General features: G+C 60.8%; 105 protein-coding genes and 1 riboswitch (1 of these 106 running past the window's edge). Of the genes, 36 read left to right on the plus strand and 69 right to left on the minus strand.

The window, feature by feature from the left end; translation table 11 throughout:
• Positions 1–288: 288 nt before the first annotated feature.
• On the minus strand, positions 289–1149 hold the full coding sequence (locus D0544_RS08985) for a phosphotransferase (protein WP_125015610.1): 861 nt from the start codon (positions 1147–1149) through the stop codon (positions 289–291).
• A gap of 33 nt (positions 1150–1182) precedes the next feature.
• A riboswitch (TPP riboswitch) is annotated at positions 1183–1301 on the plus strand.
• 46 nt (positions 1302–1347) lie between these two features.
• On the opposite strand from D0544_RS08985, the gene thiB reads away from it, so the two are divergent.
• The 7 genes from thiB to D0544_RS09020 all read left to right on the plus strand — a co-directional run bounded on the left by thiB (position 1348) and on the right by D0544_RS09020 (position 12906).
• Positions 1348–2346 (plus strand): thiamine ABC transporter substrate binding subunit, encoded by a 999-nt coding sequence (gene thiB / locus D0544_RS08990; RefSeq protein WP_125015611.1) that lies wholly within the window; start codon positions 1348–1350, stop codon positions 2344–2346.
• Positions 2322–3989: an ABC transporter permease subunit gene (locus D0544_RS08995; RefSeq protein WP_125015612.1), complete on the plus strand. Its 1668-nt coding sequence runs from the start codon at positions 2322–2324 to the stop codon at positions 3987–3989. The genes thiB and D0544_RS08995 overlap by 25 nt, the downstream gene beginning before the upstream one ends.
• On the plus strand, positions 3982–4581 hold the full coding sequence (locus D0544_RS09000) for an ATP-binding cassette domain-containing protein (protein WP_125015613.1): 600 nt from the start codon (positions 3982–3984) through the stop codon (positions 4579–4581). Before D0544_RS08995 ends, D0544_RS09000 begins: the two co-directional genes overlap by 8 nt.
• A gap of 65 nt (positions 4582–4646) precedes the next feature.
• Entirely contained in the window at positions 4647–6443 is a 1797-nt protein-coding gene (recQ, locus tag D0544_RS09005) for a DNA helicase RecQ (RefSeq protein ID WP_125015614.1), read from the plus strand.
• Positions 6444–6640: 197 nt separating this feature from the next.
• The gene (locus D0544_RS09010) at positions 6641–8233 is read left to right on the plus strand and encodes an ABC-F family ATPase (RefSeq protein ID WP_125015615.1); all 1593 of its coding nucleotides are present in this window, start codon (positions 6641–6643) and stop codon (positions 8231–8233) included.
• A gap of 197 nt (positions 8234–8430) precedes the next feature.
• Positions 8431–11913, plus strand: coding sequence for an indolepyruvate ferredoxin oxidoreductase family protein (locus D0544_RS09015; RefSeq protein WP_125015616.1), 3483 nt, complete (start codon positions 8431–8433; stop codon positions 11911–11913).
• 240 nt (positions 11914–12153) lie between these two features.
• Positions 12154–12906 (plus strand): c-type cytochrome, encoded by a 753-nt coding sequence (locus tag D0544_RS09020; RefSeq protein WP_125015617.1) that lies wholly within the window; start codon positions 12154–12156, stop codon positions 12904–12906.
• Positions 12907–13070: 164 nt separating this feature from the next.
• Here D0544_RS09020 and D0544_RS09025 read toward each other — a convergent pair whose 3' ends face one another.
• The 3 genes from D0544_RS09025 to D0544_RS09035 all read right to left on the minus strand — a co-directional run bounded on the left by D0544_RS09025 (position 13071) and on the right by D0544_RS09035 (position 15926).
• On the minus strand, positions 13071–13616 hold the full coding sequence (locus tag D0544_RS09025) for a DUF2301 domain-containing membrane protein (RefSeq protein WP_125015618.1): 546 nt from the start codon (positions 13614–13616) through the stop codon (positions 13071–13073).
• A gap of 80 nt (positions 13617–13696) precedes the next feature.
• Positions 13697–14920, minus strand: coding sequence for an OmpP1/FadL family transporter (locus tag D0544_RS09030; RefSeq protein ID WP_125015619.1), 1224 nt, complete (start codon positions 14918–14920; stop codon positions 13697–13699).
• Positions 14921–15167: 247 nt separating this feature from the next.
• Positions 15168–15926: a TIGR01621 family pseudouridine synthase gene (locus D0544_RS09035; RefSeq protein ID WP_125015620.1), complete on the minus strand. Its 759-nt coding sequence runs from the start codon at positions 15924–15926 to the stop codon at positions 15168–15170.
• Positions 15927–16120: 194 nt separating this feature from the next.
• On the opposite strand from D0544_RS09035, the gene D0544_RS09040 reads away from it, so the two are divergent.
• From D0544_RS09040 to D0544_RS09050, 3 genes are all read left to right on the plus strand, one after another.
• Complete coding sequence (locus D0544_RS09040) at positions 16121–16459, plus strand: P-II family nitrogen regulator (protein WP_125015621.1); 339 nt, start codon at positions 16121–16123, stop codon at positions 16457–16459.
• A 163-nt stretch (positions 16460–16622) separates the two neighbouring features.
• Positions 16623–17930, plus strand: coding sequence for an ammonium transporter (locus D0544_RS09045; RefSeq protein ID WP_125015622.1), 1308 nt, complete (start codon positions 16623–16625; stop codon positions 17928–17930).
• Between the two features lie 121 nt (positions 17931–18051).
• Positions 18052–18822 (plus strand): EAL domain-containing protein, encoded by a 771-nt coding sequence (locus D0544_RS09050; RefSeq protein WP_125015623.1) that lies wholly within the window; start codon positions 18052–18054, stop codon positions 18820–18822.
• Between the two features lie 66 nt (positions 18823–18888).
• Here the strand turns inward: D0544_RS09050 and D0544_RS09055 are convergent, their stop codons facing one another.
• From D0544_RS09055 to D0544_RS09075, 5 genes are all read right to left on the minus strand, one after another.
• Positions 18889–20385 (minus strand): methyl-accepting chemotaxis protein, encoded by a 1497-nt coding sequence (locus D0544_RS09055; RefSeq protein ID WP_125015624.1) that lies wholly within the window; start codon positions 20383–20385, stop codon positions 18889–18891.
• A 12-nt stretch (positions 20386–20397) separates the two neighbouring features.
• Positions 20398–21000 carry an SCO family protein gene (locus D0544_RS09060; protein ID WP_125015625.1) on the minus strand — a complete coding sequence of 201 codons (603 nt, stop codon included), beginning with the start codon at positions 20998–21000 and terminating at the stop codon, positions 20398–20400.
• 19 nt (positions 21001–21019) lie between these two features.
• A complete protein-coding gene (locus tag D0544_RS09065; protein WP_125015626.1) occupies positions 21020–21388 on the minus strand; it encodes a hypothetical protein in 369 nt (122 codons plus the stop codon).
• A gap of 402 nt (positions 21389–21790) precedes the next feature.
• Positions 21791–22642: an RluA family pseudouridine synthase gene (locus D0544_RS09070; RefSeq protein WP_125015627.1), complete on the minus strand. Its 852-nt coding sequence runs from the start codon at positions 22640–22642 to the stop codon at positions 21791–21793.
• Between the two features lie 137 nt (positions 22643–22779).
• The gene (locus D0544_RS09075) at positions 22780–23802 is read right to left on the minus strand and encodes a helix-turn-helix domain-containing protein (RefSeq protein ID WP_164880884.1); all 1023 of its coding nucleotides are present in this window, start codon (positions 23800–23802) and stop codon (positions 22780–22782) included.
• 122 nt (positions 23803–23924) lie between these two features.
• Between D0544_RS09075 and D0544_RS09080 the strand changes: the two genes are divergently transcribed.
• Positions 23925–25544 (plus strand): GMC family oxidoreductase, encoded by a 1620-nt coding sequence (locus D0544_RS09080; RefSeq protein ID WP_125015629.1) that lies wholly within the window; start codon positions 23925–23927, stop codon positions 25542–25544.
• Between the two features lie 14 nt (positions 25545–25558).
• Here the strand turns inward: D0544_RS09080 and D0544_RS09085 are convergent, their stop codons facing one another.
• Positions 25559–27271: an ABC-ATPase domain-containing protein gene (locus D0544_RS09085; RefSeq protein ID WP_125015630.1), complete on the minus strand. Its 1713-nt coding sequence runs from the start codon at positions 27269–27271 to the stop codon at positions 25559–25561.
• Positions 27272–27407: 136 nt separating this feature from the next.
• On the opposite strand from D0544_RS09085, the gene D0544_RS09090 reads away from it, so the two are divergent.
• The 4 genes from D0544_RS09090 (at position 27408) to D0544_RS09105 (ending at position 30979) form a co-directional block, all read left to right on the plus strand.
• Complete coding sequence (locus D0544_RS09090) at positions 27408–28544, plus strand: succinylglutamate desuccinylase/aspartoacylase family protein (RefSeq protein WP_125015631.1); 1137 nt, start codon at positions 27408–27410, stop codon at positions 28542–28544.
• Positions 28545–28890: 346 nt separating this feature from the next.
• Complete coding sequence (locus D0544_RS09095) at positions 28891–29322, plus strand: hemerythrin domain-containing protein (protein WP_125015632.1); 432 nt, start codon at positions 28891–28893, stop codon at positions 29320–29322.
• Between the two features lie 8 nt (positions 29323–29330).
• Positions 29331–29639 carry a DUF2249 domain-containing protein gene (locus D0544_RS09100; protein WP_125015633.1) on the plus strand — a complete coding sequence of 103 codons (309 nt, stop codon included), beginning with the start codon at positions 29331–29333 and terminating at the stop codon, positions 29637–29639.
• Positions 29636–30979, plus strand: a complete 1344-nt coding sequence (locus D0544_RS09105; protein ID WP_125015634.1) for a hypothetical protein — start codon at positions 29636–29638, stop codon at positions 30977–30979. Before D0544_RS09100 ends, D0544_RS09105 begins: the two co-directional genes overlap by 4 nt.
• Here the strand turns inward: D0544_RS09105 and D0544_RS09110 are convergent.
• Positions 30969–31301, minus strand: coding sequence for a hypothetical protein (locus D0544_RS09110; RefSeq protein WP_125015635.1), 333 nt, complete (start codon positions 31299–31301; stop codon positions 30969–30971). The two genes, D0544_RS09105 and D0544_RS09110, sit on opposite strands and share 11 nt — an antisense overlap.
• A 142-nt stretch (positions 31302–31443) precedes the next feature.
• On the opposite strand from D0544_RS09110, the gene D0544_RS09115 reads away from it, so the two are divergent.
• Positions 31444–32625 carry an HD-GYP domain-containing protein gene (locus D0544_RS09115; protein WP_125015636.1) on the plus strand — a complete coding sequence of 394 codons (1182 nt, stop codon included), beginning with the start codon at positions 31444–31446 and terminating at the stop codon, positions 32623–32625.
• 52 nt (positions 32626–32677) lie between these two features.
• Here D0544_RS09115 and recD read toward each other — a convergent pair whose 3' ends face one another.
• From recD to ung, 4 genes are all read right to left on the minus strand, one after another.
• Positions 32678–34639, minus strand: coding sequence for an exodeoxyribonuclease V subunit alpha (gene recD, locus D0544_RS09120; RefSeq protein ID WP_125015637.1), 1962 nt, complete (start codon positions 34637–34639; stop codon positions 32678–32680).
• Positions 34632–38192 carry an exodeoxyribonuclease V subunit beta gene (gene recB / locus D0544_RS09125; protein ID WP_125015638.1) on the minus strand — a complete coding sequence of 1187 codons (3561 nt, stop codon included), beginning with the start codon at positions 38190–38192 and terminating at the stop codon, positions 34632–34634. The genes recD and recB overlap by 8 nt, the downstream gene beginning before the upstream one ends.
• Positions 38189–41560 (minus strand): exodeoxyribonuclease V subunit gamma, encoded by a 3372-nt coding sequence (recC, locus tag D0544_RS09130; protein WP_125015639.1) that lies wholly within the window; start codon positions 41558–41560, stop codon positions 38189–38191. Before recC ends, recB begins: the two co-directional genes overlap by 4 nt.
• A 127-nt stretch (positions 41561–41687) precedes the next feature.
• The gene (ung, locus tag D0544_RS09135) at positions 41688–42392 is read right to left on the minus strand and encodes a uracil-DNA glycosylase (RefSeq protein WP_125015640.1); all 705 of its coding nucleotides are present in this window, start codon (positions 42390–42392) and stop codon (positions 41688–41690) included.
• Positions 42393–42604: 212 nt separating this feature from the next.
• On the opposite strand from ung, the gene D0544_RS09140 reads away from it, so the two are divergent.
• Entirely contained in the window at positions 42605–44254 is a 1650-nt protein-coding gene (locus D0544_RS09140) for an AMP-binding protein (RefSeq protein WP_125015641.1), read from the plus strand.
• 61 nt (positions 44255–44315) lie between these two features.
• Positions 44316–45233, plus strand: a complete 918-nt coding sequence (locus D0544_RS09145) for an HDOD domain-containing protein (RefSeq protein WP_125015642.1) — start codon at positions 44316–44318, stop codon at positions 45231–45233.
• On the opposite strand, the gene D0544_RS09150 is transcribed toward D0544_RS09145, so the two are convergent.
• From D0544_RS09150 to D0544_RS09185, 8 genes are all read right to left on the minus strand, one after another.
• Positions 45214–45516, minus strand: coding sequence for a PA3694 family proteiin (locus D0544_RS09150; protein WP_125015643.1), 303 nt, complete (start codon positions 45514–45516; stop codon positions 45214–45216). The two genes, D0544_RS09145 and D0544_RS09150, sit on opposite strands and share 20 nt — an antisense overlap.
• The gene (locus tag D0544_RS09155) at positions 45513–45710 is read right to left on the minus strand and encodes a hypothetical protein (protein WP_125015644.1); all 198 of its coding nucleotides are present in this window, start codon (positions 45708–45710) and stop codon (positions 45513–45515) included. The genes D0544_RS09150 and D0544_RS09155 overlap by 4 nt, the downstream gene beginning before the upstream one ends.
• A gap of 92 nt (positions 45711–45802) precedes the next feature.
• A complete protein-coding gene (locus tag D0544_RS09160; protein WP_125015645.1) occupies positions 45803–46552 on the minus strand; it encodes a TIGR00266 family protein in 750 nt (249 codons plus the stop codon).
• Positions 46553–46623: 71 nt separating this feature from the next.
• Positions 46624–47331, minus strand: a complete 708-nt coding sequence (locus tag D0544_RS09165; RefSeq protein WP_125015646.1) for a TetR/AcrR family transcriptional regulator — start codon at positions 47329–47331, stop codon at positions 46624–46626.
• A 116-nt stretch (positions 47332–47447) separates the two neighbouring features.
• The gene (gene lysS, locus D0544_RS09170) at positions 47448–48980 is read right to left on the minus strand and encodes a lysine--tRNA ligase (RefSeq protein ID WP_125015647.1); all 1533 of its coding nucleotides are present in this window, start codon (positions 48978–48980) and stop codon (positions 47448–47450) included.
• 78 nt (positions 48981–49058) lie between these two features.
• A protein-coding gene (gene prfB, locus D0544_RS09175) for a peptide chain release factor 2 (RefSeq protein ID WP_125015648.1) occupies positions 49059–50157 on the minus strand; the annotation gives its coding sequence in 2 pieces (ribosomal slippage) (positions 49059–50081 and positions 50083–50157; 1098 coding nt in all).
• An 89-nt stretch (positions 50158–50246) separates the two neighbouring features.
• Entirely contained in the window at positions 50247–51980 is a 1734-nt protein-coding gene (recJ, locus tag D0544_RS09180) for a single-stranded-DNA-specific exonuclease RecJ (RefSeq protein ID WP_125015649.1), read from the minus strand.
• A gap of 6 nt (positions 51981–51986) precedes the next feature.
• A complete protein-coding gene (locus tag D0544_RS09185; RefSeq protein WP_125015650.1) occupies positions 51987–52532 on the minus strand; it encodes a YaeQ family protein in 546 nt (181 codons plus the stop codon).
• 187 nt (positions 52533–52719) lie between these two features.
• On the opposite strand from D0544_RS09185, the gene D0544_RS09190 reads away from it, so the two are divergent.
• Positions 52720–54033 (plus strand): serine hydrolase domain-containing protein, encoded by a 1314-nt coding sequence (locus D0544_RS09190; protein ID WP_125015651.1) that lies wholly within the window; start codon positions 52720–52722, stop codon positions 54031–54033.
• A gap of 76 nt (positions 54034–54109) precedes the next feature.
• Here D0544_RS09190 and thrC read toward each other — a convergent pair whose 3' ends face one another.
• Both thrC and D0544_RS09200 read right to left on the minus strand, forming a co-directional pair.
• A complete protein-coding gene (gene thrC, locus D0544_RS09195; protein WP_125015652.1) occupies positions 54110–55510 on the minus strand; it encodes a threonine synthase in 1401 nt (466 codons plus the stop codon).
• Positions 55511–55580: 70 nt separating this feature from the next.
• Positions 55581–56882, minus strand: a complete 1302-nt coding sequence (locus D0544_RS09200; protein WP_125015653.1) for a homoserine dehydrogenase — start codon at positions 56880–56882, stop codon at positions 55581–55583.
• 30 nt (positions 56883–56912) lie between these two features.
• On the opposite strand from D0544_RS09200, the gene D0544_RS17480 reads away from it, so the two are divergent.
• Entirely contained in the window at positions 56913–57389 is a 477-nt protein-coding gene (locus tag D0544_RS17480; RefSeq protein WP_164880885.1) for a GMC oxidoreductase, read from the plus strand.
• Between the two features lie 12 nt (positions 57390–57401).
• Here D0544_RS17480 and D0544_RS09210 read toward each other — a convergent pair whose 3' ends face one another.
• Entirely contained in the window at positions 57402–58145 is a 744-nt protein-coding gene (locus D0544_RS09210) for a DsbC family protein (RefSeq protein ID WP_125015654.1), read from the minus strand.
• A 130-nt stretch (positions 58146–58275) separates the two neighbouring features.
• Positions 58276–59193, minus strand: a complete 918-nt coding sequence (xerD, locus tag D0544_RS09215; RefSeq protein ID WP_125015655.1) for a site-specific tyrosine recombinase XerD — start codon at positions 59191–59193, stop codon at positions 58276–58278.
• A 136-nt stretch (positions 59194–59329) separates the two neighbouring features.
• On the opposite strand from xerD, the gene D0544_RS09220 reads away from it, so the two are divergent.
• Positions 59330–59620, plus strand: a complete 291-nt coding sequence (locus tag D0544_RS09220; RefSeq protein ID WP_125015656.1) for a hypothetical protein — start codon at positions 59330–59332, stop codon at positions 59618–59620.
• On the opposite strand, the gene D0544_RS09225 is transcribed toward D0544_RS09220, so the two are convergent.
• The 10 genes from D0544_RS09225 to D0544_RS09270 all read right to left on the minus strand — a co-directional run bounded on the left by D0544_RS09225 (position 59606) and on the right by D0544_RS09270 (position 66761).
• Complete coding sequence (locus tag D0544_RS09225; RefSeq protein WP_125015657.1) at positions 59606–60412, minus strand: glycosyltransferase family 2 protein; 807 nt, start codon at positions 60410–60412, stop codon at positions 59606–59608. The genes D0544_RS09220 and D0544_RS09225 overlap by 15 nt on opposite strands.
• A 2-nt stretch (positions 60413–60414) precedes the next feature.
• The gene (locus tag D0544_RS09230) at positions 60415–60888 is read right to left on the minus strand and encodes a hotdog family protein (RefSeq protein WP_207905803.1); all 474 of its coding nucleotides are present in this window, start codon (positions 60886–60888) and stop codon (positions 60415–60417) included.
• 2 nt (positions 60889–60890) lie between these two features.
• Entirely contained in the window at positions 60891–61685 is a 795-nt protein-coding gene (locus D0544_RS09235; protein WP_125015658.1) for a beta-ketoacyl synthase chain length factor, read from the minus strand.
• Positions 61685–62860, minus strand: coding sequence for a beta-ketoacyl-[acyl-carrier-protein] synthase family protein (locus D0544_RS09240; protein ID WP_125015659.1), 1176 nt, complete (start codon positions 62858–62860; stop codon positions 61685–61687). The genes D0544_RS09235 and D0544_RS09240 overlap by 1 nt, the downstream gene beginning before the upstream one ends.
• 141 nt (positions 62861–63001) lie before the next feature.
• Positions 63002–63883, minus strand: a complete 882-nt coding sequence (locus D0544_RS09245; RefSeq protein ID WP_125015660.1) for an LpxL/LpxP family acyltransferase — start codon at positions 63881–63883, stop codon at positions 63002–63004.
• Positions 63876–64190: an ApeI family dehydratase gene (locus D0544_RS09250; RefSeq protein WP_207905804.1), complete on the minus strand. Its 315-nt coding sequence runs from the start codon at positions 64188–64190 to the stop codon at positions 63876–63878. The genes D0544_RS09245 and D0544_RS09250 overlap by 8 nt, the downstream gene beginning before the upstream one ends.
• Positions 64183–65538 (minus strand): AMP-binding protein, encoded by a 1356-nt coding sequence (locus D0544_RS09255; RefSeq protein ID WP_125015661.1) that lies wholly within the window; start codon positions 65536–65538, stop codon positions 64183–64185. Before D0544_RS09255 ends, D0544_RS09250 begins: the two co-directional genes overlap by 8 nt.
• Positions 65539–65625: 87 nt before the next feature.
• Positions 65626–65895, minus strand: a complete 270-nt coding sequence (locus D0544_RS09260) for a phosphopantetheine-binding protein (protein ID WP_125015662.1) — start codon at positions 65893–65895, stop codon at positions 65626–65628.
• 145 nt (positions 65896–66040) lie between these two features.
• On the minus strand, positions 66041–66475 hold the full coding sequence (locus D0544_RS09265) for a GtrA family protein (RefSeq protein WP_164880886.1): 435 nt from the start codon (positions 66473–66475) through the stop codon (positions 66041–66043).
• Positions 66468–66761: an acyl carrier protein gene (locus D0544_RS09270; protein WP_125015664.1), complete on the minus strand. Its 294-nt coding sequence runs from the start codon at positions 66759–66761 to the stop codon at positions 66468–66470. The genes D0544_RS09265 and D0544_RS09270 overlap by 8 nt, the downstream gene beginning before the upstream one ends.
• 371 nt (positions 66762–67132) lie before the next feature.
• On the opposite strand from D0544_RS09270, the gene D0544_RS09275 reads away from it, so the two are divergent.
• From D0544_RS09275 to D0544_RS09285, 3 genes are read left to right on the plus strand one after another with little or no spacing between them, the layout of a single operon-like run.
• Positions 67133–68149 carry a glycosyltransferase family 2 protein gene (locus D0544_RS09275; protein WP_125015665.1) on the plus strand — a complete coding sequence of 339 codons (1017 nt, stop codon included), beginning with the start codon at positions 67133–67135 and terminating at the stop codon, positions 68147–68149.
• Entirely contained in the window at positions 68139–68864 is a 726-nt protein-coding gene (locus tag D0544_RS09280; protein ID WP_207905805.1) for a class I SAM-dependent methyltransferase, read from the plus strand. The genes D0544_RS09275 and D0544_RS09280 overlap by 11 nt, the downstream gene beginning before the upstream one ends.
• A complete protein-coding gene (locus tag D0544_RS09285) occupies positions 68861–69202 on the plus strand; it encodes a DMT family transporter (protein WP_125015667.1) in 342 nt (113 codons plus the stop codon). Before D0544_RS09280 ends, D0544_RS09285 begins: the two co-directional genes overlap by 4 nt.
• A gap of 4 nt (positions 69203–69206) precedes the next feature.
• Here the strand turns inward: D0544_RS09285 and D0544_RS09290 are convergent, their stop codons facing one another.
• From D0544_RS09290 to ffh, 6 genes are all read right to left on the minus strand, one after another.
• A complete protein-coding gene (locus D0544_RS09290; RefSeq protein WP_125015668.1) occupies positions 69207–71612 on the minus strand; it encodes a tetratricopeptide repeat protein in 2406 nt (801 codons plus the stop codon).
• Positions 71613–71754: 142 nt separating this feature from the next.
• Complete coding sequence (gene rplS, locus D0544_RS09295; RefSeq protein ID WP_125015669.1) at positions 71755–72108, minus strand: 50S ribosomal protein L19; 354 nt, start codon at positions 72106–72108, stop codon at positions 71755–71757.
• A gap of 58 nt (positions 72109–72166) precedes the next feature.
• Positions 72167–72916, minus strand: a complete 750-nt coding sequence (gene trmD / locus D0544_RS09300) for a tRNA (guanosine(37)-N1)-methyltransferase TrmD (protein WP_125015670.1) — start codon at positions 72914–72916, stop codon at positions 72167–72169.
• Positions 72917–72918: 2 nt separating this feature from the next.
• Entirely contained in the window at positions 72919–73476 is a 558-nt protein-coding gene (rimM, locus tag D0544_RS09305; protein WP_207905806.1) for a ribosome maturation factor RimM, read from the minus strand.
• A gap of 25 nt (positions 73477–73501) precedes the next feature.
• Positions 73502–73747 (minus strand): 30S ribosomal protein S16, encoded by a 246-nt coding sequence (gene rpsP / locus D0544_RS09310; RefSeq protein ID WP_125015672.1) that lies wholly within the window; start codon positions 73745–73747, stop codon positions 73502–73504.
• 164 nt (positions 73748–73911) lie between these two features.
• Positions 73912–75324 (minus strand): signal recognition particle protein, encoded by a 1413-nt coding sequence (ffh, locus tag D0544_RS09315; RefSeq protein ID WP_125015673.1) that lies wholly within the window; start codon positions 75322–75324, stop codon positions 73912–73914.
• 248 nt (positions 75325–75572) lie between these two features.
• Between ffh and D0544_RS09320 the strand changes: the two genes are divergently transcribed.
• Positions 75573–76370, plus strand: a complete 798-nt coding sequence (locus D0544_RS09320) for a cytochrome C assembly family protein (protein WP_125015674.1) — start codon at positions 75573–75575, stop codon at positions 76368–76370.
• Between the two features lie 54 nt (positions 76371–76424).
• On the plus strand, positions 76425–77681 hold the full coding sequence (locus D0544_RS09325) for an HlyC/CorC family transporter (protein WP_125015675.1): 1257 nt from the start codon (positions 76425–76427) through the stop codon (positions 77679–77681).
• 11 nt (positions 77682–77692) lie between these two features.
• Here D0544_RS09325 and D0544_RS09330 read toward each other — a convergent pair whose 3' ends face one another.
• Both D0544_RS09330 and D0544_RS09335 read right to left on the minus strand, forming a co-directional pair.
• Positions 77693–78238 (minus strand): hypothetical protein, encoded by a 546-nt coding sequence (locus D0544_RS09330; RefSeq protein WP_125015676.1) that lies wholly within the window; start codon positions 78236–78238, stop codon positions 77693–77695.
• 38 nt (positions 78239–78276) lie between these two features.
• On the minus strand, positions 78277–79092 hold the full coding sequence (locus D0544_RS09335) for a cytochrome c3 family protein (protein ID WP_125015932.1): 816 nt from the start codon (positions 79090–79092) through the stop codon (positions 78277–78279).
• Positions 79093–79327: 235 nt separating this feature from the next.
• On the opposite strand from D0544_RS09335, the gene D0544_RS09340 reads away from it, so the two are divergent.
• The 6 genes from D0544_RS09340 to ccsA are packed head-to-tail and all read left to right on the plus strand — an operon-like array spanning position 79328 to position 85989.
• The gene (locus tag D0544_RS09340) at positions 79328–79912 is read left to right on the plus strand and encodes a c(7)-type cytochrome triheme domain-containing protein (protein ID WP_207905807.1); all 585 of its coding nucleotides are present in this window, start codon (positions 79328–79330) and stop codon (positions 79910–79912) included.
• Positions 79909–80295, plus strand: coding sequence for a c(7)-type cytochrome triheme domain-containing protein (locus tag D0544_RS09345; RefSeq protein WP_125015677.1), 387 nt, complete (start codon positions 79909–79911; stop codon positions 80293–80295). The genes D0544_RS09340 and D0544_RS09345 overlap by 4 nt, the downstream gene beginning before the upstream one ends.
• Before the next feature lie 31 nt (positions 80296–80326).
• Positions 80327–81424 carry a 6-bladed beta-propeller gene (locus D0544_RS09350; RefSeq protein WP_207905808.1) on the plus strand — a complete coding sequence of 366 codons (1098 nt, stop codon included), beginning with the start codon at positions 80327–80329 and terminating at the stop codon, positions 81422–81424.
• Positions 81417–84113, plus strand: coding sequence for a cytochrome c3 family protein (locus D0544_RS09355; RefSeq protein ID WP_164880887.1), 2697 nt, complete (start codon positions 81417–81419; stop codon positions 84111–84113). The genes D0544_RS09350 and D0544_RS09355 overlap by 8 nt, the downstream gene beginning before the upstream one ends.
• 54 nt (positions 84114–84167) lie before the next feature.
• The gene (locus D0544_RS09360) at positions 84168–85184 is read left to right on the plus strand and encodes a hypothetical protein (protein WP_125015679.1); all 1017 of its coding nucleotides are present in this window, start codon (positions 84168–84170) and stop codon (positions 85182–85184) included.
• Positions 85177–85989, plus strand: a complete 813-nt coding sequence (gene ccsA / locus D0544_RS09365) for a cytochrome c biogenesis protein CcsA (protein ID WP_125015680.1) — start codon at positions 85177–85179, stop codon at positions 85987–85989. The genes D0544_RS09360 and ccsA overlap by 8 nt, the downstream gene beginning before the upstream one ends.
• A gap of 13 nt (positions 85990–86002) precedes the next feature.
• Here ccsA and D0544_RS09370 read toward each other — a convergent pair whose 3' ends face one another.
• From D0544_RS09370 to D0544_RS09460, 19 genes are all read right to left on the minus strand, one after another.
• Entirely contained in the window at positions 86003–87802 is a 1800-nt protein-coding gene (locus D0544_RS09370; RefSeq protein WP_125015681.1) for an LTA synthase family protein, read from the minus strand.
• Between the two features lie 52 nt (positions 87803–87854).
• On the minus strand, positions 87855–88979 hold the full coding sequence (locus tag D0544_RS09375; RefSeq protein WP_125015682.1) for a GGDEF domain-containing protein: 1125 nt from the start codon (positions 88977–88979) through the stop codon (positions 87855–87857).
• 118 nt (positions 88980–89097) lie between these two features.
• Positions 89098–89988, minus strand: a complete 891-nt coding sequence (locus D0544_RS09380; protein ID WP_125015683.1) for a hypothetical protein — start codon at positions 89986–89988, stop codon at positions 89098–89100.
• Positions 89989–90019: 31 nt separating this feature from the next.
• On the minus strand, positions 90020–90880 hold the full coding sequence (locus tag D0544_RS09385) for a hypothetical protein (protein ID WP_125015684.1): 861 nt from the start codon (positions 90878–90880) through the stop codon (positions 90020–90022).
• 6 nt (positions 90881–90886) lie between these two features.
• The gene (locus tag D0544_RS09390; protein WP_207905809.1) at positions 90887–91846 is read right to left on the minus strand and encodes a c(7)-type cytochrome triheme domain-containing protein; all 960 of its coding nucleotides are present in this window, start codon (positions 91844–91846) and stop codon (positions 90887–90889) included.
• Between the two features lie 14 nt (positions 91847–91860).
• Positions 91861–92262 carry a c(7)-type cytochrome triheme domain-containing protein gene (locus D0544_RS09395; RefSeq protein WP_207905810.1) on the minus strand — a complete coding sequence of 134 codons (402 nt, stop codon included), beginning with the start codon at positions 92260–92262 and terminating at the stop codon, positions 91861–91863.
• A 346-nt stretch (positions 92263–92608) separates the two neighbouring features.
• Positions 92609–94429, minus strand: coding sequence for a hypothetical protein (locus D0544_RS09400; protein WP_125015686.1), 1821 nt, complete (start codon positions 94427–94429; stop codon positions 92609–92611).
• Between the two features lie 69 nt (positions 94430–94498).
• Positions 94499–95578: a peptidylprolyl isomerase gene (locus D0544_RS09405; RefSeq protein ID WP_125015687.1), complete on the minus strand. Its 1080-nt coding sequence runs from the start codon at positions 95576–95578 to the stop codon at positions 94499–94501.
• Between the two features lie 120 nt (positions 95579–95698).
• On the minus strand, positions 95699–96553 hold the full coding sequence (locus tag D0544_RS09410) for a cytochrome c3 family protein (RefSeq protein WP_125015688.1): 855 nt from the start codon (positions 96551–96553) through the stop codon (positions 95699–95701).
• Positions 96554–96978: 425 nt separating this feature from the next.
• Entirely contained in the window at positions 96979–97533 is a 555-nt protein-coding gene (locus tag D0544_RS09415; RefSeq protein ID WP_125015689.1) for a hypothetical protein, read from the minus strand.
• Positions 97534–97637: 104 nt separating this feature from the next.
• Positions 97638–98879 (minus strand): ligand-binding sensor domain-containing protein, encoded by a 1242-nt coding sequence (locus tag D0544_RS09420; RefSeq protein ID WP_125015690.1) that lies wholly within the window; start codon positions 98877–98879, stop codon positions 97638–97640.
• 65 nt (positions 98880–98944) lie between these two features.
• Positions 98945–100051 (minus strand): ligand-binding sensor domain-containing protein, encoded by a 1107-nt coding sequence (locus D0544_RS09425; RefSeq protein WP_207905811.1) that lies wholly within the window; start codon positions 100049–100051, stop codon positions 98945–98947.
• Positions 100052–100062: 11 nt separating this feature from the next.
• Positions 100063–100404 (minus strand): c-type cytochrome, encoded by a 342-nt coding sequence (locus tag D0544_RS09430; RefSeq protein WP_125015691.1) that lies wholly within the window; start codon positions 100402–100404, stop codon positions 100063–100065.
• Positions 100401–101144, minus strand: coding sequence for a tetratricopeptide repeat protein (locus D0544_RS09435; RefSeq protein ID WP_125015692.1), 744 nt, complete (start codon positions 101142–101144; stop codon positions 100401–100403). Before D0544_RS09435 ends, D0544_RS09430 begins: the two co-directional genes overlap by 4 nt.
• Positions 101145–101189: 45 nt before the next feature.
• Positions 101190–102542, minus strand: a complete 1353-nt coding sequence (locus tag D0544_RS09440) for a sigma-54-dependent transcriptional regulator (RefSeq protein ID WP_125015693.1) — start codon at positions 102540–102542, stop codon at positions 101190–101192.
• Between the two features lie 22 nt (positions 102543–102564).
• Positions 102565–104784: a sensor histidine kinase gene (locus D0544_RS09445; RefSeq protein WP_125015694.1), complete on the minus strand. Its 2220-nt coding sequence runs from the start codon at positions 104782–104784 to the stop codon at positions 102565–102567.
• Complete coding sequence (locus D0544_RS09450) at positions 104781–106286, minus strand: sensor histidine kinase (protein WP_125015695.1); 1506 nt, start codon at positions 106284–106286, stop codon at positions 104781–104783. Before D0544_RS09450 ends, D0544_RS09445 begins: the two co-directional genes overlap by 4 nt.
• Entirely contained in the window at positions 106283–106825 is a 543-nt protein-coding gene (locus tag D0544_RS09455; protein ID WP_125015696.1) for a TlpA family protein disulfide reductase, read from the minus strand. Before D0544_RS09455 ends, D0544_RS09450 begins: the two co-directional genes overlap by 4 nt.
• A complete protein-coding gene (locus D0544_RS09460) occupies positions 106822–107841 on the minus strand; it encodes a c-type cytochrome (protein WP_207905812.1) in 1020 nt (339 codons plus the stop codon). The genes D0544_RS09455 and D0544_RS09460 overlap by 4 nt, the downstream gene beginning before the upstream one ends.
• Before the next feature lie 339 nt (positions 107842–108180).
• On the opposite strand from D0544_RS09460, the gene D0544_RS09465 reads away from it, so the two are divergent.
• Positions 108181–109290, plus strand: a complete 1110-nt coding sequence (locus tag D0544_RS09465) for an NHL repeat-containing protein (RefSeq protein WP_125015697.1) — start codon at positions 108181–108183, stop codon at positions 109288–109290.
• A 33-nt stretch (positions 109291–109323) separates the two neighbouring features.
• On the opposite strand, the gene D0544_RS09470 is transcribed toward D0544_RS09465, so the two are convergent.
• Genes D0544_RS09470 through D0544_RS09480 form a run of 3 tightly spaced genes read right to left on the minus strand, consistent with a single transcriptional unit; the run spans position 109324 to position 112426 of the window.
• Positions 109324–110376, minus strand: coding sequence for an Lcl domain-containing protein (locus tag D0544_RS09470; RefSeq protein WP_125015698.1), 1053 nt, complete (start codon positions 110374–110376; stop codon positions 109324–109326).
• Positions 110373–111095: a tetratricopeptide repeat protein gene (locus D0544_RS09475; protein ID WP_125015699.1), complete on the minus strand. Its 723-nt coding sequence runs from the start codon at positions 111093–111095 to the stop codon at positions 110373–110375. Before D0544_RS09475 ends, D0544_RS09470 begins: the two co-directional genes overlap by 4 nt.
• Before the next feature lie 23 nt (positions 111096–111118).
• Entirely contained in the window at positions 111119–112426 is a 1308-nt protein-coding gene (locus D0544_RS09480; protein WP_125015700.1) for a cbb3-type cytochrome c oxidase subunit I, read from the minus strand.
• Positions 112427–112669: 243 nt separating this feature from the next.
• Between D0544_RS09480 and D0544_RS09485 the strand changes: the two genes are divergently transcribed.
• Both D0544_RS09485 and D0544_RS09490 read left to right on the plus strand, forming a co-directional pair.
• Positions 112670–113293, plus strand: a complete 624-nt coding sequence (locus D0544_RS09485) for a GW dipeptide domain-containing protein (RefSeq protein ID WP_125015701.1) — start codon at positions 112670–112672, stop codon at positions 113291–113293.
• Positions 113294–113436: 143 nt separating this feature from the next.
• Positions 113437–113724: a c-type cytochrome gene (locus D0544_RS09490; protein ID WP_125015702.1), complete on the plus strand. Its 288-nt coding sequence runs from the start codon at positions 113437–113439 to the stop codon at positions 113722–113724.
• 98 nt (positions 113725–113822) lie between these two features.
• Here D0544_RS09490 and D0544_RS09495 read toward each other — a convergent pair whose 3' ends face one another.
• On the minus strand, positions 113823–114170 hold the full coding sequence (locus tag D0544_RS09495) for an SEL1-like repeat protein (RefSeq protein WP_125015703.1): 348 nt from the start codon (positions 114168–114170) through the stop codon (positions 113823–113825).
• Positions 114171–114385: 215 nt separating this feature from the next.
• Here D0544_RS09495 and D0544_RS09500 point away from each other — a divergent pair, with 215 nt between their 5' ends.
• Positions 114386–115027 (plus strand): hypothetical protein, encoded by a 642-nt coding sequence (locus D0544_RS09500; protein WP_125015704.1) that lies wholly within the window; start codon positions 114386–114388, stop codon positions 115025–115027.
• 60 nt (positions 115028–115087) lie between these two features.
• On the opposite strand, the gene D0544_RS09505 is transcribed toward D0544_RS09500, so the two are convergent.
• Positions 115088–115343, minus strand: partial view of a response regulator gene (locus tag D0544_RS09505; RefSeq protein WP_125015705.1) — the 3' portion only. 740 nt of this gene lie beyond the right edge of the window; 256 of the gene's 996 nt are visible here — the last part of the coding sequence; its start codon lies beyond the right edge, outside the window; its stop codon occupies positions 115088–115090.

A 115343-nucleotide genomic window follows, 5' to 3' on the forward strand; every position in this document is an offset into this window, starting at 1 on the left:
CAATGGCCTTACACCCTCCAAGCCGGCAAGGAGCTGGTTCTGCTATCGAAATAGGCCCGCAGGGGCGAGGGGATGATGAACGGGAGGTTCGACTTCCGCGGAGGCCATGGACGGCCTAAAGCGCAGCCGAAGGCCGGGTTGGTGGGGCCAGCGGGGATTCTTAAGGGGGCGCTGGTCGCCCCCTTAAGGCACCGGTCGGGGTGCCTCCCGACACGATCCCTGCCGCACGGCAAAACCCTCGCGCCGAAGGCGCTCCTAGAGCCCTCCCAGGGCTGCTCGGATGTCGTGCTAAAGCCCGACCCACGATAAATCCAGCAACCCCTCAGCCCGCTGAATCAACACCGCCTCTCCCCCCTCCGCATCCCCCCGCACGGCGTACCACAGCAGGGCCAGCAGCTGGTTGAGCCAGAGGGCCTGGGTGAGGCCGCGCTCGCACTCATCGGCGCAGAGCCCCTGCCAGGCGGGCAGGGTGCGAAGTTCTGCGGCGCTGACGCTGAATTCACGATTGAGGGCGGCGCCATCGAACCAGGGGTTGCCGCGGGCGGCGTACTCCCAGTCGAGCACTACCAGCTTGCCGGGGGCGCCGCAGAGGTTGCCGGGGTGCAGGTCGTGGTGGGTCAGCAGGCGGGGCAACGGCGGCAGCCGGGTCAGCAGCCGCTCGCCGCGATTAAGGAGCTCGGCCCACAGGGGGTTGCCCCCCAGCGCGGGGCGGTAGCGCGCCAGCAGCTCGGCGTCCTCCTCGGCGGGTAGTCCTTCGATTCCATCTAACGTTTGCCACTGGGCCACCGCCCGCAGCAGATCGGATTTGTGTGCGGTTGACGGATCGCCGACAGGCGCACCCTGATTCTGACCGTGATCGCGCATCAGGCACCAGCCCTGTTGCCAGGGGTTGTGCAGCACCTGCGGGGCCCAGGGGTAGCCCTGCAGCCGCGCCAACACGGCGGCCTCCACTTCCCGTAATACCCCCACCGCCTTGTCGGGGCCGGCGTTGAGGCGCAGCACCAGGGGCTGCCCTTTATAGGAGGCACAATAGAGGCGGTTGCTGGAGCCCGCGGGCAGGGGGTGCCAGTCGGGCGACCCACCCAGATAGGCCGCCACCTGCCGCAAGCGGGGGTCATCACGGGCTTCGGGCGGCGCGGCCGCGCTCATGGCGCCTCCTGGGGGAGTAGGATAGAATCGTCCGACGTCTTATCGGGGTGTCCGGGGCGCGGGGAGTTTTCCAACGCATCACCGGGCTGAGAGTGTAACCCGTAGAACCTGATCCAGTTAACACTGGCGGAGGGAATAGGTCGCGCTGTAGTTGCCTTAAGTGGCCTGCGCGCGCTCCCTCGCCACAGCGAGGACCGCATGCCACGATCTCTCCGGCCGCTTCTGGCGGCGCTACTCCTGCCCCTGCTCACCACCCTGGCGCTGCCCACCAGCGCCGCCGAGTTGCGGGTCTACACCTACAGCTCCTTCGTATCGGACTGGGGGCCGGGGCCGGCCCTGAAGCAGGCCTTCGAGCAGCAGTGTTTCTGCACCCTCGAGTTCGTCAGTGCCGAGGATGGGGTGAGCCTGCTTAACCGCCTGCGAATCGAGGGGGCCAATACCCGCGCCGACCTGATGCTGGGACTCGATGACGCGCTCACCGATATCGCCCGCAGTGAAGCCCTGGTGCAACCCCACGGCCTCAGCCTGCCTCCCCTCCGGCCTGAACTCCAATGGAACGACCCGGCCTTTGTTCCCTACGATTTTGGCTACTTTGCCTTTGTCTACAACCGCGAGTCGGTCACCCGCCCTGCCCGTTCCCTGAAGGAGCTGATCGACTCCGACGCCCGCATCATCTACCAGGACCCGCGCACCAGCACGCCGGGACAGGGGCTGCTGCTGTGGGTCAAGGCGGTCTACGGCGAGCAATCCGAGGCCGCCTGGCAGCGCCTGGCCAGCCACACCCTGACCGTCACCAAAGGCTGGTGGGAGGCCTACAGCCTCTTCCTGCAGGGGGATGCCGACTATGTGTTGAGTTACAGCACCTCCCCCGCCTACCACAGCGTCACCGAGCAGGATGAACGCTACCGGACGGCGCTGTTCAGCGAGGGCCATATTGCCCAGATCGAGGTGGCCGCCATCAGCCGTTACAGCCAGCAGCCCGAGCTGGCCCGCGACTTTATGCGTTATCTCCTGACCCCCGAGGCGCAGGCGATCATCGCCACCCGCAACTGGATGCTGCCGGTGATCGAGGGGGTAACGCTGCCGGAGGCCTTCGATCACCTGATCCAACCCCGGCGCATCGGCTTCAGCCCCGCCGAGATCGCCCGCCAGCGCCCGGCCTGGATTCGCGAATGGCGCCGCGCCGCCTCCCGCTAGCCTCCCCGCTACGCCCCGGCCTGCTGCTGGCAGGCGGGCTGGCGCTGGCGGGCTCACTGGGTGTGACCCTGCTGGCCTTCGCCGGGCTGATCGGCTTCAGCGCCAGCGGCCCGGACTGGCGCCTGCTGCAAGACCCCTACTTTTACCAGGTCCTGCGCTTCTCACTGTGGCAGGCGCTGCTCAGCAGCCTGCTGGCGGTGCTGCCCGCCTGGCCCATCGCCCGTGCCCTCTACTACCTGCCCCGGCTGCCGGCGCGGCGCGCCTTCCTGGGGCTCTGCCTGCTCTACTTTGTGATGCCCACCCTGATCCTGATCACCGGCCTGGTGGCGCTGCTGGGCCACGCGGGGCTGCTCTCCCCCCTGATCAGCCATTTCACCGGCAGTGCCTGGAACCTCTACGGCCTGGGTGGGATTGTGCTGGCTCACCTGCTGCTCAACCTGCCGCTGGCGGTGCGCCTGCTCTACCTGCAACTGCAGGCGATCCCCGCCAGCAGCTGGCAGCTGGCCCGCCAGCTCAAGCTCGGCCCCCGGCAGAGGCTGCGGCTGATCGAGTGGCCCGCCCTCAAGGGAAGGCTGTGGATGCTGCTGGGGCTGGTCTTTATCCTCTGCTTCAACAGCTTTGCCATCGTGCTGGCGCTGGGGGGCGGCCCCCAGTCCACCACCCTGGAGGTGGCGATCTACCAGGCCCTGAAATACGACTTCAACCCCGCGGAAGCGCTGACCCTGGCCTGGGCCCAGCTGCTGATCGCCGGCGGCCTGTTCCTGCTGGTAATGCGCCGGGGGGGCAGCCACTGGCTGTCGCCGGACACCGACACCCGCCCGCCGCTGCCGCGCCCCGCCCCCGCCGCCCGGCTGGGGTTTCAGCTGCTCTACTACGGCAGCTGGCTGCTGCTGTTACTGCCACTGGGGGCGCTGCTGCCGGCGCTGGTGCGGCGCGGGCTGCCGCGGGTCGGGGCCAGCGAGCTGCTGCTACCCACCCTGCTCAGCCTGGCCCTGGCGCTGGCGGCGGCGCTGGCCGCCACGGCGCTGGCCTACCTGGTGCTGCAGCCGCTGCGCGCCGCCCGGCGCCGGGGGCAGTCGGGACGCGCCCTGCTACTGGAGTGGCTCGCCACCCACCAGCTGGTGACCCCGGCCATGGTGCTCTCGGTAGGGCTCTTTATCCTGTTGCTGCCCCATCCCGGCCTGCTGCGCTGGGGGCTGCTGTGGGTGGCACTGCTCAACGCCCTGCTGGTGCTGCCTTTTGCGGTGCAACAGCTCAAGCCCCGGCTGCTGCAGTTTGACCAGCAGTACGCCCCCCTAGTGACACAGCTGAAACTGGGGGGGCTGGCGCGCTGGCGGGTGGAGTGGCCCTTTATGCGCCCGGTGCTGGCCGCCAGTTTCGCCCTCGCGCTGGTGCTGGCGCTGGGGGATGTGGCGATCTTCGCCATCTTCGGCGACCCGGCCCGGCCCACCCTGCCCTGGCTGATCTACGGCTACGCCAGCAGCTACCGCATCGCTGAGGCCAGCCTCGCCTCCCTGCTGTTGCTGCTGCTGTGCGCCCTCGGCCTGTGGGGCATCGGCCGCCTGCAGCGCCCTGCACCGCTGGCCCCGCCCGCCGCTTCTGCCCACCCACCCCCTACCTCCGGAGACGCTCCCCATGCTTGAGATTCAGCAACTGGTCGTGGAGCGCGACGGGCGCCCCCTGCGCTACGAGCTGCAGCTGGAGGCCGGGCAGATTCTGGCGATCCAGGGGCGCAGCGGGGTGGGCAAGAGCAGCCTGTTGAGCGCCATCGCCGGCTTCCTGGCGCCACAAAGCGGCCGTATCTGCTGGCAGGGAGAACGTATCGACCCGCTGCCGCCGGAGGCACGCCCCGTCAGCCTGCTGTTCCAGGACCATAACCTGTTTGAACACCTGGGGGTGTGGGACAACCTCCGCCTCGGTTTCAAAGGCCCCGCCCCGGAGCAGGCCCTGCGGGAGGCGGCCATCGCGCTGGAGGTGGAGGCGCAGCTCAACAAACGCCCCGCCGAGCTGTCCGGCGGCCAGCGCCAGCGCATCGCCCTGATCCGCACCCTGCTGCGCCCCGAACCCCTGGTGCTGCTGGATGAGCCCTTCGCCGAGCTCGACCCCTATACCCGCGAACTGGCGGTCCGCTGGACCGCCGAGCGCAGCCGGGCACTGGGCAAGACCCTGCTGCTGGTCACCCACCAGGCCGAGGAGGCCGAGCGCCTGTCCGACCGCCTCTGGCACATGGAATAGTCGCGGACAGGCGGATACCCATAACAGGGAGCCCGGGGAACCCGCTTGGGGTATACTGCGCCGCCATGAACCGCGCCCTCACGATACTCAAGCAGACCTTCGGCTACGACGCCTTCCGCCCGCCCCAGGATGCCATTGTCCAGACCCTGATCGAGGGGGGCGATGCCCTGGTGCTGATGCCCACCGGCGGCGGCAAGTCCCTCTGCTACCAGCTGCCAGCGCTGGGGCGTCCCGGCTGCGGGGTGGTGATCTCGCCGCTGATCGCCCTGATGCAGGACCAGGTCAGCGCCATGCGGGAGCTGGGGGTGCGCGCCAGCTTTCTCAACTCGACCCTCGACGGCGCCAGCGTGCAGGCGGTGGAGCAATCCCTGCTGGCAGGTGAACTGGACCTGCTCTACATCGCCCCGGAGCGGCTGGTGCAGCCCCGCACCCTGCAGCTGCTGGCCCGGGCCGAAATCGCCCTGTTTGCCATCGACGAGGCCCACTGTGTCTCCCAGTGGGGACACGATTTCCGCGCCGACTACCTGCAGCTGTCGCTGCTCCACCAGCAGTTTCCAGCGGTGCCCCGCATCGCCCTCACCGCCACCGCCGATGAGCGCACCCGCGCCGAGATCGTCGAGCGGCTGCAGCTGCAGCAGGCACGCCAGTTCATTGCCGGCTTCGACCGCCCCAACATCCGCTACCGCATCGCCCTCAAACACAACGCCCGCCAGCAACTGCTGCGTTTTCTCAAGAGCGAACACCCCCAGAGTGCCGGCATTGTCTACTGCCTGTCGCGGCGCAAGACCGAGGAGATCGCCCTCTGGCTGGAACAGCAGGGGTTCACCGCCCTGCCCTACCACGCGGGGCTCACCCCCGAGTTGCGTGCCCATCACCAGTCCCGTTTCCTGCGAGAAGAGGGGGTGATCGTGGTGGCCACCATCGCCTTCGGCATGGGCATCGACAAGCCCGACGTGCGTTTCGTGGCCCACCTTGACCTGCCGAAAACCATCGAGGCCTACTACCAGGAGACCGGCCGTGCCGGCCGCGACGGCGAGGCGGCCGATGCCTGGATGATCTACGGCCTGCAGGATGTGATCAAGCTGCGGCAGATGATGGCCAACTCCCAGGGCAGTGAGGCGTTCAAACGCACCGAGCAGCACCGCCTCAACGCCATGCTGGGGCTGTGCGAGATCACCAGTTGCCGCCGCCAGGCGCTGCTGGCCTACTTTGGCGACCCGCTGCCGGAGCCCTGCGGCAACTGCGATAGCTGCCTGCAGCCGGTGGACACCTGGGATGGCACCGAAGCGGCCCGCATGGCCCTCAGCGCCGCCTACCGCACCGGCCAGCGCTTCGGCGTCAACCACCTGATCGACCTGCTGCTGGGCAACGCGACTGACAAGGTCCGCCAGTTCGACCACCACCAGCTGCCCACTTTCGGGGTCGGCAAACAGCTCGATAAAAGCCAGTGGAGCTCGGTGTTCCGCCAGCTGGTGGCGCGGGGGTTTTTAAAGGTGGACCTGGAGGGCTTCGGTGCGCTGCAGCTGGAGAGCCACTGCCGCCCCCTGCTGCGGGGGGAGCAGTCCATCGAGTTGCGCCGCGACAATCTCAAAAAGAGCGTCAGGCAGCAGACCCAAACCGCCCTGCCGGAGGGGATCGACGTGGCGCTGTGGGAGGCGCTGCGAGAGTGCCGCCGCGGGCTGGCGGAGGCCCAGGGGGTGCCCCCCTACGTGATCTTCAGCAACCGCACGTTGCAGGAGATGTGCCTGCTGCTGCCCCGCGATGCCGGTGAGTTCGGCGCCATCAGCGGGGTGGGCCAGCGCAAGCGGGATAAATACAGCGCCGACTTCCTGCGGGTGATCGAACAGCACCTCGCCGCCTGAGGCCCGCCGGGAGGGGGCCGAAGCCCCCGTTGCCCGCCGCTGTTTTGCGCTTCGCCCCACCTCCTTTGCGGCCCGCCCCTTTCCCCGGGAGGCGTAAGTTGGCATAATGCGCGCCTATTTTTTGCTCGCCGCCCCGGGACCGTCCCAACGCCGCGGCGCGGCTTCCCCTCTCGTGCTTTCACATCCAGGTTACTACATTGCTTACTACGGCCAATATCACCATGCAGTTTGGCGCCAAGCCGCTGTTCGAAAACGTCTCTGTTAAATTCGGCGACGGCAACCGCTACGGCCTTATCGGCGCCAACGGTTGCGGTAAGTCGACCTTTATGAAGATCCTCGGGGGCGACCTCGAACCCACCTCCGGCAACGTCTCCAAGGACCCCAACGAGCGCCTCGGAAAGCTGAAGCAGGACCAGTTCGCGTTCGAGGAGTTCAGCGTCATCGATACCGTGATCATGGGCCACGAGGAGCTGTGGGCGGTGAAGGCGGAGCGCGATGCCATCTACGCCAAGGCGGAGATGACCGAGGCGGACGGTATCCGTGCCGGTGAGTTGGAGGCCGAGTTTGCCGAGATGGACGGCTACACCGCCGAATCCCGCGCCGGTGAACTGCTGCTGGGCGTCGGCATTGAGGAATCGCTGCACTTCGGCCCCATGAGCAAGGTGGCGCCGGGCTGGAAGCTGCGGGTACTGCTGGCGCAGGTGCTCTTCTCCAACCCCGAGATCATGCTCCTCGACGAGCCCACCAACAACCTGGATATCAACACCATCCGCTGGTTGGAGGGGGTGCTCAACGAGCGCAACTGCACCATGATCATCATCTCCCACGACCGTCACTTCCTCAACAGCGTCTGCACCCACATGGCCGACCTGGACTACGGCGAGCTGCGGGTCTACCCCGGCAACTACGACCAGTACATGACCGCCTCGACCCAGGCCCGCGAGCGCCTGCTGTCGGAAAACGCCAAGAAGAAGGCGCAGATCGCCGAGCTGCGCACCTTTGTCAGCCGCTTCTCCGCCAACGCCTCCAAGTCGAAGCAGGCCACCTCCCGCGCCAAGCAGATCGACAAGATCCAGCTCGACGAGGTCAAGCCCTCCAGCCGCCAGAACCCCTATATCCGCTTCGAGCAGGAGAAGAAGCTGCACCGCCTTGCCCTCGAAGTAGAGGGGATGGGCAAATCCTTCGACGACGCCGAGCTTTTCTCCAGCCTTAACCTGATGGTCGAGGTGGGGGAGAAGATCGCGGTGATCGGTCCCAACGGCATCGGTAAGTCCACCCTGCTGCGCTGCCTGGTGGGTGACCTGGCGCCCAGCGCCGGCACCATCAAGTGGTCCGAAAACGCCACCCTCGGCTACTACGCCCAGGACCATGCCGCCGACTTCAACAGCGACAAGACCCTGTTCGACTGGATGGCCGACTGGGGCAAGGAGGGGGACGACGAGCAGGTGATTCGCGGCACCCTTGGCCGCCTGTTGTTCTCCCAGAACGAGATCGGCAAATCGGTACGGGTGATCTCCGGTGGTGAGCAGGGGCGCATGCTGTTCGGCAAGATGATGCTGCAACGCCCCAATATCCTGCTGATGGACGAACCCACCAACCACCTGGATATGGAGTCGATCGAATCCCTCAACCAGGCACTGGAGGATTACGCCGGCACCCTGATCTTCGTCAGCCACGACCGCGAGTTCGTCTCCTCCCTGGCGACCCGCATTATCGAGCTGACCCCCACCGGGATCGTCGATTTCCACGGCACCTACGAGGATTACCTGCGCAGCCAGGGGGTGGTCTAACCCCCTTCCGGCGGGCTGTCCCGCAATAAGACTTCGGGGGGCCCAGCCCCCCATTCTCCACTCTCCTTCCCCAAGTTCCCCTGATTGTCATCTGGATGGCAGTTCCCCCCCTTATCATCTATTACACTCAGACTCTTTAATAACGATAAGGGTCACCGGTTCGACCGCCCTGACCCACCAGCCTGAGAGCAGATATTATGAGTCAGTCCCCCGTACAACTGGATGATAAATATAAAAAAACCACCGGCAGGATCTACATCAGCGGCAACCAGGCGCTGGTGCGACTGCCCACGTTGCAACATGAGCTGGACAAGCGGGCCGGCCTCAATACCGCAGGCTTTATCTCAGGCTACCGGGGCTCCCCCATCGGCGGTTTCGACAGCACCCTCTGGGGCGCACAGAAGCTGCTGGATGCCCACCAGATCAGCTTCCAGCCGGGGGTCAATGAGGACCTGGCCGCTACCGCCGTGTGGGGCACCCAGTTGCTCAACGCCGTGCCCGACCCCACCGTCGACGGGGTCTTCGGTATCTGGTACGGCAAGGGCCCCGGTGTCGACCGCTCCGGCGACGCCCTCAAGCACGCTAACTACGCCGGCACCCACCCCTATGGCGGGGTGCTGGCCCTCTACGGCGACGACCACCCGGGCAAATCCTCCTCCATCTCCCACCAGAGTGAGCAGGCCCTGGCCGCCAACAGCATCCCCTCCCTCTACCCGGCCGATGTAGCCGAGTTTATCGAATTCGGCCTCAAAGGCTGGGCGCTATCGCGCTACTGCGGCCTGTGGGTCGGTTTCAAGGGGGTCAACGAGACCATCGAGCAGACCGCCACCATCGATATCGATATCGATAACTTTGCGGTCAACCTGCCCGACAAGAGCGACGTCCCGGCCGAAGCGGTCAACCTCAGCACCGCCACGTTTGTGCAGCCCATCGCCACCGAAGTCAACGTCACACGCTTCCGCCTGCCCCTGGTGCACCGTTTCGTGCGCGCCAACGGCATCGACCGCCAGGTGTTCCCGGTACCGGCCAATCGTCGACTCGGTATCGTCAGCGCCGGTAAGTCCTACAAGGATGTGCGCGAAGCACTGCAGATGCTCAATATCGACAGTGAGCGCGCCGCCGAACTGGGCCTCTCCCTTTACAAGGTTGGTTGCATCTGGCCCCTGGAGCCCGAAGGGCTGACCGAGTTCGCCTCAGGCCAGCAGGAACTGCTGTTTATCGAGGAGAAGCGCCCCTTCCTGCAATCACAGGCGGCGGAGCTGCTCTACGGCCAGGAACAACGCCCCCGTATCGTCGGCAAACAGGATGACCAGGGCCAGACCCTGCTGCCCTCCGATGTGCAGCTCGAGCCTGCCCAGATCGCCATGGTGATCGCCGCCCGCCTGATGCACAACGGCGCCGAGGTTGACTCCCTCAAGCCGCTGACCGCAAATCTCCAGGCGCGGGCGGAGTTTGTGCCCACCATGCCCGAGGTGATGCGTACCCCCTATTTCTGCTCCGGCTGCCCCCATAACACCTCCACCCGTGTACCCGAGGGCAGCACCGCGATGGCCGGTATCGGTTGCCACGCGATGGCGGTGCTGTTCCGTCCCGACACCCTGACCCCCTGCCACATGGGTGCCGAAGGGGTACAGTGGACCGGCCTGTCCCGATACACGAAGACCCCCCACATCTTCCAGAACCTGGGGGATGGCACCTATTACCACTCCGGCCTGGTGGCCATCCGCGCGGCCGTCGCCTCCGGTGCCAACATCACCTATAAAATCCTCTACAACGACGCCGTCGCCATGACCGGTGGCCAGCCGGTGGACGGCCCCATCTCCGTGGGCGAGATCTCCCACCAGGTGGTCCACGAAGGGATCAAGCGCTGCGTATTGGTCAGCGACAACCCGGACCAGTGGCGCAACAATCCCAGCCTGGCCCCCGGCGTCGAGGTGTTCCACCGCGACCGCCTGGACCATGTGCAAAAGATGCTGCGGGAGATCGAGGGCTGCACCGTCCTGCTCTACGAGCAGACCTGCGCCGCCGAGAAGCGCCGTCGGCGCAAGCGCGGCCTGATGCCTGATCCCAGCAAGCGCCTGTTCATCAACCCCGATGTGTGCGAGGGCTGCGCCGACTGCTCCGTGCAGTCCACCTGCGTCAGCCTGCAGCCGCTGCCCACCGATCGCGGCACCAAGCGCCGTATCGACCAGTCGAACTGCAACAAGGACTACAGCTGCAACAAGGGCTTCTGCCCCTCCTTCGTCACCGTACTGGGAGGCAAACCCCGCAAGCCCAAAGGCGCCCAGATCGATCTCTCCCGTTTCGATAACCTGCCGATGCCCAAGCCGATGCCCATCGACACAAGCTACAGCGTGATGATCACCGGTATCGGTGGATCCGGTGTGATTACCGTCGGCGCGATTCTGGGGATGGCCGCCCACATCGAGGGCAAGGCCTGCTCCATCTACGACATGACCGGCCTGTCGCAAAAAAATGGCGCCGTCTACAGCCACCTGAAGCTGGCCAACCATCCCGACCAGCTGCACGCGCAGAAAATCGGTGTTGGTGAATCCCAGCTTGTCCTGGCCTTCGACCTGGCCGCCGCGCTGGCGCCCGAAGCGGCTCGTACCATCAGCCTCAACCAGACCCAGGTGATCGGTAACAGCCAGGTGTCGCCGACCGCTGCCTTCCAGATCGATCCCAGGCTCGCGCCCGATAGCCAGCGCATGCAGCAAACCCTGCGTGATAAGGCGGGGGCCGATAAGGTCGATTGCATCAACGCCTCGGGACTGGCCCTCTCCCTGCTGGGTGACACCATCGGTGCCAACCTGTTCGTGGTCGGCTACGCCCTGCAGAAGGGGCTGCTGCCAATTTCCATCGAAGGGGTGATCGAGGCGGTTAAGCTCAACGGCATCGCCATCGATTTCAACCTGCTGGCCTTCAATCTTGGGCGCCTGGCCGCCCAGGATCCGGCGGCGATTGAGTCGATGATCCAGCGTCCCCAGGTGATCAAGCTGCCGCAAAGCTTGAGGGAGGTGCGCAGCAACGACATCGCCCTGCTGACCGACTACCAGAACGCCGCCTACGCGCAGCAGTACAGCGACCTGGTGGACCGGGTTGCAGAGGCCGAAAATCGCCTTAAGCCCGGCTCCGAGCGCCTCTCCCTGGCCGTGGCCCGCAGCCTCAGCAAGCTGATGGCCTACAAGGATGAGTACGAAGTGGCTCGCCTGCACAGCGACCCCAAGCTGCTTGAGCGGATCAAGGCCGAGTTCGAGGGGGACTACCAGCTGCGCTTCAACCTGTCTCCGCCGCTCCTCGCCAAGCGCCATCCCGACACCGGCCTGCCGGTCAAGCGGGAGTACGGCAGTTGGATGCTGGGCGCCTTCCGCCTGCTGGCCCGCCTCAAGGGGCTCCGCGGCAGCGCGCTGGATATCTTCGGTTACACCGACGAACGCCGCCAGGAGCGTCGCTCCATCGAGGAGTTCCGGTCGGTGGTGGAAGAGATGCTCGGCACCCTGAGCGAGAAGAACTTCGACACCGCCGTCCAGCTCGCCGAGCTGCCCCTTGAGATCAAGGGCTTCGGCTACGTCAAGGATCGCAACCTGGAGCAGGTGAAGGCGAGCCAGGAGGCGCTGCTCAAGGAGTTCCGCGAAGGGCCCAAGGTTGTGCAGCTGCACGACCCTAAAGCGGTGGCCTGAGCCATCGGGGACTGAGCCACAGTGCACGCAAGGGGACCCTCGGGTCCCCTTTTTCGTGAGGAGCCCGTCTATTCTGCCCTGGTCGCGGCCCCGCTAAGCGCAAACCCGGGTCCTTTCCGGTAACGCAGAAAATACCCCTATGTTTTGTGTCTATACTCTCTTCGGTGTGATCTGCCTGCGCAGCCAAGCACCCATGGAGTAAGTCACAGCGAACATCGCTATACAGGAAAGGAGCAGACAATGAATCGTTCATGGAAAGGAATCACCTCACTGCTGACGGGAGCAACGTTGCTGTTGCTCATCCCAGTGGCCAATGCCGACGGGGTGGAAGCAAGCGAACGCACCGACAGCTGGAAAATGACCCAGGGGGGTAAGATTTACGATAATTGGGCTAAAGTGGTCTATGCCGATACTTCCCAATTCGACACCCATCCCCTCTACCCCAAAGAGGGCAAGAAAAGCGGCGCTACTACCTGGCGTTGCAAGGAGTGCCACGGATGGGATTACAAGGGAGCAGACGGTGCCTACAGCAAGGGTAGCCACTTCACCGGAATCAAGGGATTACGTGATATGGTCGGCAAGTCTACGGACTCGATTATCGAGGCGATCCTGGCCCCTTCCCATGGCTTCACCGAGCAACTGATCCCTGCCGCCGCCCTCAGCGAGCTGGCGCTCTTTATCAGCCGCGGGCAGATCGACATGGACCAGTACATCGACCGCGCCACCAAAAAGGCCCATGGGGACCCCCAGAAGGGTGCGGCTTTCTACCAAAACATCTGCGCCAACTGCCATGGCTATGACGGTCGCCTGCTCAACTTTGACAAGGCACCCAAGAAGGAGTTTGTAGGAACCGTAGCCCAGGCCAACCCCTGGGAAACCCTGCACAAGATCCGTAACGGCCAGCCGGCCTCTCCCATGGTCGCGCTCGGCATGCTGAGTATTCAGGACCAGATCGACCTGCTGGCTTACTGCCAAACCCTGGCGGCGGAATAGCCAGGCACCCACCCCGCCCAGCGGGATGGTCGTCCAGGGAGCCTGAAACGGCCAGCTTCGTTGTTGCATCCTTTGCTAAGGGCTACGGCCTTTAGCGACAGTTTGCCTGGAATCTGGCCTTTTCAGGCGCTTGCAGAAGCCGCTGAGACTGGTTCGCAGGCGCCTTAGTTCTGGTATTTGCTGCGATCACCGATATCGTAGTGGAGCGGCATCTGCCACTTGCGCAGGGCCAGGTAACCCATGAGGCCACCGGCCACCAGCGACAGGGATACCGCTAGGGTCCCACTGCCGGCGGCCCTCGCCAGCACCATCGCCAACAGCAACAGGGGCACCCAGCGTAACCCCACCACCCGGAAGCAGTGACTCTCCTTGAAGGCTACCCCCGACAGCGTCACCAACAGCAGCCCCTCCACCAACAGCGGTAGCGCAGGCACCCCCAGACGGGGAGCAAGCGCCGCCCACAACAGCCCCAGCAGGGTGCTCATCAGCAGGGCGTAGCGAATGCGCTTATCGTAGAGATGCAGGGAACTGGCCATCAGAGTCGCCGCCAACATCAGCAAGGCCTGCCTGAAGGGTGCCAGAGGCTGGCCGGCCCAGTGCCCAACCGCCGACAGCAGATACAGCGCCGCCAGGCTGATGCCGGTGCGATAGATTCTAACCAGGGTACGATCAAAGGCATCGAGCGTCGCTATAACATTCGGGTCGGCCATCGCAGTTTTCCCACGGACAGTGGTTTCAGCATCAAGTATAGGCAGCGGCGCCCGCTGCAACCGGGGTGCGGCTTCGGCCACTACAGGTTGAAGCGATAGTTGATATCAACAATGGTGGCGTAATTGTTTTTGTAGCGACCCTTGACCCGACCGGTCAGGATGGAGTTCTCCTGGTCTACCGGGGCATCACCCAGATCGATATACTCCAGGTTGATGCCCAGTATATCCCCCCCGGAGAGGGTACGGGTCACACCGGCACCCAGGATAAACGCATGGTCCAGCGGCAGGTAAAGGGTGCGCTCGTCGTTGTCGACCGGCGATGCCATGTAGCCGATGCCCAGGGATAACTCGGTCAGGTTATCCCACTGGTAACCGACCCCCACCGTAGTGAGGTAGCTATCCTTGAAGGCCGACCTGACCGATACATGGTCGGGACCGGCCGACACCGAGGTCACTCCAAACTCGGACATATCGATCCAGAGAATATCAGCGGTCAGGCTGATGCGGTCGTTAAGCTGGTGAAAAAGACCGAACTGCAATTGCTGCGGGATTTTAAAATCGACGTCGATCTCTTCGCCCAGAAGTCCCAGGCTATTGAGTAGCAACAGGTAGCCGTCATCGATATTCCGAAATTCGGGGGTACCATCAAGATCGACCTTGACTTCTGAGCGGTAGCTGAGACCTGCTCGGGTTTGGGTCGTAAGATCATAGAGGGCGCTTAACGAATAGCCAACACCGATGCCCTCCTCTTCCAGCTTGATGCGACCATCGCCCCGTGGCCCAATATTATTGACCCGCACCGAATTTTCCGAATCGACGTACATCACTTGCAGGCCACCGGCCAGCGAAAGATCGTTCCACCGGTAGGCCAGCGATGGATTCATCGACAGGAACACCAGCGACGTCTCCTGGGACAGATAACGTCCAGCCCAGTGCCGCCCATAGTCGTTGCCAAAACCCGAGGGCACGTTGATCGAGAACCCGGCCACCCAGTCGTCATTCAGGGGGCGCGTGTAATACAGACCGGGAATAAAATTGATGTCCCGCGCCGAGTCAGGATCGCCGCCGCCGAAGGTGCTCTCCTCTACTTTGAAGTCGGAGTGGGTGTAAGCCGTAGCCAGCTGTAGCTCCAACTGGTGATTCAAGTGGGTCATTCCCGCAGGATTCCAAAACGCCGTATCCGGCGCATCGGCCAATGCAGTTAGCCCACTGAAACCGGCACGTTTCGCCTGAGCGCCCGGCGACACGCAGAGCAGGCTAAAGGCCACACAAGAGAGACAGGTCAAGGTTGTCTTTTTCATCATCGTCCGTGGAATGTTGAAGGGGCGCTGCCACCCGTCGGCGGCGGGTCAATACTTGGCTGGGTCAGCGGCCACGTCCATTCACCATACCATAGAGGCTAGTGCATCAGTCCTCAACCATTGTTTCGCAGCCGCTTAATAGCCGCCTCGACCAGCCCCAGGGAAGATAACCCGCCGGTTTCTCAACAAGCCATCGAGGGTGCGCTATCGGACACGGGTGAGCCCCCCTCCGTTTCACCCGGCGCCGCCTTCAATAGTCCTGCTCAACAGAATCTGACGGGTTGGCCTCCCTCGCGAGCGTGCTCCGGGGGCGCGCAAGCACGGGCCAGGGCAGCCCCCAGGGGTCGGCCCAGTGCTCGATCTGCCGAGCCACCGCCTCTTCGAGGAAAGCCCGCCCCTGCCGGGGCGGCAGCCGAAAACTGAGGCGCTCCCCCCGCCACTCGAAGCGCAGGGCATAAGCGTGCAGATAGCCTCGATCCCAACCCTCTGCCTCGCTGCTGTCGCTGTAGCGGGCATCCCCCAGTATCGGTGCCCCCAGGCTCTTCATCGCCACCCGGATCTGGTGGGTGCGGCCGGTGGCGGGTTTGAGCAGGAACAGGCGGCGCCCCTCCCCCACTGAGTGGCTGAAAAACTGGGTGATTGCCGGTTTGTGGCGGCTCTTCTCCAGCTTCCAGCTGCCACGCCGGGCCCGGCTCATGTCACCGCTCACCAGCCCCTGCTTGCGGCTGGGCTTGCGGGCCGATAACGCCAGGTAGAACTTGTCGATGCGGCGCGCACGAAAAAGATCCGCCAGGCCCGCCGCGGCTTCGGCATGGCGAGCCAGCAACAGGAGTCCCGTGGTGAGGCGGTCGAGGCGGTGCACCAGGAAGAGTTTCTCCTCCCCCTGCTCACGGACAATTTGGGCCACCAGCCCTTCCGGGCCGTCATCGCGGTGTACGCTGACCCCGGGGGATTTATCGATCACAAGGAAGTCGGGGTGGGCATAATGGATCTGGTAGGAGTGGCTCATCGGAGAAGGGGGGCGCTATGGGGGCTCCATTATCCCCCGCCACTGCGGGCTTGCCCAGTGGCGTGGTTGAGTTTTACCGCTTCTGCCGCCAAAATAACGGTCCCTGCGGCAGCCGCCGCAGATTGCATAATCCACTGCGTGGCGGCAGCTGCCCCTGCACTGAAGCGCGCAGAGACACACTGGGGAACCACAGAATGAAAATGATTACCGCCGTGATCAAGCCCTTCAAGCTTGATGATGTTCGCGCCGCCCTCTCCGATATCGGCATCCGCGGGATGACCATCGAAGAGGTCAAGGGATTTGGTCGCCAGAAGGGCCACACCGAGCTCTACCGGGGCGCCGAGTATGTCGTCGACTTCCTGCCCAAAGTGAAGCTGCAGATCGCGGTTGACGAAAGTGTGCTCGAACAGGCGATCGAAACGATCCAAAATTCAGCCTGCACCGGCAAGATCGGCGACGGCAAGATCTTTGTCAGCAGCCTTGAGCAGGTGGTACGCATCCGTACCGGCGAAACCGGCCCGGAAGCACTGTAGCGGGTACCCCTGAAAATAATGCCGGCGCGGGCGGGTCGCCCCGCGATCAGGATACAACCATAGCCAGATTGCCGCCCCGGCACCGGTCGAACAGCGAGCGCTCGCCTCATAACAAAAAAAAAGGCGCCTCAGTGGCGCCCATAAAGTGCCTAGGAGAATAGAGATGTCGATCACACGAATCGGTGGCCTGCTCGCCACCCTCGTTGCGCTGTGCGCGCTCCCCCTACCGGCGATGGCCGATGAGCTCAGCAGTGGCAACACCGCCTGGATTCTCACCTCCACCGCCCTTGTACTGTTCATGACCTTGCCTGGCCTGTCGCTGTTCTACGCTGGGCTGGTCCGCACCCGCAACGTGCTGTCGGTATTGATGCAGTGCTTTGCCATCGCGTGCGTGGCCTCCCTGCTGTGGATGATCGTGGGTTACAGCCTTGCCTTCACCGACGGCGGCAGCGCCAACAGCCTCATTGGCGGCCTCAGCCAGGTGTTTTTTGCCAATATCCAGCAAGAGACACTGGCCGGCGATATCCCCGAGTCGCTGTTTGCCATGTTCCAGATGACCTTTGCCATCATTACCCCGGCGCTGATCGTTGGTGCCTTCGCCGAGCGGGTGCGCTTCTCCGCCATGCTGCTGTTCAGCGGCGCCTGGCTACTGCTGGTCTACGTGCCCGTCACCCACTGGGTATGGGGTGGTGGCTGGTTGAGCGAGCTGGGCTTGCTCGATTTTGCCGGCGGCACCGTGGTGCATATCACTGCAGGTATTGCGGCGCTGGTGTTCGCCATGGTGGTGGGCAACCGCAAGGGCTTTGGTACCACCGCCATGCCTCCCCATAACATGACCATGGTGGTGACCGGTGCCGGTATGCTGTGGGTCGGCTGGTTCGGCTTCAATGCCGGTAGTGCGCTGGCCGCCAATGGCGACGCCGCCATGGCGATGCTGGTCACCCATATCTCCGCCGCCGCCGGCTCCCTGACCTGGATGGCAATGGAGTGGATCAAGCACGGCAAACCTTCTGTACTGGGTATAGTGACCGGCATGGTGGCGGGCCTGGGCACCATCACCCCCGCCTCGGGCTATGTTGGCCCCGGCGGTGCGCTGATCATCGGCTTCTCGGCCGGTATTGTCTGCTACTACATGACCCAGGCGATCAAGCAAAAGTGGAAGATCGACGACTCGCTGGATGTATTCCCGGTGCACGGCGTCGGCGGTATTCTGGGGACCCTGATGGCGGGTATCTTCGCTTCCAGTGAGCTGGGCGTGTTCAGCGGGCAGGGGTTGGCCGAGGGCGCGACCATTGCCAGCCAGCTGGGGGTACAGGCGATCGGCGTCATCGCCACCGGCCTCTATACTGCAGTGGTAACGCTGGTACTGATGAAGATCATTGACCGTATCGTGACCATCCGTGTAGACCTCGACGAAGAGACCGAGGGTCTCGACCTGGTGCTGCACGACGAACGCGGCTACGACCTGTAAGCCTGAGCGCTACCACCGGCGCTAACAAAACACCCCGTATTGCAAAGTCGGGGTGTTTTGTTTTAACTCTTTCTATACAATCGGTGGAAGGGTTCAACCAGCAGACGATCGAGGAACATTCATGAGCAAACCTGCTGATTACAGGGAGTTGAGCTGTAGGCAGTGCATCGACAACCCCGACCTCGGTTTTGACTTCACCATGGCGTTCCAGCCGATCGTCAACTGTGCCACCCAATCCATCTTCGGCTACGAAGCACTGGTTCGTGGCAAGGCCAATGAATCCGCCTACTCGATCATCTCGCGCGTCAATGAGACCAACCGCTATCGCTTCGACCAGCAGTGCCGTGTCAAGGCGATCTCGCTGGCGGCCCAGCTCGGGGCCAACGCCATGATCAGCATCAACTTCCTTCCGAACGCGGTCTATCGCCCCGAACTCTGTATCCGTACCACCCTCGAGGCGGCAAAACAGTTCAACTTCCCCATCGAACAGATCATGTTTGAATTTACCGAAGTTGAAAAAGTGAGAGATCACGGGCATCTCAAGGAGATCGTTGAGTATTACCAGAAGCTCGGATTCAAAACCGCTATTGATGACTTCGGGTCGGGCTATTCAGGCCTGAACCTGCTGGCCGACTTCCAGACCGATATCGTGAAGATCGATATGGAGCTGGTACGCAACATCGATAAGGACCCGGTGCGCCAGTCCATCGTCAAAAATTCCATCAATATCTTCAGGGACCTCAATGTCACGACCCTGGCCGAGGGCGTAGAGACCCGCGAGGAGATGCTCTATCTCAAGGAGGCCGGGGTGGAGTTGATGCAGGGGTACTACTTCGCCAAACCGGGATTTGAGTCACTGCCGGAGGTCGATTTCGCCAGTCTGGGCCCCTAGCGCAAGCCCTCCGCTAACGGCGGGCCATGGCCAGCCCCCGTCAGCGGATACCCAAACCCTATAGGGCTAGACCCTAAACCGCTCCGCCTGGGTGCGATAGAGTTCGGCGAGCTCCGCCAACTCCTGAGCCTGCCCGATCAGCTCCTGCATTCGGCCGTTGAGCACCTCCACAGTCGAGGTATTTTCCTCGATCTCCTCCCCCATCTGCTGCAGTGTATGCTCCTGCTCACCGGTTGCATCGGCCGCAGAGCGGTTCCAGCTCGACACCTGGCTGATCTCCTCGGCACGAGAGGCCATACGGTCGGAAACCGCCATGACCTGAGCGGCATTGCGGGTAGTCTGCTGCTTGCCACTTTCCATCGCCTGCACCGTTTTAACCACGCTGCTGTCGAGACGTTCAAGGACCGTCTGAATCTCATCGGTAGAATCGCTGGTGCGTTGGGCCAGCGCCCGCACCTCGTCAGCCACCACCGCAAACCCGCGCCCTGACTCTCCCGCACGGGCGGCTTCAATGGCGGCATTGAGGGCCAGCAGATTGGTCTGCTCCGAGATGCCTCGAATCGCCTGCAGCAGGGCCGTTACCGCTTTAACATCCTGGGTCAGCTCACCGAGATAGCTGGCCACCCGGTCGATCTCCTCCTCCAATAACCGCATATCCCCCATCACCTTGAGCACCTGCTGATTGTCATCGAGGCTGGCATGGGCCACCGACGATGAGCGCTCCGCCGACTCCGAGCTATTGGCCACCACGCCGGACATACTGTCGAGTACCTGCTGGGCTGAGTTGGAGAGTCTCTGTGACAGCGACAACTGGGATTGGGTGGAGTGGCGAGCCTGGTCGCCCAGGTCGTTGAGGGTGGTGCTGCTTTCACTGAGGCGCTCGGCAATCCGGTGAAACTCCGAGAAACTTTCCGCCAGCTGATCCATCATGCGGTTAAAGGCCACTTCAGCGGGCTGTTCGGCCGCTGGCAGTCGTATCGACAGGTCGGCCTGCGCCGAGATCTTCTCGATCGCCTCGGCGATCCCCCGGTTGGTGTTGGACTCCCGCGCCATCAGGGTCGCCATCAGCATCAGCACCGCCGCTTCAACACCGGCAAACAGAGCGTGGACAAAGGTGATGCCCCAGTTGCACTCGTTGGCAAACACGATCAGCGGCATACCCGCCAGACTGGCCCCCTCCAGCTGCAGGTAGGTAAACAGCAAGTGATGAACCGCGACAGTCACCAGAGCCACCAGAATCGGCTGCCAGCGCTGGTAGATCAGCAGCACCACCATCGAGGCAAAGATGTGAAAGTGCATCTCGATCATTCCCAGCTGGCTCTGAATCAGGAGCGCCGAGGTGCTCATCATCAGTACGGCGCCAAGCAGCCCGAACAGGGGGGTCCCCTTGAGCAGGCTGTACCCGATCTGGGTCAGCAGCGCGATCGCCACTGCGCTGGCGAGGCTGAACCCCAGCATGCCGACCCCGACAAAGCCACTGACCAGGAGTATGGGGGCCTGCATCAGCAGCAGGAAATAGAGGCGTCGGTCATTCAGGGGCAAAGTGGAATCGGTCGTAGTCATGGAAAAGGATACTCAGGTGTTGGAATGGGAAACGGTCGCCAGCTCGTCGAGAAGCCGCTGCGGATCAAGCTGTGGGGCACTATAGATTCGTCTTAGCCGGTGTTGGGGGTCCAGCAGGTAGAGGGCTCCTCCATGCTCGCCCGCTTCTCCCAAAGGGCGGTCGCGAAGCTGGTGCTGTAACCTGGAAAGCGCAGCGACCTCCATGCGGGCACTGTGGAAACGGGAGGAGCGGGAGTCGATCAGTTGATGCCTGAGGGAGGGGGTATCCCCCCGGGGATCGAGGGTCACGAACAGAAAGCGTACCGGCAGCTGGCGAAGACGCTCCTCGGCCTCCAGCGAGCGCTCCAGCGCCACCATCTGCCCAATGCGCAGAGGGCAGACCTGACTGCAGCTGAACAGTCCCAGAAACAGGTAGGTGTAATGTGGCTCTGCATCGGACCGCTTCGCCACTCCATCGACAGCCTGCCAGCGAAACGGCGTGATAGAAGCCTCGGTAGTTATCCCCTGGCTGCCCTGCCCCCACTGCACCAGCCAGCCAAGACCCAAGACCAGTAAAAGACTCAGGCTCGCCAGCAGGGCAAACAGAAAAAGCGGTCTGGATGAAGTAGAAACCATAGTCTGGTTTATAACACCGTTATCGATTGAATAACCCTATACGTTTCGTCGTCATTATTGGATCACTTTGCTTCCGTTGGCAACTGGCGATGGGTTCATCAGGGTCCTGAATACGGTGGCACCCCACCGGCTTGAGGAAGTTGCTGTGCCATTGAGCCTCAACGCCCTCGTCAATCCCCTCCACACCCAGGCTGTTGGCCTTCGACAATACCGCTTTGGCCAGTGAGCGCTGTCGTGGATTGGTTCCCAGGTCATCGGAAAAACCGGAGATCTTAACGACATCATCCTTAACCGGGGTCACTCGCCCCTTAAGGTCGGTCGTTGATATGATTCGCTGGGAGGTATCAAACTCCAACTCCCTGTCAGTCACGGGCAGGCTCAGCCTCATCTGTGAGTTCTCCTGGCCGCTTCGATAAAGTACCGAAGCCCTGTCGTTATAATTTTTCTGCTTAGACTAAAGGTCAAAAAATGCTGACTACCTGCGCGCTTATCATGTCGCTATAAAGAAGGTAGTTGCTCATATTGGATCTATCCAGACTTAAATGAATGGGCAGTCGCAATACAAAAAGCCCGCATTCGCCTGTATCGAAAGCGGGCTTTTTGCAACCTCATAACTCTCTTTCCTAATGGCGAAACCGAGCAATGATTACCTTTGGCTAAGCGGTTTTCCATCACCGTAAAACTTCCAGTACGGCCGGGTCAGTTTGCGGGGAAACAACAGGGCCCGGCATACGTTCGACAGCCAGCCTCTTCGCTGGAACGGGGCGTAACACAGAGGCGGGTAAAAATCTCAGTTCAACAGCGCCATAAACTCCGCCGGCGGCGGGCTTTCGATCAACAGAGTCTTTTCCGTACCCGGCTTTTTCACCCCCAGGCGCAGAGCATGCAGACCCATGCGGGCCCCTTCGTGTCCATAGCGGGGATCCCCCACCACTGCGTGTCCAAGCCAGGCCAGATGGGCACGAATCTGGTGCTGGCGACCGGTCTCCAGCTCGACCCGCAACAGGGTGCGAGCCGTACCACTGCGCTCAGTGGTGAAGTGGGTGACCGCCCGTTTGGCGTCTGGGTGCTGGCCCACGTGCATCTGGTAGAGCACCGGATCAAGGCGCAGCGGCTGGTTGATGGTCCCGCCGCCCGGCTTGGGCGTCCCCTCCACGATCGCGAGGTAGGTTTTCTCGCTTGTCTCCCATCCCTTCATCACCGCCTCGCGCACCTCGCGGGAGGTGGCAAACAGCAACACACCGGAGGTCGCCCGGTCGATCCGGTGCACCGGCCACAGCTTGACCGGCTTGTTGCGCCGCGACAGCTGGTCGCGCAGGATACCCAGCGCATGGGGTTCCTTATCCTTGGGGGAGGCCACCGACAGCAGGCCGGCGGGCTTGTTGATCGCAATCAGGTCCCGGTCCTCGTAAAGGATCTCCAGCCGCGGCCGGCTGGCGGACACCTGGCCGGGGCTGGCTTCCACATTGACGCTGTCGCCCGGGTTAAGGGGATGGTTGTGACGGGTCACCGACTGGCCGTTGACCGTCACGCAACCACTTTTAAGGCGCTGTTTAATGGTGCTGCGGGACCAGCCCTTAAGCTGCGCCTCGAGGAAACGCATCAGCTCGGTCCCGGACTGGACCCTGAATCTGTCTGACATGGTGGTGGCCTTTGGGAGGGGATGCGCGCTCGGCGCTTTGGCGAAGAGCCCCGCCAGCGATGCGCAGACCGGGGATAAATGGCCGCCACGGTGACAGGTTAACGGTTGAAAAGCCACCTTTTTCGACCCCCGTGGGCCTATCGCCCCCCTTTTGCCCGCCAGCGCTTGCGCCAGGCCTGGGGAGAGACGCCCTGCCAGCGCTTGAAGCTACGACTGAACACCGCCAGCTCGGCAAACCCCAGGTTAAGGGCCAGGTCGGTGAGGCTGATGGAGGAGTTTTGCAGGTGCTGCAGGGCGATCTGCTCACGGGTTTCACGCAACACCTCGACGTAACTGAGGTGCTGCGCCTGCAATCGCTTTTGCAGCACCCGGGGGTGCAACCCCAGGGCCGCCGCACAGCGGGGCAATGAGCACTCGCCGCTGGGGAGCAGGTTGCTGATCGCATAGCGCAACTGCAGCTGCAGGTCGTTGGGGTAGGTCGCCTCCATGTAGTCCAGCTGACGCTGGAGGTGGGCGCTCAGCAACTGCTCGTCGCGCCGGGGCAGTGCCTCCAGCCAGCTCGCCGGGAACAGCAGGGCGTCACAGGACTGGGAAAAGAACACTTCAGGGTACCCTTCGAGCTGGCGGCCATAGTCCCCCTGGGCAACGGGATCCTGGGTGACCCAGAGCTGGTAGTCCTGGGCTTCTCCTCCACAGAGATCCACCAGGCTGCGGTAGAGCACCCCCAGACTCAGCTGCATTAGCTGCGTCATCCCCCGCGGACTGCTGAACTCAAACCTGAGACTCACCAAATGGCGATCCGGATGATGGGGAACCGCGCGCTGCTCGGTGGTGAGTCCGCTGGCGTGCAGGTGCACGTACTGCAGCATCACCTCGATGGCGCGAGCACAGCAGGGCTCCTGGGCCGCCCGCAACACCAACTCCCCCACCACCGAAAAGCTCTGCCGGCGCGACAGCTCAAAACCAAACCAGGGAAAGCCACAGGCCTCGGCGGCACACTCCATCAGCTCGGCCACCCGCCCATAGGGCAGGTAGGCATCGGGCTGGCTAAGCAGTGCACTGCTCAGCCCCTGTTCAGCCAATAACGCATGAGGGTTGCCCCCCAGGCGGGTGACCAGGTTTTCGAACCCCTGAAGGGCACCAGTGCGCACCAGATACATCGCCCCTCCGTTCGTCATTAATCAAATTTGATTCGCAAAAAATCAAACATAGCAGAGAGGGGGCTGATAGAGTAGATGCTCTAATAATAAGATCGGCTGCGGCCGTTATCAGCGGAGTCCCCATGAACAACAGCCATTTCGACTACATCATCGTCGGTGCCGGTTCCGCCGGCAGTGTCCTCGCCAACCGCCTCTCGGCCAACCCTGCCAACCGGGTCTGCCTGCTGGAGGCCGGCCCCGCTGATGATTCGGTGTTGGTTCGCTGCCCGATGGGGGTAGTCGCCCTGATGCAGAGCAAGGCGCGCAACTGGCTCTTTAACAGCGTACCCCAACCCAGCCAACACCAGCGCGAGATCTTCTGCCCGCGGGGGAAGACACTGGGGGGCAGCAGCGCGGTCAACGCCATGCTCTATATCCGCGGACACCGCTCCGACTATGACCACTGGGCCGCTCTCGGTAATGAGGGCTGGAGCTTTGATGAGGTGCTGCCCTACTTCAAGGCTACCCAGAACCAGGAGCGGGGCGAGAGCGAGTACCACGGCGTAGGCGGCGGCCTCAATGTCGCCGACAGCCGCTCCAACCACCCCATTGGGCCGTGTTTTATCGAAGCCGGAAAACAGGCAGGCTACCCCGTTACCGATGATTTCAACGGCGCCCAACAGGAGGGTGTGGGTGCCTACCAGGCCACCCAGATCAACGGCGAACGCTGCAGCGCGGCACGGGGCTTCCTGCACCCGGTGCTGGAGCGCCCCAACCTGACCCTTTTTACCGAAGCCCGGGTCCAGCGATTGTTGTTTGAGGGCAAGCGTGCCAGTGGGATCGAGGTGCGCATCAAGGGCAAACTGGAGCGTCTCAGCGCCAGCAAGGAGGTGATCCTAAGTGGCGGCAGCTTCAACTCCCCGCAGCTGTTAATGCTGTCCGGAATCGGGCCTGCTGAGGAGCTGGCCAGGCATCAAATCGAGCCCGTGCAGGTACTGCCCGGCGTCGGCCAGAACCTGCAGGAGCACGTCGATATCGTCTCGGTGGTCAAAAGCCGCCACTCGGGCCCCTTCAGCCTGCACCCCTCCTCCTGGTGGTACGCCTCCCGTGAGCTGTGGCGCTACATCACCCAGAGGCGCGGCTTTTTCAGCACCACCTTCGTGGAGAGCGGGGGCTTTATCAAATCGAGCCCCGACAAGGAGGTGCCGGACCTGCAGCTGCAGTTTATCCCCATGGCGATGGACGACCACGGTCGTAACCTCAGCTTCCTTTTCGTGCGCGGACTGTCACTGCACAACTGCCTGCTGCGCCCGCAAAGCCGGGGCAGCGTGACCCTCAACAGCCGCGACCCCGAGGCCGATCCCCGCATCGACCTCAATATGCTCAGCCACCCGGAGGATATGTCCACCATGATTCGGGCGGTGCGCATCAGCCGCGAGCTGCTGCGCCAGCCCGCCCTCAAGCGCTGGAACGATGAGGAGGTGTTCCCCCGTGCCGATCAGGAGGGGGACGAGGAGATTGCCGAGTTCCTTCGTGAGAAAGCCAACCACGTCTACCATCCGGTCGGGACCTGCAAGATGGGCCAGGACGAGATGGCGGTGGTGGACAGCCGCCTGCGGGTACATGGGGTCACCGGGCTGCGGGTGGTCGACGCCTCCATCATGCCCACCCTGATTGGCGGGAACACCAACGCTCCCACCATCATGATCGGTGCCAAGGCGGCGGATATGATCCTCGCGGACAACGCCCGGGCGGCGGAGTGAGCAGGCTCCCCTGATTAGCAGCCTTCAAGGCTGCGCAGGCGGTTGAGGGCTGCCGCGAGTTCCTGCAGCCGCGGCATCGCCAGCACCCCCTGCACAAAGGGGGTCAGGGGATCGAGTCCATCGCTCTCGGTGCGCTCGAGCAGCTCCCTGAGCTGCTCTACCAGGCCGGGACCCGCCTCCGCCATCGTCCCTTGAGTCGCTGCGGCGTAGGCCTGCAGCAGGTAGCCGATGCTCAGCAACTGCCCCTCGTCCACCAGCTGCTCCACCCGGGCGAGGTCGACCTCCTCGCTGCCCAACCGCAACAGGCGGGTACCAAAGGCCCGCACCTTCTCCCGCCGGACAAGGGACGGCGCTCGCAGGGGCCGCACCCGTGCGGCCGCCGCGCCAATGGGGGGACGCTCGACGCTGCAGCGAAGGGTATCGGGATCGGCCAGCGCCTGCGCCCGCGCGCTCAAGTCCCGGGGGCTGTAATGGTCCATCATGATTACCCGCCCGGCGGCGGCAAAGAAGTCACCACTGCCCCCCATTACCAGCACCACCGATACCCCCTCAGCGGCCAGCGCCGCCACCCGCTGCACCAGGGGGGTGATCGGCTCGCAGGCATCGCTCACCAGCGCCTGCATGCGGCGGTCGCGGATCATGAAGTTGGTGGCACAGGTATCCTCATCGAGCAGCAGGCAGCGGCAGCCGGTGGCCAGCGCCTCAATCAGGTTGGCGGCCTGGGAGGTGCTGCCGCTGGCATTATCGCTATCGAAGCAGTGGGTGGAGCGCCCCCCCGGCAGCTCGCCGATAAAGGGGCTGATATCCACCTGCCGCACCGAACGGCCATCTTCGGCGCGGATCTTGACGGCGCTGGGATCGGTGACCACCCGCTCGCGCCCATCGCCGGGGATATGGTCGTAAACCCCTCGCTCCAGGGCATGAAGCAGGGTCGACTTGCCGTGGAATCCCCCCCCCACGATCAAACTGACCCCGGTGACGATCCCCAGCCCCCGGATCGGGCTGCCGTCCCTCAGCTCCAGCTCCACAGCCAGGCTATCGGGGGACCGCCAGGGCACGGCCCCCTCCAGGGGTCGATCATCGATGCCGCTGGCGCGGGGCAGGATCGCGCCGTCAGCGATAAAGGCCACCAGCTGGTGTGCCTCCAGCTGCGCCCTGAGGTGCTGCTGGTCCAGCACCGAGCGCAGATGCTGCTCCAGCGCCGGCAGGTAGGTATCCAGCGGCAGCAGGCTCGCGGCCACCAGCTGCACCAGCTCCTCCAGCAGGCGCAGGGCCTGGCGCGCCGCCACCCGGCGCCCATTGGCCGGCAGCCCCAGCTGGCAGCGCACCTCCAGCTGTTGGGGGTGCGCCAGCACCGCATTGCGCCGCAACACCTGCTGGCCGTAGCGGGCCATGCGAATCTCGCCGCTGTTGCCGGAACCCCGCACCTGCCCCCGATGGTGCTGCATCGCGCTCGACAGCCGGCGGCCGAAAAAGTCCTCCAGCGCCACCCGCTGGGCGGCGCTGTGCTGCAGGGCAGCGGGCAGCGGCAGCGACTCGCGACCAATCCTCAGGCTGCAGCGGCTGGGATCGGCAAAAGGATCCCCCTGAACGTGATCGATACTCAGCTCAAAACCGGGCAGGGTATAGCGGCCTTCGACCGCCTTGTAGGCCTTGTAGCCGGCACCATCAATCGCCAGCAGGCGGCGCTGCAGCTGTTCATAGGGGGCGGGGGTCGACTCGGGCATCGGGAGCTCCTGCAGTTAATTTCCGTATTTGGGCAGCAAACCTCCCTAAAGGCGGCATCCGCCAGTGGTCCCTCTGCCCTGCTCACGCACCCTGTATTATAGTGGCCTGTCCTAGCCTGACGACCGGAGCCCGGCCATGAGTAAGACCATCAACCTGATTCCCCTGCTCTCCCCTTCACTGGGAAGCGAGCGATCGCTCAAAGTGATCCGCTGGAGCGGGGGCGACGGTCCGGTCACCTACCTGCAGGCGGCGCTTCACGCCGACGAGTGGGGGGGCATCCACTGCCTGCACTACCTCGAGGCGCTGCTCGATAGCGCGCTGGAGCGGGGCGAACTGCTGGGAACGGTGATCATGGTGCCCGTCGCCAACCCCATCGGCCTCGGCCAGCACCTTAACGGCTACACCGTCGGCCGCTTCGACTTCGATTACAGCGGTAACTTCAATCGCAATTTCCCGCGCCTGGCCCCGCTGGCGATCCCCCTGCTGGAGGCGAGGCTGGGCAGCGACGCCGAGCAGAACAACCGCCTGGTGCGGGAGACCCTGCGCGAGTGCCTTAACGACCTCAGCCCGCAACTGGAGGCGGAGGTGCTCAAGCAGCGGCTGCTGGAGCTGTCGCTGGAGGCCGATATCGTGCTCGACCTGCACTGCGACAGCGAGGCCACCCTGCACCTCTACGCCAACCGCCGCCACCAGCACACCGCTGCCGAGCTGGCCGCCTTCGTGGGGGCCCCGGTGCTGCTGCTGGAGGAGTCCACCGAGGGGGCCCCCTTTGACGACGCCAACGCCGCTCCCTGGTGGCAACTGCAGGAGCAGTTTCCGCAGCACGCGATCCGCAACGGCTGCTTCGCCTGCACCCTGGAGCTGCGGGGCCGCACCGATATAGAGGCCCACCTCGCCCGCCAGGATGCCGAGGGGGTGTTCCGCTTCCTGCAGCAGCAGGGGGTGATCGCGGGCACGCCGGAGCGCCCACAGCGCCTCACCGAAGGCACGCCGCTGGATGGGCTGGACGCGGTCAAGGCGCCGCTGGCCGGACTGGTGGAGTACTGCAAGGAGGTAGGGGACCTGATCGAGGCGGGAGAACGAGTCGCCTGGATCATCAACCCCTACGCCGACCACCACGATAACCAGAGGGTACCGGTATACGCCAAGACCGGGGGCCTGTTGTTCGCCCGCCGTCGCGACAAGATGACCCGCCCCGGGCACACCCTGGCCAAGATCGCCGGAGACCACTCGCTGGCCTTCCGCAAGGGGGGCAAACTGCTGGAATACTAAGGAGCCTGCGAACAAGTCCCTGCGGCTTCTGCAAGCGCCTGAAACGGCCAGATTCAAGGCGCAGACTGCCGCTAATGGCCGTAGCCCTTAGCAAAGGCTGCAACACAGAAGCTGGCGGTTTCAGGCCCTGCCCTGCGGGGCTTTCAGCTTGGTCCGCACTCTGCGTTGTGACTTTTTGCAAGGTCTGGACATTGCTGCAAAGCCACGCCTTGATTGCAAACCAAGCTGAAAGCCAGAAGTTCGCAAGGACTTATTTGCAGGCTCCCTGAGAACGATTCTTGATAAGAATCATGTTCCCCCCGCCTGCAGGGGGGCACAATGGTCCCCTGGATCACAGGAGAGACCCATGCCCCTCATCACCGACCACATGAGCGCCGACCACCGGCGCTGCGACGCGTTGTTCAGCAGCGCCGAAAACCACGCCGATGCCGGCCGCTGGGCCGAGGCCCAGACCGCCTGGCAAGGGTTCAGCGAGGCGCTGGAGGCCCACCTGGGAATGGAGGAGCAGGTGCTGTTCCCCGCCTTCGAGGCCGCCACCGGCATGAGCGCCGGGCCCACCGCCGTGATGCGCATGGAGCACCAGCAGATGCGGGCCCTGCTGGCGGAGGTGGCCGCGGCCGCCGCAAACCACTCCCGCGCCGACTTCCTGAGCAGCTGCGAAACCCTGATGGTGATGATGCAGCAGCACAATATGAAGGAGGAGCAGATCCTCTACCCCATGGCCGATCGCTCCCTGCCGGATGCCGCCACTACCCTGCAGCAAATGCGCTCCGCCTGAGTCGCCCCATGGCCGCCATCGAGCTCGATCTCAGCGAACTGGAACCGCCACAGCCCTGGGAACAGGTGGTCGAACAACTACCGCGCCTCAACCAGGGCGACTGGCTGCAGCTTTGGCATCATCGCGATCCCATCCCCCTGTGGGGCCTGCTCGACCGGCTACAGCTCCAGTACCGCTGCCTGGCGCGGGAGACGCTCTCTCCCGCGCTCGCGGCCACATTGGGGAATCCCCCGTCGCGGGCCCGCTACTGGGTCCTGGTGTGGAACCCCGCTGACCCCGTGGTCGCAGAACAGTGCCTGGCGCTGCTGAGCCGATGAACAGCGCGGGTCTCAACTTCAGCCATATCCCCCCGCTGTCGGTCCCCTTCCGCTTTTTTATCAGCGCCAGCCTGTTTGGCCTGCTGGCGGGGGGGCTCCTGTTGCTGGCCCCCTTTCCCACGGCCGCCGAGGGAGGGCTGGCGAATCGCTGGCATCCGGCGCTGCTGGGGGTGACCCACCTGCTGGTGCTGGGGGTGATCCTGATGGTGATGTTTGGCGCCCTCTTCCAGATCCTGCCGGTGGTGGGGGCCCCCTCCGTTACCCGCCCCGCCGCGCGGGCGGCCCTGATCCATCCCCTGCTCTGCCTGGGTACACTGGCCCTGGGCGGTGGCTTTATGCTGCTGGATACGGAGGCGGGGCGCTGGGGGTTGCGGGCCGCCCTGCTCCTGCTACCGGCGGCCCTGCTGCTGGGGATGGCCAGTTACCTGCCACCGGTGCTGGCGGCACTGCGTCACAACGCCACCCTGCGCCAGGCCAGCTGGGCATTGCTGGCGCTGGCCGTTACCCTGCTACTGGGGGTATGGCAGCTGCTGGGGTGGAACCTGCCGGGCCGCTTTCCCCTCAACCGGGGGCTGACCAACCTGCACGCCCTCTGGGGCAGCCTCGGCTGGTGCCTGTTGTTGATCGGTGCCGTCGCCTACCAGGTGGTGCCCATGTTCCACACCACCCCGGCGGTGCCCGCCCCGGTACAGCGCTTCAGTGCCCCACTGCTAGTACTCCTGCTGGCGGGACTTAGTCTCAGCCAGGTCTGGCCGGCGTTGAAAGGGCTGTTCGAGGGGCTGCTTTCACTCTATACCCTGGCGCTTGCCCTCGGCCTGCTGTGGAACCTCTCGCGTCGCAAGCGCCGCGTGGCGGATGCCACCCTGCGGGCCTGGCAGCTGGCCGCCACCAGCCTGCTGCTGACGGTCCCCCTTTACTGGCTTGGCAAGGCCGGCTGGGTATCCCCGAGCCTGGCCTTTGCCCTGCTGCTGTACGGCGCCATTCTCAGTGTGGTGGTGGGTATGCTGCTGAAGATCAGCGCCTTCCTGCTCTACCTGCACCTGCAGCAGCGCTGCGGCGACTGTTTCGAGGCCTTTGGCCAGTTGCCGAAGATGCATGAACTGGTGACACCACAGCAGGGGAGCCGCCTCTTGCAACTTCACCTGCTGGCCCTGTTACTGGTGCTGGGAGCGGTGGCCGGTGGATTGCCAGCGGCGTTGGTGGGGATCGCCCTGTGCGCCGAGTTTGGCTACCTGCTGGGATTGCAATACCGGGCGCTGCGGCGCTACCGGCAGGCGTGCCGGCGCATCGACCCGTTGCTGGCCCGGACCCCGACAATGCCCACCGGGTTCACAGGCTAAGGGGGTTGAAGCTGCGGGCCGCTGTGCAATACATCCGCTGCTTGCGCTGGTCGTCGAGGTTGTAGGGATACTGAGTGTTTTCCACCTTATCCCCATACTCCTGGCAACGTTGGCGGAATCGCTGTTTGGCCTCGACTCGGCAGCGCCGGTATTCGATGCTGCCGCGGCGGTAGTTGTAGCAGACCGAGCGTGGCACGATGCGATACTGCTCCTGCCGCCAGCGCGGCTGGGTAAGTTCGGATTCCGCCTCCGCTGAAGCGGCTGTTGTGCTCAGGAGAGCGGGCAGCAGTGCGGCCATCCCCATCCATCCCTGGATCTTCATCGGTTACTCCTCTTTTTTGGCCACCTCCCCTCTTCCCTAAGGGGATAAGCGGTGAGATTATAGACCAACCATGCAGGATGACCGGTGAGCAATCTTTCCCTTATACTGGTCTTCTGTTAACGACTGCTGCCTGGATTGCCCCATGAGTCAACGTTTTGCCCGGGTTAGTGTGAGCGATATCGAGATCGGTAGCCCGCTGACCTCATCGATCTACAACGCTGCCGGCGACCTGCTTCTGCTCAAGGGGCGCATGATCACCACCCAGCGCCAGCAGACCATTCTGCTGCAGCAGGGTTATGTGGATCGCCAGTCGGCCTCGAGCGGTACCCGCGGTGCCGCCCCTGCCAACGATGCCCAACGCCCCCTGGTCGCCAGTGGCCGCAGCCGGCGCGAACAGGATGAGGATATCTTCCTGCAACTGAGCCAGTGGCTGAACCGGCTGTTCCAGCTGTTCAACCTGTCCCAGAAGGAGCAGAAGGTCGATTTCAGTTACCAGGTCCTGCAACTGGCGCTGGAGATCCAGCTGCAGTGCCAACGGCGCCCCGATACGGTATTGGCCGCCCTGCAGATGGACCACGACAACCACTACGGCCTGATCCATGCGCTGCACTGCGCAGCCATCTGCGAGCTGATCGCCAAGGGCGAACACCTCACCCAGATGGAGCGGGTATCGATGATCGCCGGCGCTCTCACCCACGATTTCGGCATCATCGCCATGCAGGACAGCCTGCACCAGCAGGCGGAAAAGCCCAGTGATGAACAGTGGAAGAAGATTCGCCAACACCCGGAAAAAGGTGAGGCACTGTTGCGCGAGCAGGGAATCGACGACCCCATATGGCTGGCGTTGGTGCGCTACCACCACGAGCGCCTGGATGGCAGTGGTTACCCGGACGGGGTGGGGTCCGACAAGCTCAGTGTTCCGGTCCGCATCATGTCCATCGCCGACACCTACACCGCCATCACCCGCCCCACCGCGTTTCGCAAGGAGAGCACCGTCAACAGTGCCCTGCGGGTGCTCTACACCGAAGGCGACCAGAAACTGGACCGCAGCCTGGTGGAACGATTCATCAAGCGGGTGGGCATCTACCCCTGCGGCTCCCTGGTGCGCCTCAACAACAAGGAGGTGGCGGTGGTGGTGGAGCAGAACAAGGATATCAAACAGCCCAAGGTAATGGCCCTGATGGGCAGCAACGGCCACCCGCTACTGAAACCCCAGGCCCGCGATCTTGAAGCCGACGACCTGAAGATCGTCGGGGTTGAGCCCTACGGCAAATTCCGCAGCCTTCAGTCCTCCATGGAAACCCTCTGGGGGAACTACCTCTAATCGGTATCCGCTGAGGTCAAGCACTCCAGCCTGCGGCGGCGAGCCACTGCCCTCAGGGCGAGGTCCCCCACAAGCGCTCGGCCAGGCCCGACACCCGATGGGTGCGTGTCCCCAGGGCACGCTCCAACAGTTCATCCCCGATCATCAAGCCCAACCGCTTGCGCGCCCGCGTGATACCGGTATAGAGCAGTTCGCGGCTAACCAGGGGACGATGCTCCGGCGGCAGTACCAGCAGCGGATGGTCAAACTCCGAGCCCTGGGACTTGTGCACCGTCATCGCGAACACCGTGCTGTGCTGGGGCATTCGCCCCGGGGTAATCCAGCGCAGCTCGCCCTGGGCGTTTTCGAAGCAGACCCGAATCTCACCATTGCGCGCCGGATCCGGCATCGCCACACCGATATCGCCGTTGAACAGGCGCATACCATAGTCGTTGCGGGTCACCATCACCGGACGCCCCGCGTACCAGACGCCCTCCCCGCGGATCAGCCCCTGCTGGCGCAGCGCCCGTTCGATGCGCGCGTTGAGCCCCTCGGCGCCGTAATCTCCCTGCTGCAACGCGCACAGCACCTGGAAACGCCCCAACAGGTCGAGTACGGTCCGGGGATCGAAGTCGGCCCCCGGCTGCAGGGCCTGCAGGTAGGGGGTATAGCCGGCCACCGCGCACTCCAGCATACGCCGGTAACCCTCAGGACCGAGGGCAAAGCGGTTCAGGTCGGGTCGATCTGCGGCCAGCAGCTGCCGCACTAGCGCGACATCACCGGCATTGACCGCGCTCGCCAGCTGGCCGATGCCACTGTCACCAGCAAAGCGATAGCTGTGACGCAGCAGGCCGATACTGTTGTTGATCGCCGCACGCTCCGTCTGGGGCCGGTCGGGGGCCGGTTCAGCCAGCAGAGGTGCATCACAGAGCCCCGCCAACAGCTGCCACTGCTGGGGCGAGTAGGCCGGCAGCCCCTGGCCGCAGATATCCCCCAGCACACTGCCCGCCTCGACCGAAGCCAGCTGGTCACGATCCCCCAGCAGGATCAGCTGAGCCTCCTCCGGCAACGCCTCCAGCAGGTGAGCCATCATCGGCAGGTCCACCATCGAGGCCTCATCCAGCACCAGCAGATCGAGGGAGAGGGGGTTGTCCCGGTGGTAACGAAAATGACCACCGCCCCCCTGCCAGCCCAGCAAGCGGTGCAGGGTGGCGGCCTCCTCGGGGATCGCCGCCAGCCAGCCGGCCTCCACCGCCAGCGCGGGGTCCTCCACCAGCCCCCGCTTGGCCTGCTTGATCGATTCGGTCAGCCTCGCCGCCGCCTTACCGGTGGGGGCCGCCAGCCGGATACGGGGCTCAAGACGGCGGCTCAGCCGGAACTGCTCCACCATCGCCAGTAACAGTTTGGTGACCGTGGTGGTTTTGCCGGTACCCGGCCCCCCACTGATCACACTGAAGCGGCGGGTCACGCTGACCGCAGCCGCCACCTGCTGCCAGTCGACCTCCCCGGCACCCGATCCAAACAGCTGCGCCAGGGTGCGTTTGAGGGCGTCGGCATCGAGGGGGGCGCTGGCCATGGCCCGCCGCCCCAGATCCTCGGCCAGGGCGCACTCGTACTGCCAATAGCGGTTGAGGTAGAGTCGCATCCCCTCCAGCACCAGGGGTGCGCGTACGCCAGACTGGAAGGCCGCCTGCCAGTCCCCCTCAAGGGGGTAGATCACCGCCTCGGCCCCCTGCGAAGAGGTCAGCAACGCCGCCCGCCAGTGCTCGGCCTCGGGATACTCCAGAGGCAGGCCCGAATCCTGGGCGACGGTGCGCAGATCGATGCAGACGTTGCCCTTGGCCAGCTCGTAACTCAGCAGCAGCGCCGCCAGCAGCAGCTCATCCCGGGGGGAGTCCCCCAGCTCCTCCATAAAACTGGCAAAATGCCAGTCCAGGGCACTGATGCGCCCCTCAAGGCGCAGTTGGCGCAGGCGCCCCTTGAGAGGCGAATCGCTGCTGTCCCCCACTCGCTCGCGTGTTGCGTTTTCAGTCATCGGCCCCCTCCAACAGCGCGTCCAGCGCCGCAATCAGCTCCCTGTCGGGCTGGTCGTAATAGATCCCCTGCTGGCCACTGCCATCGGCCATGCCCCTGAGGAACAGGTAGTAGCAGCCCCCCAGATGACGCTCATAGTCGTAGTCGGCCAGGCGGGTTTTCAGGTAGCGGTGCAGGGCCAGGGTGTAGATCAGGCTCTGCAGGTCGTAACGGTGCTCGAGCATCGCCTGTTCAAGGGCCGCCGGGGCGTAATCCTCGGCACGATCGCCCAGGTGGTTGGACTTGTAGTCGAGCACGAAATAGCGCCCCTGATGCTCAAACACCAGATCGATAAAGCCCTTGAGCATCCCCTTCAGGCGCTGGAACTGCAGCGGCGCCACCCCCTCCAGGGGCAGGTGTCCGTGGTGCTCGAGCAGGCGGTTCAAAGCCGGGGCCTCGAGGGAGGCCACCGGCAGCAAGAACTCCATCTCCACCCGTTTGCGCTGTGTGGACAGCTGGCGAAGGGCAAACCCCGTTTCCAGTCCCGACAGCGGACAGGCCAGTACCTGCAGTAGCCAGTCGGCGAGGGGCTGCACCCAGGCCGGGTCGTAATCCTCCGCTTGCAGGCGCGGTGCCAGCATCGCTTCGATCGAGGCCCGCTCGGCCTGTTCGAAATCCAGGTTCTCGAACAGGCTGTGGAGAAAGGTGCCCGCCTGGGCGCCGCGGGGAAAACTGAACGCATCCAGCCTCAACGGCTCTGTGGCCGCCACCCTGGCCTCGGTCTGCAGCTCGGGGTCGAAGCCGGGTAGCTCCCCCCAGGCCCCACCTACCGGGGTACCGTTACTGCCATGGGCGACCAGCGCCGAGTAGCTGCCGATGCGCCAGTCATTGGCCACCATCCCCTTAAAGGCACAGACTGACAAGGCTTCGGTCTCTGCCTGAGGGGGCTGCGGCGGTGCGATCGGTCCCTGCGGCGGCGCCTCGATACGCAACACCCCGGCACCAAACCGCTGGTCGGTAAAGGCCTGCAGGCGTTGCAACTGGGCTCCCAGCCCCTCCTCCAGCGAACCCTCCCGGGCGCTGTTGAGCAGGTAACCGATGGCGCTGGCGGCAAGGCGCTGGCGCGAGCGGGCATCGACGTTGGCGATCCCCAGATAACAGGCGTGGATCGAGCGGGTCAGCGCGACGTAGAGCAGGCGCAGGTCCTCGGCCAATCGCTCCTGCTCCCCCTTCTCCTGCGCCTCCTGGCTGTCGGTCAGGTCCCAGTAACGCTGGCCCGCTTCGTGGTAGCGTCCGCTGCGGCTGGCGCGGTAGAGGCTGATAAAGGGCAGGAATACCAGCTCGTACTCGAGCCCCTTGCTGCTATGGATGGTGACGATCTTGACCAGTTTGCGGTCGCTCTCCAGTCGCAGCTGCTGCTCGTCGCCGCCCTCGCCCTGGGCTCCCAGCTGCTGCGCAAACCAGCGCAGCAGGCCGTGCTCCCCCTCCACCTCCAGGCTGGCCTGCTGCAACAGCTCGCCCAGGTGCAGCAGATCCGTCAGGTGGCGCTCCCCCTCTTCCCGCATAACCTGGGACTCAGCAATCCCCAGCTCACGCATCAGCTGGTGCAGCATGGGCAGTACCCCTTGATACTGCCAACACTCGCGGGCTTCGATAAAGCGCTGCTGCATCGCCTCCCAGCGGGACTCCTCCCGGGTCAGTCGATCCAGCTCCGCGGCGCTGTAGCCCAGCAGCGCGGTAGCCAGGGCGGCATTGAACAGGCGTTCGTTGGTGGGTTCGGCCACCGCCATCAGCAGACGCAACAGGTCACCGGCCACCGACGTGGAAAACACGCTGTCGCGGCTGAGGAAAACGCTGTCGATGCGTTGGCGGGCCAGTGCACGACGCACCAATGCCGCCTCGAAACGCGACCGCACCAGTACCGCCATATCCCCCGGCTGGAGGGGGCGATCACCGATGCAGGCCTGCCCCTGGTAGGTGCTGGTGAGCAGGCGGCTGATCTCCAGTGCCGTAGCGCGGGCAAAGTCCTGGCGAATTGCCTCCGCCGGTACCGGGTTATCGCCGGCAGGGTGGGGCCAGACACAGAGCCCCTGCAGCGGCTGCCCCGCCACCACCAGGGGTGACTGGTCGGCCCTGCCCGCGGCACGAACCGGCTCGTAGCGGATCTGGCGGTCGTAGATAAAGGGGGCGCCGGAGAAACCGAACAGGGCGTTGACGGCGTCCACCATCGCCCGCGTGGAGCGCCAGTTGGTCTCCATGCCGAAGGTGCCCTGGGCACTCTCCCGGGCCTGCATGTAGGTAAAGATATCGGCGCCGCGGAAACTGTAGATCGCCTGTTTGGGGTCGCCGATCATCAACAGCCCGGTCTCACCGTCACGGCCCTGACCATAGAGGCGGCTGAAGATGCGGTACTGCAGCGGGTCGGTGTCCTGGAACTCGTCGATCAGGGCCAGGGGGTAGAGGCCACGAATCCGCGCTGCCAGCTCCTCAGCACGCTCGCCCTCAAGGGCACCCGCCAGCCGGCTCAGCAGGTCGTCGGGCATCATCAACGCCTGGCGCTCCTTCTGCTGGCGCAGGTGGTGGCGCACAAACGCCAGCGCCTGGCTACGCAGCAGCGCTTTGTAGGGGGGCTGCTGGACCAGCAGCTCATCAATCTGCTCAAACAGGGGGTGGCGCGGTGGCTCCCCCTTGGGGGTTTTGTCGATCAGCATCGACTGGGCAAATTTATCGATCTTCTCCGGCAGCGACGATGATTCGCTGCGGGCCCACTCGGTAACGGCATTGAGCCAGGCCGGCAAGTAACGCTTGGAGTAGGAGTTCTTGCTGACGCCGGAGCCCTGAATCAGCGCTTCCAGCTCGCCGCCGGCCTCCAACCAGGCCCCCTTGAAGCGATCCAGGCGCGCGCGGTAGTCGTCGTGCATCGCCTCGAGGTCAACAGCTTCGAGGCTTGGCAGCAGCCGCGTATCCTCGGCGCTGATCATCGGTTCGATATCGGCCAACAGGGCCCGGGGACTCTTCCACAGCCCTCCTACGATGGCGGCCAGTTCGGGATCGAGGGGGTAGAAGCTCTGGCGCCAGAAATCCTTGACCGCCTGGTACTTCAGGGGCCGGTCATCCATGGTGAATTCGCTGCTGAACAGCACCCCGCTCTCGAAGGCGTTGCGGGTCAGCATACGCCAACAGAAACCGTGGATGGTATAGATCGCCGCCTCATCCATCTGCCGCGCTGCTTGCTCCAGGCGCGCCACCTGCTCCTCTCGCGCCAGCGGTGAGTCGGCGAGAATCGCCGCCAGAAGCGGGTCACCCGCCTCCCCCCGCAGCAGTGCCTCCCGTGCCTCCACAATACGCCGGCGGATGCGGTCGCGCAGCTCACCGGTGGCGGCCTCGGTAAAGGTCACCACCAGAATCTGCTCGCACCCCAGCGGCTGCTCGCGTCCTACCGCCAACAGGGCACGCAGGTAGAGGGCGGTGATGGTGTAGGTCTTGCCGGTACCGGCGCTGGCCTCGATCAGCTGCACCGAGTGCAGGGGCAAGCGGCGCGCGTCCAGGGGCTGGTGAGCGGATGGCTGGCTCATGACTGCACCTCCGGTTTCAGACTCTCAAGTTTGCCGGTTTTGAGTGCCCTCAGCATCGGCAGCAGCACCGCCTCGGCCAGGGCCGGCAGGTCGCTGTCCCGCAGGGCATCGGCAGAGGGGTAGAGACGCGACCAGTAGGGGTCGTCGGCATCGCCCGACTTGAACTCCCCCCCCTCCCAGGCGGCCGAGGCTTTCGTCCAGCACTGCGCCTCGTCGCCCCCCTTGTCGAGGCTCCGAGCCCAGGCCATCGCGGCCTGCAGCGGAAGCGCCAGGGGTTGCTGCAGGCCCTGTTGAAACAGTTGCAGCAGGGAGTCGAGCCGGTCGCGGGCCCACTCGGCCTGCTCAATGGCCTGCAGCTGGGCGTACTCATCGATGGTGATAAAAAAGGAGTGCGTCGGGGTACCGCAGGCGTTCAACGCCAGGTGGTGCAACCAGAGGCGCAGGCAATCGGCATCACGCAGCTTTCCCGCCCGCCAGAGCACCAGGCGCTCGCCCTCGAACAGGTTGCCGATACGACCCAACAGGCGTCCCGAGGGCAGCGAAATCTCCAGGGTTTTGACCTGCTCCGGTCCGCGCCGCAGCCTGCGTAGCGGCTCCTCCAGGCTATGGGCCCGCGCCTGCCAGTCGATCAGCTGGTGCTCGCCAAAGCCGGCGTGGGGCAGCTCCCCGGAGAGCCGCAACTGTTGCTGCCAGGGCTCGGGGCTTTCGCCCCGCAGTTGGCGCTCGACCAGCTCCGTACAGGCACGGTAGCGCAGCAGCGGATCTTCCTCAAAAGGTTCGTCCGCCTCCTCCATCGCCCCAAACTGGTCAAAAAACACCCGCAAGCGCTGGTTAAAAAAGTAGCGGGCACTGTTGTCGAAAAAGCGGCTCAAAGCCGGCATCTCCACCCGCCCTGCATCCCCTCCCAGATCGCCCCCCTGCTCGCCATCGGGTGGTGGCAGCGGCTGCGCGCAAAAGGCGGCGGCCGGCTGGCCGGGGCCACTTAGCTGGTGCGCTTCAAGCGTCTGTGCAACGCTCAGCCAGCGCCGGTCAAAGCTCTGGCCATCCCATGCCGAATCTGCGCCGGGCAGGAAGTTTTGACGCCCAAAAGGTTGCAGGCTGTGCTGGCGCTGCAGCCCGGCAAGCAGCCGCTCGGCACTGGCCCGGTGAGAAAGATCGCTCTCCCCGGCCGCAACAAACCCCTGCTGGCAGTATTCGACCAGCTCGGTCACCAGCACCGAGGGGACCCGCTCGCTGTTGTCGCGAATACTGCGCCCGACGTAGCTGATATAGAGTTTCTCCCGCGCCGACAGCAGTGCCTCCAGAAACAGGTAGCGGTCATCGTCGCGGCGGGAGCGATCACCGAGACGGGGCTTGACGGCCATCAGGTCAAACCCCATGGGTGGCAGCGAGCGGGGGTAGGCGCCATCGTTCATCCCCAGCAGACAGATCACCCTGAAGGGAATCGAGCGCATGGGCATCAGGGTGCAGAAGTTGACCTGACCCGCCAGAAACCGGTGTGAGCCTCCCTCATCTTGCAAGGTGGCCTGCAGGTGCTCAAGGAACACTTCCGGGGAGAGGGGCTCTTCGAAGCCAACCCCCTTAAGGCGCTTCACCAGCTGATCGAGGGCGCGCAGAATCAGTCGGAAGCTGTATTCGGTGTCGCTGTCCTTGCTGTAAAAATCCTGCAGCAGCTGCTGGCAGCGCTGCTGCCACTGATCCACCGTGGCGCTGCGGGTGAGCCGTTGTTGCAGGGTGTCGAGCTGCTCCAGGTAGTCAATCAATTTACCCAGTTTCTGCGCCCCCAATCCCTCGATTCCCTCGAAGGGCTGGATAGCGGCAAAGCTGCCCTCCCGTTCACGGCGCGAAAGCCCCAGCAACATGCGGCGCACACCAAAGCGCCAGCTGTTCTGCTGCTGGGGGTAGAGGCCGGCTGAGGACAACTGCTCGGCATCCAGCCCCCAACGAATGCCGCTCTCACGAATCCAGTCGCGCAGCTCGTCAAACTCATCCTGTTGCAAATCGAAGCGCTCCATCACCTGCGGCACCTCGAGAATATCCAGCAGGCGGGTGACCTCGAAGCGGCTGCCGGGGATCTGCAGTAGTTGAAAAAAACTCACCAAAAGCGGGTTCTCCGCCTGCACTCCGCGATCGGCGATGGAGTAGGGAATCGGGTGTTCGCGACTGCCAAACACCGACTGGATGGCGGCGCTGTAGTGGTCGATCTGGGGCACCATCACCAGCACATCCCTGGGCTGCAGGTTGGGATCGGCGTTGAACAGCGCCAGCAGGCGGTCGTGAAGCACCTCCACCTCCCGCATGGGGCTGTGGCAACTGTGCAGCTCCAGCGAGCCGTCGCCGGCGGGTAACGGGGTTTTGTGGTGGCTATCGTCGGGCAGCGGCGTGCCGGGGGGCAACGCCCCACGATTATTCAGCTCCAGCAGGTCCCCCTGCAGCATTCCCAGCAGTTGGGTCGGGGGGCGTTCGATAAAGTGCTCCCGGTGCTCCACCGCCAGGGCGGGGTCCAGCCCATGCAACTGCGCCTGGTAGTCGCGCCCCAGTTTGCCCATGGAGGCCAGCAGGGGGTTATCCCCCCCCAGGCCGGAGGCCTGCGCCTGCCAGCTCTGGTGGGCCGGGTCCTGCAGGTCGCCCCAGTAATGACGGCAGGGGTTGAGCTGCATCAGGTGTACGTCACAGCGCTGACCCAGGTGGTGCAGTACCTCCAGGTACTGGGGGGCGAGGGCCGAGACGCCAAACAGGAAAATGCGCTCGGGTAGATCCAGATCGTCCTGGCTGGCCAGACGGTCGATAAAGCGCTGCTGCAGATTGGCCCGATGGGCCTCGTTACCTCCCCGCTCGCGGTTGTAGGCCACCAGCGCCCGCCACAGAATCGGTTGCCAGGGGTGCTCGGCCTCCGCCTCGGTACCGGCCTTTTCCTGCTCCCAGTCGAGTATCCACTGCGGCCGGTAGACCAGGTACTGGTCGAAGATATCGGCCACCTTCATCGCCAGCTGATAGCGCTTGCGCTGTGCCGGGTCGTCGGCAAGGTAGCCCCGCAGGGAGCTGAACTCCGGCTGCGACAGGAAACGGGGCAACAGCTGCATCAGGACCCAGCCCATTGATTCCTTGTTGAAGGCGGACTCCTCGGGCATATCCGGGAACACCCGCGTAAACAGCTCCCAGATAAAGCTCGACGGTAGCGGAAAGCGGATATTGGCGGCCACCCCCAGGTTCGCGGCCAGACGCTGCTTGAGCCACTGCGCCATGCCGGGACTTTGTACCAACACCACCTCGTCGGCCAGGGGGGACACCAGCGGCTGTTCGCGTATGGTATCGGCGATCAGGGCCTGGTGGATCTCCGCGAAGTTGGAGTGGTAGATCTTGAGCATGTCGATGAGGGATCCCGAAAAAAGCAGAACTACAGGCTACCCGAGCCAGAGGGGGTTGACCATAGGTGACCGGAGTCACCTGTCGCCCCAGGCGACAGGTCTGGCGAGATCCGTTAGCAGGCTCGCTTTACTGGGGTTCGAGGGGTAACTGCCAGTCGATGGGCGCCTCTCCACGCTCCATCAGCCAACGGTTGGCGGCGGAGAAGTGGCCGCAGCCGATAAACCCCCTGTGCGCAGACAGCGGTGAGGGGTGCGGTGCCCGCAGCACGCAGTGGCGCTGCGCATCGATAAAGGCCCCCTTGCGCTGGGCGTAGCTGCCCCAGAGCATAAACACCAGGCCATCGCGCTGTTCGTTAAGGCGGGCAATGGCGCGGTCGGTAAAGGTCTCCCAGCCCTGGTTCTGGTGGGAGGCGGCCTGGGATTGCTCCACGGTCAATACCGAGTTCAGCAGTAACACCCCCTGCCGGGCCCAGTGCATCAAGTAGCCGTGAGGCGCGGGGCTCACCCCGAGGTCCCGCTCCAGCTCCTTGTAGATATTGACCAACGAAGGGGGAATGCGTACCCCGGGCCGCACTGAAAAGCTGAGACCGTGGGCCTGACCTTCGCCGTGGTAGGGATCCTGCCCGAGGATCACCACCTTGACCCGGTCAAAGGGGGTGGTATTGAAGGCATTAAATATCTCGGAACCCGCCGGGTAGACCGCCTTGCCCGCCTGCTTCTGCTGCTGCAGGAACGCCCGTAGCTGCTCCATGTAGGGCTGGCTGAATTCGGCTTCCAGCACCGCCTTCCAGCAGGGCTCGAGCTCCACTTTCCTGTGGGATTCGGGTCGCATCGGGTGGACTCCTCCAGTAGGTGCCTGCATAAAAGGCCCCGATTATACCCACAGCCTGCGCCGACTATCACCCACCGGCCCGCGCAATCATTCATTGGAGTGATAGTTTACATCCCCCCTTGCCGACCCGAAGATCCTTTGGTGCAATGGAGAACAATACGCCCAGAGCGATCCGATAACCGCCATTTGATAACAATAACAGCGAGCACTCTATGGACTACCGACTCCCCCTTGCACAACTGGCCCACAACGTAGCAACCCACCCCGACAAAGCCTACCTGCACCAGCCCAAAAACCGGCAGTGGACCACCCTCAGCTGGGGCGAAGTGGACCAGCAGGCCCGCCGCATCGCCAGTGCCCTCAAGGCGCAAGGTTTCGTGGAGGGGGATCGCATCGCGATCTTTGCCAAGAACAGTGCCGAGTGGTTCATTACCGACTTCGCCATCATGATGGCGGGCATGATCAGCGTACCGATCTACGCTACGGCCGGTGCGGACACCATTCGCCATATCCTCAACCATAGCGAAGCCAAGGCGATCTTTATCGGCAAACTGGACAGCCTGGACGCCGGCAAGGAGGCGATTCCCGAGTCGCTCCTGCGCATCGCCTACCCCTACCCCACCCTGCCCTGCCAGGTGCAGTGGGAGGAGTGGCTGCAGCAGTATCCGCCACTGGAAGAGGTGCACAACCCCGACGCCGATGACACCGTCACCCTGGTCTACACCTCCGGCTCCACCGGAGTGCCCAAGGGGGTGGTGCTGAGCTACCGCAATGTGGCCTCCTCCAGCTACTGCTCGTCGATCCTCACCCCCCATCAGCCGAACGACTGCACCATGTCCTACCTGCCCCTGGCGCACATTACCGAACGCTGCGTGGTGGAGCTGATGACGCTCTACAGCCCGATCGAGATCTACTTTGTGGAATCCCTCGACACCTTTATTGACGACGTCAAGCACGCCCGCCCCACCCTCTTTATTTCCGTGCCCCGGCTGTGGACCAAGTTCCAGGCCCAGGTGCTGGCACAACTGCCCCAGAAAAAACTGCAGCGACTGCTTAAGATCCCGTTGCTCAACAGCCTGGTCAAACGCAAGATCCGCAAAGCCCTCGGCCTCGACCAGACACGGGTATTCGGCTCGGGTTCCGCCCCTATCTCGGTGGAGACCCTGCGCTGGTATGCCCGCCTCGGGATCCATATCTCCGAGGGCTGGGGCATGACCGAAACCTCCGGCCTCTCCTGTGGCAACAACCCCTTCTCCCTTGATCGCCTGGGCACCATCGGCGTTCCCCAGCAGTGCGTTGAGATGAAGCTGTCGGAAGAGGGTGAGGTGCTGATTCGTGGTGATGCGGTGTTCCGGGAGTATTACCGCAACCCCGAGGCGACGGCAGAAGCCTTTGTCGACGGCTGGTTCCGCACCGGTGATCGCGGCGCCATCCGCGAGGATGGCAGCTGGGAGATCGTGGGCCGGGTCAAGGAGCAGTTCAAGACCGGCAAGGGCAAGTACGTCGCGCCGGTGCCGATCGAGAGCATGCTGGGCCGCAACCACGATATCGAGCAGGTTTGCGTAATGGGCTCCGGTCGCAAGCAGCCACTGGCGGTGATCGTGCTCAACGCCCAGCTCCAGGACTACAGCCCCGACACCGAGGCCGCTCTGCAGAGGACCCTGGACGAGGTCAACGCCGAACTGGAGAGTCACCAGCGCCTCGATCACCTGATCGTATCGGAGGAAGCCTGGGACATCGAAAACGGCCTCCTCACCCCCACCCTGAAGCTCAAACGGGACCAGCTGGAAAAACGCTATGGCCACCTGCTGAGCCAAAAACTGGACAAGCCGGTGGTGTGGGAGAACCGCATCGGCAACTGATTCAGGGGCCCGACCAGCAGGCTACAATGGCGGGCAACGGCAATGGCGCAAAAGGCGGAAGATGGTAGCGAGCAGAGGTTTTCACCTGACCCTGTACAAACGGATTCTGAACGGTGAGGTCGAGTTGCCCTGCCTGCCCGACGTTTCCCTGAGAATTCGCCAAACCATCGCCCGCCACAACTACCACCTCCAGGACCTGGTGCAACTGCTGCAGGGCGACCCGGCCCTGGCGGGCCATCTGCTGAAGATGGCCGATTCGCCCCTATACCACCAGCCGACCCCGGCGCGGGACCTGCGCACCGCCATCCAGCGCATGGGGGCCAGCGCCACCAGCAACATCGCCACCACCTACAGCATCAAGAACCTGTTCTTCTCCCGCAACCCGCGACTTATGCAGTACATGCGCCTGCTCTGGCACCGCAGCCTCAAATGCGCGGCGGTCTGCTCGGTGCTGGCCAAGCACAGCACCTTTATCGAGCCCGACCAGGCGATGCTGGCGGGGCTGATGCAGGAGATCGGTTGCCTGTTACTGCTGGTGCAGTTGGAGGAGCGGCCGGAGCTGCTGGAGGAGCCCGCTGAGGTCTATCGCATGTTCGATGAGGTGGGGGGCGATATCGGGGTGGTACTGCTTAAATTCTGGGGGCTGGATGCCCCCTTCGTGGAGGCGATTCGCGAACGCAACCACTGGCTGCGGGACAGCCGCCTGCCCTACGACCTGGTGGACCTGTCAATTCTGGGCAGGCGGCTGGCGCTGGGGCAGGGTCCGACCGGCGGTGCACTGCCCGAGCTGGAGTCGATGCCCGCCTACAACAAATCGGTGTTCGCCTTGATGCGTATCCCCCGCGGGTTGGGATTGTTCGACCAGCTGCGCCCCGAGATCGAGGCGGTGCTGACCCTGCTGGGGGGCAGTCTCACCCCGCCACCCCAACCCACACCGCGGCGCCCGCTGATCCCGACCCTCAGAAATCGCAGCGTATAGCGCGACGCTGGCCATCCACCAGCAGCCCCACCTTGGCCGGCCCCTCGACCGACTCCAGCATCAAGAAGCCCTGGGCGCAAACCGCTTTCTGCTTGGCGGCCCTGGCGGAGACGTACTGCTCCATGTCGGGCACGTTGAGGATCATGCTGAAGCCCTCGTAGACGACAGCATCCTCGGCGGAGGAGTGATTCAGGTAGCCCTTGAAGTGCAACGCCGACACCGTCACCAGGATCGAGGCAACGGCGGTGAGAATGACCAGCTGGGGACGATCAAGATTCATCATTTGACCGAATCCTTGAGGGCGTCAGCCCCCTCCTTGAGCGCATCACTGATGTTACGGCCACTCTCCTCCAGGCGCCCCTTGAGGGAGTTATCCCGGAAGGGGTTGTCCCAGATATCCTGCCCTTTGCCCAGATTGGCTCCCATCCAGAGTCCGGCCACCAGGCCGAGCACCACCCCCAACAACAGTTTCTTCATATGGATTCCCCGATAGCAGCGAACCCGCCAATGCGGGTTCGTCATGGTAGCGATTATGTGGTGGCCTGCCCCCGCCCGGGGCCCGGCCGGGTTTAGCTTTCGCCCTTGCTCGAGCCACCCGCCTTGGGAGCATGGGCCAGGATACGATCCGCCAGGCGCGAGAAGGGGAGGCTCTGTATCCACACGGTGCCGGTGCCACTGAGGGTGGCGAGCACCAGACCTTCGCCGCCAAACAGCATGCTTTTCAGGCCGCCACTGAGGGCGATATCGTAGTCAATCCCCTGGGAAAAGGCCACCAGGCAACCGGTATCCAGGCGCAGGGTTTCGTTGTTGAGCTGCTTGCGCACCACCGTCCCTCCGGCGTGGACAAACACCATGCCGTCACCCTCCAGTTTCTGCAGGATAAAGCCCTCGCCACCGAAAAAGCCGGAGCCGATGCGCTTGTTGAGGGCGATCCCCACCTTGGTACCCCGCGCGGCACAGAGAAAGGCATCCTTCTGACAGATGAGCTGGCCCTCAACCTCCGTGAGGTTAACGGGGATAACCGAGCCCGGATAGGGAGCAGCGAAGGCAACCCGCTGCTTGGCCTGCCCTTGGTTGCTGAAGTGGGTCATAAAGAGGGATTCGCCGGTGATCATCCGTTTGCCGGCGCTGAACAGCTTGCCCATCACCCCCTGGTCCGCATCGGAGCCATCCCCCATGCGGGTCTCAAAGGCGATACCCTGTTCCATGTAGGTCATGGCGCCGGCTTCAGCGATCACGGTTTCACCCGGGTCCAGTTCCACCTCCACCATCTGCATATCATGCCCGATGATGCGGTAATCGACTTCGTGACTCTGCATAGGACTCTCCCTGTTAGCCTGGTGTTGTAAAGGGTAACGCCCCGGCAGCCACCGGAAAGCGCTACATTAGATTAGTCGACCAGCCCCAGGGTCTGCAGGAAATGACGGTGCAATATGGCCCGTACCGGTACCTGCTGCTCCCAGTCATCGCCATGCAACAGGCACTGGTATTCGCAATCGATCAGCACCGCGTTGGTCAGGCTCGCATCCAGCTCAGGATCGGAAGTGCCCAGCCGCTGGTAAAAACCCACCAGTTCCGCCAGCAGGTCATGGCGGTATCCCAACACCAGGTCACGCAGGCTGGCGGAGCGCAGCGCCTCCTGATGCAGGGCCTGCTCGGCCAGCAGGCGCTCGCGCTGGCTATTGACCTGCAGGGCGACAAAGGCCTGGGCCAGGTCGGTCATGTTGGCGGCGAAGATACGGCGGCTGTCGAGGGCGTCGTCGAGCTGGCTGTAGAGCTGCTCGATCTGCTCGCCGCTCTCAACCCAAAAGCGGTTAACCTCGCTAATGGTCTGCTCGACAAAGAGGGTAAAGGTATCGATGATCAGGTCATTGATATCCTTGAAGTAGTAGGTGGTTGCCGAGAGCGGTACGTTGGCCTCACGGGCCACCGCCCGGTGGCGGATACCCCGAACCCCCTCACGGATCGCCACCCTGAGGGCCGCCTCCAGAATGGTTCGGCGACGCTGTTCGCTGCCACTGCGGCGGGCCTTGCGTCCACGGTACTTGATCGGTTGACGGCCATCCGGCCGATTCAGGCTTTTCTTATCCTCGGGCAAAGCAGGTCCCCCCTTGCTTCTTTGCAGCCCCGCTCTGGCGTCGGGATCTGCGGTAGGCCTTCCCGGCCTCCTCGCTGCCGCCCCTCCCTGGGGCGGCGACTCACTAACCCCGTTTATTATGCATGAGGACGCATATGGGGGAACAGCAGGACATCACGAATGGAAGGTGAATCGGTGAACAGCATCACCAGACGGTCGATACCGATCCCCTCACCGGCGGTCGGCGGCAGGCCATACTCGAGGGCGCGCACGTAGTCGTCATCGTAGTGCATCGCCTCGTCGTCACCCGCCTCCTTCTCCTCCACCTGGCGGCGGAAACGCTCGGCCTGGTCCTCGGCATCGTTGAGCTCGGAGAAGCCGTTGGCGATCTCGCGGCCACCAATAAAGAACTCGAAGCGGTCGGTGATATCGGGGTTGTCATCGTTACGACGGGCCAGGGGCGACACCTCGGCCGGGTACTCGGTGATGAAGGTCGGCTGGATCAGCTTGTCCTCGGCGGTCTCCTCGAAGATCTCGGTCTGCAGTTTGCCCAGCCCCCAGATCGGCTGCACCTTGATCTTCAGGGACTCGGCTACCTGGCGCGCGGAGTCGTAGTCGAGCAGCTGCTCGCGCTTGAGCTCGGGGTTGTAGCGCAAAATGGCGTCGACCATGCTCAGCCGCTCAAAGGGCTTGCCGAAGTCGTACACCCGCTCCTCCACCAAGTTGCCCTCGGCGTCCTTGATGGTGCAGGGCAGCTGGGTGGTTCCCAGTACCTGCTCGGCCACGTAGCGCAGCATCTCTTCGGTCATGTCCATCAGGTCACGGTAATCGGCGTAGGCCTGGTAGAACTCGATCATGGTGAACTCGGGGTTGTGACGCGATGACAGCCCCTCGTTACGGAAGTTACGGTTGATCTCGAACACCCGCTCGAAGCCCCCCACCACCAGCCGCTTGAGGTAGAGTTCCGGCGCGATGCGCAGGTACATATCCAGGTCCAGGGCGTTGTGGTGGGTGACAAAGGGACGCGCGGCGGCGCCGCCGGGGATCACCTGCAGCATCGGGGTTTCCACCTCCATAAACTGCTTGGCCGCCATAAAGGTACGGATCGCCTCAATCACCCTGGAGCGGATCTGGAAGGTTTTGCGCGACTCCTCGTTCATGATCAGGTCGACGTAGCGCTGGCGGTAGCGAGTCTCGGTATCCTCCAGCCCCTTGAACTTGTCGGGCAGGGGACGCAGGGACTTGGTCAGCAGCTGCACGGCGTCCATATCGACGTAGAGATCCCCTTTGCCGGAACGGGCCAGGGTGCCCTCGGCACCGATGATGTCACCCAGGTCCCAGTGCTTGATCTCCTCCAGCAAGGTGGCGTCCAGCGCCTTGCGGTTGACGTAAACCTGGATGCGGCCGGAGACATCCTGCAGTTCCATAAAGGCACCGCGGTTGAGCATGATACGCCCGGCCACTTTGACGCGGATACCCGCCTCAGCCAGCGCCTCCTTGGAGTGCTCCTGATAGTCCTGCTGCAGGTCCCCGGCCAGGGCATCGCGGCGAAAATCGTTGGGGAAGGCCACCCGTTTCTGACGAATCTCCGCCAGCTTCTCGCGGCGCAGCGCGATCAGCTTATTCTCCTCGTGGATATCGGAATGGGCGGTTTGGTTTTCATCAGTCATGGTCATCTTCCTGTTAAACAAACTGCCGGACAACCGGTCCGGCCTCGGTGGTATGGTTTAGTTCGGAGTTGCCGGGGGCTAGAGCCCCATCTTCAGGCTCGCCTCGATAAAGGCGTCGATATCGCCATCGAGGACCGCCCCGCAGTTGCTGGTTTGCACCCCGGTGCGCAGATCCTTGATACGCTGGTCGTCGAGCACGTAGGAGCGGATCTGGCTGCCCCAGCCGATATCGGACTTGGTCTCCTCCAGCGCCTGGGCCTCGCTGTTGCGCTTTTGCATCTCCATCTCGTACAGCTTGGCCTTCAGCTGCTGCATCGCCTTGTCCTTGTTCTGGTGCTGCGAGCGCTGGTTCTGGCACTGCACCACGATACCGCTGGGCTCGTGGGTGATACGGATCGCCGAATCGGTGGTGTTAACGTGCTGGCCACCGGCCCCGCTTGAGCGGTAGGTATCGATGCGCAGGTCCGCCGGATTGATCTCGATCTCGATGTTGTCGTCGATCTCCGGAGAGACAAAGACCGCCGCGAAGGAGGTGTGGCGACGGTTGCCCGAGTCGAAAGGGGACTTACGCACCAGGCGATGCACGCCGATCTCCGTGCGCAGCCAGCCGAAGGCGTACTCGCCGCTGAACTGGACGGTGGCGCTCTTGATGCCGGCCACGTCACCGGCGGAGACTTCGATCAGCTCCACCTTGAACCCCTTGCGCTCACCCCAGCGCAGGTACATGCGCAGCAGCATATTGGCCCAGTCCTGGGCTTCGGTGCCGCCGGAACCGGCCTGAATATCGAGAAAAGCGTTGTTGGGGTCCATCTCGCCGGAGAACATACGGCGGAACTCGAGCAGTTCCAGCTGCTCACTGAGAGCGGCCAGGTCCCGCTCGACGTCAGCCACGGTGTCGGCGTCCTCCTCCTCCACCGCCATATCCAGCAGGTCACGGGCGTCGCTCAGCCCTTCGTCCAGGTTCTCGATGGTGGAAACCACCGCTTCCAGTGCAGAGCGCTCGCGCCCCAGCGCCTGGGCATTGTCCGGATTATCCCAGACCGAGGGCTGCTCCAGCTCCCGATCTACTTCAACCAGCCGTTCTTTCTTGGTAGCGTAGTCAAAGATACCCCCTAAGCACGTCCGTACGCGCCTGCAGGTCCTTGATAGTCTGTACAATCGGATTTACTTCAAGCATCGATATCCCTTAGCTGAAACCTGTTGTCGAAAAAGCGCGCCATTTTAACCGATCAAAGGCACGCTTTCACTGTGTTTTATACCTATCACTCAGGCGGTTGGAAGCGCCTCCAGGTGGTCTACCAGCAGCTGCAGGCTCTGGCGTCCCCGAAAGCGGTTGATATCCAGTTTGTAGAGCAGCCGTACCTGGCTTGCCTGGGTATTGGGCCAACGTTCGAGGTCCACATTGAAGGCGATCGCATCGACGCAGACACCGCTGTCGGGTAAGGCCAGCACCAGCTTGAGGTGCTTGTCGGCCACCAGCCGCTGGCTGATCACCTCGAACTCGCCATCAAAGCGGGGCTCGGCGAACCCCTGCCCCCAGGGGCCGCCATCGCGTAGCTCGGCGGCCACCTCAAGGCTGAATTCCTGTGGACTCAGTTCGCCATCGCTGAGCAGGCGCGCCTCCAGCTGCTCCACCCCCAGCCAGGCGTTGGCCACCGTCTGCAGGGCCTGGCTGAAGGCCTCGTAGTGGGTCATCGGCAAGGTGAGCCCTGCCGCCATGGCGTGGCCGCCAAAGCGGGTGATCATACCCGGGTGGCTGCTGGCAACCCGCTCCAGGGCATCGCGTATATGGAAACCCGGAATCGAGCGGGCCGAGCCCTTCAGGCACCCCTCCCCCCCGTCGGCAAAGGCGACCACGGGACGATGCACTCGCTCCTTGATGCGTGAGGCGAGTATACCGATCACCCCCTGGTGCCAGCCGGGGTCATACAGGCAGAGCGCATGGGGCAGGCTTCCCCCGGCGTCCAGCGGAGTGGAGGCCAGAATCTGCAACGCCTGCTCCTGCATACCCGCTTCGATATCGCGTCGCTCACGGTTGAGGGTGTCGAGCTGGACGGCCAGCTGATGCGCCTGCTGCGGGTCGTCACACAGCAGGCACTCGATTCCCAGGGACATATCGTCCAGACGCCCGGCGGCATTGAGGCGCGGCGCCACCACAAACCCCAGGTCGCTGGCACTGAGGCTGGGCAGCTCTCGTCGCGCCACCTCCAGCAGGGCACGGATGCCCGGGCGGCAGGCGCCGGCACGAATCCGTTGCACCCCCTGATGTACCAGGATGCGGTTGTTGTGGTCCAGGGCCACCACATCCGCCACCGTGCCCAGCGCCACGATATCCAGGTATTCGGCCAGGTTGGGCTGGGGCCGCCCCGGGTGAAACCAGCCGCGCTTGGCCAGCTCCGCGCGCAGGGCACAGAGCACGTAGAACACCACCCCCACCCCGGCACTGTTCTTGGTGATGGAGTCGCAACCGGGCTGGTTGGGGTTGACGATGGCGGCGGCCTGCGGCAGCTGCTCCCCCGCCAGGTGATGGTCGGTGACCACCACCCGCATGCCCCGGCGGTTGGCTTCGGCAACCCCCTCGATGCTGGAGATGCCGTTATCGACGGTGACGATCAGCGAGGGATCGCGCCTGGCCGCTTCCACCACAATCTCCGGGCTCAGTCCGTAGCCGTACTCGAAGCGGTTGGGCACCAGGTAATCGACCGACTGCGCGCCCAGGGCGCGCAGCGCCAACACCGCCAGAGCGCTGCTGGTGGCGCCATCGGCGTCGAAATCCCCCACCACCAGAATCGACTCTCCTGCCTCGAGGGTATCGGCCAGCACACGGGCGGCGGCGGCGATCCCCTTCAGCTGTTCAAACCCCTGTAGCTGCTGCAAGCTGCGTTGCAACTGTTCGGGACTGCTGACCCCACGGGCGGCGTAGAGGCGCTGCAGCAAGGGGGAGACCCCGGGCAGTTCTGCCTCCACCTGCGGCTGCCTGCGTTGAATCTGCACCGCCATAACGTCCTAGCCCTCGCTCCGTTGCAGCCACTGTGGAGCCAGGCTCAGGCTGACCTCGCCCAGGGTGACCATCCACTCCCCATCACTGATCATCAGCGAACAGCTGCAGTTGCGCGACAGCCCCGGCAGCAAGGCCTGCAGGGCGTCGTAGGGCAGCACACAGAGGTCGAGATTGCGCACCCCTGCGAGCTTGGCCGCCTGCTTCTGCTGCCACACCCGGCAGGAGGAGCCGTAGGCATAGACCGCCACTCGTTTGGCCTTGCGGGCCGAGCTGATCACCCGCTCGGCATCGGGCTGCCCCACCTCGATCCACTGTTCGATCTCACCACTGAGGGAGTGCTGCCAGACATCGGGCTCGTCGGTCTGGGAGATACCGCGGGTAAACTCGATCCCCTCGGCGTAGCAATCGGCGAAGGCCAGCAGCCGCACCAGCAACCGCTCTTCGGTCTCAGAGGGGTGAAGCGCCAGGGTCAGGCGCAGCTGTGGGTAGCGATGCCGATCCATATCGGAGAGGGAGAGATCGACTTTGTAGATGGTCGGTTTGAGGGCCATGGGGGCAGCAGTCCGGAGATGATGAAGCCAGCGCGCAGTGTAACGGGTTCGGCACACTTTGGCTGCCTTCACCACCGCTAAAATACCTCCTTTGGTGGGCTCTCCCCTCCCCTCGCTGTATTAACATGGCAGACTTATCCCGGCTCCCCGCGCGGATAAGACAGCCCATACGGAGACAACAATAACAATGAAACCCACACTGATCGCAGTATCCGCCCTGCTGGCGGCCCTTGGTGCCGCCCCCCTCCCGGCCGCCGAACAACCCACCGGGAAAGCCCCCATGCAGGGCTTCCCCCCGAGCGTAGAGTCCCAGGTCACCCGGAAAAACTATCGCGACTACCCCAACGGCCGCTGGTCCTTCCGCAATGCCGGAGCCCCCTTCAATGTGCTGATGATCCCCCGGGAGGGGGAGATCCTGCCCCTCAACACGCCCCTCAACTCCGAACTGGGTAACCATCGGGTAGAGGATCTCGAGGGTAACCCCACCCCCCTCGACGCCCTGTTCGAGCGCAACGACGCCGATGGCCTGATCGTGCTGCAGGGGGGAAAGGTACTCCATGAGCGCTACTTTCACGCCTTTAACCCCCATGCCCAGCACATCTGGTTTTCGATGACCAAGTCGCTGGTGAGCAGCGCCTTCGGTCTGCTGGTGGCGGAGGGCAAGGTGGATCTTGGCCGCAGCCCTGCCCACTACATCCCTGAGCTCAAGGGCAGTGGCTTTGAGCGGGTAAGCATCCAGCAGCTGCTGGACCATAGCACGGCCATCGACTTCAAGGAGAACTACACCGACCCCAATGCGGACTTTTTGCGCCACTATGCCCCCGCCCTCAATATGGCCTGGCTCCCCGGGGCCGCCGACGTGCAGCCGGGACAAACCGAGATCTACGGGATCTACGACTTCCTCACCCATTTCGTGAAGGAGGACCCTGCCCTCAAGCCCGGCGAAGCTTTTGACTACAACTCCAGCAACGCCGATGTGCTGGGCTGGCTGGTAGCACGGCTCAGCGGGCAGAGCCTGCACGAGTTCCTGCAGCAGCGGGTCTGGGCCAAACTCGGTGCCGAACATGACGCCTATATCGCCGTCGACCGGGCCTATATGCCGGTGGCGACCGGGGGCATGAACACCACCTTGCGGGATGCGGCCCGTTTCGGGCAGATGATTCTCGATCGCGGCCGTTACAACGGCCAATCGGTGATCCCCGCCACCTGGGTGGATGCCACCCTCGAGATCGATCCCCGCCTGGAGCGCAATATGCGCGCCAACGCCAAGTACCAGAGGGATCCCTGGCAGGCCTACCACAACATGTGGTGGGTGCTGGACGCCAAGGCCGGGGAGTACTGCGCCGTTGGCATCTTCGGCCAGGTGATCTACCTCAACCGCGAGGCCGGCACCACCATGGCCTGGTACTCCAGCCAGCCCACCGCCTCCTCCGCCAACAACCCCCAGTTCCAGGCAAAGCTGAAGGCCGCCCGCGAACTGGCCCGCAGCCTCACCCCCTGAGCGCCCGCGGCGTCACAAAAAAAGCCAGCAATTTGCTGGCTTTTTTTGGAGTACGTTTAGGGCGTCAGCGAGGCATCTAGAGCGCCCGGCTCTTGCTGCGAATCAGGGCGTGCAGCTCCTTGATATCGCGCTTCATCACCGTCATCCGCTCCTCGCGATCGAACAGGTCCCGCAGGTGAAACGGCAGCTCGGGGGCCTCCAGCCCCGCCTTCACCACCGGCTCCGGGAACTTGACCGGGTGGGCTGTGGCCAGCGTCACCATTGGCACCGAGGCATCACGGCGGCACTGGCGCGCGGCCCGCACACCAATGGCGGTGTGGGGATCGAGCAGGTACTCGCTCTCGGCAAACACCTGCTTGATGGTTTCACAGGTCTCTTCGTCGTCGACCCGCGCGCTGTCGAACAGTTCGCGGGCAAAACTCCAGCGGTGCTCATCAATGGTGAGTTGGCCGCTGCGGTTGAAGTTGTCCATCAGCTCGGCGATGGCGGCCCCGTTACGACCGTAGAGATCGAACAGCAGACGCTCGAAGTTGCTGGAGACCATGATATCCATGCTCGGCGACAGGGTGTGCTCAAGGCCCGACTTGTCGTAGTGGTTCTCGCTGATGAAGCGGTGCAGGATATCGTTGCTGTTGGTGGCGACCACCAGCTGGCTGATCGGTAGCCCCATGTTGCGAGCGATGTAGCCGGCAAAAATATCGCCGAAGTTGCCCGTCGGTACCGAGAAGGCGACGCTGCGGTGCGGTGCGCCAAGGGCGATACCGGCGGCGAAGTAATAGACCACCTGGGCCATGATGCGCGCCCAGTTGATGGAGTTGACCGCCACCAGCCGCGCCTTGCCTTCGAGGAAGGACTGGTCGGCAAAGCTCTCTTTGACCATCGCCTGGCAATCGTCGAAGTTACCCTCCACCGCCAGGTTGTGGATGTTGTCCCCCAGGATGGTGGTCATCTGCTTGCGCTGCACTTCGGAGACCCGGTTAAGGGGGTGCATGATAAAGATATCGACGTTATCGCAGCGCTTGCAGCCCTCGATCGCCGCCGAGCCGGTATCGCCGGAGGTGGCCCCTACGATGACGGCGCGCTCGTTGCGCTTCTCCAGGGTGTAGTCGAGCAGGCGACCCAGCAGCTGCAGGGCGAAATCCTTGAACGCCAGGGTGGGGCCGTGGAACAACTCCATCACCCACTCGTTGCTGTCGATCTGGGTCAGGGGCGCCACCGCGTTGTGGCTGAAGACGGCGTAGGTGTCGTCGATGATGCGACCCAGCTCATCGGCGGGGATGCTGTCGGCCACAAAGGGGGTGATGATGCGCTTGGCCAGCTCAGCGTAGGAGAGCCCGGCCCAGCCGGCGATCTGCTCGGGGGTAAAGCGGGGCAGGCATTCGGGCACGTAGAGGCCGCCGTCGCTGGCCAGTCCGGCCAGCAGGACATCTTCAAAATTGAGTGCGGGCGCTTGCCCACGGGTACTGATGTATTTCACTGTCGTATCGCTCGTTCTATGGTGACCGACGCCCGTTTATGGATACGGGCTATGGGCACAAACGGATAAATTAGTTGAGGTGGTCCATACGGATTCGAGTGACCTTGCCGGTCACCACCTCCAGCCCCTCAAGGCTGGTTATGGCGCTGTTCATCTGCGACTCCTGCACGCTGTGGGTGAGCATAATGATGTGGGCCACCTGTTCGTCGGAGCGGACCTCTTTCTGCAGGATCGCCTCGATGTTGATGCCCGCCTGGCTCAGCACCCCGGTGATGGTGGTCATAACGCCGGGCTTGTCGCTGGCATCGAGGCGCAGGTAGTAAGCGCTCTCGACCTGGTCCACCGCCAGTACGGGCAGCGGCTGCAGCTCGCCAGGGGCATAGCCCAGCGCGGCCACGGCGCAGGCGGGATGCTCAAAGCTGCGCGCCAGGTCCATGATGTCGGCCACCACCGCCGATGCGGTGGGGGCTGCGCCGGCACCGGCACCGTAGTACATGGTGGGCCCCACGGCGTCACCAGCAACCATCACCGCGTTCATCACCCCGTTGACGTTGGCGATCAGGCGACTCTCCGGAATCAGGGTCGGGTGCACCCGCAGCTCGACGCCGTTGGTGCGGCGACGGGCAATCCCCAGGTGCTTGATGCGATATCCCAGCTCCTGGGCGTACTTGAGGTCCTCGGGGGTGACCTCGCTGATCCCCTCGGTGTAGGCCTTGTCGAACTGCAGCGGCATGCCGAAGGCGATGGAGGCGAGGATGGTGAGCTTATGGGCGGCATCGATCCCCTCCACGTCAAAGGTGGGATCGGCCTCGGCATAGCCCAGCGCCTGCGCCTCGGCCAGTACATCGGCAAAATCACGCCCCTTCTCACGCATCTCGCTGAGGATAAAGTTGCCGGTGCCGTTGATGATGCCCGCCACGGTGTTGATGCGGTTGGCGGCCAGCCCCTCGCGAATCGCCTTGATCACGGGGATACCGCCGGCAACACCCGCCTCGTAGGCCACATTGACCCCCTTGGCGGCCGCGGCCTCGAAAATCTCGTTACCGTGCACGGCGATCAGTGCCTTGTTGGCGGTCACTACATGCTTGCCGTGATCGATCGCGGTCAGCACCAGCTCCCGCGCGGTATCGTAGCCACCGATCAGCTCCACCACCAGGTCCACCTCGGGATCCCGGGCCACATCAAAGATATCGGCGGTGGTACGAATGCCGCTGGTATCGCAGGCAGGGTTGGTGCGGCGGGCGGCGATCATCTCCACCCGAATCTCACGCCCCAGGCGCCGACGAATCTCTTCGGCGTTGCCGGTCAATAGGTTAAAGGTTCCACCACCGACGGTGCCCAATCCACAGATACCCACTCTGATAGGTTTCAAAACCAGTTTTCCCCGATTCAGCTAACGGTCTTGGCCCAAGGCCATAATGAGGCGAACATTATACAGAGATTCCGCGTCTCAGCGAGTCCTGATAGGGGGGTAAACTGCGGGGCGTGGCCGTGGCGGGGTTCTGTTGCCACGCCGGCCCGCAGGATATACTCGGGCAACCATTGGCCTCGACCTCCCCATGACTCAAACCGCCCTCCTCCACCGCTTCAGCCGTGCCCTGTTGCACCCCTGGCTGCCACCCCGGCAGGCGCTTCCCGCCGGGCTGACTGCCCCGCCGGGGACCGACAAAAAACCGGGGGCTGCGACGCCTTCGGGCGGCTGCACAACCAACCTGGCCTCTACCTGAGCGACGCCAGCCTGATTCCCGATACGCCCACGGTCAATCCCCAGGGGACCCTGATGGCCCTGGTACGTCGAAACGTCGAACAGTGGATACAAAGCGGAGAGCTGGGACCCGCTAAAGGGCGGGGCCGATCAGGGTCCCGGGCGGGACCCTGAGGGGGCGAAGGCTTAGAGAATACCCAGGTCCTGGGCCAGTGCCTCGGCGGGCTTGTAGCCCGGAATCATGGTGCCATCGTCAAGGAACAGCGCCGGCGTACCGCGAATACCCATCTGGATACCCAGCTCGTACTCCTCCTGTACCGGGTTGTCGCAGGCCTTCTCCGCAACCTGCTTACCGCTCTTGGCATCGGTCATCGCCTGGCGAGGGTCATCAGCGCACCAGACGTTCTGCATCACCGCATAGGCCGGATTGTTACGTCCGCCACGCGGAAACGCCATGTAGCGCACCTCGATCCCCATGGCGTTAAGCTGCGGCACCTCGGTGTGCAGTTTGCGGCAGTAGGTGCAATCGACATCGGTAAAGACGGTGATGGAGGCTTTCCGGGCCCCGTCGGCGGGGAACACGATCTGCTTCTCCTGGGGGAAGCCCGCCAGCAGTTCGGCGTTGATCTGGCTGCGCACGGCATCGGTCAGGTTGACCACCTGGTTGTTGACGATACTCAGCAGGTCACCCTGGATCACATAGTTGCCATCGGCACTCACGTAGAGAAGGTCGGATTTACCGATCTGCACCATATAGACCCCCTCAATCGGGGTGGGGATGACCTCGGTAACCTGCATGCTGTGGTCGAACTGCTGCATCCGCGCCCGGATCGTCTCCTCCGCACGGGCGTCGGCCGCAGCATCAGCAAAACCCTGCACACTGAACAGGCCCAGGAACAGGCCTGCCATCCATGAAATTGATCTCTTCATTGAAAACCTCTAGGTCGATATTCACTGCATGCCCGGCGCCTGCTACACAGTGCCTCAACGCCTTGGACCACAGAAAGGGGGAAACTATTCTAACAGATTCCTTTTTTTTACCCAGAGCCTGATGCGTCGCCTAACCACGGGGGTGGTGGCTGGCGTGCAACTGCTGCAGGCGGTGCTGGGCAACGTGGGTGTAGATCTGGGTGGTGGAGAGGTCGCTGTGGCCCAACAGCAGCTGCACCACCCGCAGGTCGGCACCATGGTTGAGCAGGTGGGTGGCGAAGGCGTGGCGCAGGGTGTGGGGGGACAACGGCTTGTTGACGCCACTCTCGATGGCGTAGCGCTTGAGACGGTGCCAGAAGGTCTGGCGAGTCATAAAGCGGCCTCGCTGGCTGGGAAAGAGTACCGACCCCTCCCCGCTGCCGATCAGTTGAGGACGCGCCTCCCTGAGGTAACTGGCGATCCACTCCAGCGCCTCCTCCCCCATCGGCACCAGGCGCTCCTTGCCCCCCTTGCCGAGGATACGAACCACCCCGGCGCGCAGGTTGACCATTGACAACTCCAGCCCCACCAGCTCCGAGACCCTGAGGCCACAGGCGTAGATCAGCTCCAGCATGGCACGATCCCTGAGCCCCAGCACCGTGGTCGTATCCGGTGCCTCCAGCAGTGCCTCCACATCGGCTTCGGTGAGAGTCTTGGGAAGCGGCCGCCCCAGTTTCGGCAACTCGACATTGAGGGTGGGATCAAGCCGCATGTGTTTTTCCCGCAGCATATACTGGTAGAACCCCCGCAAGCAGGAGAGCAGACGCGCCGTAGAGCGAGCCTTGTAGCCCTTTGACAGGCGATAGCCCAGGTACTCCAGCAGCAGCGCCCGCTCCACCCGGCACAGGTCGGGCGTCCCTTTTGCGCCACACCAACGGGCAAAACCGTACAGGTCGCGCCGGTAGGAGGCGAGGGAGTTGTCGCTCAAGCCCCGCTCCATCCAGGCACTGTCGAGGTAAAGGTCGATCCAGGGATCCGAATCCTCGGGCTGCTGTGATGCGGTAGTCATGGTGAGGAAATTCCACTTTCTATGGGGCCGGTGCTGTTTTAGAGTACACCGACTGCGTCCCGGCTAATAGAGGTTCCAAGCGGGAGCGCCCTCTTACCCGGTTTCACTACCAACACCCTTCAGGAGGTTTTGCCTAATGTTGTCACGCACACGACTGTCGATCGGACTGGTTACCCTGCTACTGCTCAGCGGCTGCGCCGGCCACGGGAACCAGCAACTGTCCACACAGTGCGCTTCAGGGCTCGAAACCGCCTACCAGGAGCTGGATTTTGCCCAGAGCAAGGGATTTGATGGCTCGGTCGCCTGGGGCAAGGCGGCCGCCCTGCTCACCGCTGCCAAGGTACAGCAGCAGTTCGAAAAGTACCCCAACTGCATCGACAAGGTGCAGCGTGCTCGCGCCTATATCAAGCAGTCACTCCAGGGTTGAACCCACGGCCGCAACCCGGGTCAGGCTGCGCCAGAGCCCCAGCGGCATCAACCCCCGCTGCAGCAGCTTAATGCTCACCATCAGGGTGATCAGGGTAATGTCCCACACCGGGCGGAAGTGGCTGGGGCGGGCGTCGGGCTGATAAAGGCTGTGGATGGGCAACGCCACCACACCGAAGCCGGCACGTACCGCCTCGATCAGGATTGCGCTTTCGAACACAAAGCCACTACCCAGCTCCTGCCCGCGCGCGAAGCGCTCCAGCAAAGGGCGGGGATAGAGGCGAAATCCGCACTGGGTATCCAGCAGAGGGGTACCGGCGGCCCAGGAGATCCAGAAGTCGGCCACCTGGTTGGCGCGTTTGCGGGCGCGGGGGGCCAGTTCACTGTCCTTTAGGCGGGCCCCCATCAGCAGGGCACCGGGGTAGTAACGGGTAAGGCGCAACAGGCGGGGAATCTCGTCGGGGTTGTGCTGGCCGTCGCCATCGAGGCTGATCACCGCCTCGGCCCCCAGCCCGAGGGCATAGCCAAACCCGCTTCGTAGAGCTGCCGCCTTGCCCATCCGTCGCTCGTGCAGCAACACCCGGGCACCCGCCTCGCGTGCCAGCTCAGCGGTCCGGTCACGGCTGCCATCGTCCACCACAATCACCAGATCCACATAGGCCAGGGCACGGGTTACCAGGGAGGCGATGGTTCGCGCTTCGTGGAAAGCGGGAATCACCACCGCCACCTCACCGGCAAAGGTGCGCTCCTGGCTCTCTGGCAGTGGGTCGGGGTAGGTCACTTGGGCATCCATCGTTAATCGTCAGTCCCTGGGGAAGCGAGAATTACAGTAACACGCCCACAGGCCAACAGGCGACCCGCGGCCTTTACCTCGAAACCGTAGAGCTGCCCCTTGCTGTCAGCCATCAACCGTTGGCACAGGATTTCAAGGGCCTCTTCTATTTGCGACAGATCCTCACAATAAAGCGTACACTGGTTAACACCCGCCAGATATCCCTGCGCCGGAGCAAAGGGTTCGGTCTCTGCCCCACCCTGCGCCTTCAACTGCAGTAGCGAACCATGGATCGCCATCGCCTGACCGGCGTACTCGATGGCAGTAAGGGCATCCAGCCGTCCCCCCTGCCGCAGCGGATTATCGGCAGACAGGTGTGAGCGGGCGATGCAGTGGATCTGCTGCTCATCCCAGGCGCTCACCGCATCGAGCAGGCACATGGTACCGGAGTGGGGCAAAAGCCCCGCCAGCCTCTCCCCTCGGATCGGTAACTCCAACCTCAGCACCGGGGGGAGACCCCGATGTTAAGTTGCAGGGCGGGGCCCAGCGACAACGCCAGCTCTCCCCCCTCTCCACGAGCCAGCTGCACCAGCAGGGGCAGCAGCTCGGCCGCCGGATTGTCCTCGCGCAGTCGCTGCAGGGCCTCATCTTCAAGCGGCGGAGCCCCGGCCCCGGCCTGGCGACTGAGTTCCAGGCTGGCGATGCTGTGGGGTGAAGGGGTAGAGCCCAGCACCAGCGCCGCCCCAAACAGGGACTCGATAGGCAGCGCCCGTTTGAGGGGCTCCGGGGCCGGTATATCGTAGGCGCACAGCAGCACCTGGGGCTCGCCGGCTGCTAGCTGCATAGCGGCGTCGAGCAGGCCTCCGGCGGCGCTGTAGCGCCCCATCGACAGGCAGTTGAGCGGTTTTGTACAGCCACGCCCTATGCTCCAGTAGCCGCCGGCAGCATTGTGTACCGAGTTGTGGAAGCGGGTCGGGGAGACGGTTTCAGGGGCCGAGACCAGGGTCTTGCACATGTAGTTGAGGATATCGCTGTCGCCGTTGGCGGTGGCAAATATGGACGCCAGGGACTGACCACCGAGTCCGGCCCGGTTCACCGCCTGCAGGGCCACTTCCAGGGCCAGGCGAACGGTAAGCCCGGTGCGCCGTTGCTCCCGGGCACTGAGCAGGGCCGGCCGGGGTGCGTGTGCCTCGGCCAGGGCTTCGCCGTCGCAGCGGTTGAGTCGCACAGTCCCCTCTGGCCAGCTCGCCATACCCGGGGCCCAGAGGCCGATCCCGTCAACAAAGAGCCGCATCACCCCCTCCCCAAAATCAGGCTGCAGTTGTTGCCGCCAAATCCAAAGGAGTTACTGAGCACCCGTTGCACCGTCCCCTCCCCTGAACGAGAGAGCACTTCGATGGCCAGTTCGGGGTCGGGGGACCCGCGATTCAGGCTACCCGGCAAGAGGTTGTTCTCGATCGCCAGGGCACAGATCACCGCCTCGGTGATCCCCGCCGCGCCAAGGGTGTGGCCGGTCCAGCCCTTGGTGGAACTGCAGGGGGGAGGCACCTCAAACAGGCGGCTGACCGCCAGCGCCTCAACCGCATCGTTGAGCGGCGTTGCGGTGCCGTGCAGGTTAATGTAGTCAATATCACCGGGTTGAAGCCCCGCGCTGGCCAAAGCCTGACCCATGGAGGCCACGGCCCCCTCCCCCTGCGGGTGGGGGCTGGAGATGTGGTGAGCATCACTGCTCTCTCCTACCCCCAGCAAGCAGAGGGGGGCCGCCTGACCCGGCCGACGCCGTTCCAGCAGCATAAAGCCGCCACCTTCACCAATGTTGATACCATCCCGGCCCAACCCATAGGGGCGGCAAGGGTAGGCGGAGATCAGCGACAGCGCGTTGAAGCCGTAGAGGGTACTGTCGCAGAGGCTATCCACCCCGCCGACCAGGGCGCCGTCGATCCAGCCCGATGCCAGCATCCGCTGCGCCATGGCAAACACCTTGGCGCTGGAGGAGCAGGCGGTGGAAACACAGAAGCGCGGCCCCTCAAGATCCAGGCGGCGGGCCACAAAATCAACCAGTGAGTAGTTACTCACGCTCCCCATATAGGAGACCTCAGGCGTGCCCTCGCTATCACCAAGGCGAGAAAAATCCTGCTCAAAATCGTAGATCCCGGAGGTACTGGTCCCCAGAAAGAGGCCGATGCGATCGCTGCCGACTCTTTCCCGCAGCTCGGCCACCCGCTCCTCAAACCCGTCCTGGCGCAGGCAGAGGTCGGCGAGGCGGTTATTGCGGCAGTCGAGATCCCGGTAACCGGCCCCCAGCGCATAGCTGTCGAGTTCGCGGACCCGGCCAATGTAGGTGGGAAGGGCGTTGAAGTCATTGACCGCCAGCCCGCTGGCGTGGGTCCGTAATGCCTTCAGCAAGCGGCGCGAGCCAACTCCGGCACTGTTGCTGGCGGTAAAGGCGGTGATCTGTATGGACGGCATAGCGACACGGGGAGTGGAACAGGGGGCCAGTATAATCACCCCCAGTGCCCAGTGAAAGCACCGGCGCCGGTGAAGGAGCGGCGCCCCCATGCCCGCCGCGCCAAACAGCGGCGACCCTGGCCTGGGAGGAGTTAAAGGGGCTCAGCCCCAGAAGGGGTAAAAGTTGAACCAGTTATCGGGCGCCTCGCGCACCCGCCGGGCCAGCCGGTTGGCGTAGTCCTGCACCGCGCCCTGCAGCCAGGCTTCCCGTTCGCAACGGGGCAGCGCGGAGGGTACCTCGAAGGGTTCGAAGCAGAGCCGGTAGCGCCCGCCCCCGAGGTTGATGCCAAAAAAGAGCACCACCGGAGCCCTCAGGGCCAGGGCCAGGGTCAATGGCCCACGGGGAAAGCGGGCCGGGGCTCCCAGAAACTCGCAAATCAGGGTGCGCTGGTCCGCCGGTGCGCGATCCGCCAGCACCCCGACGCTCAGCCCCTGCTCCAGTGCCTCCTTCACGGCCAGCAGACTGTGGGGGGGGCCCAGTTCGATCACCTGGCCCGTCAGGGTTGGGTCGAGTGTTTCCATCAACTGCTGCACCATGCGCGCATTGTGAGGGTACATCAGCATGCGAAAATCACTGCCCTTCGCCTTGCCGACCGCCCGTAACAGGTCAAAGCTGCCAAAATGGGCCCCCAGCAGCAGGCAGCCGCGCCCCTCGGCCAGCACCTGCCGAAGGTGCTCCTCTCCCTCCAGTGACCAGCTCAACTGCTGGCGCCGGTCATTCACCATCAGTACACGGTCCAACAGGGTTTCGGCAAAGCGATGAAAGAGGCGGAAGCGGTCCGCAAGGCGGGCGGGGCGACCGAGCACGCGCAACAGGTAGTCACTGACGGCGGCGTTGGCCCTGGGGGCAAAGAGACAGAAGTAGAAGCTAATGGGGTGGAGCAACAATGCTGGGGGCCGTCGCCCCCAGCGGCGACAGATTCCGGCAATGGTGCGCAGCGCCCAGGGGTTGGAGCGTTCGCGCTGGCGCAGCCATTCAGCCATCGCGAGGCGTCACCCGCATCGACCCGCTGAGCAGGGGCTCACCGGCCTGGGTGCCGTAAAAGTTCACTTTCTCGCCACTGCATTGATAGCGCACCTCGAAGCCGCGCCCCGCACGCAGGGGGCGCAGGAACTTAACACGGGGAAACGCCTCGAGCGCAACGCCTCCGCCCTGCTGCCGGGCGAAGGCCTCAAACAGGGTAGAGAGGATCACCACCGCAGGCACCACCGGGTTACCGGGAAAGTGCCCCGCCAGGCTAGGATGATCATGAGCAACACTCATTGAAAGGGTAAACTCAGCGTCAACCATTGCTTTGCTCCTTGCGCCGACTCTCATCGAGACTGGCCCGGGCATCGGCCAGCGCCTCCAGCAGCGCGCTGCGAGGCAACTTGCCACTGGCATTACGGGGTAACCTGTCAACCTTCAGCAGCGGGCGGGGCAGAAATACCGGATCGACCAGGGGGCGCAAGCGGACGCGGATCTCCTGCACGCTGAGCCGTGAAACCACCAGGGCCGACAAACGGGAGTATTCGTCATTTTCGGCAAAGACCACGGCGTCTTCCACCCCCTCGATGGAAAGCATCAGCTGGGTAAGGCCGGCAAATGAGTGGCGCTTGCCTGCGATCTTGGCCAGGTCCTGGTTACGCCCGCTGAGCAGGAAGCGCCCGTCCGCTCCACACTGCAGACGGTCCGACAGCGGCTGGCGGCCGTTTTCATCCTCCAGCCAGCTGTGCTGCGCATCGCTGTATACGCGCAGCCCCGGCAGCGGAGTCCAGAGGCTCTCGAGAGCAGTGCGGCGGGTCGCGACCACTCCCGTTTCCGTACTCCCGTAGACCTCAACCAGCTGGCAGTCAAAGCGCTCTTCAAGGCTCAGTGCCAGTTCGGACGCCAGGGGCGCGGTGGCGCTGAGCATGCCCCCCGCGGGGGGGCAGGGGGACGGCAGCTGGAAACAGTAACGCAGGTGCCCCGGGGTGCTGACCAGCAGAGTATCGGCGCTCAGGCTGGCAGCGATATCCGCCGGGTAGAAGGGGCGCCGGTCCAGCGCACAGAGGCCGGCCACCAAAGGCAGCAACAGGCCGTTTTCCAGCCCGTACATATGCTGCAGGGGAACCGTGGAGAGCACCCGGCGAATACCCGGTTCCAATACCACCGCGGCGGTGGTGCGCGCCCGTTGCCACAGCTGGTGGAGGGATTTCGGCTGCGGCCGCGGGCAACCGGTCGAGCCGGAGGTATACAGCAGCAGGGCGTCGGGGCGCCGCCAGTAGTCCTCCTCCAGCGCGGGCGCATCCTCCACCAGCGGCTGATGGGGATCGAGGTCACCCAGCCTCAGCTGCAGGCGGGAAAAGCCGGCAACCGGAGCCACAGGCTCGCAGTCGTTGACAAGGCACAGGGGGGAGTCGAGTTGGCGCAGGGCATCCAGGGCCGTCCCGCTTTCATCGCTGGGCAGGACCATCTGCTGGCGTCGCAGCAGGGTCGCCATCCAGGTCACCAGGAACGCCTGGTGACTGCGGCACAGGTTGACCACCGCTTGTCCCTCGGGAAGCTGGTTTGCGAACTGCTGCGCCTGGGCCAGCAACGCCCGGAAACCCACGCCCTCGCCCCGCTCATTCAAGAGCAGGGGAGCCCCGCTTGCGGCCGCCGCTAACAGCCGCTGCATACTAGCTCCGGCCCTGCTTCCGGTGCCCGACACCTGGCCCCACAGGGTTGAGGTCGGCGGGGCGAACCGGACCGTCCGCCACGGGCATCACGCGCGATACTGCTCGATATGGGCACAGAGTGCGCGCAGTGAAGAAAAGATGCGGGCGTTATCGGGGTCATCGGACTTGAGTTGCAGGCCATAGTTTTGTGAGACCGCCAGGGCGATCTCCAATGCATCGATCGAGTCCAGCGCCAACCCCTCATCACCGAACAGGGGCTCCTCGGGATCGATCTCCTCGAGGCTGATATCCTCCAGGTTGAGCACCTCGATCATGAGCTCCGCCATCTCTCTTTCGATACCTTGAAACTGCGCCATGGGTTTTACTGCCTCCTGAGTCTGGTGCCCGTCGAATGGGCGGGCAATTATAACCAATAAGTGCCCCGCCCATCACCGGTTTAGGGCGGCAATTTGCTCCCCCCGGCCCTCAGCCGCGACTTTCTGTTTTACCGGGTGCGCTAGGCTAGCCCGGGTGGGTGCGACGAAACACCAGCCAGAGATTAAGCAGATAGGTCACCACCGACGCCCCCAGGGCACCCAGGATAAAGGCCAGGGTGTCGGCAAAGGGGGCCAGCAGTTCAACCCGCAGCAACAGGGCACGCACCCCCACCGACAGCAACGAGGTCACCGCTCCCCCCACCAGCGCCACCACGACGTAGAGACTGAAGACACGACGTCGCCGGTCGGCAAGTTCATAGTTGAAGGTAAACTGGCGCTGCAGCAGATAACTGGCCACGATCGCGATCCCGTAGGTGACCACCACGGTCGTCAGGTAGGTGCCGGTGCCACCTCGCGGTAGCAGCCAGGCCAGCAACTCGCGGAACAGCACCGCCCCCAGGCCCACCACACTACCCACGATGACGTAGCGCGCAAAACGGGGCAGCGGCACCCTAGCCATCCCCATTGCTGGAGGAGGGGCAGGGCTCAAGACAGGTCACAAAGTGCAGCTCCCGCTCGAACAGCCAGTTCGGGAGGCTTCTCAACAGGTACCCCCTTGAGTGCAGCCCCCACGTTTCGGCCAGCATCCCGTCACCACAGCGCACATCCAGCACCTGTGCTCCCTCCGGGATCAAAGGCCCCAGCGCGTCGATCGAATCCAGCGCGAGCCCTTCATTACTAAACAGAGGCCGTTCGGGGCCGCTCTCATCGAAACTCACACCCTCCAGATTGAGCATCTTGATCATGAGCACCACCATCTCTCTTTCAATACCTGAAACTGCTCCATGGGTTTTAGCAACTCAGATTGGTTAATACCCAAAATCGTGGCGATTATATATGAAGTTGGGGGTCACCACTAAGGCTTCCCCACCCGGTAAGCACTGCCTATACAAGCTGGGGCTTTTAGTGGAGCACCGACAGGCCCACATCTGCCGACAAGCAGTAAAAATTCATTGAATACGATCCTAAAGGGATCTTCTGATAATAATCACTGAGCAAGGGCAATAAATCCTGCCCAACCCACCGCTAGAATGACAACCTTGTGCTATTGAACCCCGCAGTGGAAACAGGCCTACCGACTGGTATATGGTCTGGATAGAGGAAATCAGGATCCACCATGAAGACGACACTCAAAACAGAGTACGATACAGCCGCCCCCCCCAAGGTGGCTGTTGTAATCCCTTGCTACAAAGTAAGTCAGCACATTATGGGTGTCCTCGAAAAAATTGGCCCACAAATTGAGCGCATCTATGTGATCGATGACAACTGCCCTGAACACACTGGAGACACCGTTGAAGCTAACTGCAAGGATGGTCGCGTCAGAGTTATCAGGCACACCACAAACCAGGGTGTTGGTGGGGCGGTGATGACTGGCTACCGGCAAGCCATTACTGAGGGGATGGAGGTCATCGTGAAGGTTGATGGCGACGGGCAGATGGACCCCTCACTCATTCCCCGGTTTGTCACCCCCATCCTAGAGGGAAGGGCGGACTATACCAAGGGCAACCGCTTCTTCAATCCGGAAGAGGTCAGGTCCATGCCCAGAATCAGGCTGGTCGGCAACGCCATTCTCTCCTTCATGACAAAAATATCGTCGGGATACTGGAACCTGTTTGACCCGACCAATGGTTTTACTGCGATTCATGCCAACGTTGCCTACATGCTGCCATTCAACAAGATAAGCCGACGCTACTTTTTCGAGACTGATCTGCTCTTCAGGCTTAATATCCTGCGCGCTGTTGTGGTTGATGTTCCAATGGCTGCTCATTACGGTGATGAGTCAAGCAGCCTTAAAATCCCAAACATCATTGGTGAGTTCCTGTTGAAGCACCTGCGTAACTTTTCTAAACGGTTGCTTTACAACTACTACCTCAGGAATATGTCATTGGCATCGATTGAGTTTCCCCTAGGCAGCATACTGTTTATCTTCGGCTGTGTTTTTGGCGTTATTCAATGGTCAGTGTCAATCGCTACCGGCCTCCCCTCCTCGGCCGGCACCGTTATGCTGTCGGCTCTGCCTGTAATCATAGGCCTACAACTTTTGCTCTCCTTCATCGGGCATGATATCGGCTCAGTACCCACCCACCCGATCCACCGCTATACGCCCAACACAGGAACAAAATGTGAACACTAAAAAAGCGTATAAGGAGGATCCGGCCTGGATCGCCTACCGCAACCAATTCGCATCCATCTATGACGAGGCAAACTACACCAGCCCATTGCAATCGTGGGTCATGCGCTCAAGCCATAAGCTGCTGGAGCGGCCCTTCGGTGCCGAAAAACACTTTAATAGCGTTTTGGAGGTGGGCGCCGGGACTGGAGAACACCTGGACTTCATTCAGCATGGCTATGATCGCTACCTGCTTTCAGATATGGATCATCACACTCTGGAGATTGCAAAGAAGCGGCACCCAATAAGCACAAAAGGCCATATTGAGTTTAGTGTCCAAAGCGGTGACCAGCTCTCTTTCGAAGACAACTCGTTTGACCGGTTAATAGCCGCCCATGTTCTGGAGCATATCTATCAACCCCACAAGATGCTTCAGGAGTGGGCAAGAGTACTTAAAAATGGGGCCACCATGTCGATCCTGATACCAACGGACCCAGGTCTTGCCTGGCGCCTGGGCCGGCATCTGGGTCCGCGAAAAAACGCCCGCGCCAAAGGCATCCCCTATGACTACATCATGGCCAGAGAGCATGTAAACTCCTGCAACAACCTAATTGCGATATTGCGCCATATGTTTCCTGGCGCCATAGAGTCATGGTGGCCACTCCCTATCGCTTCGATCGACCTCAACCTGTTTTTCACCTTCCACGCCAAGATAACCAAAGAGCAACACGACCTATGAGTGCTTACCTATTTGCCACGCTTTGCGTTATCGCACTCGCCATCGGGCAGATTCTTTTTAAGGCCAGCGCAAACACCCTGGCCGAAACCGGTAGCTTTTTATCAAGCAAGGTCGCCATCCCTCTCTTAGCTGCCTTGCTGCTGTATGCGGCTGCCACAATAGCGTGGGTTTGGGTATTGCAAAGAATAGAGCTAGGGAGAGCTTACCCCTTGATGGCCTTGGCCTTTGTACTGGTTCCATTGGGCAGTCACTTCGCCTTCGGAGAGCAGTACCCCACTCAATACTATTTCGGCGTCGCCATCATCATTGCTGGTATCCTGCTCACCATCAAAGCATAGGCGTTCAATTGGGAACCTCGTAGGCTTTTAATGCCGCTCTCGCCTCTCGGGACAAACGCCCTGCAGGTACTGCATCTACGTACTTTCTGTAAAACTCTATGGCCCTATCAGACGCACCCTCCTCCTGATAGATCTGGGCAATAGAGAAATAGGCCCGCGTTAAATTAGTGTCAAATTGCACGGCCTTTGAATACAGATCGACAGCCCTGGCCGCCTCCCCCTTCTTACGTGCAAGGATAGCCAGGTTGTAATAGGCCGGGCCTCGCTCGGGGTCTTCCGCCAATGCCTTTTGGTACAGATCTTCGGCAAGTTCCAACTCCCCTCGCCGATAAGCCGCAATACCGGACTCAACAAGACGATCCAAATTTTGTAGCATCTCTAATCTGGCTTCTAGCGCCTTAACTTCTTGATCCTCTTTTCCTGCTCGGCGCAATAGTACAACCTTGAGCGCATGGGCCTGAAGATTGTTCGGCTCGCGCTCCAACAACTGATCGACGTAGTCGATGCCGGTGGAGTAATCTCCCAAGGCCATGCTGAGCTCCGCCAGCTCAAGGTAGACCCCGGTAAACTTGGCCATGGAGAGCGCCTGGTGATAGTAGCGGCGCGCAGCCGCAAGGTCCCCCTTCAGCTTGCTCAGAGCACCCATCCAATAGGAGGCCAGGCTTTTACTCCGCTGTTCATTGTCAGCCACAAGCGGAGCCAGTATCGACTCGGCCCGATCAAAGCGCTGGCGAGAGATCCAAAAAACCGCTTTGGATATCTTCGCCTCCAACGATTCCGTCAGTTCCAGATTGCGCTCGATCTCCTCAAGTAGCTGCGAAGTTTGGGACAAATTGAATTTGCTCGTACCCAGCATCGCCACAAACTCCGGATGAAAAACCCGATATTCATCTCTCAGCGCCCGAGCGGCCTCGGGCCGGTCGCGCCGGGCCAGGACAACCGCTTTGTCATCCCAATAAACCAGTGCCCAGTCCGGATTAGGAAAGCCGCTCAGTGCCGCATCCGGGTAGCCAAATCCCATGGTTCCCCTGGCCAATACCGCAAAGCTGAATCCAAAGCGGTCAGACAGCTCGGTCAGCACATCGAAACTGTTGTGGCCGCTGGAATGCTCCTCCAGCAACGACTGCGGTATTTTCCCCCTGGGATCGACGAACACCCTCCTGGAAGGAAAATCACGCCATATGATATAGCCACCGAGTCGAAACGAATTGAATAAAGCACCCCTATGACCAACCTGATCAAGATAGGTCATGGCCTCTTCAGGAATCTGAACCGGGCTCATCGACAGCCCAGGGGCGGGTAGTTCGTGGAGCGAGTAAATCATTACCCCTCCAACCGCAATAAGCGCTATGGCTCTACACCAGACTCTCCGGCCATAGTCTTCCATATAGGAAGCAACCCCCAGCCACACCCTTGATAGCTGGTAAACAACCACGGGGATGGACACCACAACAAAAGGGTAAAAAAAACGGCTGCTGGTTAAAAACAACCCAAAAAAAACCAGCACCATCGAGACATCCATCAACTTTGATAACCCGAGCTGCTTTTTAATAAGACTATAAATAACAAAAACTGCCTGAAACAGGGCAACACCCAGCCCAATCGAGAGATGGAGCGCGTTTTGCTCCCAGCTTGGCGGCAGCAACTCAATAATCATCTCTTTGAAAAAGGTCTGCCCCATCACTGAAAATCCATATAAAAACTGGTCCAAGCCGTTTGGATTAATCAGCGTTGCCAACAGAGAGATCACACCCAGACACGCGAAGATACTTAGCTGACGAAGATCCGGGCGGGAAAGACTCCATGACTCCCCGCGGGTTTCAAACACCGCCTTCAGGGTGCCATAAACCAAGGGTACCAAAACCACAATGACGCTGGAGTGAACGTTACTCCAGAGCATGGCAAGCCAAGGAACCAGCAAAAGCCAACGCCACTGTTGGCGCCCAAGAGCCATCAGATAAAAGATCGACACCAGAATCAAAAAGAAAAGAAGGTCGGGGCGTAGAACAAAGCGCGGCAATAGCAGTGGCATCGCTGCGACGATAATTAAAAAGGATATCCAGGGGCTGGACGAACGATAGAGTGCGTAACGATAAAGCACTACAAACAGCAGAGAGATAAAGCTCGCCTTTAAAACCACCAACCCCGCATAGCCCGAAAGCTGGAACAGGGCGTAAGTTGCAACCGCAAACAGCCAGGAACTAAAAAAAAACGGCTCTTGATCTACCGAAAAAGCAAAGGGCTCATATTCCGGAAAACCAGAATCAGTGATATATCGACCCAGTGAGAGGTGCATCCAAACATCGGTATCGACTATAGGGGCCAAGCCATATAAGAAACCGAGCAAAGCGACGAACCAAGGCATTAGCCGAGCAAGCCTACCGCCTTCAAACCCTACAAAAACTTTCACCGATCATCTCCTATTGGCATCACAGCGATCCTATTAAAACCGATTATTCAAGCGTAACAGCAAATCTTATTCCACCCAGGCCTGCTTACCATAAAAAAGGCAGCCACTGGCTGCCTTTTTTTCATACGCTCGAGGCGCTGGATCAGCCCAGCTTCTCCTTGATACGCGCCTTCTTACCGGTACGATCGCGCATGTAGTAGAGCTTGGCCTGACGCACGTCACCGCGACGCTTGACAGTGATGCTCTCTACCAGGGGGCTGTAGGTCTGGAAAGTACGCTCAACACCCACACCGTTGGACATCTTGCGAACGGTGAAAGCAGAGTTCAGGCCGCGGTTACGCTTGCCCAGAACAAAACCTTCAAACGCCTGCAGACGCTCACGGGTACCCTCTTTTACCTTAACCTGTACGACAACGGTGTCACCGGGGCCGAATGCAGGGATCTCTTTTGACATCTGCTCCGCTTCGATCGCAGCGATGATCTTGTTCTTGCTCATGGTCTACTCCATCTAAAAAAGCAATTAACCTACCCAGACCGTTCCGCGCTTCCGGGGCCTAAGCCTCGTTGTCGTGGTGGTCACGAATAACCTCATCCAACAACTGTTGCTGTTCAGCGTCCAACTCGAGACCCTGCAGCAGATCCGGGCGTCGCAACCAGGTGCGAAGCAGCGACTGTTTCAATCGCCAGCGCCGGATCATCTGATGATTGCCACTGAGCAACACATCAGGAACCTTTCTTTCTTCAATCTCTGGGGGACGAGTATAGTGTGGGCAGTCGAGCAGACCCGTAGAAAACGAGTCCTCCTGGGCGGAGTCCTCATGACCGAGGGTTCCCGGGACAAAGCGTGAGACCGCATCGATCAAGGTCATGGCTGCCAGTTCACCGCCGCTGAGGACAAAGTCACCAATGGACCACTCCTCATCGATCTCGGTTTCAACAACCCGCTCATCAATGCCTTCATATCGCCCTGCGACCAATACCAGCCGTTGGTGGCTGGCCAGCTCCATCACACCCGCCTGGTCGAGCTTACGACCCTGCGGCGAAAGATAGATTACCTTGGCCTCAGTTCCAGCAGCCGCTTTGGCCGCATGGATAGCGTCACGCAGAGGTTGAACTTTCATCAACATGCCGGGACCACCGCCATAAGGGCGATCATCCACCGTTTGGTGCCTATCGTGGGTAAAGTCCCTGGGATTCCAGATATTCACCTCGATCAGGCCCTGCTTCACCGCCCTACCCGTTATGCCCTGCTCCGTGACGGCCTTGAACATCTCCGGGAAGAGTGAAACAACCCCAAACCACACAACTAAAACTCCGGATCCCAATCGACCCGGATAAATCCCTCATCGAGATTTACTTCTTTGACCACCTGATCCTGCAAGTAGGGTACCAAGCGTTCCCGCTCATCGATACTGCCCTTGCATGCCCGCACCACCAATACATCGTTGGCGCCGGTTTCCATCAGCTGAGCCACTTTTCCCAACAGTAATGCGTCGGCTCTACCGCTTTCTGCCTCACTGTCGACCAACACTTTCAGCCCCTGCAACTGGTGCCAGTAGTATTCCCCTGCCTCCAGTTCCGGTAGCTGTGACCGCTCGACCAGTATTTCGCTTCCCGTATAGGTCCGCGCGATCTCACGATCCTCACACCCCTTGAGGTGTACAACCAGGCCCTTGCCATGGCGGCGGGCTTGGTCAATTTCGACCGTCTGCAAACGGCCCTGCTGCTTCAGGGTCCACTGGGGGTAGTCGAGGATATTATCCATCGGCTCAGTGTAGGAATGCACCTTCACCCAGCCCTTAACCCCGTAAACCGTGGTTATACGCCCGAGAACGATCTGCTCTTTGTGCTGGGCGGACGCCACTATTCAACCCTCTGTGAGTAACAGATCAGGCAGCAGCTGCGTCTTTCAGCAGTTTGGCAACGCGCTCAGACGGAGTGGCACCCTGGGCTACCCAGAAGTCCAAACGCTCCTGGTCTACGCGCAGACGCTCTTCCTGACCACGTGCTACCGGGTTAAAGAAGCCAACACGCTCGATGAAACGGCCATCGCGAGCGTTGCGGGAATCGGCCACGGTCAGGTGGTAGAACGGGCGCTTTTTGGAGCCGCCACGGGACAAACGAATAGTTACCATGAATCAGTATTTCCTAGAGTTGAACGGGAGGCACCATGCCTCTTTGACTTACAACAAACGAGCCGGAGCCCTAAAGGGCGCACATTTTACGGGATCACCCTCACAATGAAAACCCCTATTTCACCTGTAAAAAGAAGAAATAGGGGAAACCGGCCCAAAACCCTCTACATGCCGGGGAAGCGACCGCCGGGGGGCATCATACCGCCCATGCCGCCCATGCCGCCCGGACCACCCTTCATCCCCCCCAGACCGCGCATCAGATTGGCCATTCCGCCTTTGCGGGAGACCTTTTTCATCATCTTCTGCATCTGCTTGTGCTGCTTGATCAGGCGGTTGATATCCTGGATCTGGGTACCCGATCCCGCCGCGATCCGCTTTTTGCGCGAACCGTTGATCACATCGGGAAAACGGCGCTCCTGGGGCGTCATGGAGTTGATGATCGCCTCCATCTGCACAAAGGGCTTTTCGTCGGCCATCTTCTGCTGCGCCATCGCCGCCATATTGCCCATGCCGGGCAACTTATCAAGCATGGAGGCCATCCCCCCCATGTTTTTCATCTGCTGCAGCTGGTCACGGAAGTCCTCGAGATCAAACCCCTTGCCCTTCTGGATCTTGCGGGCCAGGGTTTCGGCCTTCTGCTTATCGAGCTTCTGCTCCGCTTCCTCAATCAGCGAGAGCACATCCCCCATACCCAGGATACGGGAGGCGATACGGTCGGGATGGAACGGCTCGAGGGCATCGGTCTTCTCCCCCATACCGAGGAACTTGATCGGCTTGCCGGTAATGTGTCGCACCGAAAGCGCCGCACCACCACGCGCGTCACCATCAGCCTTGGTGAGAATGACGCCAGTGAGCGGCAGCGCATCGTTGAACGCCTTGGCGGTATTGGCGGCATCCTGGCCGGTCATGGCATCCACCACAAACAGCGTCTCGACCGGGTCAATCGCCGCGTGCAGGTCGCGGATCTCCGTCATCATCTGCTCATCAACGTGCAGACGACCGGCGGTATCGACTATCACCACATCGTAGTGCTTGTTACGGGCCTCGGTGATTGCACCCTCAGCGATCGCGACCGGTTTCTGGTCGGCACTGCTGGGAAAAAAGTGCACCCCCACCTCGGAGGCCAGTGTCTCCAGCTGTTTGATCGCTGCCGGGCGGTACACATCGGCACTCACCACCAGCACCGACTTCTTCTTGCGCTCGCTCAGCCACTTCGAGAGCTTGGCCACGGAGGTGGTTTTACCCGCCCCCTGCAGGCCCGCCATCATGATCACGGCGGGCGGACGCGCAGCCAGGTCGAGCTCCTCGTTGGCGTCGCCCATCACCTTGACCAGCTCGCCCTGGACAATCTTGACGAACATCTGGCCGGGGCTCAGGCTCTTTTGCACCTCCTGCCCCACCGCCCGCTCACGGATACGCTCCACAAAATCCTTGACCACCGGCAGCGCAACATCCGCTTCCAGCAACGCCATGCGAACTTCGCGCAGGGTATCCTTGATATTGTCTTCGGTGAGCTTCGCCTTACCGGTAACGTTTTTCAGCGTATGGGATAGGCGGTCTGTGAGATTCTCGAACATCGATCTACCTTATTGCGGCCACCGGGACCGACCCGGAAGTGAAGAGATTAAAATAACGCACCATTATACCCGAAGCCGACGGCGAGACCAAAGGGCATCCGGGCAGAGCATCGCTCACCGGGGCGCAGCCACCCATAAACGCTAACCAGAACTCACTGCTGCGCCATTCACCCCTTTTTTCCGCGCTCCAGCTTCACCACCCGCCGCGGTTGTGCCACACTTGCGACCTGGAAAAAACAGTGGCCACCATGAATATTATTATCACCAGCACCATCTCCATCCTTCTCTACGCGGTGGCCGCAGGCTACCAGATTCCGGCGCTGCTGCGCGCCCGCCCGGTTAACAAGCCCCTGCTTCAGCTGCTGGCCTTAGGTGGCGCACTGGCCCAGACCTTCAGCATCTACTTCACCCTGCATACCGCCCAAGGCATCAACCTGAGCTTCTTCAATGTCGGCTCATTGATCTCCTGGGCGATTATCCTGGTGGTACTGATCAGCAGCCTCAAAAAGCCGGTCGAGAGCCTGTTTGCCGGTCTGATCCCGGTGGCCGCTCTCTGCGTCCTGCTGGCCACCACGGGAGCCACTCCTGAAGCGATCCTGCAAAACACCCAGGCGCCCACCATCATCCATATCCTGCTGTCGATCACCGCCTATAGCCTGCTCACCATCGCCACTGTGCAGGCCCTGCTGCTGGCCTACCAGGAGCACCGGATCAAGAGCAAACACCCCCGCGGGCTGGGACGAATCTTCCCCCCCCTGCAAACCATGGACATCCTGCTGTTCGAGTTCATCTGGGCCGGCATGATCCTGCTAACCCTGTCACTGGCTACTGGCCTGATCTACATCCAGGATCTTTTTGCCCAGCACCTGGTACACAAAACCGTACTCTCCATCGTCGCCTGGCTGGTCTACGCCATCCTGCTGTGGGGCCGCCACCAGTGGGGCTGGCGAGGCTATACGGCGGCGCGCTGGACCCTGGCCGGCTTTGCCCTGTTGATGCTTTCCTACTTCGGCAGCAAATTTGTTCTGGACCTGCTACTTCAATAAACCCACCGTTTTCACTACACTGCGAGTCCTAAACACCGAAAGGGAACAACCCGCTTGAACGACATACCCCTGGGCTACCTCTTTGCCACCCTGGGTCTGCTGATCCTATTCTCTGCCTTCTTTTCCAGTTCAGAGACGGGAATGATGGCGCTCAACCGCTATCGCCTTAAACACCTGACCCAGAACGGACACCCGGGAGCCCTGCGTGCCAGCCGCCTGCTTGAGCGCCCCGACCGGCTGATCGGCATCATCCTGATCGGCAACAATTTTGTGAACATCTTCGCTTCCGCCATCGCCACCGTGATTGCGGTACGGCTGTGGGGCGACGCCGGTATCGCCATCGCCACCGGTGCTCTGACCCTTGTCATCCTGATTTTCGCCGAAGTCACCCCCAAAACCCTGGCCGCCCTGCACCCTGAAGGGATCGCCTTCCCGGCCAGCCTGTTACTGATCCCGCTGCTGTGGTTACTTTACCCCGCCGTGTGGGTCGTCAACGGCATTGCCAATGGCCTGCTGCACCTGTTCGGCGTCAACCCCAAGGCGCATACCGATCACCACCTCAACGCCGAGGAGCTGCGGACGGTGGTTCACGAATCCAAGCAGAAGTTACCCAAAAAGCGCCAGGGCATGCTGATCAACATCCTCGACCTGGAGAAGGTATCGGTAGAGCACATCATGATCCCCCGCAACGAGATCATCGGTATCGACATCGAGGATGACCTCAAACCCATCATTGACCAGCTGCGGGCCTGCCAGCACACCCGTATGCCCATCTTCAAGGGCGACATCAACAACCTGATCGGGGTGTTGCACATGCGCAACTTTTCCCGCTTCCTGATGCGCGAGGAGCAAACCAAAGCTGCCCTGCTGCAGGAGGCCAGCGACCCCTATTTCGTGCCCGAAAACACCCCCCTGCACACCCAGATGTTCAACTTCCAGAAGGAGAAGCAGCGGCTAGGCTTTGTGGTTGACGAATACGGTGACGTGCAGGGAATGATCACCCTCGACGATATCCTTGAGGAGATCGTGGGCGAGTTCACCACCGATGTTGCCGACATCAACCAGGACATCACCCCCCGCAGCGATGGCAGCTTTTATATCGATGGCACCGCCACCATCCGCGAGATCAACAAAGCCCTGGACTGGGAGCTACCCAGCGATGGACCCAAAACTTTGAACGGATTGATCGTTGAGCGACTGGAGTCTATTCCGGAAAACAACATCTGCCTGACCGTCAATGATTACCGTATCGAAACGGTTCTGATCAAGGACAACATGATCAAGACCGCCACGGTGAACAGGGTCAGTTAACCCCCCAACGCTCAGGTGAGCATGCGCCCGACCCGCTCCAGGCGTTCGGCGAGCGCCTTGCGCTCATCTCCGGACATGCCCGGAGCCTGCTCCAGGAGCGGCACCAGTGCCTTAAGCTCCAGGGCCACTCCGCGCTCGGTCTGCAACCAGCGGGCGAGCATGGCAATGCTCTCATGAAGCTCGGGGTCGAGCTGCCCCTCATCCCTGAAGTCCAGCCTTTTCATCCGCTCCAGCTGGCTACCAAACTGCAGCAGAACCCGCTCGACGTAACTCTGCCAGAGCAGATGGGCGACCAGCAGCGCGATCGCGTTGACCACACTCATCACCGCAACGGTGACCACCAGCTCATACAGCATCTGCGACGCGAGCCACCCCGCGGGCGCCCGATGCACGCTGTAGAGCTGCCCCTCCAGCAGCGCATCAAAGCGACCGTAGAGATAGACAACCGCCAGCACCACCATGGCGACTTCCAACAGAATCAGGGCAGCCAGCAAGCGCCCCTGAATGCGGTAACTGACATAATGTCGACGACGCAGATTCTGCACCTCAAATCCCACTCACCCTCCTTGTGCCCCGCACGGGCCAGACGTCCACACTAAATATCGTGACATAAGAAGCAAAGCTGGGAGCCCTCATTGGAGCGCACCAGATTGCCATGCTCATCACTATATACCTCGTGACAGGAGATACAACTGACCACCCCTCCCGGCAGTACAACGCTGGGGGACAGCCTATTACGGGAACGATAACCGCCATAGGATTCCGCCACTTCATAGGAGCGCCCCACCGGATGACTGAAACGGCTGGCGTCGTGTTTTACAACCCCTGCGCCCGCCAGGGTAACGGGGTTTGCCCCCAGCTGGTCTGACTGTTTGCTATGACACTCGATGCAGGCGCGAGAATAGGGGTCAAGATCCCCTAATTGCATCTCATCGAGGCGGGTATCGATATGACCGGAGTTGATCAGCGACTGACCCTGGTCTCTCATATTCAGGAAAAATTCCGAATTGTGGCAACGCTCACAAAAAACTTTCCCCTGATCGGTTACCCTCAAGAGTCCTTTTTCGGTGCCGTGAACATCGTGACAGGTGCTGCAGGTCATCTCCCCTTTCCAGTCCAGGGGAAACGCATTGGCGAGCGGTGCCGAAGGCACAAACCCACTGGGGTGGCTGGCGACCGAGGCGCCGGCATGGCAACTGTCGCACATCTTCTCCTGGGCACTGATCAACAGGTTACCCATTTCGGGGTCGACACCACCATCGTCCCGGGTAAGGTGGCAGGTGCTGCACGCCATACCGTCCAGGTGCCCCTCAACGGCCGACCCTGCGCGCCAGAGCAACACCACAACGGCCAGCAACGCCGCCAGAGCGAGTTGCGCGATCGCCACACGCAACACCCCTTGCCCAGTCATTTTTTGACCATCCTTAGGCCTCCCATGCCTTGAACCAAACACCGTTAACAGTGCTGCACCCACCGGAAAAACGCTTTATAGTAGCGGGTGTACGAGTACCGCCCACCACCCCATTAAAGGCATAATCCTTGCTTAAGTTAATAGCCATCAGCACTCTGGCTGGCAATCCGTGATCACAACCAACAGGGCGATCCCACAACCCACCATGCCGACAAAAGCAATAACCAAGCCAAACGTGATCAGCATCACCCTTTTCTTGCTGCTCTGTTTCGTCAGTGTATCGGTTCTGGCGGCCGACCCCAGCAAATGGCAAAGGCTGGAAGATGATGGCCTCCACGACCCTTCCAACGATGCACTGGATGAGCTGCAACAGCCAGGCGATGCCCTATCCGGTCTGCCTTACGACTATGCCGGCAACCGTGTTAACTGGATCAAGGCGCTGCAGGACGGCCTTATCGCTCCACGAACCAACCTTTTTCCCGATACCAGCATTCGGGTGATTGATCTCGACATCATCATGAATAACACCGGTGAAATGCATCTGGTGCGGTTTCCTCACCGCCAACACACTGAATGGCTTGATTGCAACAACTGCCACAACAAGATTTTTATCGACAAGGTGGATGCCACGCCAGTCAATATGTTTTCCATTTTGCAAGGGGAGTACTGCGGCCGATGCCATGGTGCCGTATCCTTCCCCTTGACCGAATGCAACCGCTGTCACAGCGTGCCTCGCAACAGTTTCAAAGGCCAATTTGGTGCCCAGTATAAAGAGGGTGAAAGCCGCGAAGATTTCAAGGTGGAGGCCCCTCTCGAATGACATACCGGATCCCTGTATTTCTTTGCGCCCTCTTGGCCTCGGTCACGGTGCTATCACCCCTGCCAGCCCAGGCCGAATACGCAGACGTGGTGCTCAACAAGTACGCCGAAGCGGCGGGCATGCGGCCTGTGATCTACCCCCACTGGTTCCACCGCATCCGCTTTCGCTGCAAAGTCTGTCACAACGAACTGGGCTTTGAGATGCGTGCCGGGGCAAACGATGTCACCATGGCTGAGATTATCGAGGGCCAGTTCTGTGGCATGTGCCACAACGGGCAAATCGCCTGGTCTACCGAGCACTGTGACCGCTGCCACACTGGACTGCCGGGGCTCAAGAGCGGGATTCGCGGCTCAAATGAAACTTCCGGCCCCGGCCGCTGGTAGACACATCAACGATTGGGGCCCAGGCACAGCGATGACAGCTTCCGCACAACCGACAAAAAGCGTTTTCTACCTGTTGGCGTTAATGGTCATCGCCCCCCTGATAGCTGCCTGCAGCTCCTCCCCCCGTACAATGAGTTTCGAGCTGCCCGAGGCCTCAGACCAAACTGGTCGCATGTGGCCCTCTCCCCCCGAACAACCCCGTTACGCCTACATTGGTGATCTGGTCGGCGAAAGCAACTTCCAGGATGAGATAAAAGAGACCAAACAAACCGCCCAACGCATTTGGGAATTCATCGCAGGGATCATCGGCAATAATTATGAACCGGTGGTGTTGGAGCGCCCCCAGTCGGTTGTCGCTGATAGCCAGGGTAACGTCTTCACAACCGATGTAGGCCGTCAGGCCGTCGTAGCGTTCAAGTATGCTCAAGGTGAGATGGAGGTCTGGTACAACGCAGACCGGTCAAGCGGCTTTGCAACACCGGTAGGAATCACGCTCACCAACAGCGGCACCCTCTTGGTGACTGATGCGGAAAGAAAGGAAGTCTTTGAGCTGGACACCAACGGAAGCCCCCTCAGCCAATTTGGGAAAGGCGCCCTTGAGCGACCAACAGGTATTGCACAAGACCCCGCTACCGGCTTTATCTATGTAGCAGACACCCAAGCCGACAACATTAAAGTGTTCAATGCAGGGGGTGAGCTGATCGATACCATAGGCGCCAGCGGAGATGCCCCTGGCCTCTTCAATGCACCCACACACCTCAGCATAAGAGGTCAGCAGCTTTATGTGGCAGATACTCTCAATGCCAGAATCCAGATAGTTGGCCTGGATGGAACCCCACAGATGACCGTAGGCCAAAGAGGGATTAATGTGGGCCAGTTTTCTCGACCCAAGGGGGTGGCCACCGACAGCGAAGGAAATATCTATGCCATGGAGTCTTACTTTGATCACCTGTTGGTCTTTAGCCCTAAAGGTGAGTTTCTCTTACCCATAGGTGGAACAGGCGTTGAAGCTGGCCATTTTTTCCTGCCAGCGGGCATTTGGGTAGACAGCACGGATAAAATATACATTGCTGATATGATGAATGGGCGTATTGCCATCTTTCAGTATTTGGGGAGCGGTAATGAGTAATCGAGGTATGAGTCATATCGTAAAAGCAGCAAGCCTACCGCTGCTTTTGCTCCTTTGGGGTGCCAACGCAGTCGCCGCCCCCTCTCCCAATATGCCTCGAAGTGCGGATATCAGCAGCACCAAGCATAACCTCTCCAACGCCTATCCAGAGGCAACGGACCCCAGAGAGGTCAAGGCCACCGGCGAAAGCCAGATCTGCGCTTTCTGCCACACGCCCCACGGCGCCAACCTCAACGCCGAAGGACCACTTTGGAACCGTAACCTCTCCAACGAGACCTATATCACATACGACTCCAGCTCCATGCAGGCCAATGTGGACGCCAACCCCGGTGGTGCGTCCAAGCTGTGCCTTTCCTGCCACGACGGCACCCTGGCGATCGGCAACGTCAATGTCCTCGAGGGCAACACCAACGTCAGCATCAGCATGAGCGGCACCGGCGCAGGGGGTGTCATGCCCTCGGGTCTGGGGCTCAACACCGGTTTTACCCGCAACCTGGGCACCGACCTGCGCAACGACCACCCGATCTCCTTCGACTTCGACAGCAGCAAGGTCGGTGGTCGACTGGCGGCGGCCGATGGTGAGCTGCGGGATCCACAAGACGCGGATGGCACTCACATCAGGACCCCGGACCCCAAAAGCAGCGACCCGAGCGTGCGCCACCCCCTGACGCCACTGGACAAAAATGGCAAGGTGCAGTGCACCAGCTGCCACGACCCCCACGTATCGGGCCAAGACCTGCCCGCGGGTACCAGTATTGCGGCCACCGAAGACCCCAACAACATCAAGTTCCTGAGAACTCGCCGCTACCAGATGAATGCGCCCGTAGGGGGTGATTTTGATGAGGATAACGATATTGTCTGCCTGGCCTGCCACGACAAACTGGGGCAAACCTGGGCCAATTCAGTTCACGCAGCCAACACCGCTGATGACCAGTACCGTATCTGGTCTGCCGATATGCGCGATTTCCCACGCGACCTGAGGGTATGGCAAGCCGCCTGCCTAAACTGCCACGACACGCACACGGTGGAGGGATCCCGTCGCCTGTTGCGCGAAGGGACCGACGATACCCCCGCCGCTCAGCAAGCCAAGCAGGGCGGGAACCCCGCCCTGGAGGAAACCTGCTACCAGTGCCACCGGGCCGATGACAACACCAACGCCCTGAAAGTGGGCACAACCGCCCCCAACATCAAGGATGAGTTTGAGCTTAGTAACCGCGCCATGCCCATTCGCAGCAGCCAACAGGCCGCCGGAGTGGAAACCCACGATATTACCAATGCGGACTTCTTTGAGGGGGATGTCGACCTGGACGCCAGTGGGGAGGACAGTAACGGCAACCTGGCACTGGGTTACGGCAACCTTAACAACCGCCACGTCGAGTGTACCGACTGCCACAACCCCCACCGCATGCTTAGCAATAGCAAGTGGGATGGCGGTGGCACCCCGGGGCAAGGCACCCACGAGCACACCGACAGCACCAACCACACCAACGAGATCTCCGGGGTTCTCTACGGCACTTGGGGCGTAGAGCCGGTTTACAACAGCGGCCCCAACGGGCGCAAGTTCGGCACCCCGGATGCGATGCCGATTCGCTTCAAGATCAAGTACGGCACCGGCAACGAGCGGGTCACCGCCGAATACCAGATCTGCCTCAAGTGTCACTCCAACTACGCCTACCAGGATGATGGCTACCCGGAAAGTCCGACCCGACCCGCGCTGGGCGCACCGGGGACACCCAGTACCGGCACACCAGGCACAAGAGCCGCCACTACGGACTTCCTGTACTACACCAACCAGGCGATGGAGTTCCAGGCGCCCAGCACCCACCAGGGGCAGGTCTCTAACGGTACCGATGCTGGCGCCACCTTCAACACCAACAACCACCGCAGCTGGCACCCGGTAATGGCACCAACCGGCCGAACCCCTCTGACCCGGGGCGCCAACCGCCTCAACTGGCGCGCCCCCTGGGACAACAACGTCGGCAACCAGACCATGTACTGCACCGACTGCCACGGGGCCAGTAACGGGACCACGGAAAATTCCACCCCGGGCACCAAACCCTGGGGCCCCCACGGCTCCAACAACGACTTTATCCTGCGCGGCGTGATGAAGCGCGGGATCGGCCAGGACCTAACCACCGTCGGTGGCCGGGGGCTCTGTTTCAAATGCCACTACGAGGGCCAGTACCGGGGTAGTGGTACCGAAGGCCTTGGCGGCAGCAGTGGCTTCGGCTCCAGCCTGGGTTGCTCCAACGATGGGGTAGGCAGCGCTTGCGACAAAGACCCCGGCGGCAACGGCCACACCTTCCACGCCTCCGCCGTCGAGGTGGATATGGTCTGCACCTGGTGCCACGTGGCGGTGGTGCACGGCTGGAAAAACAAGGCGTTTCTGGTGAACCTGGAGGATATCGGCCCGGAAGCGATCTGCCGTAGTATCGACCGTAACATCTACGGGGTCAGGGGCCCCAGCGGCCTGTGCACCATCGGCCAACCCATCGAGGCCGGCAGCCGCGTCAGCATCCGCCCCGGCGGGTTCAACAATAATGAAGGCTACAATAACCCCCCCTACTACGTGAACGCCCGATTAAGACTTCAGGGGTTTGCCCGCAGCGGCCGCTGGGGCGAGGGCCACTGCTACGATAAGCCCACCATGGAAGACACCATGTGTGCCCGCCGCAACGCCGGCTACTGAGCAGAGCTCGGTATAGAGCCACGGGACCAGCGTGGCCCTATACCGAGCTGAGATATGAGAGCTAATGTGCTGACCCGTCCGCTTGATTTCCTCGCTTCCCTGCGGCTTACCCTGGTGGCCCTGGTACTGTTGGGAGGGGGCGTGGCGCTGGTTATCCAGTTTGAGGTGGATGCCACACCGGCGCTGGCACCGGCCATCGGCCTGCTGGGGCTGAATCTGGTAAGCGCTATTTTGGTGAAGGAAAAGATACGCAGCAGCCTGCCCCTGCTGCTTTTTCACCTGGCGCTGCTGACGCTGCTGGTCCTGCTGGCCCTGAGCCGAGCCACCTACCTCAAGGGGTGGGCCACACTGATTGAGGGAGAGGCTTTTGAGCAGCTGGATGGCGTCCTGCACCAGGGCCCGCTGCACCCCTGGATCAGCCCCTTGCCGCTGGCTGAGGGGCCGATTCAGGGGGGGTTCGAGGCGCGTTTTGATGAGGAAGGCCGCCGCGGTACCACCCGCAGCCTGCTCTACCAGCCCGGCACCGGTGCGCCCATCTACATCGATGATACAACCCCCTTAAATGTTGAGGGTTACCGTCTGGGTGTCTCCCTCAACCTCGGCTTTACCGCCCTCCTGAGATGGGTTCCGGATAACGGCAGTGCTGAGGTGCTTGGCGGCGTCGATTTTCCCGATATCATCAGCGAGCCGGATGGTCAGGGGCTGGAGTGGACACTGCCAAACGGCGAACCGATCTGGACCGGGCTGGAGATCCTCAGCCCCCGCAAAAGCTTTTTCTACCCGGAATTCAGGGTGCCGGAGCGTTACCAGCTGGTGGTTCGCCATCAACAGCAACGACACCCCCTACAGGAAGGAGAGGCGCTTTTGCTGCCCGGCGGCCAGCTCCGCTTTGAATCCCTGCACCGCTGGATCGGCTATGAGGTGTTCTATGACTGGACCATCCCCTGGCTGCTGGCCACCTGCCTGCTTGCCATCGGGTTTCTGGGCTGGTACCTATGGGAGCGAGTAACCTCAACCCCCTGGAACAGGGCGGATCAACCGGAATACACGAAGGAGCCCAACGATGCCTAATGAAACCCTGCTGCTATGGGCCAGCCTGATGGTGTATGTGGCCGGAGGCTGCACCGCCATCATCGCCACCGTATTCAAACGCCGCCCGGAGCGCACTGTTTTGGCTTTAATGCTGCTGGGCCTGCTGCTGCAGACGCTGGCCATTGGCCTGCGCTGGGAGCGGTTGGGGCATGGCCCCTTCAATACCATGTTCGAGATTCTCTCCAGCAATATCTGGAGCCTGACCCTCTTCTTTTCGATCGTCTACTGGCGTATCCGTGCCATTCGCCCCATCGCCGTCTTTGTCCTACCGGTACTCTTTATGATGATGGGGTGGATGATGATGATGCCCGATCACGACAGCATACTGCCCACCACTTACCAGACCGTTTGGCTGTACGTCCACATCGGCTTCGGCAAGGTGTTTATGGGGGCGCTGCTGGTGAGTTTCGGGCTGGCTATGGTAGTGCTGCTGCGAGAAGGGGCCTTTATCAAGGAGAACTTTGCCCGCTTACCCGACAACCGTTCGCTGGATGAGCTGAGCTACCGCTTTATCCTGCTGGCACTGATCTTCGACAGCCTGATGCTGGTGGCCGGCGCCATCTGGGCACAGGAGGCCTGGGGTCGATACTGGGCCTGGGATCCGCTCGAGACCTGGGCCTTTGCCAGCTGGCTGCTGCTGGCCTTTACGCTGCACTGCCGGGTCACCTTCCGGCCACAGCCACTCTACTCGGCCATGCTGGCGATCCTGGTGTTCGCCATCTCCTTCATGACCTTCTTCGGTATCCCCTTTATCAACCAGGTGCCCCATAAAGGGGCGGTGTAGCGAGCGGGAAGACCTAGTTGAGGTTATAGCGCCCGCTCAGCCGGCGCAGCCGCTCGCTGTTGAGGTAATCGAGTATTAACTGCCCCCGGGCTGGAGCCTTCCCCTCGAAGGCGGTATCGTCACCGTTGAGGCGCACCACCGCAGCGGGTGCCCCGCTGCACAGCACTGACACCCGCTCCTTCACCACCCCCGAGCCATGAAAGACACAATCCGCACTGCTGGCGGGGTCGAACAGGTCGCTCCCGAAAAACGATGGGCACAAGCGGCCCGATACGCGCCCCAGCAGGGATTCAACCAGATCGGTTTGTTGGCCGAGGGCGGTGTCGATCCCCTTGCTGGCCCGCTCCGGGTCGACCACCACCAGGGGAACCAGCGACTCGGCACGGTCACCAAACCGCTCCCGCTCCCCCGGTGAGATCGGGGTCATGGTGCGGTGGTCCGAGACAATCAGCATCACCCCTCCGCGGGTAAAGTAACCGCTGCGCACCATGCGGTCGTAAAATTCTCCCAGAGCCCTGTCGGCATACGCGAGGGCGGCGGCCTCGCTCCTTTCGCCGGTTTCGGGATTGATAAAAGGGAGATGGGTACTGACCGTCTCAATCACCGCCAGGAAGGGTCTATCCCTTTGCTCCAGGGCCTCTATCACCCGCTGGGAGCGCAGATAGAGGGCGCGGTCAGGGGCCGCCTGAAAGTGAAAGCGGGGCCAGTTGCGATAAAAGCGCTGCTGGTGACCTTCGGTGTGGTCGAAGCCGATGCTTTTCAGCCAGGCCTCCTTATCGAGAAACCCCAGGTCACCGCTGGTGAGAAAGGCGCTGTAGTAACCCTCCGACCTGAGCCGCTTGGGCAGGGTCTCCTCGAGGTTAAAGCCCCCCTGAAAACTGACCCCCGCTCCCAGGTTGTTCTCCTCAACGATGGGGAGGGAGATACGCCCGGTAAGTAGCGCTAAAAGGCCCGCCTCGGTGGTGAAACCGTTGGCGTGAAAGTTGGTGTGGGCCCGGTTTTCACGGGCGATGCGATCAAGCTGCGGGGTGAAATCGTTTAGCCCGGAGAAGAAGTTACTGTGGTGCATGGAGAAGGACTCCAGTATCACCAGGACGATGTTGGGGCGCGACGCGGGCGCAGGAGTATCCCGGCAGGCGAGGGCATCGCGGGACTCATTGCGCTCCTTAAGCTCGGCGATGAAAGGGTCACTGTAGGCAACCATGACGCCACTGGAGAGGTTCACCTGCACTACATTTTCATACCCCCAGGAGTGAACGTAGGCCACACGGGGAACAAAAAGCCACAGCAGGGCCGCCAGGCCGCCACAGAGGCCGAGGGCACGCCAGCGCCAGCGGCCCGCGGTGACCGGCGCCAGCAGGAAAGCAACCACCAACACAACCCCGAGTGCCGCCGAGATCCACAACAGCGGACTCGCCTCAGCGATATACCCCCGCACAATGTCGTAGGTCGGCCCAATGGCTGTTGCGTATTTCAGGGCCTCCGAAAAGTTGAGGCGGATCGCCATCATATCCAGCAATATCAGGTCCACCAGATAGAGCAGCAGCAGCCCCAACATCAGCAGTTTCAGGAGCAGTTGCAGAGCTCTCCCCGGCGTCACCAACAGCATGCCGTAGAGCAGCAAAAGCAATACAAACAGGCCGCTATCGCTGGCAATGGCCGCCCAGGCAAAGCAGGTACGGCAATCGGTCATGCCGCCAAAGTTGGCGTCCACCTGCAACGCACGGGTGAGCATCAGGAGGGGGAAGGTGGCAACCACCAGGTCGGCCAGCAAACCCCGCCGACCAATGCGGGTAATGGCGTTAAATATCATAGGTGTGCTCCCGCTGCCGGGCTCCCACGCAAGGACGTAGGAGACCCGAGGGTCAGGCAGCCATAGAGACGAAGGTTACCCGGTTACGGCCATTGTGCTTGGCGTCGTAAAGCAGGTCATCCACCTTCTCGAGCAGGCTCTGGATGCTATTGCCCGGCCCGCTCAGGGTGACCCCGATACTGGTGGTGAAGTTCAGCGTCTCGCCACCCGGGGTTTTGATCGGATGCAGCTCACAAGCCTGGCGAAGCCGTTCGGCCATCTTCTGGGCCTGCTGCTCATCCACGTCACGTAAAAGGGCAACAAACTCCTCCCCTCCATAGCGACCCACCACATCGGTGGGGCGCAGGTGAGCTTTGACCAGCTTGGCAAACTCGCGCAGCACTTCATCACCGGTCATGTGACCGTAGGTGTCATTGATACGTTTGAAGTAGTCCAGGTCAAACATCAATATGGCAAAGTGCTCATCGGGCTGGGCTTCAGAGATGGCCAGCTCCATATTGCTCATCAGCATGGCACGGTTGAAAAGCCCCGTCAGGGGATCCGTGGTCGCCTGGCGGTAGAGTCGCAGAAGAAGGTTAAGGTAGCTTGCCTGGGCCCATAGCGCGATCATCATCAGCAGAGAGATCAACCAGAAGTCGAGCAGGGCCGGAGTGGTCATTAAGCCGCCGCGCATCAGGTGCGCCAATACCAGCCAAACCAGGACCAGCACCCCGGCAACAAACCCCTCACGCAGGCTAAGGGGGAAGATGGTCAGGGCAGCGATGTACACAAAAGGCAAAAACGAGTATCCCATCGCGAACCCTTGCCGACCCGCTTCTCCCAGAACCCACTGGGCATAAAAATAGAAGCCGCCCAACGCCAGCAGCAACAACCCGAGCAATACTCGATTTTGATTGAGTGACCGAAGCTTGAAGCTGGATAGTCCAATCACCAACAGGGCACCGGCCAACACCACCCGGGCGATGGTAATCGAAAATGCATAGTCACCGCTGAGCGTTGCCAGGTCGACAGGAATCCAGAGGATACCGAGCAGGGCGAAGGAAAAGGTCAGTACCCGGACTCGACGGGCAATATAGCCGGCTCGGGTGTAGTTAAAGTCGTCGGAGTGGTTCTTTGCCGCAATCAGGTCGGCGAGATGGAAGTGCGTGTTTAACGAATGGACAAGCTGGGACAACACCAGATGCTCTCCTGAAATCAATCCTTGATGGATAGCACATTAAAACAGGGGGCTGCGCGGGTCAATCAGGCAGCCGGTAAAATGGCGAGGGCGCCTTACAGGCGCCCCTCAGGCAGACTTAACCGGGTATGTAAACACCGCCCCGTCGAATCGCTTTTACCAACTCTTTGGTGGAAAGGTCGAGTTGGTCAATCGCCTCCTGATAGTTGCCATCAGCAGCCAGCGCCTCTGCTTTCTCTCTAAAGCCAAGGGCTGTTTCAAGTGCGGCGTCGACGGCCTGTGCAATCGAGGGTGATTTTTCGCGCTTTTCCTTGAGCAGTACGTTAACCAGCATCTGGTGAGTATCATTACGATCCACCTCGTAGTGGTACTCCTCCTCCTTGCTCGCGAAGTTCAGGCTGCGCACCAGGGTATCCCCACCGCGAAGCCCTTCAATATTGGTCTTGATCGTATTCAACGCCCCTTCGAGCACCCCCTTGCCCTGGGTGAACAACTTACGATCATGCAGCTGCTGCGCACTGACAATGAGGTTGTCCACCTCGGCATGGGTCTGCTTGGCGATTTTATCCGCCTTTTTTTCAGCAGCGACGGCATCAAAAGCTTTCAACAGCGCCTGTACGCTTTCCAGCTTCTTGTCGTAGTCAGCTTTGTCTTTGGCTTCTCGAACCTCGGCAGGCTCGGCGGACTTAACGGCTTCGAACATCACCTTGAGGGCTTCGTCCAATGCCTTCTTGGAATCCTCCCCCTCAAGCTCCTGGGCTTGCTCATAGAGGCTTTTGGCGCGCTGGTGAAGCTCGGCAGCTTTGGGGTCGTTACTGGCTTCAATCTGTTGCGCTGCGGTGGAGCGATAGATCAGGTTGCTCGCGAAGCCCATGCGCGGATCGCTTCCCGCCTGGGCAATCATCAAGGGCTGGGCAGCCAGCCCGACACTCAGGGCAACCGAAAACAGTGTCGCTGAGGCAAGGGAAAGCGACTTGATCAATGATCTACAGGGTGTTGACTTGTTCATCAGTTGTCTCGAATTATCAAATAGCAAACGATTAGGGAACCATGACACCGGCCGTACGAAGCGCGCGCGACATCTCTTTCGCTGCACCCTCCAGGCTGTCAATAGCCTGTTCCATCTGGCCACTCTCGGCAAAGCTTAGTGCTTGTGCCCGCTTAGTCTCTGCCAGTTTGAGATACTCCGATATTTTATCATCACTGGCGGTACTCTTGCCGCTTGATCGTGTCATCTGTAGCAGCGCCTGGTAACTCTTCAAGCGCCGCAGCTCATACTCATACTCCTCGGAGGGTGAAGTAAAGTTCAGGCTATGCACCACCGTCTGCTTATCCCTTAACTCGGAGATAAAGTTAACCAAGGAGTTATAGGCCAGGTACAGGGTCTCCTGCGCTTTCAACCCCTCACCCGATGCTCGCTGCTGCTGGGCCAGGTCGAGCTGCTCCTGAACCTGTGCCAGTCGCTCCTGAACACCGGGAGTAGATGGTTGATTTTCGAGCGAACCAATAAATGCCAGAATGCTTTCGCGCAGGGCCAGATACTCACCGCTCGTCACTTGCTGCGGCTTTTGAGTGATACGACCGGTCGCCCCAGACAGCAGCCGCAGCGTTTCATTGGCCAACTGGGCAGCCTGTTTGTAGGCCCCCAGTTCAAGCTGTATTTCGGCGGCATGCATGGTCTGGCGAGCCATTGAGAGCAGTGACTTGGCCCCGCCATTATCGCTCTGCTCAATGGCCTGGATTTTTTCACTGCCCTGCATCATGCTCTGCACCAACTGCAGCTTCTGGCGCGCAGCCGCTTCATCGTTGTCCGTTGCTGCAATGTGTACAGCACTGACCGTCAATGCCCCCGCTAAAAGCGGAAGCAACAACCAACGAAGAGTGATAGAGCCTGAAAACATGGTTCATTACTTCTTCTGTGAGTGACAACGACGGCACTCAGACACAGGGAACGCGACCTTACCGTGGCATACACCACACTTTTCACCCATCAGGATCGACGCCATGCTGATCTGGTTGGCGCCCTTCTTGGGGATGAAGATCGCAGGGTGGCAGTTGGAGCAATCCAACCACTCAGTGTGCTGCTTGTGAGGGTATACCACGTTGGGCATTGATCCCTTCACCTCACGCACAATATTCAGATCCATCACGAACGGCTTCTTGTTAGGATCCATGCGGTCGAAACGCGGGTTGATATCGCCGTTTTCCAGCGCCTTTACCCAGTCAACATGGTTACCAAAGGCGTTAGAGGGCATGGAAGCGAAGGCCTCCTTGGGTTGCTGCAGAGCGTACACGTCCTCGTTTTCCGGATCGTGAATGCCATCTTCAAAAGGAGGTGGGTTCCACTCGGCGCGCGACTTCATCAGGCGGTTAAACGTGTTCACCGGCTTCTTCTTGGCAGCGCCAGCAGCGTTGGCGGCCGCCGTTGGCTGTGCATTAGCCTCGGCATTGGGGGCCGCTGCGGCCTCTTTTTTGGGCTTGGCTTCTGCCGCCTTGGCAACCGTTGGCTTGGTGTTTTGCTTATCGCTCAGTTTGACCTTGGCATCCTCAAGCAGGAAGGCAACCGCATTTTCAATATCCCCGGCGCTCAACGCGGGGTTGCCACCCTTGGCGGGCATATTGCCTTTACCATTGACGGCGTTATCGACCAAGGCACCAAAGCCCTGGGCCACTCGCTTGCTCCAGTCGGCATTGTCGCCAATTTTCGGGGCTCCCATAACACCAACACCGTGACAGCCGGCGCAGTTGGCATTAACAATTTCTTTACCTTTAGCCGTATCAGCCGCTTGTGCACTGCCCATCAGCCCGAGGACCAGGACGGGAACCATTACCAGGGATTTACCCAGTTCAATATTGAAATTTTTCACGTCTACTACCCCTGTTACTTGGTCGCTTTTGGCTTGGGAGCAACCAACTGCTGCACAGTGCTCTGGTGAACCTGGGTCGGTGTACCCGGCGTACCCGAGTGACACAGGTTGCAGTTTTCTACCGACCAGGCGATCTCACCGTTATGGCAGGCGCCACAGAACTGGCCGTCGATGATCTTGAGCATGTTGATGTCGTTACCGCCCGCCTGGAACTTGAATCCAAGGTCGGCGTGGCACACTTTGCAACGAAAGCGAATACGGTGAAACCAGTGCGGAAAAACCGCGGGGCGCATACCCGCGCCATCGGAGTAGTTATTAATCACGATATCGCCGTACTCAGCATTGGCAGGCCCGATAAAGCCTCCCACTACGGTCGCCGTCAGCAACACCAGCAACAGGCGTCTAAAAATCCCCAAGGCGTTCTTCTGTGTCATCTCTATGGTCACAAATCTATGGGCCAGCTTGGCCGGTTCCTGTTTCCTACGCGCTCACACAACCGGTGATTGCGCATACCTCATCTAGTAAAAACAAACGCGTCCTTTCGCCCCAACTCGCCGGGCAGAATCCTAGATCACTTAATAAGCAATATGAGTGCCAGTTCACATAAAAAGCGGCGGCACGGATGGCTGCTTCGTCACAAACTTGCGCACAGACAATGAGTTGGGGGAGGTTAACGGGAGCAGAGGTGTCCAATCCAGCGCCTCTCTCGGAGGCTCAGTGACTCCCAAATTCGGGAAGCATCCCCAGAGAGTGGAATCGAGCTTAGAAGTCCCCAAAGTAGCGGCGGGCGCGAACATTGAACCTGTAGTCCTCCCCTCCATCGCGCTTAAAGGCGGTTAAATCGCTATTGAGCTCCAACCGCCCGACTCGATAGGTGAGCCGATTCTCCCAGCTGGCCTCGTACTCATCCTCGTCATCGAAAAGGTTTTGATCACGCCCGCCGGATCGAGTCTCATATTTTTTGTTGAGGCGCAACGAAGAGCGAAACGACAGACTTCGAACATTCAACAGGCGGTTATCCACATAAGAGACATAACCGCGGGCATAGCTACGGCTGATATTCTCTCCACTTTCACGCAACTCATCCAGATATTCCAGGGTCATATCCGCCTCCCAGTTCCGGTAACGGCTGAGAGTGGAGGTGCGATTTACCTGAAGGTAGTAGCGCTGCGCCTCTTTGATATCGGCCTCCAGCACATCGAAGGCGCGCTGATCCTCCACAGAGGTGCGCAAAAAGGAGGAGACCCCGGGCTCGACCCGGCGGAAGGTAAGACTCACGCGGTGTATCACCGACTTATCATCAGTACTGTCAGCTCTGCTGTCAAAGTTGGAGGCGAACTGCTGGTCGAACTGCATCCGCGTATCCTCAGCAAAACTGAAGTTAAACTCCCGGGTTAACGCATGACCCAGGCTGCCGGCAAGCTGCTGGGAGCTGCCATCCTCCTCTCTTGAGTTTCGCACCGATGCGCGGGCGAAGCGGTTATAGTCGTAGGTACGCCAGCGAATCGCGACCGGGCGGTAGGAGACCCCCAACCGTTCGTTGTGGGTGGCATAGGTTTGCTCATTATCCCGCCTGCCCCCGACACTCAGCTGGCCATCGAAACGCAGGGCGGTAGAGTAATCGTAACTGACCCCCGTCCCCAGATCGAGGGTATCGCGCTTCGCCCCCCCTCCATCCGAGGTATCTACTTCACGGGTTGCCAGGCGGCCAAACCCGCTGAGGCGCCAACGCTTATACTTCAGGGGACGCCACAACAGGCTGTTGTTCTGCTGCCAATCACGTTCGGTTCTTGTGCGGTTAGCGTATCGCTGCTCCTCATCAAAGAGGGAGAGAAAAGACTCATTGGAAAAACTGGCTTGCGGATTAAAGCGGTAACGGGAGAAAAAACGGCTGGTGTCGGTTTGCTCGATCAGGCCCCTCCTATCAGCCACCTTGAGGCGAGAGCTGTCCCGACGCGTAAAGTTGTAACTACTCTTCAGCGCATGGTGCTCAGACCAACTGTTGTCGGCAGACAGTGCCAGGCGATAGCGCTGCTCGATACCATCATTGCGACTATCGTTGGTCTCCGCATACAACTCCCCCTGGTAAATGTCATGACCCAGAGTTCGATATCGTTGCTCCAGACCAAGCGACAGCGTGGTAAGAGAGTCGTTTTCCCCAAAGGAACGGCGCCGCTCGCTGGATTTCAACCCAAGAGTGGCGGTAAAAGGAAATCGGCTGGTGGGGTAGAGGGAAAAAAGGGTCTCACCGCTGCCGGTCAGTGAGGCAGAGGAGTTTTTATAGTCCCCCTGAGACTCAAGCAGACTGAGGGTAAAGTCACCGTTCATTAGCAACCTTGAATACCAGGGCCTCCACACATAGCCAGCGCTCTGGGCGACTGCCCGCAGATTCAGTTCCTCTTCCGTCCCGCTGTTGGTACGAGTCCCCGCTGAGTCGGAACGGCTGCGCTCCTCCCGATGACTGAGCCCCAGAGAGCCACCGAAACGAACCCCCGGATTGGACATATAAACGGCAGAGTGGGCCTCAAGGGAGACCCCGAGAAGCAAAAGACAGGGCAATATGGTGGCGACACACCGCTTCAAGCAACGCCTTCCCCTACCGGTCGATTCCATATAATGCTCAAGAGCCTCAACTGCAGGCCTGAAAAGGCCTTAGGAGCCGGGCTCACCCCTGGTGGGCTCCGGCGGCTCCTCTGCACCAGCAGCAACACCTGCAGGCTGCCGATACTCTTCACTCAGTGAAATATCACTCTGGCTGCGCAACCGCTTTATCAGCTCCATCCAACGTTGTTCTCCCTGCTCCCTTTTCGCCAGAGCCTCCGCACGATCATAAACGTCGGCAAGCGCATTCAACTTCTGGGGATTCCGCTCATCGAGACGGATGATCAGCCACCCCTCCAGCAACCGGATCGGCTTAAGCAGGTCACCGACCTCAGCCCCATCCAGTGCCTCTTCTACCGTTTCACCCAACATACCCTGGTGAATAAAACCCATATCCCCACCCCGCTCGGCTGAGGGGTCGCCGGAATACTCCAGCGCCAAACTGGCGAAATCCCCCCCTTCCTCAAGGGCCATGTAAAGGGTTTGGGCAAGCTCACCCACCTCCTGCCAACGGGCAGAGGGGGCTGACGGGGCAACCGCTAGCAGAATCACCGATACCCGCTGCTGAACCGGCGAGGTAAACTTGTCCGGATGCCTGAGGTAATAGGCCTTTACCTCCTCCGGGGTAACAGAAGCCGCTTCCTTTACTTGGGATTCAAGCTGTTTCACCAGCTGAATGCGCTCCTGCCGGCATTGGTGAAAGGCCAAAATGTTAGCGCGCTGCGCCTCCCAAGCAGGGTTATCTCCATATTGCCCATCGAGGTTAGCCAGATTCGCCTGGATGGAAGGATCATCCACAGTCAGGCCTCGCTTTAGCGCTTCCTTTGCGAGCAGTCTTGAGTCTACCAACAGATCAAGCACCTCTCGCCTGAAGCCGCCCTCATCCCCCTCTGGCACGGAGAAGTGATAATAGCGCTCCCTGGCGGTCAAACTTTCCGAGGCACGCAGCTCGATATCGCCGATCTCCATCCCGTTCACCGTCGCAGCGACTTTGACACCCTCGGGCGCATTATCCCCGTTCTGCTGCACGCACTGCTGCCCCCAAGCTGGAGCAGCCCCCAAACAGCAGAGAGCGCAAACTCGCCAGGCGGCCCTTTTTTTTGTCACCCAGAACCTTAAACCTCTCAACACCGGATACCCCCCTTACACCTTAAAAGGAGCAGCATACTCCCGAAGCAAACGCAAGAAAACCAACACCGTTAAAGCAAGCAAACCGGCCATTAGCCGGTTTGCTTGCTTCGTCAGAAGCGACTACTTATCGTGGCAACTCAGACACACATTACTTCCGGTATTCTCAATACGAAGGAAGGTTGTGTTGCTAGTGTGCGGATCGTGACAGCTGGCACACTCAACGAATGGCTGGGCATTACTGTCTCCAGACAGATCGGTACGAGTGTAGAGCTGAATATCCTCCTTGTTCCGAGCATTGTCCGTGCCAGCACCCTGTGCGTTATCCACCCACCAAACAGGATTACTGTTGGCGATAGCCATACGGGGCAGATTGAAACCGGACGTACTCAGCATAGTGTTAGAACAAAGCGCACCGTCACCGCCGGTACAAGAAGTCGTGAGAAATCCTCCACCAGCGTACTGGATACTGATCGGGTGGTCATCTCGCAGATCGGTACCGATTTTGGTGATCCCATCGAGCAGGAGTCCATTCGCGCTCCCCACAGTGGTACCATCCCAGGTTCCGGCCATTGGAGAGCCAGTTGCGTTATAACCACCAGAGCCTGGAGCGTTAATCACAGAATTCATTGCCTGGGTACCGTCGTGGCAGGAGAGACAGGCCAGGGAGACGGAACCAATGGCAGCTTCCTTGCCCTGCAAAGAGCTAGTCTGAAGGGTTGCGTAGGTTGTGTAGGTAGGTGAACTGTTGATATTGCGGTTCCACAGCGGCACGGGAGCCGAGGTATCGGAGCCGTGCGGGGTGTGACAGAACACGCAGATCTCTGCAGTACCATCAAACAGGTTATTACCAACAACACCACCACTACCTAAGTTATGCTTGGTCCCGGAGATTCCGGCAAAGGTTGCTGCACTGGCAACCAGCAGGGCGCCACCGAGAGCGGCCAACCCTATATTTTTGGTCATTGACTTGAACATGACTTTCGTCCTCATTCTAATTCTTTCACGGCGTATCGATTTTGCTAACTACGCGAGATTTCTCTCGACTTCACCCCTAACAAAGCGAATGTTGTGCCAACTTCGCAACCTGCTACCACCAAAAAACAAATTAGCCCATCAAAAAAAATAATCTTTTTAAATATCAATAGTTTAAAAATAACAAAAAACACCTACGTGATTTTTTTGCCAATTCACCCTCCCCCCTTTCGGGACAAGAAACGTCCGGGAAGTCTATTTACTGGAAAAAAGGACCGGATTGGGAATCTATTTTCTGTTTTTTGGGAAAACCCATTCCTAGGATAACGACCACTTCTTCCCAGCAGTGGGAAACCGAACAGGGCGGCAAAGCGGTAAAAGGGTGCGCGGGCGTTTGTACCAGCAGAGGAGAGAAAAAACGAGGCGGTTTAAACCTTGATGGGGTCAATCTGGCTAACGAATTGGTCAATGACGGGTTGCAACAGATCTTCACCCCCGGACTGACGCAGCTGTTTCTGCAGCTCACTGACATCATCCATCAGCGCATCCTGATGACGTTGCAGCCGCTCAATGGTCTCCATCAGGGCATCGCTCTCATTCTGCAGGGCGTCCCCCCGTCGAATGCTCAGGATAGGCTCATTACTGTGCCGATACTTTATCTCCAGGTTGCGGGCAAAACGATAAAGGGGACCGGCCACCCGAAAGCTGGAGTAGAGCCCGATCAGCCAGGTCGTCACTCCGGCTCCCAACACCAGGATCAGTGCGGTCAGCGACATCAGCCAGGGCAGGTTTCGTTGAGCCTCCAGCAGCTCAACCCCCAGGGCTTGATAGCCCTGGGGAAGATTGTAAAGCATCCATAGCAGCAACAGGGCAATTCCCAGCAATGCAAAACCACTGGTGAGCAGGCAGATCTTACCCACCTGCTTATGCATCGACAGCATTTTGGAATCACCGGAACTGAGCTGCTCTGTCTGCTGAACCATAAAGAAGGTATTTCCTGTCGGCTACCCACCCCCACCGTTAGGGCGGAGGGGGGTCCCTACATTAATAGCACAGACGGAAATAACGCACACGGGTAACCTGCCGCTTAATCGAGCGAAGTGATGCGCGCCACCCCACCGAAACTACCGATCCAATACACCCCCTCACTCTCCTCACTCATTGAAAAGACCGCATCGGAGTAGAGGCCATCGGCTCGGGTAAAGACCCTGAAGCTGCCATCGGCCTCTCGCCGCGCAAGCCCCTTGCTGGTCCCCACCCACAGACGCTTCTTGCTGTCTATATAAAGAGCGAAGATGTGGTTGTTGGGCAGGCCATCGTCCATCGTCAGGGTGGTCCAGCGCTCGCCATCAAAGCGGCTCAGCCCCGCCCCCCAGGTTCCCGCCCATACCACGCCCTCATCATCCACCACCAGCGAGATAATATAGTTAGGGTTATAGGCCGTACTCACACCCTCCAGGCCCATCTCGATCTTCTGCCGGGCGTGATGCTCCGAAAACTGGGCAGGGTCGGTTCTAACCGGGTTCTGCTTCTCCATCAGCTCGTAGGGGGCACCCAGGCCATCGGCGTGGCGCCAGTTCTTCCACTGCCCATCGCGGTACAACGCCAGCCCACCTTCGGTCGCCATCCACAGATCGCCATTGAGTCCTTCGGCCAACCCGTACACCCAGTCGTTGGGGACCCCACCATCGGTATTTTCAACCGTATACACTTCCCAGGCGGCAGGGTCATCCAGCTTCCCACCCTTGATGCGGTTGGCACCGGTCCAGGTGGCGATCCAGATATCACCGTTAGTCATCTGCAAGGTACCGTAAACAAAGGCATCACCCAACCCCTCCGGTACGTTGTAGATTTTCCAACGCCCCTTCTCCTCGTCTTCGAGAATCGACAAGCCACCGCCGTAGGTGCCCACGGCGATTTTCCCATTCACCTCGGCAATATTGAACACCCCGTTGGCCAGGAGCCCGTTCTGGGTGTTGTAGTGCTGATAATCGTTTTTACCCAGGTCGTAGCGCAGCGCTCCTCCCGATGACCCGATCCAGACCGACTCCCCGACTGGTAGAATCGATTTCACGTTGCGGTTCCCCATCTCAAACTGGGTGAACTTACCCTGTGGAATGGTCGGGTGGTCCACAGGGGTGGTGCTGGCAATGCCTAGCCCCTGCTCAATAGGCATATGCCCGGGGGGAAGGGTCGCCCCGGCCGGCAGTTTTGCGGCACTGACCGGGGTGTGCTCGGTCGACTCCTGCGGGCGATTGTTATTCACCAGTACCATGGCCACCAAACCCGCCATTCCCAGGGCAACCCCGGCCTTAATTTTCCAGCTCACATCTCAACTCCTGCATCTAGCGCCGACACCCCGTGCCGACAACATCTTAGGGTAGCCAACCGGGCTCAGGGCGCTTCTTTCGCTGTCTGCCCTATACGGACCACAGAACCCCGGGTCCCTGCCCAGATATCGCCTGACGGTGATTCTGCAAGGGCATACACATTGATATTGACCAGTCCCTGATGACGGCCAAAATTTTGCCAGTTTTTACCATCGAAGCGGGAGATCCCGCGATTGGTGCCAAACCAGAAGGCACCATCCTTTGCCTGGATAAGGCTGTAGACGATGTTACCCATCAGCCCATCATCGACGGTGTAGTTACTCCAACGTCCATCCACAAAGCGGCTGACACCACCGCCCCAGGTACCCACCCAGACGCTCTGGTCTTCGGCCACCTGGAGTGCAAACACATAGTTGGGGTTATAGGTTTCCTTACCCGCTGCCATTACCCCCAGGTCATGACGCTCACGGGTACCCAGCCCCGTGTTGGTGCTGAAGGGCAACGCATCCTTATTCTCCGCCCCCAGGCCATCCTGATGGGTCCAGGAGACCCACTCACCGGAAACCTGGTCAAAGCGGGAAACTCCACCCTCAGTGCCAAACCACACACGGCCCTGGCTATCGACATCGAGGCCGTAAACCCACTCATTGACCAGCTCCTTGACGTAGGTATCCATCTTCAGCGTATTGCGGTCGAGGCGGTTCACCCCGGCCCAGGTGCCGATCCACAGGCCACCGTCGGGATGATTGGCAAAGGAGTAGATCCAGTAGTCTGCCAGTCCGTGCATGGGGAAGAAGGTACGCCAGGGCTCCTCCTCCTTGTAGCGGCTCATCCCCCCCGCATTGGTGCCAAACCACTTGTAACCATCGGGATCGATGCCGATGGCAAAGACATATTCATTAGCCAGGCCATCTTTACGGGTGAAGGAGTTGGTCAGGCTGAAATCAGTGAGGGATATCTGGTTAACCCCCACGGAGGTTCCCACCCAGAGACTGGAGCTCTCCTCCTCTACCGCCAGGGAACGCACAAAGACGTTTTCACCCACGTTAAAGGTCTCCTGCACTGCGTAACTGGCCGCCGCGGCCTTAACACGCCCGGCATCATCCTCGCTCCTGTCCTCAGAGCAGCCACTCACCAGCAGTGCTATTACAACGGCCATCAGGCCCGACATAGCCCTATCCATCAATACAGTGTCCTTAAATGTGCAATTACATCCTGAATCTGCTCTTCGTCCAGAATGCCGAAGAAGGAGGGGCAGCCCCCCTTACCGTTCTCAATGCGCCTGAAAAGCTGTTCATCGCTAACTCGCAGCCCGTCACCTAAAGAGAGATCGATGCCTCCGGCCATATCCCCCCTCCCTTGGTTTCCATGGCAACGAGAGCACTCCATCAGATAGATTTCACTTCCTGAAAACACATCCGCCGCATAAAGTGACTGGGGCATACAGGACCAAATCAACACCGCCGTGGCTCCAGCAAGCCCCCTGATACGAGCATAAATACCCAACCGACCCGAAAACATCATAGACTCTCCTTAATGGACTCCCACCGCTCTACCTCTTCCTGGCTGGGCAACTGACCAAGCAAGCCTTCGGTATATACAGCAATGAGGTAACGTATCGATTCAAGGTCCCCCTGTGAGGCTGCCCTTCGATACAGCTCCAGTGCTTGTTGATTATCAATATCCAGCCCAAGCTCACCATTTCGATAGGCCTCGGCAAGAATCCGAGTGTAGTAAGAACTTCCCTGTTCTATGGCCCTATTTAACCAAAACAGGGCTTTCTCATTATCCTGATCATACCCCATGGAGCCATTATGGTAGGCCTCATAAAGAGATCCTATCGCTTGAAAATTACCTAGTTCAGCCGATTTATTCAGCCACTCATCGGCCCTGCCGAAGCTCTTTTCCACCCCTTCGCCACTCATGTACTGCATCGCCAGCCTCAACATGGCCAGAGCGTCACCTTGCTGGGCAGCTCGCTCGTACCAGCGAAACGACTCCTCAAAGTACCCCCCCTTGTGCAGCAGGTAGGCGTAGCCCACCTGCCCCCCCGGATGCCCCATTTTAGCAGCCCGTTGAAAGAGTCCAATGGACTCGGTCATTCGCCCGTTTCGGTCAGCCTCCATAGCTTGTAGATAGATCGCTTCCGCTGTGGGGTCTGGCTCCACAGCAGCTGTACCTGGAATCGGTTCAGGTTGCGCAAAACAAGCGGCACTTGATAGTAGTAGAACCAAAGCGGCACCACCCACACGACTTGGCTTCATTACTTTCTCCTTCCTCCACACAAACAAGGGAACTTCTCATTATGCTTACTCATCAGCCCCCTCCAGCTTACGATAAAGGCTGGACAACCCCAGACCCAGCTTTTTTGCCGCTATCCGCCTATCGCCACCGGCCTCATCGATCGCCTGCTTGATCACCCGAATCTCAAACTGGCGCACCTGGTCACGCAGCAGCATCTCCCCATTGATCGGGGCCGTGCCGCCACTTTTTATCACCTGGGTCGGCAGGTCTGTCACCCGGATGAGGTTATCCTCGGCCAGGATGAGGGAGCGGGCAATGATGTTTTCGAGCTCCCTGACATTTCCCTGGTAGCTGTAATGTTTGAGCAACTCCAGCGCCTCGGGTTCAATATCGATCTGCTCACCGAGCCCCAGCTTCTTGGACTCACGCTTTATAAAGAACTCGGTCAGGATGGGGATATCGGCCAGCCGCTCCCGAAGGGGAGGAATCTCGATATTGAAGATATTGAGACGAAAATAGAGGTCTTCGCGGAAGGTGCCCTCGGCGACCATCTTTTCAAGGTCACGGTTGGTCGCCGCGATGATTCGTACATCCACCTGTCGCGCCTGCTCGCTACCCACCGGGCGAACGCTGTTGTCCTCAATCACATGCAGCAGCTTAACCTGCAGGTTGAGGGGTAACTCACCGATCTCATCGAGAAAAATAGTGCCCTGGTCCGCTTCTACAAAAAGCCCTTTCTTGGCCTTGTGCGCTCCGGTAAAGGCCCCTTTGGCGTGACCAAAGAACTCACTTTCAAGCAGGTTTTCAGGGATAGCACCACAGTTGACCGGAATAAAGGGGGCGTTGGCACGCAGACTGTTCTCATGGATGCTGCGGGCGGTCACCCCCTTACCGGTCCCACTCTCGCCGGTAATAATGACGGTGCTGTCGGTCACCGCCACCTTTTTAACCAGGCGATCGGTCCGGGCCATGGCCTCAGACACCATACGGCACTGATTTTCATTGGTCGCCATGACCAGGTTACGCAACACCTTGTTTTCACTGCGCAACTCCAGGATATCCGCTATCTGCGACAGGCGGTTGATGACATCCTCGTTGCGCACCGGTTTGACCATATAGTCATAGGCGCCTGCCCGCATCGCCTCAATCGCGGTATTGACGGAAGCGAAAGCGGTCATCATCAGAAAACAGGTTTCAATCCCCTTCTCCCGTGCGCGGTCAACCACCTCGATACCGGTAATATCCGGCATGCGAATGTCCGATACCGCAACATCAAACTCCCCGGAAGAGAGCTTCTCCAGCGCTTCGGTACCACTACCTGCGGTATCGACGACGTGCCCGGCTTTCTCGATCGCTTTTGCCAAAATATGGCGAAGAGCCAGCTCATCATCGATCACCAGCACATTCAGTGTTTTCATCTAATCGGCTCCTTGGCCAGACTCAATCAAGTGACGCCAATGGCAGATAAACCCGTACCCGGGTTCCTTCACCCAGACCGGATTCTACCTCCATCCTTCCGCCATGGTCGTTGATGATACCCTCACACAGGGGCATTCCCAAGCCGGTACCCTGACCTTCTGCCTTGGTGGTATAAAAGGGCTCGAATATCTGCTGCAGGGTTTCAGCCGACATCCCACTGCCGTTATCGCTGATTTCGAGGACCGCCATCCCCTCTTCGCTCAAGCTGCGGATGGTCACCCTGGAGTCACGATCCGGCTCCGAGCCGCAGGCATCGGCGGCATTAACCAGCAGATTCATAATAACCTGCACCAACTGGTCCGCTATTGCATTGACCGGTGGCAGCGATGGGTCTAACTGTTCATCCAGCTGAATTTCTCGCCAGCGCTTATCAAAGCGAATCAGTCGCGTGGTGGTTTGAACGATTCCATTCAAGTCGGACAGCTCAAAACTGTAGCTGGCAGGGCGCAGGAAGCTCGACACCTCGCGGCTGATCCCTTTTACACGATCAACATGATCGATAATCAGCTGGATTCTGGCACGCCCGTCGGCGTTGAGCAGGGGATGTTCGCTCTCCTCATCGTCAGCCATCAACTCAAGCAGCAACCCCTGAATAGCCGCCATGGGGTTGGCCACCTCATGCAAAATCCCCCCGACCAGCAAGCCGACCTCGGCCATTTTTTCGCGGTGGCAGTATTTGAGGTGCAGGCTTTCAACCTCCTTCTCCGCTTTTTTGCGCTCAGTGATATCGCGAAACATAAGCAGGAAGAACTCTTTCTGCCCCTGGGTAAAGGGGCGAACACTGACCTCCATCGGGATCTCGTCGGCGTAACGATTGCGGCAGATCAGCTCCCGCCCATCGGGGTAGTGCTCCATCAGGCGCTCCATCCATTGCAGAGGACTGCCCGCCTCCTCATCAATGGTTCTCCCGAGCAGCTTGGAAACGGGGTGCCCCATGAGCTCATCGGGAGCGTAGCAAAACATCTCCTCGAGTGAGTCATTACTTACCTGCATACTCCCGTAGGCATCGACAGCGACAACGCCATCGCTCATCGCATCCATCATGGTCTGCAGGTAAACGCGCTGGGACTCCATTTCGCCCACCATCAGGCGACGTTGCAAGGCCGAGCGCTTGACCTGATAGAGCATTGGCAACAGGATCAGCAACAGCAGCGGAACAATGATCGCCATTTTAATGGCGTACTGCCTGACACCGAACTGAAGCTGCTCGCTGGGAACAAAGGAAAGCAGTTTCCAGACCATACGCGAGCTGTAGCCGCTGTCTTTTGCGAGGTCCTCCGGGTAGTCGGGGAGGTAGCTGTCCACCTGCTGCAACGGGCGGTAGGTGATAAAGTTCAACAACCCCTGACTGAGCGGCACCGTGCCCGACTCGGAAAGCTCGATCTGCTCCCACAGAGAAGGAAACTGTTTCGCAAGGCTATAGCCTCCACTCTGGAGGCGGGGGTAACCATCGGGCAGGCTGTTGAAGGTTACGCCGTTACTGTTCACCAGATAGAGGTACCCTCCCTGCGGAGAGCGTTTGAGGGGCTGGTCCACGCCCGCTTCCGCCGAGGTGAGCAGTTCGTCGGCCAGGTAGTTAATGACCAAAATACCGGTGCGCTCGCCATCTGGCGAGGTCAACGGGGTAGACAGGCGCAGAATGGGCCGCCCCGAGGCCGAGCTGGTTGAACTCTCCTGCTCGACAGAAAGGGGGGAAATGAACACCTCACCCTCCCCCAACACCAGCGCACTGCTGAAATAATCGCGTCGTGACTGGTCCTGCAGCTTGTCGCCACTCACCGCGACGGGAAAGCCATTGAGGCAGTCCACTCGAACCCGTTCCTGGCCCCGGTTATCAAGAATACGTAGCTGGTCGAACTGCTGTCGAATACGGCAGAGGGTCTCCATCTCAAACAGCATCATGGTTCGATAGTGGGGATCATCCCAGCTATCAAAACCGTGTTGGTACTGGTGCTCCTGCAACCCGGTCATATCCTCGGTAATTGAGGTCAGGGTTCGCGCGATGGAGTGACGCTGCAAGGCAAGAGAGGTGAGCTCCACCTGACTGAAATGCTCACGGCGCATTTGCACATCGAAATGGAAGAAGACCACCGCAAACAGCACCAACAACAGCAAGGCAACCACTACCGAGCCCAGCATCGAGCGCAAGACCACCACAAAGGAGACGTCCCCCCCCCTCATTCGGCTGACACCCCTGCCGGTCGTTCATCCGCTCGCTGCAGGGGCAACCTGATCAGGATCCGGGTGCCCAGCCCCTTACCCGACTCTATAGAGATGGACCCGTGGTGGGCGTCTATCAGGGCTTTACACAGAGGCAAGCCGAGCCCCCGCCCCTCGCCTTCCCCCTTGGTGCTGTAACTGGTATCAAACACACGCTCAATTCGGTCCAGCGTTATACCACAACCATTATCCTCAACTTCGAACTGAACAGACTCCCCATCAGATTGCAGGGTGCGCACCTCTACCCGAGGGTCGGGAATTCCCTCGAGTGCATCGAAGGCGTTACTCAGGAGGTTGATCACTACCTGCTCTAGCTGTTCACTGCGCCCCGGGATCGGAGGAATGGTGGCATCCAGCTCATAACTCACATCGATACCCTGCCAGCGCTCGTCGTAGCGCAGCAATCCTGCGCTATGCTGGATCACCTGATTGAGGTCAACCATATGGTAGCTGCTGTGCATGGGTTGACCGATGCGGGTCAGGTCTTCCACCAGGCCAACCATGCGACTCGCGTACTGGTTAATCTGGTCAAGGTAAAGCTGGCGCTCCTCCTCACTCTCCTCCTCGACCAGGGCCTGAGCCAAACCGGATACCGCAGCCACCGGATTACCCAGCTCATGCACCAATCCGGCGATCAGCTGCTGCATATCACCCCGCTTTTCACGATTGAAGCGGTTACGGCGTTCCAGCTCCAGCTCCTGCTCGCGCTGCCTCAACTGGCCAGCCATCTTGTTGACACCCTCGACCAGCGCCCCCAGCTCATCCTGGCGGCGTATCGCCAGGGGCTCACCCCGGTAACCACGGGTGATCTGCTGAACCCGACGCTTGAGCAGGCCGATATCCCGCGCCATACGCCCAAAGAACAGCGATATGATTAATCCCGCACCCAACAATCCCAACAACCCCAGGCCCAGCGCCTCCCAGGCCACCCTGTTACTGTGCTGCTGAAACGAGCGCACCACCTCCACCCGCATCTGGCGATTGGCCTGCAGCAGGGTTTCGAGCTCCTGTTTGTTGGAAGCCAGCCGATCTTTCAAGGTCAGCAGGCGAGCGGCATCGGGCGAGACCACCGCATCGGCCAACAACTGCACCACCCCTTTAAAGCTCTCGGCCCGATCCGGAAAAAACATCTCCAGCTGCTGATACTTTTCCCTGAGGGCAACAAAGTGCTGATGCACATTATTCAAGACCTGCTGACGGCCAGGGTTTCCGACCATCAGGAAGAGATCCGTATAGGCCTCGAACACCACCAGATCGGCTTCGATCAGTATGGTTTCGGTCTGCTGTAACTCGGAGTAATGGGCGAACTGGTTGAACAGTACGTTCTTCTGCTCGAGGACGTACTGCGCCACTATGCCAACATAGACCATCAGGAAACAGACAAACAGCCACCCTTTTCCCTTGAGGGTCCGCAAGCCGTTAAGCAGCCTGAGTAACCCCGGCTGTTCAGTTTCTTGGGTCATTGCCACACTCCGCCATTGAGTTCATTGATGTAGTCTATCATCTCCTCCGAGTCCCAGTGGCGTTCGCCCACTACCCGGTCCAGCCATATCCCCTCGGCGCTGACTAAAAGCGTGGTGGGATAGAGCTCGATGCCCAGTTGCTCCGCCAGTCGACTGTCGGGATCCCAGTAAGGGGCAAAATCGAGTTCATAACGCCGATTAAACTCATCGATGAGGTTAACATCCTGGTCAACAGAGATCGCAATCACCCTCAGCCGACCCTCCATCCTGTTCTTGAGGCGTTGCAATGCCGGCATCTCTTCCCGGCAGGGCTCGCACCAGCTGGCCCAAAAATTGATCAGTAGCGGTTTACCATACAGCTCTGCCAGCTCTTCGCGCGTATCATCGATACGCACCAGCTCGACGTTGGGCAGAGGGCGGCGGCTAGCCTCGAGTTTCTCCCTGGAGTGCCAATAGGACAGGGCAACCACTGTAACCACCCCCAGCATAAAGGCACCCATCACCCGGCGTGCTTTGGCGGCAGAGGACAGTGTTTTCACTTAGCCTCCTCCGACTGACCAGTGTGAAAAGCCCGGTAGATATAGTGCACGATGGCGTCGATCTGTTCACCCGTCAGTACCGAGCGCCAGGCCGGCATAGAGGTGCCTTCGACACCCGAGGCGATCACCTGGGCCAGCCGTTCCGGGCCCAGCGCATTGATAAAGTCGGGGTCAGTCAGATCGCGGGGTGCCGACTCAAGAAAGGCGCCAATCCAGTTTTTGCCGCTGCCATCGGCCGCATGACAAAACGCGCAGTTTTGCTGGAACAGCCTCTCCCCCTCCGCCTCTTTTGGGGTCGGGTTCAGCAGGGGGGCCATACGATCATGCTGCGCATAGACACTGGCCGAGGTGAGAGCGTCCGGGGCCGGCGGCTGGGTGAAAGAGAAGTTGTTACGCGGATAGGAGATACTTCGGGGGCGCCATATAACCCCCTCGTCCACCACCCGGGCACGGTCGTGGCAACTGACACAGCTGTTCATAAAGAGTCGGTAGCCGGCCCGCTCAGGGTCACTCATCTGTTCCGGTGGCATATCCAGCGCCAGCGTCCCTTCGGCAAAGGGGAAAGCCAGCTCATACCGATCATGTTCTGGCCAGCCGTTGGCCTCTGTGTGATAACGGGTATTGACCCGTTTGGCCTCAACAAACTCCCGGCGGATAAAATCCACCACGAGCTCAATCTGGCGGGCATCGAGATAATGGGTAAAACTGACCATAGCCGTACCCGGGACACCCTGGGTGACCGTGCTGATCATCTGCTCGCGAGTCCGGTCCCCGGGATCGAGGGAGGTGAAATCCCTCGGGGGGGGGCTCATAAAGGTCGCTGCCAACGTTTTGGCATCGCCCGAGTAGCCGTGACAATAGTAACACCGGTAGTTGTATAGCTCCCTACCCTGCTCGTGAGCCTCATCCTCGGCAGACTGGGCACTGGCGCCCCCTACGCTCGCCGCCCAGCTCGCCACGGCAACCAGCATCGCCAAGCGTCGATGCCACCGAGCGACGTCTTTAAACCTAAACATCCATACCACCAGAGATCTGATCAACTCACTAAGCCCCGATAAATGCCTGCTGAGGATACACCGATTTTATGACTGGAGTCATGAGCAAATAGAGGCCAGTTTTGCTAGGATGCAGGTCAGTTTTTGGCTTCCTTGAGCCAAAACACCCGAGGGCTCGGGTGCCTGACGGCCACCAACGGTGCAGGCAAAAGCCATCAGAAAGGTATATATTTTGCTTCTGAAACCAGACGAAGGGATCCAGGCTCACACCAGCCCCTGCCGCGGAGCTCGGCACATAACTCTATTCGGTTCGCACGCCGACAACGTCACACCAGTTATTAAAAAAGGATTCGCTTTTTCATGCTTGACCATACCAAAGCAAGATTATTGCTAGTACTTGCCCTCACAGCATTGACGGGGTGCGTTGGACTGCCCCAACAGCAGAAGTCCGACTTTGTGAAGCCTGTTTACCCATCGCCACCCGATGAGGCCCGCTTCTATTGGCAAGAGATGCTTACTTCAAGCGCCGATGTTGAGCTTGAAGAAGAGGACAAGGCAATGGAACGTTGGTTAACCGGTACCAACAGGCAAGCCACAGGGCTTGGCAAGCCTTTTGATGTCAGCGTCTACCAAGGCAAAGCCTATGTATCGGATAACGCCCGAAGAGAAATCGTCGTCTTTGATCGGGCAGGGCATAAATTCCAGCGCATCGGAACAGAAGACGATGCCAAATTTCGCCAACCTTTTGCCATTGACCATGATCTGGCGGGCAATCTCTATGTGATCGATGGCGGCCTGAAACAGGCACTGATCTTCGATGCTGAGGGCAACTATGTTAAACGCCTGGGCAGCAAGGAGATGTTTGACCGCCCCTCGGGGATCGCAGTATCCCCCGATGGCAGCAGGCTTTTCATTGTGGACACCGCAGGTGTCTCTTCCCCCAACCACCGGGTGCGCGTTTTCAACCCGGTTAGCGGTGAACATCTGTTCGACTTTGGCACACGTGGGACCGAGCCGGGGCAATTTAACCTGCCCAAAAACGCAGCCTATGGAAGCGACGGTCTGCTGTACGTCAACGATAGCGGTAATTTCCGCATCCAGGTGTTTAACCCGGAAGATGGCTCCTTTATCCGCAGCGTGGGCAGCATCGGTAGAACACGGGGAAACTTTGCTCGCCCCAAAGGGATCGCCATTGACCCCGCAGGCAACCTCTATGTTGCCGATGCGGCCTTCGGAAACTTCCAGATTTTTAATCCCGATGGGCAGCTGCTGATGTTTGTTGGGGGGCGGGGGGCCGCTGGCGGGCCCGGGCAGTATATGCTACCGGCCGGTTTGGATGTTGACGAGGACGGCCGAGTGTATATGGTCGACCAGTTCTTTTCCAAGGTGGAAGTTTTCCGCCCCGCCGCAGTCGGTGAGGATGAGGGTTACTTTAAGGTGCTTAAGGAACGAGTCAAGCGAGAGGAATAATCGCCGCCGGGCGGCAGACGCTGCCGCCCTTTCCTACCACCACTTCTGCACCCCCGGGTAAAGTTCACTGTGACAGCGCTCGCAGCTGTTGGGGCTGAAAGCGACACGGCCATGGCAAGCACCACAGTGCTGGCCGGTATAGATACTCTGCATACTGATATCGGCGGTACCGGTTTTGGTCTCGAAAAACTGGTCATGGCAGTTCTCGCAGGCCAGCCACATGCTGTGCAGCTTGTGGGGAAAGCGCACCCAGGGCATCCCCTGGGTATCCTTAAAAATAATGGTGTGGTCCCATACCGCCATCTCCACCTGGTCCCCCTCGCGGGTGGTTCGCGGCTCGATGATGCCGTCGAGGAGCACTTTCGCCCAATCGACCTGATCACGGGTATCCAACGGAAAGCCGAGGGTGGCCTGGTCATAACGCTGCAACAGGGTAAGGTCGGGGTTTTCGATGTCGTGGATACCATCATTTCTGGCGGCAATCTCCTCCTCTTCCGCTGAGCGCGGCTTTGCCATCGTTCGGCCGTCCAGCTTGGGCGCCTCACCCTTAACCAGGCGCACATAGTAGCTGTAATTGGTTTTCAGGTCGGTCCCCAACTTGCCGCTACTGAAGTCGATTCTCCAGACATAATCCGGGTTGGAGGAAAGCTCGCTGGAGCTCCAGAAGGGCCAGGCCGGGGCGTTGGGAAAGAGTTCCAGGTTAATGGCCGGCTTTTGGCAACGCGATTCAACCAGGGTTTTCAGTTCGGAGATGCTCGGCATTCGCCATTGATGCTTCTGGGAAGGGTCATTAAGGCGGGCGACCATAGCCTTGGCGCCCTGCCAGGAGAACCAGGACTTGACCTGCTTGCGCGGAGCCTCCCGGCAGGTGGTACCATCCCAGGACTGGCCAACGGCGCAACGCTTCCACAATAGACCCGTTACCCTGTCACGCACCGTACCGTCATCAAAGATCGCAAAACGCTCCGTAGGAGTACTGGCCCGTCCGCTATCCACACATTGTTGCTGCTCCGCTGCGCTCAACCCACCGGCCACGCAGGTCAGGGCACCGCAGAGCCCCCCTATCAGTACCCGTTTACCAATCATCCGCGCTCTCCTGCCGGGCCGGTATCGGCTCTATCGGAGGGTGTGGCCGCCTCCCTCTCCTCGGTCAATCGTTTCGCATCCTCCTCCACTCGCTTCAGGGTGGGTACGATCACCTCATCGATGAAGCGCTCATCCGCTCCCCTCGAATCCTCAGCAGTCCGCCAACGTTCAATCAGTTGGTGCGCATTCAGTCGATACGCATCCGCATCATCAGCACGGTGCTCATAGGTTACCATGGCCCCGATCGCCTGGGGATAAAGCTCAAGGCCCGCATAGGCCAGGGCCATACCGTAGTAAGCGTTAAGCTGGGAGGGATCAAGCTCGGTCGCCACAATAAAGAAATCCTTGGCAGCACCCCACCGCTCCAGGCCAAGCAGGGCAAAGCCCATATTGGTATGGGCTTCGGGCATCTCAGGATCCATCTCGATCACCTTATGTAACGCGACAACCGCCAACTCATACTGCTTGGCGTGCAACATCAGCACAGCCTGTTGAAACGCCAGTTGCAACTGCTTGAGGTGAACATGCGCCTCCAGATCCATGGGCTTGTCTGCCGTTTCAACAGCCGCCTCCTCTAACGGCGCCTGCGGCGGTGCCAACCGTTTTTCGGGGAACGACTCTATCAGCAGGGCCACCAGGCCAATTACCCCGAACACCCCCAATAACAACAGGGGTCTGCGCTGGCGCCAGGAGGAGCGCCTTGTACTTCCAGTGTTCAATCAACTCTCCTTTAACTTCAGCTCTAGGTATGTCGACTCGAAAGGTCAAAAGATGACGATCGATTTCTTAAAAGCAAAAAAAGAATTCCCACAAAAAGGAAAACCGCCGCGATTGCGGTCAGCCCGCCCACCCCCATCAGGGTCATGGACATCTGTTCTGACCACTCATCCAGCAGGTGTCCTTTGACCGTCACCTTGCGCCCTACCCCCAGATAACCGGATAGCGCCAACCCCATCACCATCAGCATCACGCCGACCGCATAGAGGCGCAGCTGATGCATTGACCAGCGGGCAACGGCTTCTTTACGCTGCAACCAGGCGTAGCCAAGCCCCATCAGCGCAAGGTTTATCGCCCCCGTGGTGGCGTGGTAATGGGCTGGTACCATTAAATTATCGCCACGAATAATGGCCCCTACCAGCAACCCCACGACGAACAGCGCCAGCGATCCGGGAAACACAACACGCATCACAGGGCTGAATGCGGCGCGTTCACGCCATACCTGCCAGGCGATAAAGGGAACCGCCAACCAGCTCCCCCAGCGCATCAGCTGGGTGAAGTAATCGCGATACTCTGCAGAACGCGGATCCATGGTAAGCACCGGCCACAGTGACGACAAGGCAGCGAGCACCGGAAGCATCAGTACAAGCAGCGTTGTTGAGCCAGCCAGGGCCGTACCGCCCATCAGTCGCAACCATACGGCAACCAACAGCTGGGCGTATAGGATCTGGGCCAAATGCCCGCCTCCCCAGAACAGCAGTTCAAAATAGGTTTCAGGGGGCAGGTCCCGAGGGAGGGACCAGACCGCAGCCACCACCGTCATCAGGGTCAGCGCCAGCAGCAGAACAAGCGAAAAGAGACTAAGGTCCAGCGCAGAGAGCTGCCGGTGGCAGCGGAAAAGATGGGCAACACACCAGCTTCCCCCCTGTAACACCAAGGCAGCCATAAAGCACTTGAGCCCCAACAGAAACAGGGGGTGATCAATGACCGGCACGTAATTGCTGAGAATCGGGGTGGCGGGCAGGGTACCGGCCAGCAACAACATCAAGGCCCCGCACCCACCCAGGGTTACAGAAACCAGGGACCACCTGCCAAGGGAGGAGGAACGCTCACTCCAGAGGAAGCCGACGCAGGCGCCAAACCAGATCAGGACCGCCATATTGACGTGCAACACCAGCGTGCTGCGAAACAGGTTTTCATCAGCCAGAAAGTGGCCTGGAAAGGGCATACGGCTGACCACCAACACTACGGCCAGCAGGGTGGCAACGAAAAAAGCCAAAATGCCAAGCAGCAACCAGGCAGGGGCAACCAAAGAGGAATAACGCTGACTCAAATAAACTCCGATACCGTTCGAGACAACCAGGGCACTAAACACACTCAAATAGCGTGCCACAGCCCGCCAAAGGGTATATTACTTGCATAGTTCGACAGCCGTTTCTTACTCTGGGTTCACCAAAAGTGGCACTCCGGAAGAAACCAACATGGCGGTGCCTGCGTACCCGCATATGGTACACTAGAGACCGTCAATGTGCTCCGGGAGTTACCCTTTGGAGCGATCCAGCTATCAGGAATTATTATGATCAAGACATCCTACATCTTCATTGCCGCCGCCGCCGCGTGGTTTGCCACCACCGCCGTTATCGATACCACCCCGGCGCCCTCCCATGAAACCGCTGCTCACCCGTCCACAGCAGCTGCAGCACACCCTGCTCTCCCCGCAGGCTTCAACCAGGGCACCGTCGTTGAGGCCCTGAATGCAGGTGGCTACACCTACGCCCAGGTCAACACCAACGGCCAGCAGCTGTGGATTGCCGGTCCCCAGACCGCGGTTCAGGCTGGCCAGAATATCTCCTGGGGCCAGGGCGCGGTCATGACCAACTTCACCTCCAAGTCCCTCGGCCGGACCTTTGACCAGATTCTGTTTGTCTCCAGCTATATGACCGACGAGCAGCTGGCGGCCCGTGAAGCCTCCACCTCTCGCGGAAAAGTGCTGGCCGTGCAGGAAGCGGGCGGTTACAGCTACATGGAGGTGGACACCGGCGCCAAGACGGTGTGGGTTGCCGCGCCGGCCATTCAGGTAAAGGTGAATGACACCGTACAGTGGGGCTCTGCCTCCGAGATGCACAACTTCACCAGCAAAAGCCTGGCGCGCACGTTTGACAGCATTCTGTTTGCAGCCGCTGTTAGCGTTGCCAACTAGACGAGTCTCGACCATCGTCCTATATTGATTGCAATCAAACGATGATCAACTAGGCTAGCTTAAAGGGGCAGCTTGGCACATTAGCTGCTATAGTGATCCGCCACCGAACAGCGTGGCTAACCTAAAACGAAAAGGTAGAACTGATGAAAAAAGTAATTGCTAGCGCTGCAGCTCTGCTGCTGTCCACCTCCGTATTCGCAGCTGACGGAAAAGCTGTTTATGAAAAAGCGTGTCAGGTATGCCACGCCGCCGGAGTCGCCGGTGCCCCCGTTTCGCACGATGCTGCGGCCTGGGCTCCCCGTCTAGCGCAAGGCATGGATGCTCTGCTGGCCAGCGTTAAGAACGGCAAGAATGCAATGCCGGCTGGCGGCATGTGCGGTGACTGCTCTGACGATGACTACAAAGCAGCCATCGAGTTCATGAGCAAGTAACTCTGCCCATCGCGGTCGATCTTTTTCATCGGCCAACAAAAAGGCCGCCTTACCGAGGCGGCCTTTTTTTGTGCCCTGGATTCCCAAAGCCTGGAAGCTCAGGGCAAGCTGTAAGCCTCAATATACTGGCTGGCACGTAACTGCGCTTCCTGCAGGGCCTCACCGGCGAGCTGCTTGTCCAACTCCTTCAGCAGAGGCTCTGCCTCTTCAACACCCTGCGCCAATGCAGTTTTCAGCCATGCGTACGCCTCTATATCATCCTTGGGAATCTCCTCCCCGAGCATATAGAGCTCTCCGATCGTGAGCTGGGCGTAAGGGGAGCCCTGCTCCGCCATAGGCAGGTAATAGCCCAGCGCCAGGTTTTCCTCTGCGATGGCTAAAGGCGCCACCAATACCGCTAGGGACACACTCACTCCGGCGATCAGCTGTCGACACGCTTTTCTCATTGACTCGATCCTGTTCTGATTAGATAGCGCCCATATTTTGTGCACAAGCCGCGTTTAAGGCAACCGTTTTCCTGCAGGCAAGGCAGTCCATACAGGCCTGTGCCAGCCAGATCACATAAACGCGATAACCACCTCAACTGTCGGCGTCAGGGTAGTATTTGCAATCCCAGCCAGTATACTCAGTCGATAGCACACAAACCATTGAGAAGGATTTTATGAAGCGGACACTGATTGCGATAGGGATCGCCTTTATCACCCTGCTCACCGGATGCGCCACCTCCCAGGTAACCTCAGAGTGGAAGGATCCTGACTTCTCAGGCCCACTTACCCATGTACTGATTATCTCTACCGCCAAGGAGACCCGTGACCGGCGAATGGTCGAGGACCGCTTTGCACGCATGTTCACCGAAAGGGGCATCAAGGCAACCACCTGGTATCAGGCGAGCGGCAAGCCCGAGGTGAGCGACATCAATAAAGAGGCGGTTATCAGCGCAGCCAAACGAATTGGCGCCGACAGCGTGATGGTTTCCCGGCTGGTGGGCACTGAGGAGGGGCAGGATTACATCCCCCCTCGTACGGAGGTGAGCGCCCCCTTTGACTACTACGACCGAGCCAACCGCGGCTTTGATCGGGACTACCCCTCACTCTACAGCTATACACAGACCGGCGGATACTACGTGGACTACACCGTATTCAAGCTTGAGTTCAACCTCTACGAGATGAAAAACAAGGAGCTGGTGTGGTCAATCCTCTCGGAAGCTTTCGACCCCCAGAGCCAGATGACGCTGCTTGAAGAGCTCACAAAACAGGTTTCCAGCAGCCTCGAAAAAGGCACCCTCATTCCGCCTCAAAAATAGCGGGACAGCGCCCACAAAAAAGCCCGGGAAACCGGGCTTTTTTGTGCTTGTCTCAGCGCATTAACGCCAAAGGCTTCCCAGCCTCCGCACCCGCTTCAGCATGCTGTCAAACATACCGGGGCTCACCTTTGGCAACACCTCCTGGTCAGCCGCCTGCTCAGCAGGAGCCGCTTCAGGGTCAGGCGACGTGCGCACCTCAACCACCTTATGCCGCCGCTGCAGCGCGGGGTTGGTGTGAAGCAGCCGATGCTTGCGCAAAGCCGACTCAACGTTGATCCTGCACTGAGCCGCCTTGATCGGCTTGCTCATAAAGCGG

Origin of the sequence: Aestuariirhabdus litorea (genome assembly GCF_003864255.1) — a bacterium.
In the GTDB taxonomy this organism is placed as follows: Bacteria; Pseudomonadota; Gammaproteobacteria; order Pseudomonadales; family Aestuariirhabdaceae; genus Aestuariirhabdus; species Aestuariirhabdus litorea.

Bases quoted from the DNA above. Each gene is read 5' to 3' on its own strand.
- ccsA (WP_125015680.1), top strand. From the start codon at position 85,177: ATGCCTAATGAAACCCTGCTGCTATGGGCCAGCCTGATGGTGTATGTG.
- recJ (WP_125015649.1), bottom strand. From the start codon at position 51,980: ATGGCGGTGCAGATTCAACGCAGGCAGCCGCAGGTGGAGGCAGAACTG.
- D0544_RS09275 (WP_125015665.1), top strand. From the start codon at position 67,133: ATGAAGACGACACTCAAAACAGAGTACGATACAGCCGCCCCCCCCAAG.
- D0544_RS09265 (WP_164880886.1), bottom strand. From the start codon at position 66,475: ATGGCTAGGGTGCCGCTGCCCCGTTTTGCGCGCTACGTCATCGTGGGT.
- D0544_RS09370 (WP_125015681.1), bottom strand. From the start codon at position 87,802: ATGATATTTAACGCCATTACCCGCATTGGTCGGCGGGGTTTGCTGGCC.
- D0544_RS09070 (WP_125015627.1), bottom strand. From the start codon at position 22,642: ATGTCAGACAGATTCAGGGTCCAGTCCGGGACCGAGCTGATGCGTTTC.
- D0544_RS09360 (WP_125015679.1), top strand. From the start codon at position 84,168: ATGAGAGCTAATGTGCTGACCCGTCCGCTTGATTTCCTCGCTTCCCTG.
- D0544_RS09450 (WP_125015695.1), bottom strand. From the start codon at position 106,286: ATGACCCAAGAAACTGAACAGCCGGGGTTACTCAGGCTGCTTAACGGC.
- D0544_RS09095 (WP_125015632.1), top strand. From the start codon at position 28,891: ATGCCCCTCATCACCGACCACATGAGCGCCGACCACCGGCGCTGCGAC.
- D0544_RS09140 (WP_125015641.1), top strand. From the start codon at position 42,605: ATGGACTACCGACTCCCCCTTGCACAACTGGCCCACAACGTAGCAACC.
- D0544_RS09285 (WP_125015667.1), top strand. From the start codon at position 68,861: ATGAGTGCTTACCTATTTGCCACGCTTTGCGTTATCGCACTCGCCATC.
- D0544_RS09020 (WP_125015617.1), top strand. From the start codon at position 12,154: ATGAATCGTTCATGGAAAGGAATCACCTCACTGCTGACGGGAGCAACG.
- D0544_RS09440 (WP_125015693.1), bottom strand. From the start codon at position 102,542: ATGAAAACACTGAATGTGCTGGTGATCGATGATGAGCTGGCTCTTCGC.
- D0544_RS09220 (WP_125015656.1), top strand. From the start codon at position 59,330: ATGTTGTCACGCACACGACTGTCGATCGGACTGGTTACCCTGCTACTG.
- ffh (WP_125015673.1), bottom strand. From the start codon at position 75,324: ATGTTCGAGAATCTCACAGACCGCCTATCCCATACGCTGAAAAACGTT.
- D0544_RS09260 (WP_125015662.1), bottom strand. From the start codon at position 65,895: ATGGCGCAGTTTCAAGGTATCGAAAGAGAGATGGCGGAGCTCATGATC.
- D0544_RS09225 (WP_125015657.1), bottom strand. From the start codon at position 60,412: ATGGATGCCCAAGTGACCTACCCCGACCCACTGCCAGAGAGCCAGGAG.
- xerD (WP_125015655.1), bottom strand. From the start codon at position 59,193: ATGACTACCGCATCACAGCAGCCCGAGGATTCGGATCCCTGGATCGAC.
- D0544_RS09415 (WP_125015689.1), bottom strand. From the start codon at position 97,533: ATGGTTCAGCAGACAGAGCAGCTCAGTTCCGGTGATTCCAAAATGCTG.
- thiB (WP_125015611.1), top strand. From the start codon at position 1,348: ATGCCACGATCTCTCCGGCCGCTTCTGGCGGCGCTACTCCTGCCCCTG.
- D0544_RS09380 (WP_125015683.1), bottom strand. From the start codon at position 89,988: ATGAACAAGTCAACACCCTGTAGATCATTGATCAAGTCGCTTTCCCTT.
- D0544_RS09000 (WP_125015613.1), top strand. From the start codon at position 3,982: ATGCTTGAGATTCAGCAACTGGTCGTGGAGCGCGACGGGCGCCCCCTG.
- D0544_RS09080 (WP_125015629.1), top strand. From the start codon at position 23,925: ATGAACAACAGCCATTTCGACTACATCATCGTCGGTGCCGGTTCCGCC.
- ung (WP_125015640.1), bottom strand. From the start codon at position 42,392: ATGCGACCCGAATCCCACAGGAAAGTGGAGCTCGAGCCCTGCTGGAAG.
- D0544_RS09500 (WP_125015704.1), top strand. From the start codon at position 114,386: ATGAAGCGGACACTGATTGCGATAGGGATCGCCTTTATCACCCTGCTC.
- D0544_RS09485 (WP_125015701.1), top strand. From the start codon at position 112,670: ATGATCAAGACATCCTACATCTTCATTGCCGCCGCCGCCGCGTGGTTT.
- D0544_RS09245 (WP_125015660.1), bottom strand. From the start codon at position 63,883: ATGGCTGAATGGCTGCGCCAGCGCGAACGCTCCAACCCCTGGGCGCTG.
- recB (WP_125015638.1), bottom strand. From the start codon at position 38,192: ATGAGCCAGCCATCCGCTCACCAGCCCCTGGACGCGCGCCGCTTGCCC.
- lysS (WP_125015647.1), bottom strand. From the start codon at position 48,980: ATGACTGATGAAAACCAAACCGCCCATTCCGATATCCACGAGGAGAAT.
- D0544_RS09335 (WP_125015932.1), bottom strand. From the start codon at position 79,092: ATGACTGGGCAAGGGGTGTTGCGTGTGGCGATCGCGCAACTCGCTCTG.
- D0544_RS09385 (WP_125015684.1), bottom strand. From the start codon at position 90,880: ATGTTTTCAGGCTCTATCACTCTTCGTTGGTTGTTGCTTCCGCTTTTA.
- D0544_RS09460 (WP_207905812.1), bottom strand. From the start codon at position 107,841: ATGTTTAGGTTTAAAGACGTCGCTCGGTGGCATCGACGCTTGGCGATG.
- D0544_RS09435 (WP_125015692.1), bottom strand. From the start codon at position 101,144: ATGAAGCCAAGTCGTGTGGGTGGTGCCGCTTTGGTTCTACTACTATCA.
- D0544_RS09145 (WP_125015642.1), top strand. From the start codon at position 44,316: ATGGTAGCGAGCAGAGGTTTTCACCTGACCCTGTACAAACGGATTCTG.
- D0544_RS09350 (WP_207905808.1), top strand. From the start codon at position 80,327: ATGACAGCTTCCGCACAACCGACAAAAAGCGTTTTCTACCTGTTGGCG.
- D0544_RS09430 (WP_125015691.1), bottom strand. From the start codon at position 100,404: ATGATGTTTTCGGGTCGGTTGGGTATTTATGCTCGTATCAGGGGGCTT.
- D0544_RS09160 (WP_125015645.1), bottom strand. From the start codon at position 46,552: ATGCAGAGTCACGAAGTCGATTACCGCATCATCGGGCATGATATGCAG.
- D0544_RS08985 (WP_125015610.1), bottom strand. From the start codon at position 1,149: ATGAGCGCGGCCGCGCCGCCCGAAGCCCGTGATGACCCCCGCTTGCGG.
- D0544_RS09085 (WP_125015630.1), bottom strand. From the start codon at position 27,271: ATGCCCGAGTCGACCCCCGCCCCCTATGAACAGCTGCAGCGCCGCCTG.
- D0544_RS09035 (WP_125015620.1), bottom strand. From the start codon at position 15,926: ATGAGCCACTCCTACCAGATCCATTATGCCCACCCCGACTTCCTTGTG.
- D0544_RS09255 (WP_125015661.1), bottom strand. From the start codon at position 65,538: ATGCAGCGGCTGTTAGCGGCGGCCGCAAGCGGGGCTCCCCTGCTCTTG.
- D0544_RS09040 (WP_125015621.1), top strand. From the start codon at position 16,121: ATGAAAATGATTACCGCCGTGATCAAGCCCTTCAAGCTTGATGATGTT.
- D0544_RS09190 (WP_125015651.1), top strand. From the start codon at position 52,720: ATGAAACCCACACTGATCGCAGTATCCGCCCTGCTGGCGGCCCTTGGT.
- D0544_RS09445 (WP_125015694.1), bottom strand. From the start codon at position 104,784: ATGAGGGGGGGGGACGTCTCCTTTGTGGTGGTCTTGCGCTCGATGCTG.
- D0544_RS09235 (WP_125015658.1), bottom strand. From the start codon at position 61,685: ATGCGGCTCTTTGTTGACGGGATCGGCCTCTGGGCCCCGGGTATGGCG.
- rpsP (WP_125015672.1), bottom strand. From the start codon at position 73,747: ATGGTAACTATTCGTTTGTCCCGTGGCGGCTCCAAAAAGCGCCCGTTC.
- D0544_RS09015 (WP_125015616.1), top strand. From the start codon at position 8,431: ATGAGTCAGTCCCCCGTACAACTGGATGATAAATATAAAAAAACCACC.
- D0544_RS09425 (WP_207905811.1), bottom strand. From the start codon at position 100,051: ATGTCGGGCCTGATGGCCGTTGTAATAGCACTGCTGGTGAGTGGCTGC.
- D0544_RS09025 (WP_125015618.1), bottom strand. From the start codon at position 13,616: ATGGCCGACCCGAATGTTATAGCGACGCTCGATGCCTTTGATCGTACC.
- D0544_RS09075 (WP_164880884.1), bottom strand. From the start codon at position 23,802: ATGTATCTGGTGCGCACTGGTGCCCTTCAGGGGTTCGAAAACCTGGTC.
- D0544_RS09110 (WP_125015635.1), bottom strand. From the start codon at position 31,301: ATGAAGATCCAGGGATGGATGGGGATGGCCGCACTGCTGCCCGCTCTC.
- D0544_RS09100 (WP_125015633.1), top strand. From the start codon at position 29,331: ATGGCCGCCATCGAGCTCGATCTCAGCGAACTGGAACCGCCACAGCCC.
- recQ (WP_125015614.1), top strand. From the start codon at position 4,647: ATGAACCGCGCCCTCACGATACTCAAGCAGACCTTCGGCTACGACGCC.
- D0544_RS09320 (WP_125015674.1), top strand. From the start codon at position 75,573: ATGAATATTATTATCACCAGCACCATCTCCATCCTTCTCTACGCGGTG.
- D0544_RS09355 (WP_164880887.1), top strand. From the start codon at position 81,417: ATGAGTAATCGAGGTATGAGTCATATCGTAAAAGCAGCAAGCCTACCG.
- D0544_RS09495 (WP_125015703.1), bottom strand. From the start codon at position 114,170: ATGAGAAAAGCGTGTCGACAGCTGATCGCCGGAGTGAGTGTGTCCCTA.
- D0544_RS09185 (WP_125015650.1), bottom strand. From the start codon at position 52,532: ATGGCCCTCAAACCGACCATCTACAAAGTCGATCTCTCCCTCTCCGAT.
- recD (WP_125015637.1), bottom strand. From the start codon at position 34,639: ATGACTGAAAACGCAACACGCGAGCGAGTGGGGGACAGCAGCGATTCG.
- D0544_RS09055 (WP_125015624.1), bottom strand. From the start codon at position 20,385: ATGACTACGACCGATTCCACTTTGCCCCTGAATGACCGACGCCTCTAT.
- D0544_RS09465 (WP_125015697.1), top strand. From the start codon at position 108,181: ATGCTTGACCATACCAAAGCAAGATTATTGCTAGTACTTGCCCTCACA.
- D0544_RS09150 (WP_125015643.1), bottom strand. From the start codon at position 45,516: ATGATGAATCTTGATCGTCCCCAGCTGGTCATTCTCACCGCCGTTGCC.
- rplS (WP_125015669.1), bottom strand. From the start codon at position 72,108: ATGAGCAAGAACAAGATCATCGCTGCGATCGAAGCGGAGCAGATGTCA.
- D0544_RS09045 (WP_125015622.1), top strand. From the start codon at position 16,623: ATGTCGATCACACGAATCGGTGGCCTGCTCGCCACCCTCGTTGCGCTG.
- D0544_RS09030 (WP_125015619.1), bottom strand. From the start codon at position 14,920: ATGATGAAAAAGACAACCTTGACCTGTCTCTCTTGTGTGGCCTTTAGC.
- D0544_RS09410 (WP_125015688.1), bottom strand. From the start codon at position 96,553: ATGTTCAAGTCAATGACCAAAAATATAGGGTTGGCCGCTCTCGGTGGC.
- D0544_RS09155 (WP_125015644.1), bottom strand. From the start codon at position 45,710: ATGAAGAAACTGTTGTTGGGGGTGGTGCTCGGCCTGGTGGCCGGACTC.
- D0544_RS09115 (WP_125015636.1), top strand. From the start codon at position 31,444: ATGAGTCAACGTTTTGCCCGGGTTAGTGTGAGCGATATCGAGATCGGT.
- D0544_RS09345 (WP_125015677.1), top strand. From the start codon at position 79,909: ATGACATACCGGATCCCTGTATTTCTTTGCGCCCTCTTGGCCTCGGTC.
- D0544_RS09250 (WP_207905804.1), bottom strand. From the start codon at position 64,190: ATGGTTGACGCTGAGTTTACCCTTTCAATGAGTGTTGCTCATGATCAT.
- D0544_RS09490 (WP_125015702.1), top strand. From the start codon at position 113,437: ATGAAAAAAGTAATTGCTAGCGCTGCAGCTCTGCTGCTGTCCACCTCC.
- recC (WP_125015639.1), bottom strand. From the start codon at position 41,560: ATGCTCAAGATCTACCACTCCAACTTCGCGGAGATCCACCAGGCCCTG.
- D0544_RS09470 (WP_125015698.1), bottom strand. From the start codon at position 110,376: ATGATTGGTAAACGGGTACTGATAGGGGGGCTCTGCGGTGCCCTGACC.
- D0544_RS09090 (WP_125015631.1), top strand. From the start codon at position 27,408: ATGAGTAAGACCATCAACCTGATTCCCCTGCTCTCCCCTTCACTGGGA.
- D0544_RS09065 (WP_125015626.1), bottom strand. From the start codon at position 21,388: ATGAGGCTGAGCCTGCCCGTGACTGACAGGGAGTTGGAGTTTGATACC.
- D0544_RS09270 (WP_125015664.1), bottom strand. From the start codon at position 66,761: ATGATCAAGATGCTCAATCTGGAGGGTGTGAGTTTCGATGAGAGCGGC.
- D0544_RS08995 (WP_125015612.1), top strand. From the start codon at position 2,322: ATGGCGCCGCGCCGCCTCCCGCTAGCCTCCCCGCTACGCCCCGGCCTG.
- D0544_RS09060 (WP_125015625.1), bottom strand. From the start codon at position 21,000: ATGGTTTCTACTTCATCCAGACCGCTTTTTCTGTTTGCCCTGCTGGCG.
- D0544_RS09210 (WP_125015654.1), bottom strand. From the start codon at position 58,145: ATGAAGAGATCAATTTCATGGATGGCAGGCCTGTTCCTGGGCCTGTTC.
- D0544_RS09240 (WP_125015659.1), bottom strand. From the start codon at position 62,860: ATGCCGTCCATACAGATCACCGCCTTTACCGCCAGCAACAGTGCCGGA.
- D0544_RS09050 (WP_125015623.1), top strand. From the start codon at position 18,052: ATGAGCAAACCTGCTGATTACAGGGAGTTGAGCTGTAGGCAGTGCATC.
- D0544_RS09105 (WP_125015634.1), top strand. From the start codon at position 29,636: ATGAACAGCGCGGGTCTCAACTTCAGCCATATCCCCCCGCTGTCGGTC.